Raw genomic sequence first — 115,343 nt, 5'->3', positions numbered from 1 at the left:
GATCAAGTCTGCCGGTTTCGAACCTGTCGACTCAGGGGCACTCTCCAACAGCCGCTACCTTGAGCCCATTGGTGAGATGAACATCCACTTTGGCTTCTTCCTGGGCAAGGGCCCGGTGGTCGCGCCAGCCTGGGTGCAAGTCTAGGCACCACCTGCAGCGTCGCGCTTCTGGCCGGCCTGGTAGGCGGTCAACACCTGCGTGGCGACCATGTCCAGCGCGGGGCGCGTGTTGCCCTGCTTGTCGGTCCACACCTTGGGCGTCAGCGCGCCTGCCAATGCCACTGCGTCCCCATCGTCCAGCGCCATTAAGGTGGCGCTGGCCTCGGCCGCAAACGCAATCACATTGACGATCAGGCTTTCACCATCACCCGTGGTGGCCTTCACCTTGGCCAGCGCAAAGCTGCTGCCGTTCTTGCCCTGCCGGGTTTCGGCCAGGCCCACCAGGGTGCCCGCAATCAATCCTTCCACCATCGTGTTTCCTCTCGCCCCAGGGGGCAACCACTACAATCGCGCACCCTTTTCAAGTGCGCTTTCCATGACCGACACTAACGCTACCTGGCGAAACCGCAGCCTGCAGGCCGTCTGGCATCCGTGCACCCAAATGAAGCTGCACGGCACCGCCGACAGCCCCCGACAGCCGCTGGTCCCGATTGTGCGTGCAGACGGCGTGTGGCTGGAAGATGCAGAGGGCCAGCGCTACCTGGACGGCATCAGCTCCTGGTGGGTCAATCTGTTTGGCCACAACCACCCCGCCATCCGCGCTGCACTGGTGGACCAGTTGGAACGCCTGGACCATGTGATGCTGGCGGGCTTCACGCACCCGCCCGTGGTGGAACTGTCCGAGCGGCTGGCACAGCTCACCGGCCTGGGCCATGCGTTCTACGGCAGCGACGGTGCCTCTGCCACCGAGATTGCGCTCAAGATGAGCGCGCACTACTGGCGCAATGCGGGCCGGGCCGAGAAATGCCAATTTGTGGCACTGGAAGGCGGCTACCACGGTGAGACTGTGGGCGCACTGGGTGTGACCGACATCCCGTTGTTCCGCACCGCCTATGCGCCGCTGCTGCGCCTGGCCGCCACCGTGCCCAGCCCGGATGCACGCCGCGCCACGGGCGGGCAAACGCCGGAACAGGTGGCTGACGCTGCCGCCGACCAACTGGAAGCTTGGCTCAAAGAACACCACCAGACCACGGCCGCCCTGATTCTGGAACCCATGATCCAGTGCGCCGCCGGCATGGCCATGCACCACCCGCGCTACCTGCAGCGTGTGCGTGCGCTGTGTGACCAGTACGAGGTGCATCTGGTGGCCGATGAAATTGCCGTGGGTTTTGGCCGCACCGGCACGATGTTTGCGCACCAGCAGGCTGGCATTCGGCCAGACTTCATTTGCCTGTCCAAAGGCCTGACGGGCGGCACCCTGCCCTTGTCAGCCGTGCTGACCACCGACACGGTGTACCAGGCGTTTTACGACGAGGACGTGGCGCGCGGCTTTCTGCATTCGCACAGCTACACCGGCAACCCGCTGGCCTGCCGCGCCGCGCTGGCCACGCTGGACCTGTTTGAACAGACTGGCATTCTGGAAAAGAACGTGCAGACCTCCGAACGGCTCTGGGACCAGTTCGCCCCGCTGACAGATCACCCGCGCGTGCACCACGCGCGCCGCCTGGGCATGGTGTTCGCCTGGGATGTGCCCAACCGCGTGCCCGACTTTGCCAAGCGCTTTGCGGCCCATGCACTGGCGCGCGGCGCCGTGCTGCGCCCCATCGGCCACACGGTCTACGCCATGCCGCCCTATGTGATCAGCGAGGCAGAAGGTGCGCTGCTGGCCCAAGCGGCCTATGGCGCGCTGGAGGCCACGCTGGCCGAGGAAGCGTCGGGGGCCACCACCTCCACCCACGGAGTCGTCGATGGCGTCTAGCCCTGTCTGCGTCTTCGTCACCGGCACCGACACCGGTGTTGGCAAAACCCTGGTCAGTGCGGCCTTGTTGCACACCTACCGCCGCCGCTACGCGCGCGTGGTGGGTATGAAGCCCGTGGCCGCCGGGCTGGAGCTGCGCGATGGCCAATGGGTCAGCGACGACGTACAGGCCCTGGCCGCAGCATCCAGCATTGCCGCACCCGTGCGGCTGGCCAACCCGGTGGCCTTGCGCCATGCCATGTCCCCGCATCTGGCGGCTCGGCTGGAAGACCGCCAGGTCACGGTAGCCGAACTGCTGAGCGCCCAACGCGAACTGGCCCCGCTGTGCGATGCCATGGTGGTGGAAGGCTCCGGCGGCTGGCGCGTGCCCGTCAACGACACCGAAACATTGGCCGACTTCGCCATCGCACTGCAAGCGCCGGTGGTGCTGGTGGTGGGCATGCGCCTGGGCTGCCTGAACCATGCGCTGCTCACAGCCGAAGCCATACGCCGCGATGGCCTGACACTGGCCGGCTGGGCGGCCAACACGCTGACACCCGACATGCCCGCGTTGGCCGACAACATAGACACCCTGCGCCAGACGCTGGGCGCGCCGCTGCTGGGCGTAGTGCCCTGGTCGGCAGCGCCTGACGCACGCCACATCACCCTGGAGCTGCCTGCCCTATGACCGCTAGTTGGTTGGACGAATTTGCGCCACGCATTGCCGCGCTGGAAGCCCAAACTCTGCTACGCCGCCGCCGCGTGGTCACCCCGCTGGACGGGGCCCGCCTGATGGTGGATGGCGAAGCCCTGCTGTCGTTTTGCAGCAATGACTACCTGGGCCTGGCCCAGGACCCTCTGCTGCGCACCGCGGTGCATGGGGCCGTAGACGCGTATGGCGTGGGCGCGGGTGCATCCCCCATGGTGAGCGGCTACAGCGCGGCCAACGCAGCGCTAGAAGACGAACTGGCCCAGGCCGTGGGCCTGCCGCGTGCGCTGTATTTTTATGCGGGCTACTCCACCAACGCCAGCGTGCTGCCGGCCCTGGTGGGGCCGGGGGACGCACTGTTCTCCGACCGCCTGAACCATGCCTGCCTGATTGACGGTGCGCGCCTGTCCAAGGCCAAGATTCACCGTTATGCGCATGCCGATCTGGCCACCCTGGGGTGCCTGCTGGCGGAATCAACCGCGCGCAAGAAGCTGGTGGTCAGCGATGCGGTGTTCAGCATGGACGGCGATGTGGCCGACATCCCTGCCCTGCTGGCGCTGTGCGAGCAACACGACGCGCTGCTGATGCTGGACGACGCCCATGGCCTGGGTGTGTTGGGCCCACAAGGCCGGGGCGCACTGGCCGCCGCAGGGCTGACCGGGGCGCAGGCCTCGCGCCGCGTGCTCTACATGGCCACACTTGGCAAGGCCCTGGGCGTGGCAGGTGCCTTTGTGGCGGGAGATGCCACGCTGATCGAATGGCTGCTGCAAACCACGCGCAGCTACACCTACGCCACGGCCGCACCGGCGTTGTTGGCCGAGGCCGTGCGCGCAGGCCTGCGCTGCGTGCTGGGTGAAGACGGTGACCACCGCCGCGCGCATTTACGGGGGCTGATTGCCCAGCTGCGTGCGGGCCTGGCACCGGGTGCCCATCCCGCGATCGATGCGCGCGACTGGACGCTGATGCCCTCCAGCACGCCCATCCAGCCGCTCGTCATTGGCAGCAATGCCGATGCCATGGCATTGACCCAGCAACTGCGGGCACAGGGGTTTTGGGTGCCGGCGATTCGCCCACCCACCGTACCCGTGGGCACCGCACGGTTGCGCATTGCGCTGTCAGCCGCACACACGCAGGACGATGTGCGGCAGCTGCTCAGCGCGCTGTACGCGCTGGCGCAGGCCCCGGTTTCTGCAACCGTCTAGGCCGCTGTTTAGGCCGCAGGAATTGTGGAGCGGGTCTTCAGGCCCAGCTTGCCCAACAAGGTCACGTCGGCGCCCACATCGGGGTTGCCGGTGACCAGCAGCTTGTCGCCATAGAAGATGGAGTTGGCGCCGGCCATGAAGCACAGGGCCTGCACCGCGTCACCCAGTTGCTGGCGCCCAGCGGACAGCCGCACGCGCGCAGTGGGCATGAGGATGCGGGCCACCGCAATCACACGCACAAAGTCGAATGGATCGATCGGGTCGCTATCAGCCAGTGGGGTGCCGGGCACACGCACCAGGCTGTTGATGGGCACCGACTCGGGGTATGGCGACAAATTGGCCAGTTGGGCCAGCAAGCCCGCACGGTGCACCGGCGCTTCGCCCATGCCCACAATGCCGCCGCAGCAGACGCTGATGCCGGCTGCACGCACATGGCCCAGCGTGTTCAGCCGGTCCTGGTAGCTGCGGGTGTCCACCACATCGGTGTAGTACTCGGGCGCAGTGTCCAGGTTGTGGTTGTAGTAGTCCAGGCCGGCCTCGCGCAGCTGGGTGGCGTGGTGGGATTCCAGCATGCCCAGCGTGGCGCAGGTCTGCATGCCCAGGCCCTTCACGGCACTGACCAGTTCGGCAACCTTCTCCACATCGCGGTCTTTGGGGGCGCGCCAGGCGGCGCCCATACAGAAGCGTGTGGCACCAGCGTCCTTGGCGGCTTGCGCAGCGCGTACCACTTCGTCCACTTCCATGAGCTTTTGTGCCTTCACGCCCGTATCGAACTCCGCCGATTGGGGGCAGTAGCCGCAGTTCTCGGGGCAGCCGCCGGTTTTGACGGACAGCAGCGTGGCCAGCTCAATGTCACCTTCGGGCCAGTGCTGGCGGTGCACGGTTTGCGCCTGGTGCACCAGGTCTAGCAGCGGCGTGTCCAGCAGGGCTTGCACGGCATCTACGCTCCAGGTGGTGGATGCACTGTGCCCGCTGTCTGTGCGCTTGGGCTGAAAGTGCAGGGTTTGGGCGGCGGGGGAATGTTCTAGTGTTGTTGTCATATGTCTCTCTCAAAAAAGCCAAGCCGCTTATTGTTCTACAAAGGCGCGCTCTACGACATAGTCCCCTGGAGTGGTCGTGTTGCCTTCCTTGAAGCCCTTGGCGTCCAGAATCTCGCGCATGTCCTTGTTCAGGCCGGGGCTGCCGCAAATCATGATGCGGTCGGTGGCCGGATCGAGCGGGGGTAGGCCCAAGTCTGCGGGCAGCTTATCGGTTTCGATCAGCGTGGTGATGCGGCCCTGGTGCTCAAACGCCTCGCGGGTGACCGTGGGGTAATAGAGCATCTGGTTGGTGACCATTTCACCCAGGAACTCGTGCTTGGGCAGCTCGTTCTTAAAGTAGTCGTAGTAGGCCAGTTCTTTGACTTCGCGCACGCCGTGCACCACGATGACTTTTTCAAACTTCTCGTAGGTCTCGGGGTCGCGTGCCACGCTCAGGAATGGCGCCAAGCCTGTGCCGCTACCCAGCAGGTACAGGTTCTTGCCGGGCAAGAGGTAGTCGATCAGCAGCGTGCCGGTGGGCTTGCGGCCCACCACAATCTTGTCGCCCACCTTGATGTGCTGCAGTTTGGAGGTGAGCGGACCGTCCTGCACCTTGATGCTCAAAAACTCCAGGTGCTCTTCGTAGTTGGCACTGACGATGGAATAGGCGCGCAGCAGCGGCTTGCCATTCTCCTGGCGCAGGCCAATCATGGTGAAGTGACCGTTGGAAAAACGCAGGGCCGGGTCCCGAGTGGTGGTGAAACTGAACAAACGGTCTGTCCAGTGGTGTACGCTTAAAACTGTTTCTTCCAGAAATGCACTCATGGGGGCCTTGGGTGAGGGTCAGTCAGAGGGGAATGCCCGCGGTCACTTCCGGCTAGGGCGAAACCCTATATTGTAAAACTCCATACCCCCAAGACTTGTTATATCGATATTGATTTGAGTCATTAGCGCAACCCCATGCCGAACACCGCCAACCCGCCCCAAACCGCTCCCGCGACCTTGCTGGTGGCCTGCCTGTGTGCCCAGTGGTGCGGCACCTGCAAAGACTACCAGCCGCTGTTTGCACAACTGCAAACCGACTTTCCAGGGGCTAAGTTCGTGTGGGTGGATATTGAGGACGAAGCCGATCTAGTGGACCCGATCGAGGTGGAAAACTTTCCCACACTGCTGATTGCCACCGGCGAGACGCCCCGCTTCTTTGGCACCGTGATGCCGCATGGGGAAACCCTGCGCCGCCTGGTCCAGTCCACCACCGAGGCTGGCGCCAGCACGTTGGCTGACCCCGAGGTGGAGGCGCTGGTTCAGCGTTTGCGCGCGCGCTGAAGCGCGTACAGCGCAGCCAGCAGCCGCGCGCCCTCGGGCCCCGCCCAGTCCAACGCGCCGCGCACCGTGCTGCGTACCCGGCCCTGGGTGTCGATCAGCACGGTGGACGGATAAATGCGAATGCCCCAGGCCTTAGCCATCTCGCCTTGCGCGTCGCGCACCACGGGTAGCAGCAGCCCGGTGGTCTGCACAAAGCGTTGCACCGCGTCGGGCGATTCCTTGAGGTTGATGGTGATGACTGCCAAGCGCTGCGCTTCGCGTTCTGCCAGCACTTGCAACGAAGGCATTTCGACGCGGCAGGGCTCGCACCAGCTGGCCCAGAAGTTCAGCAGCACCGCACGGCCACGCAGTTCGGCAAGCTGCCAGCGCACACCGGCCTGATCTACCAGCGGTAGTGCGGGCGCGGCCTGACCGGGGCGCCAGGGCTGTACGTCAAACCCCGGGGTAAATTCCGCCGCTTGCGCCCCAAGGCGCATGCCTTCCAACGCCGCCGAAAGCCCGGCAATCAAAGCAGTTCGCCGGGTGATTTTCATGGAGGGTTATGAATAAAACAAGGCTCTAGCCCGCGTAGAATAAGCGCGAGCAGCTCCTTATTTCATAGCATATTGAATACTGATCAGAGCTTGGCAGTCACCCAGGCCTGCACACTGGCCAGCGCGCCAACCAGCTTGGCGGGCTCGGTACCACCGGCCATGGCCATGTCGGCCTTGCCGCCGCCTTTGCCGCCCACTTGCGCGGCGACAAAGTTGGCCAGCTCGCCAGCCTTGACCTTGCCCGTGGTGTCGTTGGTCACACCAGCGGCGATCTGCACCTTGTCGCCATCCACTGCACCCAGCACGATGACGGCCGTCTTGAGCTTGTCCTTGAGCTTGTCCATGGTGTCACGCAGGGTCTTGGCGTCGGCGCCGTCCAGCTTGGCAGCCAGCACCTTCACGCCGTTGACTTCCACCGCGCTACCGACCAGCTCGTCGCCTTGGGCAGACGCCAGCTTGCCCTTCAAGGCGGCCACTTCTTTTTCCAGCGCTTTGACCTGGTCCAGCACCTGGCCCAGGCGGTTGCCCAGCTCGGCCACGGGGGCCTTCAAGGTGGATGCCGCAGCGTTCACCGTGGTTTCCAGGTCTTGCAAGTAAGCCAAAGCGCCCTGCCCGGTCACGCCTTCGATACGGCGCACACCAGCGGCCACGCCGCCTTCTGCCACTACCTTGAACAAGCCGATATCTCCCGTGCGCTGCACGTGGGTGCCGCCGCACAGTTCGGTGGTGCTGCCGATGTCGAGCACGCGCACAACTTCGCCGTACTTTTCGCCAAACAACATCATGGCGCCGGTTTGCTTGGCGGCTTCAATGTCCATCAGACGCGCCTGGGTGGCCGCGTTGCTCAGGATTTCCGCGTTCACAATGGTTTCGATCTGCTGCACCTGCGCGTCGGTAACCGGCGCGTTGTGCGCAAAGTCAAAACGGGTGCGCTCGGCGTTCACCAAGCTGCCCTTTTGCTGCACGTGGTCGCCCAGCACTTCGCGCAAGGCTTTGTGCAGCAAGTGGGTGACTGAGTGGTTGCGTTGGGTAGCGGCGCGCTGTGCGGCGTCCACATGGGCGGTGACCGCGTCGCCCACCTTCAGGCTGCCAGTCTTCAGCGTACCGTGGTGGCCAAACACATCGGCCTTGATCTTTTGGGTGTCGCCCACTTCAAACAGGCCGGTGTCCGAGAACACCGCGCCTTCGTCGCCCACCTGACCACCGCTCTCGGAATAGAAGGGCGTGGTGTCCAGCACCAGCACGCCTTCTTGACCGGCTTTTAGCTCGGTAACCGGCGTTCCGTCTGCGTAGAGCGCTACGATTTTGCTAGCTTGTGTGAGGTGCTCGTAACCTACGAAAGTGTTGCCCGCGCCGGTGTATTCCAGCGCCTTGTCCATCTTGAACTTGCCTGCAGCACGGCCTTTGGCTTTTTGCTGTTCCATGGCGGCCTTGAAGCCCGCTTCGTCCACGTCCACACCGTTTTCACGGCAAACATCGGCCGACAGGTCGAGCGGGAAGCCATAGGTATCGTGCAGCTTGAAGGCCACTTCGCCGGGCAGCACTTTCACGCCGCCGGCCAGGGCTTCGTCCAGGATCTGCATGCCGGTGGCCAAGGTTTCAAAGAAACGCTCTTCTTCCACACGCAGCACTTCGGTGATGCGCGCTTCCTGGCTGGCCAGGTTGGGATACGCCGCACCCATGACATGCACCAGGTCTTTGACCAGCTTGTGGAAGAACGGGGTCTTTTGGCCCAGCTTGTAGCCATGGCGGATGGCACGGCGCACGATGCGGCGCTGCACGTAGCCGCGGCCTTCGTTCGATGGAATCACACCGTCGCTCACCAAAAAGGCGGTGGCGCGGATGTGGTCGGCAATCACGCGCAGAGATTTGTTGTTCAGGTCGGTGCAGCCGGTTTCGCGGGACGCGGCCTTGATCAGCGTGTCGAACAGGTCGATCTCGTAGTTGCTGTGCACGTGCTGCAGGATGGCGGCCAAGCGCTCCAAGCCCATGCCGGTGTCCACGCAGGGCGCGGGCAACGGCGTCACGGCGCCGGTCTCGTCCATGTTGAACTGCATGAACACGTTGTTCCAGATTTCGATGAAACGGTCGCCGTCTTCATCGGGGCTGCCTGGGGGGCCGCCGGGGATGTGGTCACCGTGGTCGTAAAAAATCTCTGAGCAGGGGCCGCAAGGGCCAGTGTCGGCCATCATCCAGAAGTTGTCGCTCTTGTAGCGACCACCCTTGTTGTCGCCAATGCGGATCACGCGCTCGGGTGGCAGGCCAATTTCCTTGGTCCAGATGTCATAGGCCTCGTCGTCCTCTTCGTACACCGTGGCCAGCAGGCGGTCTGCGGGCAGCTTGTAGACGGTGGTCAGCAATTCCCAGGCCCATTTCAGACTCTCACGTTTGAAATAGTCACCAAAGCTCCAGTTGCCCAACATCTCGAAGAAGGTGTGGTGGCGCGCGGTGTAGCCCACGTTTTCCAGATCGTTGTGTTTGCCGCCGGCACGCAGGCAGGCCTGGACGGACGCGGCGCGCACGTAAGAGCGCTTGTCGGTACCCAAAAACACGTCCTTGAACTGCACCATGCCCGAGTTGGTGAACATCAGCGTGGGGTCATTGCCCGGCACCAGCGGGCTGGACGCGACCACGGTGTGGCCCTTGGAGGCAAAGAAATCGAGGAAGGTTTTGCGAATGTCGGAAACACTCATTACAGGCTGGGTCATGTCTGGTTTTCTTCGCGCGTGTGGGGTCTATGGAACCTTCTATTATCGCCGTCCCCGGTGCCGGGCTGGCGTTGCATCCAAAGTCGCGGTGGCAACCATTGAGGGGCGGGTTAATACCGATCACGGAAACGCCGAATGACCACTAACATGTTAGTCATGACGCAGGCCAGTACCACCCCCACCGCTGACGAGGCCACCAGCCAGCGCGCCCGGGCCTACCAGGGCTTCACCCAGCAGATCTTCAACGGTGGCATACGTGCCGGGCAGTTCATCTCGCAACGCGAGCTAATGCTGCTGCTGGACATGCCGCTGGGCGCTGTGCGCGAGATGATTCCACGGCTGGAAGCGGCTGGTTTGGTAAAGACCGTGCCCCAGCGTGGCCTGCAGGTGGCGCATGTGGACCTGAAGCTGATCCGCAATGCCTTTCAGGTGCGCTCCATGCTGGAGCGCGAGGCCGTGCAGCACTTTGTGCGCACCGCCAGCGACGCCGAGCTGACCGCGATTGAGGCCAGCCACCGCCAGATCCTGGACCGCGCCAACGCGCCCGACGCACTGAACGACCGCACCCTACTGGACGACGCGCAGGCGGTGGACTGGGGCCTGCACGACCGGATGGTGGATGCGCTGGGCAACGACATCCTCTCTGACATGTACCGCGTGAACAGCCTGCGCGTGCGCCTGATCAAGCTGGAGCACAGCGTGATCACCCCTGGCCGGTTGGTGCCCGCCATGCAAGAGCACTTGCACTTTATTGATGCGCTGCGCCAACGCGATGCAGCGCTGGCCGTGGAACTGCTGGAGGCCCATATCAGTAGCGCCCGCAACCGCGTAATGCATGCGCCACTGGAGCAAGTGCGCAGCGAATGGAATCTTCCCACCTCAACCGACAGGAGAACTCTTTGAACCCAGCTATCCAAGGCCTGTGGCCTGCCCTGCTGCTGCCCGTCAGCACCACGGGGGTGCTCGACACGCCCCGCACCATTGCCCACGCTCAGCGCTTGCTGGCCGCGGGCTGCGACGGCGTCACCCTATTTGGCACCACGGGCGAGGGCCCCGCCTTCACCATGGCCGAGCGCAAGGGTTTGCTGAAATCCCTGTTGGGCAGCGGTGTCAAGCCGGAGCAGATCGTTGTCACCATCACCGCACTGGCGCTGGGCGACGCGATTGAGCTGGGCCAACACGCGGCCCGCCATGGCGTGCACCGCCAGATGCTGATGCCGCCCTTCTTCTTCAACCAACCCAAGGACGCCGGCATCATCGAAGCCGTGTCCCAGGTGGTGCGCGGCATTGGGGATGACGATCTCAAGCTGCTGCTCTACCACTTCCCCGCCATGAGCACGTTTGGTTTTTCGCACGCCGCCATTGCCGAGCTGGTGCGGCGCCACCCCCAGCAGGTGGTGGGCGTGAAGGACAGCAGCGCCAACCTGGAGCACTCGCTGGCGCTGACCAAGACATTTCCCGAGCTAGCCATCCTGGTGGGTGCAGAGCCCCATGTGGCCCCCGTGATGGCGCAGGGCGGTGCGGGTTCCATCAACGGGCTGGCCAATATTGCGCCCCGGCTGATGCGCCGGGTGATGGGCAAACCCAGTCAGGTGGAACCGGAAGACGCGCAGCTGATTCTGGACATCCTCGCACTGATGTCGGCGCGCCCCGACATGCCATTTGTCGGCGTCTACAAAGGCATGCTGGCCGAGCAAACCCGCGACGACGCCTGGCTGCACATGCGTGCGCCGCTAAGCCCACTGGACCCCACCGAGCTGGCCATTGTGCGCAGCGGTTATCGTGCGCTGGGGGCTAGGCTGGACCGGCTGTAAACACACCCCCCAGGAAATCCATAAAAACCACAGGAGACAAAACCATGAACCAAGCCAACCACCTGAACCGCCGCACCCTGCTGGGTGCCGCTGCCGCTCTGGGCGCGACCGCCCTGCCCGCCCTGGCACAGACCAAGACCGTGCTGCGTATTTCCACCCCCGCGGTGCCCGACGACTGGCACGCCAAGATGTGGACCGTGTTCAAGGAACAGCTTGAAAAAACGGCGCCCGGAGAATTCGATGTGCAGATCAACCTGAACGCCACGCTGTTCAAGCAAGGCACCGAGCCCGCCGCCATGGCGCGTGGCAACCTGGAGCTATCCAGCATCTCGGCGTTTGACATTGCCAAACTGGTGCCCGAGTTCTCCATCTTCACGGCGGGCTATGTGGTGCGTGACCCCGACCAACAGCAAAAGGTTTTCAACGGCCCCATTGGCGCTGAGCTGTTCAAGCTGGTGTCTGAAAAAATGGAGGTCACACCGCTGGCTACCGTGTACCTGGGCACCCGCCAGGTGAACCTGCGCGAGGCCAAACCCGTCAAGACCCCGGCCGACCTCAAGGGCGTGAAGCTGCGCATGCCCGGCTCCAAGGAATGGCTATTCCTGGGCGATGCGCTGGGCGCTACGGCCACGCCGCTGGCCTTTGGCGAGGTCTACATGGGTCTGAAGACCGGCACCATCGACGGCCAAGACAACCCCCTGCCCTCGGTGCGCGCCGCCAAGTTCTATGAAGTGACCAAGCAACTGGTGCTGACCAGCCACCTCGTGGATGGCATCTTCATTGCCATCTCCAACAAAAGCTTCAACGCGCTGACCGCTGCGCAAAAACAGAAGGTGATCGCCGCCGCCCAGGCCGCGGCCGCCTACAACAACGAGAACCGCATCAAGGAAGAAGGCCAGTTGGTGGAGTTCTTCAAGAAGGAAGGCCTGCAGGTCATCACCCCCGATGTGGACGCCTTCCGCAAATCGGTCCAGGCCACTTACCAGGCATCGGACTACGCCAAGGTCTGGCCCAAGGGCCTGCTGGATCGCATTAACGCGACCAAATAATCGGCGCATAGACCATGTTGCGCCGACTGCAACAGGCTGCCAATCTTCTGGGCGGCAGCCTTTTTCTGACCTTGTTTGTCGTGTTCATCATCCAGATCATTGCGCGCTTTTTCTTCAACAAGCCGCTACCATGGACCGATGAGGCTGCCGTCATTCTGTACGTCTGGGTAATTCTGTGGGCCGCCGCCGCCGTGGTGCCCGAGCGTGAACACGTGGTGTTTGACCTGGTGTGGAACAGCGTGAACATGCGCACCCGCCAGGCCATGCGCATCGTCGGCAACCTGCTCGTCGGCGGGCTGGCGCTGGTGGGCATTCCCGCCAGTTGGGACTATGTGCATTTCATGGCCCGCGAAGGTTCGCCGGTTCTGGGCGTGTCCTTCATGTGGATTTTTATGCCCTTTGTGTTGCTGCTGATCGCCCTGGTGATTCGCTGCGCCTGGGCCATCTGGAACGCCGTGCGTGGCATCGGCCTGGAAGCGGAACTGCGACTATGACCTCTGGAATCTGGACCCTTGTTGCCGTGATGGTGGCCGGCTTGCTGCTGCGCATGCCCATCGGTTTTTCCATGCTGGTGTCCGGCATTGCCTACCTGCTGGTCAAAGGCCAGGATGTGGGCCTGGTCGCCGAACAGGTGGGCAATGGCTTGTACAACAGCTATGTACTGCTGGCCGTGCCGCTGTTTGTGTTTGCGGCCAACATCATGAACGCCGGCACCGTCAGCGAGCGCATTTTTGACTTCTGCCGCATCCTCGTGGGTCGCATGCGCGGCGGCTTGGCGCAGGTGGACATTCTGGTCAGTGTGATTTTCTCGGGCATGAGTGGCAGCGCCATTGCCGATGCGGCTGGCCCAGGCTTGGTCACGATTCGGCAGATGCTCAAGAAGCCCGAGTACACACGCGGTTTTGCCGGCGCGGTGGTCGTAGCCAGCGCCACGCTGGGGCCCATCATCCCGCCCAGCATTCCCATGGTGATTTATGCACTGGTGTCCGGTGCCTCGGTGGGGGCGCTGTTCCTGGGCGGTGTGGTGCCGGGCTTTTTGATGGCTGGGCTGATGATGGGCGTGGTGCACATCATTGCCGTCAAACGCAATATGCCGCGCGACGAGCCCGTGCCGCGCTCCGAATGGGCGGGGTTGATCTTCCGCGGTGCCCTGCCGTTGTCCATGCCCATCGTGCTGCTGGGGGGCATTTACTCTGGCGCCTTCACACCTACCGAGGCCGCGGCTGTGGCGGCGCTGCATGCGTTGATTCTGGCGGCCGTGGTGTTTCGGGCGCTCACCTGGCGCAGCTTCTGGGGCGTGGTGATGGAATCCACGCGTGGCAGCGCGGTGATCACGCTGATTTTGGCCGGTTCCTTCATGCTGAACTACGCCTTTACCGCTGAAGGCGTGCCCCAGAGCATGGCGATGTGGGTGGACAGCATGCACCTGTCCAAGATCCAGTTCCTGCTGCTGGTGAACGTGATGTTCCTGGTGCTGGGCTGCTTTCTCGATGTGTCCGTGCTGCTGCTGGTCTTTGTGCCCATGCTCTTGCCGGCGGCCAAGCTGCTGGGCGTAGACCTGGTTCACTTTGGCGTGCTGGTGGTGCTCAACATGATGATCGGCCTGATTCACCCGCCCTTTGGCATGCTGCTGTTTGTGACCAAGGCACTCACCGGCATCCCCATTGGCGAGATGATGAAGGAGGGCTGGCCCTTTCTGGTCATGCTGTTGTGCCTGCTACTGGCCATGACCGTGTTCCCGCAAATCGTGCTCTGGTTGCCGCAAACCATGGGCTACATCACCCACTAGCCTTCCAGACCCACCATGCAACTCACCCTCGACAACACCCTGCCTGCAGACGGCACCACGGGCGCACTGGCTGCGCGCATCTGGCGCGACGACCAGCAAGGCCCCAGCGTGGTGGCCCTGCGCGACGGCCAGGTCGTCGACATCACGCGCAGCTACCCCACCATGCGCGACCTGTGCGAGACGCCAGACCCTGCCACCGCCCTGCGCCAGGCCACTGGCAATGTGCTGTGCACAGTGGCGGAGCTGCTGGGCAACACCGTCGCCCACAACCCAACACTGCCCTGGCTGCTGGCACCATGCGACCTGCAAGCCATCAAGGCGGCGGGCGTGACCTTTGCCACCTCCATGCTGGAGCGCGTGATTGAAGAAAAGGCACGTGGCAACCCGGCCGCAGCCGCCACCATCCGCACCGAAATTCAGGCCCTGATTGGTGATGATCTTTCGCGCCTGAAACCCGGATCAGATGCCGCCATGGCGCTGAAACAGGTACTGATCGCCCAGGGAGCCTGGAGTCAATATCTGGAGGTGGGTATCGGGCCGGACGCGGAGATCTTCACCAAAGCACCGGCCATGGCAGCCGTAGGCACGGGGGCCGACGCCGGCCTGCACCCCGCCTCCACCTGGAACAACCCGGAGCCCGAGGTGGTGCTGGCCGTCAACTCGCGCGGCACCATCGTGGGCGCGTCTCTGGGCAACGATGTCAATCTACGCGATGTGGAGGGGCGCTCTGCCCTGCTGCTGGGCAAAGCCAAGGACAACAACGCCTCGGCGGCCATTGGCCCGTTCATCCGCTTCTTTGACGCCAGCTTCACGCTGGACGATATACGCCAGGCCACACTGACCCTGCGCGTGGAAGGTACCGATGGCTTTGTGATGGATGGTTTCTCCAGCATGGCCCGCATCAGCCGCGACCCGACCGATCTGGCAGCGCAAATGATGGGCCCGCACCACCAATATCCGGACGGTGCCATGCTGTTCCTGGGCACGTTGTTTGCCCCCGTGCAGGACCGAGACACACCCGGCGGAGGTTTCACCCACAAGCTCGGTGACATAGTCACCATCACCACCCCCAAGCTGGGCACCCTGACCAACCGCATGCAGCGCACAGACCATTGCCCGCCGTGGACCTTTGGCGTCTCGCACCTGATGCGCAACCTGGCGCAGCGCGGCTTGTTGTAAATTTTATCCATCCACCCTTAGGGCTTACAACATGGCTGTCACCCGCTTCCCCACCCAACTCCTGATCAATGGCCAAAGCGTCACCGGTGAGGGGCGCGCTGAATCCATCCTGAACCCGTCCAGCGGGGAACAGCTCTGCGAAGTGCGCGAGGCCAGTGCCGAACAACTGCGCCTGGCCGTGGACGCGGCCCATGCCGCATTTCCAGCCTGGGCCGCCCTCACCCCGAAGGACCGCGGCGCCTATTTGTTCAAAATTGCGGATGCCATTGAAGCGAACGGCGACGAGTTCGCCATGCTGGAATCACTGAACTGCGGCAAACCGCTGGCCGCGGCGCGCAATGACGAGATTCCCGCGATCGCCGATGTGTATCGCTTCTTTGCCGGTGCCATCCGCAATATGTCGGGCGCCCTGGCGGGTGAATACCTGCCCGGCCACACCAGCATGATCCGCCGCGATCCGCTGGGCGTAGTGGCCTCTATCGCCCCGTGGAACTACCCGCTCATGATGGCCGCCTGGAAGCTGGGGCCCGCCATTGCCATGGGCAACACCGTGGTGCTCAAACCGTCGGAAATGACGCCGCTGACCACGCTGCGTATGGGCGAGCTGCTGGTCAACATTCTGCCTCCCGGGGTGGTCAACATCGTCTGCGGGCGGGGCGACACGGTAGGTGCACCGCTGATCCGCGATCCGCGCATCCGCATGGCATCGCTCACGGGTGATGTCTCCACCGGCAGCAAGATCATGGAGTCCGCCGCACGCGGCATCAAGCGCACCCACCTGGAGCTGGGCGGCAAGGCACCGGTGATCGTGCTGGACGACGCGGACCTGGACAGCATGGTGGACGGCCTTCGCACCTTTGGTTACTACAACGCTGGCCAGGACTGCACTGCTGCCTGCCGCGTCTATGCCACTGAAGGTATTTACGAGAAGCTGGTAGCAGACCTGAGCAGCGCGGTGTCCAGCATCAAGACCGGCACCCAACAGGAACCCGGTGTGGAAATGGGTCCACTGATTTCGGCCCGGCAGCGCGACCGCGTGGCCAGCTTTGTGGACCGCGCCCGCCAGCTGCCGCATGTGGAAATCACCGCCGGTGGCAACACCCAGGGCACCCAAGGTTTCTTCTACAAACCCACCGTGGTGGCCGGTGCGTTGCAGGACGACGAAATTGTGCGCAGCGAAGTGTTTGGCCCGGTGGTGTCCATCACGCGTGTGAAAGATGCCGAACAGGCCGTGGCCTGGGCCAATGACTCGGACTACGGACTCTCCAGCTCGGTATGGACCCGCGATGTAGGGCAGGCCATGAGCATAGCGTCGCGGCTGCAATATGGCTGCACCTGGGTCAACACCCACTTCATGCTGGTGTCAGAAATGCCCCACGGCGGCATGAAGCATTCGGGCTATGGCAAGGACATGTCGGTTTACGCGCTGGAAGACTACAGCTGCGCCCGCCATATCATGGTCAAGCATAACGCCTAAATGCAAAGCAACGCGCGCAAGTACAGGGTCGGCAAGCCCAATTCGAAGGGCTACTGCCCTTGTTCAAGGCTTTGCCCCATTTGGATACGTTGCTCCAGAAAACGCCAGAGGCGTTCGTCCTGGCTGAAAGCTACGTTAAAACGCAGCCAACCGGTAGGCCGCGGTTCTACCAAAAACAACTGTCCCGGCCCAAGCATGATGCCTTCACCGGTGCCTGCCTGAGACAACTCCGCGCTGTCTGGCAAGTCAGGGTGGCGAGCCCACAGGTACATACCAGCCTCGGGCTCGCGAAAGAGTTCAAAGCCCAAGCTGTCCAAACGGCGGCCCACTTGGCGTTGCGCTTCGCCCAGCCGGTCCCGCAATGATTTGAGGTGCTTGCGCCAGCGCCCATCGGTGACGACACCAAAAGTCACGCGCTCCGCAATGTCTGACGACGTCAGACCCGCAATCATCTTGAGTTGCACAAACTCGGCCAGCAGGTCAGGACGCGCCAGCAAGTAGCCCACCCGAAGATTGGGTGAAATGGTCTTGGAATAACTGCCCACGTACACCACGCGCCGCAGTTGGTCCAGGCTGGACAAGGTGGAACGGGAAGACACGTCCATGTCGGCGTAAATGTCGTTCTCCACCAGCACAAAATCATGCTGCTCCGCCAACTGCAACAGCCGATGCAAGTGCGCAACGGAAGCCACTGAGCACGTGGGGCTTTGCAGGCGCGGCTGGGTGAAGAAAGCCTTGGGCTTGTGCTCTGTCACCAACGCTTCCAGAGCAACCAGATCGTAGCCAGAGGGGGTGCGCGGCACACCAATGGGTCTTGCACCCAAAAACCGCAACATGAACATCAGATTCGGGTAGCCGGGATCATCTACCAGCACTACGTCGTCCGGTTTCAAGAGACAGCGAGCAACCAAGTCCAACGCCTGGCTGGAGCCATGGGTCAACAGCACCTGCCCCGCTTCCACCGAAATTTGGTGCTCGGCCATTGCCTCGGCAATGATCATGCACAGCGCCATGTGCCCATAGGGCAATCCGTAGCCGTCCAGCTCAGGACCGTCGTTGGACAACTGGCGCATGCTGCGGCGCACTGCATCGCCAAACAACCAGTCGTGTGGCAACCAGCCGCAACCGGGCTTCAAAGGCAGGTTGCGGTTTTCAAAAATCTGTTTGAGGTACCAGCGTGCATCAAAACGGGGCGCTTCTGGGGCCAATCTGGCGGCGCCAGCTCCCGAAGTGCCTGCGTCATCACGACGTTTCACAAAAAAACCGGCATGCGCGCGCGACACCAGCCAACCTTGTGCCACCAACCGGTCATACGCCTCCACCACGGTAAAGACACTGACGTTGTGCGAGACAGCAAACGCCCGGATGGAGGGCAGCTTCGTCCCGGGCTTGAGCACTTGCCCGGCAATGAGCCCGCGTAACCCGTCCACGATCTGGCTAACCAATGGCGTTGAAATGTCCGGACTGAGTGTGAGCATTGAAAGAGAAAAAAGGGTGGATTTTGCGGTGGCACCGTGCGCACCAAATCAGGGAAACCCCGTACAGGACCCTGGACCTGCACAGTGTGCAGAAATTCGTGTCGTTGTGTACATGGACGGTCTTGGATGCGTTTCTTATAGTACCTCCACTTCATTCACAACCCCGCGAAACCATGCCACAAGACCACCCCGCCACCAATGCTGCCCTTTTTGCCCGCCGCCAAGCTGCCGTGGCTCGCGGTGTGGGCCAAGCCCACGAAATTTTCGTCAAAAATGCCCTGAATGCCGAGTTCTGGGACGTTGAGGGCCGTCGCTTCATTGACTTTGCCGGTGGCATTGCCGTGCTCAACACGGGCCACCTGCACCCGCAGGTGATCGAGGCCGTGAAAGCCCAGCTTGACCTCTACACCCACACCTGCTTCCAAGTCGTGGCCTATGAACCCTATGTTGAAGTGTGCGAACGCCTCAACGCGATGGCCCCCGGCGACTTTGCCAAGAAGAGCCTACTGCTGACCACCGGTGCCGAAGCGGTGGAAAACGCCATCAAGATCGCCCGCGCCTACACCAAGCGTCCCGGCGTCATCGCCTTCACCGGCGGCTACCACGGCCGTACCAACCTGACGCTGGGACTCACAGGCAAGGTCGTTCCGTACAAAGTGGGATTTGGCCCCTTCCCCGGCGAAGTGTTCCACGCCCTGTTCCCCAACCCCCTGCACGGTGTGAGCGTGACTGACGCCCTCAACTCTGTGGAGCTAATCTTCAAGAACGATGTAGAGCCCGAACGCGTGGCCGCCTTCATTGTGGAGCCGGTACAGGGCGAGGGCGGCTTCTACGTGGCACCGCCAGAGTTCATCAGCGGTCTCAAAACACTGGCAAACCGCTACGGCATTCTGTTGATCGCCGACGAAGTCCAGACCGGCGCAGGCCGCACGGGCACCTGGTTTGCCAGCGAGCAATGGCCTGTGGCCCCAGACCTGATCGCCACGGCCAAGTCATTGGCGGGTGGTTTTCCCCTGTCGGGTGTGGTGGGTCGGGCCGATGTGATTGATGCACCTGCCGCAGGTGGCTTGGGCGGCACCTACGCCGGTAGCCCCGTGGCCTGTGCTGCTGCGCTGGCAGTCATCCAGGCCTTTGAGGACGAAAAACTGCTGACCCGCAGTCAGGACATGGGTGCCTTGCTGGTGCGTGCGCTCAAAGACATGGCTGCCAAGGTACCCGCCATTGGCGACGTGCGCGGTCTGGGTGCCATGGTGGCGATTGAGCTCTTTGAAAACGGAGATGTGCACCGCCCCGACGCAGCCCTGACAAGAAAGGTGGTTGCAGAGGCAGCACGCCGAGGCCTGGTACTGCTGTCCTGCGGCACCTACGGCAACGTGATCCGCATTCTCGTTCCACTTACGGCTTCCGACGCCCTGCTGGAAGAGGGCTTGGCCATTCTGGTCGACAGCTTTGCCGCCATGGCCTGATTGCCCCCGAGACAAGCCCGCACACCATGCAAAACATCTCCCCCACAGAACCCCTGGTGCGCTTCACTGGCGTACAAAAAACGTACGACGGCCAGCAGCTGGTGGTGCGTGACCTGAACCTTGACATCCAGCGAGGCGAATTCCTGAGCCTGCTGGGCCCTTCAGGTTCAGGCAAAACAACGACGCTCATGATGCTGGCGGGGTTTGAGTCGCCCACGGCTGGCGACATCTTTCTTGATGGCCGAGAGATCACCCGTACGCCACCGCACAAGCGCAACTTCGGCATGGTGTTTCAAAACTACGCGCTGTTTCCGCACATGACGGTAGCCCAAAACGTGGCCTACCCGCTGACGGTGCGCAAGGTGCTGGCTGCAGACCGGGATACCAAGGTCAAGCGCGCCCTTGAAATGGTGCAGATGGGTGGCATGGGCAACCGCTACCCTGCCCAGATGTCGGGTGGCCAGCAGCAGCGGGTGGCCCTGGCCCGGGCACTGGTATTTGACCCCCAGCTGGTTCTGATGGACGAGCCCCTGGGTGCGCTGGATAAACAGCTGCGCGAACACATGCAGATCGAATTGAAAGAGCTGCACCGCCAGCTGGGCCTGACCTTTGTGTATGTGACCCACGACCAGTCCGAAGCACTCACCATGTCGGATCGCGTGGCCGTGTTCAACGATGGCGCCATTCAGCAAATTGATGTAGTCACCGAGCTGTACGAAACGCCTGCCAACCGATTTGTGGCCAATTTCGTGGGGGACAACACGATCTTCAACGGCGCAGTGACCACCACCAACGAACACAAGTGCGAGGTACGCCTGCCCTGCGGGACATTGCTCTACGGACTCAACGTCAATGGCGTACACACCGGCACACCGGTACAGGCCTGCGTGCGCCCCGAGCGCATTGTGGTCCACACCGTGGATGCAAAACCCTGTGACAACAGCATTCGCGCCGTTCTGAACGACGTCATTTATTTTGGGGACCATCTGCGCTTGCGCTGCACTCTGCAAGAGCAGGCACAAGCCACGGTGAAGATTCCCCTGTCCAGCATTGCAGTGCCGCAACCGGGCCAAGCCCTGTGGCTGCACTTGCCTCCCGAGCATCTGCGCGTCTATCGCTGACACGCATGCATTTGTCAACCTCCGTCCACTTATTTTGGAGACTCCCCATGAAACTCAAACCCATCGTCGTCGCGGCCACGCTTCTGGCATCCCTTGCCGCCCATGCGCAAAACCAGATCACCGTGGTCAACTTTGGCGGCGCCAATGGCAATGCACAGAAGAAGGCCTATGTTGAGCCCTTTGAGAAGGCCACGGGCAACAAGATCGTCAGCGTGGAATACAACGGCGAGCAAGCCAAGATCAAGGCCATGGTCGAAGCCAAGAACGTGACCTGGGACGTGGTGGAAGTGGAAAGCCCGGACGTGACCCGCGGTTGCGACGAAGGTCTGTTTGAGAAGCTTGATTACAGCAAGATCGGCAACAAGGCCGACTTCTCGCCCGCTGCGGTGCACGAATGCGGTATCGGCGTGTTCATCTGGTCCACCGTGATGGCTTACAACGCCGACAAGATCAAGACTCCCCCTGTGACCTGGGCCGATTTCTGGGACACCAAGAAGATCCCCGGCAAGCGCGGCATGCGCAAGGGCGCCCGCTACAACCTGGAATTCGCGCTGATGGCTGACGGCGTGGCCGTGCAGGACGTGTACAAAGTACTGGCCACCAAGGACGGTGCGGAGCGTGCGTTCAAAAAGATGACGGAACTCAAGCCCAACATCCAGTGGTGGGAAGCCGGCGCGCAGCCGCCCCAGTTCCTGGTAGCGGGTGATGTGGCTCTGACCACCGTCTACAACGGCCGCATCGACGCCGCCCAACGCGAGGGCAAAAACCTCGGCATTACCTGGACCGGCGGCATCTATGACCTGGACTACTGGGTGATGCCCAAGGGCGGCAAGAACCGCGACGTGGCTTTGAAATACATCGCCATGGCCAGCGGTGCCAGCGAGCAGGCGGAGTACGCCAAGCTGATCTCCTACGGTCCCACCAACACCAAGGCTCTGGCCAAACTGGACGCCAAGACGCTTGCCCTGTTGCCCACATCGCCAGCCAACTCCAAGACTGCCTTGCAGTTCAACGTGAGCTTCTGGGCCGACCAGGGCGAAGCCCTGGAAAAGCGCTTTGCGGCATGGGCTGCCCAGTAATTTGAGCTGAACACGAGATCGCGATGAACCTGTCCACGACCGCCCCGCCCGCCTCTACCCTATTGCCTGCCGATCTGGCGGGACAGTTGAAACGGGCAGAGCGCCGTAAACGGCTCTTCTCGATCTCGCTCACCATGCCCTTGCTGGTGTTTCTGGTGGTCATCTTCCTGGTTCCCATCGCCGCGCTGCTCATGCGGGCGGTGGAGAACCCGGAAGTGGCCAACACCCTGGGCCGCACCGGTGCGGCACTGGCTCAATGGGATCGCAAGTCCCCTCCCCCGGACGCGGCCTATGCCGCCGTGGCCCAGGATCTGGCCACCATCCAGGAACAATCCGATGCGGGCGCGCTGGCGCGTCGGCTCAATAGCGAAGTCAGCGGTGCCCGCTCTCTGGTGATGAACACCTACCGTGCGCTGCCCTTTGAACAAGGGCTCACCACCTCTCAGGTCCGCGCGCACATGCTGTCCATCGATCCGCGTTGGGATGAAATCAGCTACTGGCAGGCCATTGCCAAGAACAGCGAACGCTGGACACCGGACTATCTGCTCACCGCCATCGACCTGCAGCGCAACGCGCAAGGTGAGATCACCCGGGTGCCCGACGATGCCGCCGCCTTTGGCCGCATTTTGTTGCGCACCTTTCAAATTAGCGCGGTAGTCACGCTCTTCGCACTGCTGCTGGGCTATCCCTTGGCGTATTGGCTCTCCACGTTAACGGCGCGCCAGGCCAATATGTGCATGATTCTGGTTCTGGTGCCGTTCTGGACCTCGATTCTGGTACGTGTGGCAGCCTGGATCGTGCTGCTGCAATCCAACGGTTTGGTGAACCGCGCACTGATGGGCATTGGATTGATCGACTCGCCGCTGGCCCTGCTGTTCAACCGCCTGGGCGTGGTCATTGCCATGGTGCACATCCTGCTGCCTTTCATGATTTTGCCGCTGTACAGCGTGATGAAATCCGTACCACCCACCTACCTGCGCGCCGCCGTGTCGCTGGGCAGTTCTCCGCTGGCCGCCTTTTTCAAGGTCTATGTGCCACAGACCTACCCCGGCATCGGCGCAGGCGGCCTGCTGGTCTTCATCCTGAGCATCGGCTATTACGTCACACCGGCCCTGCTGGGCGGTGCGGATGACCAGATGCTGAGCTACTACATCGCCCAGTACACCAACGTCAACGTCAACTGGGGCATGGCCTGCGCTCTGGGCGCCGTGCTGCTGTTCACCACGCTGGCGCTGTACGCCGTGTACCGACGCGTCGTCAAGTCTGAATTGAGCCTGGGATAAGAGCCTGCTATGTCCAAACCCATTTTTCCTGTGTTCCCTGCCTACGCCACCTTTGTCGACAAAGCGGGTTGGTATGCCTTTCGCCTCTTGTGTGTCGGCGTATTGGCATTCCTGCTGCTGCCAATTCTGGTCATCATTCCGCTGTCGTTCAGCAACAGCTCCTTCTTGTCCTATCCGATTCCAGGCTGGTCATTGCAGTGGTACGACAACCTGTTTTCGTCGGACGACTGGGGCCGCGCCACACGCAACAGCTTTATCGTCGCCCCGCTGGCCACACTCTTGGCCACTGTGCTGGGCACCATGGCCGCGGTTGGTCTGGCGCGTGTCGATTTTTTCGGTAAAAGCACGCTGATGAGCCTGCTGATCTCGCCCATGGTGGTCCCTATCGTGGTGGTGGGCGTGAGCACCTATTTGTTCTTCGCCAAGATTGGCCTGGCCGACACCTACACCGGCCTCGTGCTGGTGCATGCCGCGCTGGGAGCGCCCTTTGTGCTGACCACGGTGCTGGCCACGCTACAGGGATTCAACCAGAATCTTGTGCGCGCTAGCCTGAGCCTGGGCGCGGGGCCACTACAAACATTCTTCCGTGTAACGCTGCCCATCATCGCGCCCGGAGTGATTTCGGGTGGCCTGTTCGCCTTTGCCACCTCATTTGATGAAGTGGTTGTGACCCTGTTCATTGCAGGCCCCACGCAGGTCACCTTGCCACGCCAGATGTTTACTGGCATTCGCGAGAATATTTCTCCCACCATTGCAGCGGTGGCAACACTGCTGATCCTGTTCACAACCGCACTCATGCTGGGGCTGGAGTGGCTGCGGGGCCGTCGGCGTTAATCCCCATGCAGCGCGTGAACAGGTTGAAAAACATGAAATTGGGTACACGCCTCGCCCTGGCATTCGGCCTGTTGCTGGTGCTGCTGATGGTCATGGCTGCCATGGCTGCCCAGCAACTCGCCGTGATCCACAACGCGCTTGATTACTACACCGCCACGACCACGCCTTCCCTCGAAGCAGTGAAATCGTGGCAGGAAAAAGTTGCCGCCATCCGCATGTTGCAGGCCCAGCACCTGATGACGGTGTCGGCTGACGAAATGGGAACACTCGAAGGCAGTATCGATCAAGCCTATACGCAACTTAACCAAGCGCTGGCCGACCACGAAAAGTTGTTGGTCAATGACGAAGACCGTGAACTGTGGAAGGCCGTGACCGAGAGCACCGTGCTGGCCATGGCCAACTGGGACAAGCTCAAAGCCATCGCGCGCCAATCCCTCACGGAGCCGGACAAGGTCGAGGAAGCGCGGCGACTGTTCACCGGCAAAACCGAGCGCCTGTTCAAGGCCACCATGGGCGCCATCGACAAGGAGTGGGGATTCAAATCCGGTGTCGCGGCCCAACTCACCGCCCAAGGCAATGCCACCTACAGACTGTCGTTGTCCTTGTTGGCCGCAGCCTGCGCCGTGGCGCTGGCTGTCGGCATAGTCGCTGCGGTGGTCGTGATGCGCTCCATTGCCCGCCAAATGGGGGGAGAGCCTGCTGACGTGGCACGCATCGCGCTGTCGATTGCCCAAGGAGATTTGACCCTGCAAGTGCAGACCCGTGCCGGCGACGACAGCAGCGTCATGGCGGCCATGGCCACCATGCGGGAGCGGCTGGCCGCGTTGGTCGGGGAAGTACGCCAGAGTAGTGACAGTATTGCCACCGGCTCCGCAGAAATCGCCACCGGCAATTCAGACCTGAGCCACCGTACCGAAGAACAGGCCAGTGACCTGCAGCAGACAGTCACGGCCATGGAACAGCTCACCCACACCGTCAAACACAACGCAGACACGGCTGAACAGGCCAACCGCCTTGCGACCAATGCGTCTACGTCCGCCGTGGCCGGCGGACAGGCCGTAGCACAGGTGGTGGCAACCATGCAGGGCATCGCGGCATCCTCCAAAACCATCAGCGACATCACCGGCGTGATTGACGGAATTGCCTTCCAGACCAATATCCTGGCGCTCAACGCTGCCGTGGAAGCGGCCCGTGCGGGCGAACAAGGGCGGGGCTTTGCGGTCGTCGCCAGCGAGGTGCGCTCCCTGGCGCACCGCTCCGCAGAGGCCGCCAAGGAAATCAAGAAACTGATCGGTGACAACGTGGGCAAAGTAGAAGCCGGGACTCGCCAGGTCGATGAAGCCGGCCGTTCGATTCAGGCCATCGTCACTGAGGTGCAGCATGTGGGTGAGCTGATCCACGACATCCACAACGCTACGGCGCAGCAGTACCAGGGCATAAGCCAAGTCAGCGATGCGGTCGGCCGCATCGACCAGGTCACCCTGCAAAACGCCGCCTTAGTCGAACAAAGCAGTGCCGCAGCGGAGAGCTTGCGCGTGCAGGCCGCCCGACTGGCCGAAATAGTGGGACTGTTTCGTCTGGACCGTGGCGGAGCCCTCTTATCCACACCCCCCAGCCCCACATTATTGAGCGCCTGATGCCAGCCAAACTCCTAGCCCTCACGGTCCTACTATGCAGCCCTGCCTGGGGACAGGGACTGACCGTCGCCAACTTTGGTGGCGCCAATGGCAAAGCGCAGAGCGCAGCGTTCCTCAAACCCTTCGCACGAGAGCAAAAAACGGAAGTCACCGGCGTGGAGTACACCGGCGGTCTCGATGCCATCCGCAGCATGGTTCAGGACAAGAAGGTCACCTGGGACGTGGTGGAAGTGGAATCCACCGATCTCAAAACCGGTTGTGAATCTGGCCTTTTTGAACGTTTTGACCGCAGCACCCTACCGCACGCAAGCCTGTTGCTGCCGGGCGCAGTGCAAGATTGCGGGGTCGGCGCATTTGTCTGGTCAACCATCATGGCTTTTGATGGCAGTCGTTTTAAAGAATCACCCCGCAAATGGGCCGACTTTTGGGATGTGCAGCGCTTCCCGGGGAAACGCGGCCTGCGCAAGGGCGCGCGTTACAACCTTGAAATTGCACTGATGGCCGACGGCGTGAGCCGGCGTGACGTGTATTCCATGCTGGCGACGGACCAGGGCGTGACCCGGGCCCTGAACAAACTGGAACAGCTGAGCCCACACATCGTTTGGTGGGAGTCCGGTGCACAACCACCACAGCGGCTCGCCAGCGGCGAAGTCAGTATGAGCACAGCTTTCAATGGCCGCATTGCGGCGGCGGTCAAAGACGGCGCTACTCAGTTGGGCATCGTCTGGGCAGACGCCATTTATGAGCTGGACTACTGGGCCATTGTCAAAGGAACGCCCAAGCTCAAATTGGCGCAGACCTTTGTCAGTTACGCTACTTCAGAAGAGCCCCAGTTGGCTTTTTCCCGCGAGATCCCATACGGCCCAACGCACATGGGCGCCATCATGCGCGACGACAGCAGCCGCAGCAGGAATGCGACCGCGATTCCATACGCAGTCGATCTTTCAATGGCGGGCAGCGACATCCCGTCTGCACCCAGCAATTTGCGCCGCTCACTGCCTTTTGATGCGAACTTCTGGATTCAGAACGGCAATGCCATTGAGAAACGGTTTTCCCAGCGCATGAAATGACCCAGAAAAACCAACCCCTCTCCGGCAACGCCATGCCACGCTTCGGCGGCATCGCCAGCATGATGCGCTTGCCGGTGACGACGTCAGCCCATGGGCTAAATGCGGCTTTCATTGGTGTGCCTCTGGACATCGGCACTTCCCACCGACCAGGCGCACGCTTTGGCCCGCGCGAGATCCGGGCAGAGTCCTGCCTGCTGCGCCCTTACAACATGGCCACCGGTGCTGCCCCTTTCGACACCCTGCAAGTGGCGGACCTTGGCGATGTGCCCATCAACACCTATTCATTGGCCAAGTCGCTACCCATCATTACGGCCTTCTATGAAGAGGTCTTGGCCAACGGCTGCATCCCCTTGACCCTGGGCGGCGACCACACCATCGCACTGCCCATCCTGCGCGCCATGGCAGCCAAGCACGGCCCGGTGGCCCTGGTCCATGTGGACGCCCATGCGGACGTCAATGACGACATGTTTGGCGAGCCCATTGCACACGGCACTCCGTTTCGCCGGGCGGTGGAGGAAAACCTGCTGACCTGCGACAAGGTCTACCAGATTGGTCTGCGCGGTACCGGTTACGCGTCCGACGACTTTGACTGGCCACGCCAACAGGGCTTCACTGTCGTTCCGGCCCACGAAGTCTGGTACCAGTCGCTCGCACCCTTGATGGCCCAGGTACGTACACGCATCGGCAACACCCCCTGCTACCTCAGCTTTGACATTGACGGTATCGACCCCGCATACGCCGGCGGTACCGGCACGCCGGAGATTGGTGGTCTGAGCGTACCGCAGGCACTGGAAATCATCCGCGGTTGTCGGGGACTTAACATCGTGGGTGCGGACTTGGTAGAGGTCTCCCCGCCCTATGACACCTCCGGCAACACCGCACTGCTGGGGGCCAACCTGCTGTTTGAAATGCTGTGCGTGTTGCCCGGCGTTCACTACCGCTAACACTTGTCTATTCAAGGCATTACCTTATGACGCATCTCCCTCGCCCCTACGCTGTTCCCACTGTGCAAATATCCAACGATCGCGTCATCGTGACCGAATGGAGATTTGCGCCAGGTGCCGAAACAGGCTGGCATGTACACGAACACGACTACGTGGTGGTACCGCAAACCTACGGTGTATTGCAACTGGAAACATTGGAAGGAACAAAGACGGTTCCGCTTGTCGCGGGCCAATCCTATGCCCGTAGCGTCGGCGTGCAACATAACGTAATCAACCCTACAGACCACGAGGTGGTCTTCATTGAAATAGAAGTGCGCTAATTCACCAACTCCCTTCAGTCAACACAAACGTCTTATGCAAAACTTGACCCCTCCCCTATCCCTGCTCAAAGACCCCAGCCTGCTCAAAACCGATGCGCTTATCAATGGCCAATGGGTCGCTGGTGTATCCCGGTTTGCCGTGACTGACCCGTCCAACGGCCAGCATCTGGCCGATGTAGCCAACCTGGGTGCCAAAGACGCAGAAGCCGCCATTGCCGCCGCCAACGCAGCCCTGCCCGCCTGGAAGGGCAAGACCGCCAAAGAGCGCAGCATCATCCTGCGCAAGTGGTTCGATTTGTTGATGGCCAACCAAGACGACCTGGCCCGCATCATGACGGCCGAGCAGGGCAAGCCCTTTGCCGAGGCCAAGGGCGAGATTGCCTATGGCGCCAGCTTTGTGGAGTGGTTTGCCGAAGAGGCCAAACGTGTCAACGGCGAAACCCTGCCCCAGTTCGACAACAACCGCCGCCTGATGGTGATCAAGCAGCCCATTGGCGTATGCGCCGCCATCACGCCCTGGAACTTCCCGCTGGCCATGATCACGCGCAAGGTGGCGCCCGCGTTGGCGGCTGGCTGCACGGTGCTCATCAAACCCGCAGAACTCACGCCCTTGACCGCGCTAGCTGCCGCAGAGCTGGCGATTCGCGCCGGCATTCCGGCCGGTGTACTCAACATGGTGACCGCCGACAGCGAGCAATCGATTGCCGTGGGCAAGGTCATTTGCGCCAGCGACGTGGTGCGCCACCTGAGTTTTACCGGCTCCACCGAAGTGGGCCGCATTCTCATGGCGCAAAGTGCGCCCACGGTTAAAAAGCTGTCGCTGGAACTGGGCGGCAATGCGCCCTTCATCGTGTTCGACGACGCCGATGTGGACTCGGCCGTGGAAGGCGCCCTGGCCAGCAAGTACCGCAATGCGGGCCAGACCTGCGTCTGTGCCAACCGTTTCTATGTGCAGGCCGGTGTGTACGAGCAGTTTGTCGCCAAGTTCAGCACCAAGGTCAAGGCCATGAAGGTGGGCAACGGCTTTGAGGATGGCGTGCTGCAAGGCCCGCTGATTGAAGACGCAGCCGTGGAAAAGGTGAAGCGCCACGTGGCCGACGCCGTGGCCAAGGGCGGCAAGGTGGAAACCGGTGGCCACGCGCTGCAAGGCCAGTTTTTCGAACCCACCGTGGTGTCTGGTGCCACTGCCGACATGCTCTGCGCCCGCGAAGAGACCTTTGGCCCCTTCGCCCCGGTGTTCAAGTTCACCACCGAGCAGGAAGCCATTGACGCGGCCAACGCCACCGAGTTCGGCCTGGCCAGCTACTTCTACAGCCGCGACATCGGCCGCATCTACCGCGTGGGCGAGGCGCTGGAGTACGGCATGGTGGGCGTGAATGTGGGCATTCTGGCCACCGAGCACGTGCCGTTTGGCGGCGTCAAGCAATCCGGCCTGGGCCGTGAGGGCTCGCATTTTGGCATGGATGACTATGTGGAAGTGAAGTACCTCTGCCTGGGCGATATTTTGAAATAAGCAGCGTACGCGCGAAAAAAAAGCACCGGCGTTGCCGGTGCTTTTTTTGGAGCTATGGCGGTCTATTTGAGTTCTACCTCAACGAAGCGAAACTCGTGAATGCACGTGGTGCCCGGTTTCAACACCTGGGGAAAAACGCCACTCCGTGACGACCACACCGTCGTTTTCGACGTGAAGAATGGAGGTCGCTTTCATTGGGCACCCGCACTTTCGAGATGGAACGTCTTCGAGGTGATGCGCCAGGCTCCGTCGATGAGCAGCCAGCAAAGGTGATCGACGAACACGCGGTCATGAATGCGGACCCGTACCTTGACCATGGCCTGGTGATCAGAGACCAGGTCGAGCAGCAAGATCTCATCGTCACGGGGTGCATTGACCGTGCTCGGCGCCGTGCGTGACAACAAAATCTCTTTGTAGATAGGTGCCGACCACGCAGTCAGCGCACCATCCAGGATGCCGTGCAGATGTGCGGTGGGATGAAACACCTTGTCAAAGCGGCTGACATCACAGGTGTACATGAGGTCAAAATATCACTTTACGGCTGATAGCACACCGGCAATCATGGTGCTGACCTCTTCACTGGTATTGGCATTGTCAACTTGAGTTCTCATGGCTTGCGACTCCAAATCGGGGTGAAATGATGAATGCGTACGCCCACAATGTGCGCCTGTGTCACGACAACCGCCATATACAGATAGGCTTCATCGGAAGGAACACAGTGCAGTGGATCGGACCGGTACACATGGCGCCTGATGGCTTCAGACTTGTGGCCATAGGCAGGCCACCAAATGTCAAAAACTAATCAAGGCTTTTGCCACATGTCCGGCAATTCGAGGGTTCTCCTTCATCCGCCGAGTGCTATAGCCGTACCAATCCTTTCCGTAGGGCACATAAATGCGCACTTTGAAGCCCATTTCCAACAGCCTGTCACGCAAGGATTCGCAGACACCTAGCAGCATCTGAAACTCGAATTGCTTTGGGTCAATGCGGCTACTGCGTGCCAGTGCGATTACCTCCTCAACAAATGCGGCATCGTGCGTAGCTACACCCACGAACGTTCCCGTGTCAAAGCAACGCGTGATGTGAGCCAAGAAATGCGGATTGATGGCGCCTCTGTCGCGCCAGGCCTCGTCCACAAGGTGTGATCGGTCCTCTAGATAAATGCCTTTGCATAGGCGCAGGCTGTTTCCGTGGCACAGCAGTGGCCCGATGTCTTGGTAGGTGCGCCGCAAGTAGGCTTGCAGAGCCAAACTGACATTGCTGTAACGCGCTTTGATCTGCGAGAACAGGTCGATTTCCATCTGGGTGCAACGGATATCTTCCATGTCGATACAAACGGCAGTTTTATGCTGCGCAGCAGATTCCACGATGTGCGCCAGCCTCTGTCCACATTCCTGCCGGTCCAGCAGCAAACCCAGGGCGGTTGGCTTCACAGAGATGGTGGCGTCCAACCCATGATCGTGAATTGCTTCTAACACCTGCTTGTATTCGTGGACGGTGTTTTCGGCTTGCTGCGTGGTGGTGGCAGTCTCGCCAAGCACATCGACGGTGACGCTAAAGCCTTGTGCATTGAGCTGACGGATGCGCATCACCGCCTGGGCAAGATCGTCACCGGCGATGTAGCGCCGTGAGATTTGTTGGACGAGCGAGTGCGGGATCCAGGGAATTGCGTGCGCCACCAGGGTATTTAATAACTGCATGTTGGTATCCAAGACAAATAACGGGATGCCTCGACCCACCCGATCGATGGATCGGAGGAATGTGAAAGAGGCAAAGGTGCCTGCGGGAGCGCAGTCCAGCAGGCGTAAGGCAGCACGCTGGGGCCACGCGCACTTCAGCGAAATGCGGTAACGACAGCCATGTGCGTTCAGCTATTTGTCAATGGAGGCCAGGCGGCGCGATGCATTCTTTTTTCTCCGGCTGCTGATCTTATGAGCTTGCTCGGCCATGGCGAGACTCTCATTGCATCAGTGTAAAGACAACACTCAATGTATCTCAACTCGTGAGTCAGACGGAGCATCGGACGCTCCAAACCGCCTTAATCCAAATTGGATTTCATACTTTAAATCGGAATGGCTGGCTCTTTTTGGCTCGGATTCAGTGGCGTTTTAGGCCGGAATGCGTAGCAATTGCTCCCTTTTTTTGCCCATTCCATTGCCCGATCAAAAACAGCCTTGACAATTATTGCCTAAGCAATTAATATTCAGGCCATGCAAGACTCCGACACCACTCCCAGCTTCTACTGCGCCGCGGGCTACAAACCTGAGGGCAGCGTGGGCTATCTGATGCGGCTCATCATCGCCCACGTCGGGCAAGAGGTGGAACGCCAGCTGGCGCACACCGATCTGACCAATGCACAGTGGATTCCCCTCTACAAGCTATACACCAAGCGCGCCTCCACCGTGGCCGAACTGGCGCGCGAATGCCAGCTGGATGCCGGTGCCACGACCCGTATGCTGGACCGGCTGGAAGCCAAAGGCCTTTGCCAGCGCAAGCGGTCTGAAGAAGATCGGCGCGTGGTGCACATCGAACTGACCGAAGCCGGCAACAGCGCCGCGGCTGAAATTCCGCGGGTGTTGAGTGGGGTTCAAAACGCCCACCTGGCCGGTTTTTCCGCAGAAGAATTTGAACTCCTCAAGAGCCTGTTGCAGCGCATCTTGAACAACTCCAAAACCATCGCAGCCACCGCGATGGTTTCCAACACAAACACCACAGGAGGCCCCGATGCGGCTTGATTCCCCTACTTCCATCCGCTGGGCCCGCCACACACTGACCGTGGTGGCCCTGGCATCGCTCACTGCTTGCGCCAACTTCTCCGGCATTTTTTCGCAAGCCAAACCCATCGCGCCCCAGGCTGTGGGCCTCTCGCAAGAGGCAATTCCCGCTGCCAGCCCCGCGCTGGACGCCCAATGGTGGAAAACCTTTGGCGATAGCCAGCTCAACACCTTGGTCGACCAAGCCCTGGCCAACAGCCCCTCGCTGCGCGTGGCGCAAGCCCGGTTGCAACGGGTGCAGGCCGTCATTGAGAGCGCCGATTCGGCCACCCTGCCGCAGGTCAACGCCAGCCTGGACGCCACCCAGCAGAAGTACACCAAGAACGGCATGATCCCCGCGCCCCTGGCCGGCTCCATCCGTGACAGTGGCACGCTGCAGGCCAGCGCCTCGTGGGAGTTGGACCTGTTTGGCAAAAACCGCGCGGCGCTGGACGCCGCGATTGGCCAAAGCCGTGCCGCCCAGGCCGATGCCCAAGCCGCCCGCATGGTGTTGGCCAGCAATGTGGCGCGCAACTATTTCCAGTGGGTGCGCATTCAGGGCCAATTGGACGTAGCCCAGCGCACCCTGGCCCAGCGCCAACAAGCCCAACAGCTGGTGCAAGACCGTGTGAAAGCCGGACTTGACACCGCGCTGGAGCAGCAACAAAGCGACAGTGCCCTGCCCGACGCGCGCTACCAGATCGAAGCGCTCAAGGAACAGGAAGCCCTGCTGGTGAACGCCCTCACCGCCCTGACTTCACAGCCAAATGGTGCTCTAGCCCTTGTAAAACCTGCGCCAGCAGCTATCAATACGGTAGCAAATTCCCAGGTGGAAGTGACGTCCATTCCCCTGGACCTGCTAGGTCGACGCGCCGATGTGTCTGCCGCACGCTGGCGTGTGGAGGCAGCCACGCAAGACGTGAGCAATGCCAAGGCCCAGTTCTACCCCAACATCAACCTGACCGCGTTTGCCGGCTTCTCCAGCATCGGTCTGGACCGGCTGCTGGACACCGGCAGTGACCAATGGGGTGTGGGCCCGGCCATCCGACTGCCCATCTTTGAAGGCGGCCGCCTGCGCGCCAACCTCAAGGGCAAGACGGCCGACCTGGACGCCGCCATCGAGACCTACAACGGCCTGGTGATCGACGCCGTGCGTGACGTGGCCGACCAACTGGCCAGCACCCAGGCCCTGCGCCGCCAGCAAACCGAGCAGCGCGCCGCGCAAAGCTCGGCCGAATCGGCCTATGCCATTGCCGTGCAGCGCTACGAAGCCGGCCTGGGCAACTACCTCAACGTGCTCAACGCCGAAACCGCGGTACTTACCCAGCGCAAGCTGGGTGTAGACCTGGCCGCCCGCGCACTGGACACCCAAGTGCAGCTGATCCGCGCACTGGGCGGTGGTTACACCGAACCCGACACCTCGGCCGCCGCCAAGTAATTGAACCGAACCCCATTCCCTCACCAGGCAGACCCATCATGAACGCACCTACCACCGCCGCATCCAACGCCATCGCCGCTGACGCACCCAACACCAAGCGCAAGAAAGCCCTCACCGTCGTATCCATCGTGGTCCTGCTGGGCCTGGCCTATGGCGGCTTTGAGTACTACGGCTCGCGCCACTCCGAGGAAACCGACAACGCCTATGTGCAAGGCAATGTGGTGCAGATCACGCCGCAAATTGGCGGCACGGTCACCGCCATCCTGGCCGATGACACCGACTACGTGAAAGCTGGCCAACCCCTGGTGCAGCTGGACCCCGCCGACGCCAAAGTGGCGCTGGACCAAGCTGAGGCCAATCTGGCCCAGGCTGTGCGCCAGGTGCGTACGCTGTACGCCAACAATGGCAGCCTGTCCGCCCAAGTGACCCTGCGTGAATCGGACATTGCCAAGGCACAAACCGAAATCGCCCGCGCTACCGACGACCTGAACCGCCGCCAAGCCTTGTCGGGCAACGGCGCCGTGTCCAAGGAAGAACTGAACCACGCCAAGTCACAGCTCGCCGCCGCACAAAACACGATGGCGGCAGCCCAGGCCGGTGTGGCCGCCGCCCGCGAACAACTCAGCAGCAACCAGACCCTGACCGAAGGCACCAATGTGGAAAGCCACCCCAGCGTGATGGCCGCCGCCGCCAAAGTGCGCGAGGCCTACCTAGCCCTGCACCGCGCCGCCCTGCCCGCCCCCGTGGATGGCTACGTGGCCAAGCGCACCGTGCAACTGGGCCAGCGCGTGGCTGCCGGTGCACCGCTGATGTCCATCATCCCGCTGAACCAGCTGTGGGTAGATGCCAACTTCAAGGAAGTGCAACTGCGCAACATCCGCATCGGCCAACCGGTCAAGCTCACGGCCGACCTCTACGGCAAGAAGATGGAATACAAGGGCACCGTGGCTGGCCTGGGTGCGGGCACGGGCGCGGCCTTCTCGCTACTGCCCGCGCAAAACGCCACGGGTAACTGGATCAAGGTGGTGCAGCGTGTGCCTGTGCGCGTGGCACTGGACGCAGAACAACTTGCCCAGAACCCCCTGCGTGTGGGCCTGTCCATGGAAGCCACTGTGGATGTGACTGACCAGAGCGGCAAGTCCTTGGCCGATGCGCCCCGCACTGCCAGCAGTGTGCAGACCGAGGTGTACTCCGCCCTGGACGGCCAGGCCGGCAACGAGGTCAAGCGCGTGATTGCGGCCAACCTGGGCCATAGCGCCCCGCGTGCGGCCAGCCATGCCATAGCCCACGCCGCTGCACCCGCCACCCTCGTTCAGGCCAACTAAGCAGGGGCTTGCATGAGCTCCCCCGCTGCTTACACCCCGCCGGCGCCGCTGCAAGGCTCCGCCCGGCTGTGGGGCACCATTGCCCTGTCCGCTGCCACGTTCATGAACGTGTTGGATTCCTCCATTGCCAACGTCTCGCTGCCCGCCATCGCGGGTGACCTGGGCGTCAGCCCTAACCAGGGCACCTGGGTCATCACCAGCTTTGGCGTGGCCAACGCCATTGCGCTGCCACTCACCGGCTGGCTATCGCAGCGTTTTGGTCAGGTGCGCCTGTTCACCATGAGCGTGCTGCTGTTTGTGCTGACCTCCTGGCTGTGCGGCCTGGCGCCCAATATGGAAAGTCTGATTGCCATGCGCGCTGCGCAGGGCTTTGTGGCCGGGCCCATGATGCCGCTGGCCCAGTCCCTCCTGTTGTCCAGTTATCCGACGGCCTTGGCAGGCATGGCGATGGCGCTCTGGGCCATGACCACGCTGGTTGCACCCGTGATGGGGCCGCTGCTGGGTGGGTGGATCACCGACAACGCGCACTGGGGGTGGATCTTCTTCATCAACATCCCCGTGGGCCTGTTGGCGGCGTTCATCACCTGGAGCATCTTCCGCAAACGCGAAACACCCACCCGCAAACTGCCGATCGACACGGTGGGCCTGGCGCTGCTGGTCGTGGCCGTCACGGCCATTCAGATGATGCTGGACCGCGGCAAAGAACTGGACTGGTTCCACTCCACCGAAATCGTCACGCTGACGGTGGTGTCGGTGATTGCCTTTGCCTACTTCATCGTCTGGGAGCTCACCGATGACCACCCCGTAGTGGATCTGAAGCTCTTCAAGGTTCGCAACTTCTGGACCGGCACGGTGTCCATGTCCGTGGCCTACAGCCTGTTCATGGGCAACCTGGTCTTGCTGCCCCTGTGGCTGCAGCAGTTCATGGGTTATACCTCCACCCAGGCCGGCATGCTGATGGCGCCGGTGGGCCTGTTCGCCATCATCCTGTCGCCACTGGTCGGGAAAAACATCGCCAAGTTCGATCCCCGCAAGCTCACCACGTTTGCCTTTGTCGTGTTTGCCCTGGTGCTTTTCATGCGGTCGCATTTCAATACCTCCGCAGACTTTGGCACGCTGATGATTCCAACGGTGATCCAGGGCGTGGCGCTGGCGTTTTTCTTCATCCCGCTGACCACCATCACGCTGGGGGGGGTGCCGGGTGACAAGATCGCCTCCGCCTCCGGCTTGTCCAGCTTTGCGCGGGTCTTGGGTGGGTCGTTCGGCACGTCCATTGCCGTCACCATCTGGCAAAACCGCACCACTATGCACCATGCCCAGCTGACGGAAATGATCAACCGCGGCAGCAGCGCCTCGACCAGTGCCTTGGCGGGACTGAATGCCTCAGGCATGAGCACCGACCAGGCGCTGAGCCAGATCAACCGCATGATTGACCAGCAAGCCGCCACACTGGCGGCCAACGATGTGTTCTACGCCTCGGCTGTGATCTTCATGGTGCTGATTCCACTGGTGTGGCTGGCACGTCCCAAGCGCATGGGTGCTGCGGCCGCCAAAGAGGCGGCAGCCGGAGCCCACTGACTGGGCAGCCACATTGCAGGCATAAAAAACGGGGCTTCAAGCCCCGTTTTTTTGTTAGTGCGTTGCGTTTAGCGACCCAGCTCGGGGCCCTGCGGCGCGGCGGTGGCACGGCTGTTGCGCGCACCGTTGTTCACCGACCAGGGAATCACGGGCGACTGCTCCAGCGGCTTGGCCTTGGTGAACAAGGCCTGCCAGAAGAAACCGCCCTGGAAGGCAATGACCTCAAAGAGGATGTAACTCTGCGAGCTGCTGGACAACCACAGGTTGTACGTGGGGTAGAACACGATGGGCGACACCAACAGTGGCAGAACAATGCGCCCCACCTGCACCGACTCCAGGCCCTTGCCCATGTTGAACAGGTCCCAGTAGTAGTTGGAAAACATGCCCATCACCATCCAGCAGGCCAGGTGCCACACAAACACGATGCCATGGTTGCGCACCAGCAGGGTGATCCAGGGCTGCGAGCCCTCATCGGCATTCACGATCAGGATCATGAAGGCCCCCGTGGTGAGAAACACCACGGCGTAAATGAACATCAGAAATTTAAGCGCTCTGGACATGTTTTCCCCGGGTTTGAATTGGCGATCGCATCTTACCCGGTGTCAGCACCCTCTCAGAGCAGGGGAACCCCAGTTTTCGCTTGTAGTTCCTCGCGGCTCACGCCCGGGGCCAGCTCCACCACCTTCAGGCCCTCGGGGGTCACGTCCATCACCGCCAGGTCGGTGATGATGCGGTCCACTACGCCCACACCAGTCAGCGGCAGCGTGCACTGGGGCAGGATTTTCAGGTCTTCGGTCCCGTCTTTCTTCTTGGCCACGTGCTCCATGAGCACGATCACGCGCTTCACACCGGCCACCAGGTCCATGGCACCGCCCATGCCCTTGACCATCTTGCCGGGGATCATCCAGTTGGCCAGGTCGCCCTTGGCACTGACCTGCATGGCCCCCAGAATGCTCAGGTTGATCTTGCCGCCGCGGATCATGGCAAAGCTCTCGTGGCTGCCAAAAATGCTGCTGCCCTTGATGGTGGTCACCGTCTGCTTGCCCGCGTTGATCAGGTCGGCGTCAACTTCGTCTTCTGTGGGGAACGGGCCGATGCCCAGCATGCCGTTCTCGCTTTGCAGCCAGACTTCCTTGTCCGCGGGCACATGGTTGGCCACCAGCGTGGGAATGCCTATCCCTAGGTTCACATAAAAGCCGTCTTCCAGCTCGTGGGCCGCGCGGGCCGCCATTTGGTCTTGGTTCCAGGCCATGGTCAGACTCCTTCTTTCGGGGTGATGGTGCGCTTCTCGATGCGCTTTTCGGGGGATGCGTTGAGCACGATGCGGTGCACATAAATGCCGGGCAGGTGCACCTGGTCAGGTGCAATGGCGCCGGTTTCCACAATCTCCTCCACCTCCACCACCGTGATCTTGCCGGCCATGGCGGCTGCGGGGTTGAAGTTGCGTGCCGTAAAGCGGAACTGCAGGTTGCCGGACTTGTCGGCCCGGTGCGCCTTCACCAGCGCCACATCGGGCACCAGGGCGCGCTCCATGACATAAGTTTCGCCGTCAAACTCGCGCAGCTCTTTGCCCTCGGCCACGATGGTGCCCACACCGGTCTTGGTGAAGAAGGCCGGAATGCCCGCACCTCCGGCACGCAGCTTCTCGGCCAGCGTGCCCTGCGGAGTGAACTCCAGTTGCAGCTCGCCCGCCAGGTACTGGCGCTCGAATTCCTTGTTCTCGCCAACGTAGCTGGAAATCATCTTCTTGATCTGTCGCGTCTCCAGCAACTTGCCCAGACCAAAGCCGTCCACACCGGCGTTGTTGGAAATGGCAGTGAGGTTTTGCACGCCGCTGTCCTTGAGCGCGTCAATCAGCGCCTCGGGAATACCGCACAGGCCGAAGCCGCCTACGGCCAGCAACTGGCCGTCCTTGACGATGCCTTCAAGTGCCTTGGCGGCACTGGGATAGATTTTGTTCACTGCGCGTATCTCCTAAGTGGATGAAAACAACATGGCCGCTACGATACTACTTATGCCACTACGTAGTTCTTCGTAAAGCCCAACCCTATGGACATCGACTACCGCCTCGCCTTCGATAGGGCCCCCGTGGGCCTGGCGCTCTCGCGCAACCGCACTATGGTGGACTGCAACCAGCGCCTGTGTGACATGTTTGGCGCCAGCCGCACCCAGATGGTGGGCCAGTCCTTCCAGGTGCTCTACCCCAGCGCCGATGAGTACGAACGCGCCGGTGCCCGCATCAGCCCCATCCTCAACCGCAGCGGCAGCTACGCCGACGACCGCATCATGAGGCGATTGGATGGCCGTTTCAAGGGTGAGACGTTCTGGTGCCACGTGACCGGAAGTGCGTTGAACCGCGAAGCCCCGCACGAAGCCGGTATCTGGAGCTTCGAAGATTTGAGCGCACGGCGCCCCGTGAAGGCCGAGCTGACCCCTCGCGAGCGAGAGGTAGCGGCCCACCTGATGCAGGGGCTGACCTCCAAACACATTGGCAAGACGCTGGCCATCAGCCACCGCACGGTGGAGATATACCGCGCCCGGCTCATGCGCAAATACAAGGCGTCCACCACGGCGGACCTGGTACACAAGCTCATGGCTGGCTAAGACGGTCCCTCAACCCTGCTCAAACCCTTCCAGCACATTCACGGCATTGCTGCCCAGCGCCGCTGCGGCATAGCCACCTTCGAGCACGAACACGCTGGGAATCTTCAGCCTTGCCAAGCGTTGGCCCAGGCGCAGGAAGTCTTCAGGCTGTAGCGCAAAGGTCGAAATGGGGTCGTCGGCATAGGTATCCAGCCCGAGGGAGACGACCAGCGCCTGCGCCCCGAAGCGGGTGATGCGCTCACAGGCCAGGTCCAGTGCGTCAAACCAGGCCGCCGCCGGGGTGCCGGCCGGTAGGGGCAGGTTCAGGTTGAAACCCTCCCCCGGCCCCTCACCGGTTTCATCTGCATGGCCCAGGTAGAAGGGGTATTCCGTCTGCGGGTCGCCATGGAGGCTGACCACCAGCACATCGCTGCGGCGGTAAAAAATGCTTTGCGTGCCATTGCCATGGTGGTAGTCCACATCCAGTACCGCCACACGCTCACAGCCCTGTTGGCGAAAGGCCTGTGCCGCCACCGCCGCGTTGTTCAGGAAACAGTAGCCGCCCATAAAGTCCGGCCCCGCGTGGTGGCCCGGCGGGCGGGTGGCACAGAACGCGCTGCGCACCTGCCCCTGGGCCAGCAAGTCCACCGCGCTGGCGGCTGCATCGGCTCCCTCTTTGGCCGCCGCCCAAGTACCGGCGTCCAGAGGCGTGCCGTTGTCCATGGAGTACAGGCCCAGCTTGGCCGTGAAATTGGCGGGCTCCACATCGCTGCGCAGACTGCGCACCGGCCACACCGAAGGAAAAGGCTGCACAGTGGCCTGGCCGCCCGAGAGCGCCTCCCACTCAGCCCAGGCCGCTGCCAGAAAGGCCAGATAGCGCGGGGCATGCACCTGCGCCAGCAGCGGTGTGCTGTCCACCTCCGGCGTACGGATGGCATGGCCGCGTGCCAGCAATTCCGCGTGAACAAACTGCGCTCGGGCTGGTGATTCGAAACAGGGCACACGCTGGCCCCGGTAGAACTCCCAGACGGGGGCGTGCAACGCGTGCTGGGTGGAAAAAAAGGTAATCACGTGCGCACTGCGTCTCAGGCCACGCGGCGCATGGCGGTACGTGCGGCTCCAGGGCGTGTATGGCGGAACAGGTCCTTGGGGTCATCTGACTCCGGTACCAGTTCGACATCGCAGCCTATGTCCCACTGCAACGCCAGTTGGTGCACCAGGCGCAGAGTCGAGTAGTCCTCCAGCGCAAAGCCCACCGAGTCGAAGATGGTGATCTGCGCCGCGTCCTGCCGGCCCACTGCGGTCCCCGCCAGCACGCGCCAGAGGTCCACCACCGGAAAATCGGCAGGCAACTGCTGGATATCACCTTCGACACGCGTCTGCGGTTCGTACTCCACAAACACCCTCCCGGCGCGCAACACATCGGCATGCAGCTCAGTTTTTCCGGGGCAATCACCTCCAACACCGTTGATGTGCATGCCCGGCTCCAGCATCTCGGGCGTGATGATGGTCGCATAGGCCTTGTCAGCGGTCACGGTGGTCACGATGTCGGCCCCAGCCACGGCCTGTGCCGTAGAAGTGCAAGGAATGATTTTCAGACCGGTGTGCTCCGCCAGATTGCGCTGCAGCTTGGCCGATGCACGCGGGTCCAGGTCGTAGATGGCGATCTCCCGAATGCCCAGCCCGTAGTGAAAGGCCAGCGCCTGAAACTCACTCTGCGCGCCGTTGCCGATGAGTGCCATGCGCCGGGCGTCAGGCCGAGCCAGCGCGCGTGCCGCCATCAGCGAGGTGGCACAAGTGCGCAGCGCAGTCGCCAGCGTGAGTTCGGACAGCAGCACCGGGTAACCCGTCTCCACCTCGGCCAGGACGCCGAATGCCATCACGGTATAGAGGCCCCGCGCGGTATTGCCGGGATGGCCGTTGACATACTTGAAAGCATAGCGCTCGGCATCCGACACCGGCATGAGCTCAATCACACCGATCTCCGAATGGCTGGCGATGCGGGCAGACTTTTCAAACTCGGGCCAGCGCACAAAGTCGGCCTGGATGCTGGCCGCGAGCTGGACGATGAAGTTCTGCAACCCCAAGGTCTGGATCAGCTTGGACATAGCGGGAACATCGATGAAACGGGTCATTGGAATCCTTTTTGGTTCTGCCTACACAAGGCGGTGCAGGCGACTGAAAAGGATTGTGTAGACGGACCGCGCCAAACAAAATACCGCATATTGGCAATAAATGCTCTGCCTCAAACCATAATGCAACACCATTATTGGCAATATGGAAGACCACCCCATGGACGACACTGACCGCGAACTGATTGGCCTGCTGCGGGACAACGCCCGCATGTCGGTGGTGGCGCTGGCGGCCAAATTGCGCATTGCGCGTGCCACGGTGCAGAACCGACTGGCCAAGCTGGAGAAAGACGGCATCATCCTGGGCTACACCCTGCGCCTCAAGCCAACAGCGCAAGCCCCACGCATCCGTGCCTTGATGAGTATCGCGGTCGAGGGTAACCAGGGGCCGGACGTGCTGGGCCGCCTGCGCGGCCACCCCAATGTCTACTCTCTGCACAGCACCAACGGGCGCTGGGACATCGTTGCCGAACTTCATACCGACACCTTGGAGGCCTTCGACACGGTACTGCGTAACATCCGGCTGGTCAGCGGCATCTCTGCCACGGAAACCAGCATCCTGCTGTCAACCTACAAGGCCTGAGTACCGGGGCACTGTCGCGCGGGTTACGCAGACCTGCAATGGTCACGGGCGGCGGTGGCGCCATCGTCAACACCGCCTCGGTGGAGGGCCTGATCGGCGCCCCCAAGATGTCCGCTTACAGCGCCAGCAAGCACGCGGTTATCGGCCTCACCAAATCAGCTGCGGTGGAATATGGCCGCAAGGGCATCCGCGTGAATGCCGTATGTCCCGGTGTCATCCGTACCGTGATGTTTGAGCCTGCGATGCAGGCCGATCCCAAGCAAGCAGGAACCGTAGCTGGCGCCCATCCCATTGGCCGTATCGGCGAAGCGGATGAGGTCGCCACAGCAGTGCTCTGGCTCAGCTCGGATGCAGCCAGCTTTGTGACCGGCCACGCACACACGGTGGACGGTGGCCTGACGGCGGTGTAAAACAACGGGGTCTCCTTTTCCCACTCCATGCCACGTCTTACCCAAGCCTCGAATCTGCAGATCGCCACGCTATGGGCCGATGCCCTGCAGGCGGAACAGGAAGCAAGAGCTCGCGAGCTGCTGCACCACCTGCAACATGTCCCACAGCACCGATGGATGTGCCAATGCGGCGAACTGGTGGAAGGTGGGTTTGAGCAGTGCTGGAGCTGTACCGCTTGGATGCCGCGCTAACGCTCTACAACGCGCCCGGCTGCACCCCGCCATAACCCTCGCCCCCTGGCCACCGCTTGGCTGTTGGCTTTAAATACAAGCTATGTGGGGAAGCGCACATACCTACGGATACAAAAACCCCATCATTGTTACGCGGAATATCAAGGAGCACAGAACTTCAAGAACGTTGCCAGGGCGCCGCTAACCGCTTGGTAAAACGTCACTAGAAAAGTAGATATCACCATGCTCAGCCCTACCGAAATTCTCGATGCCAGGATCTTGATCATTGATCATCAATTGGCCAACGTTCAATTGCTTGAACTCCTGTTATCTGACGCGGGCTACACCCAAGTCACATCTGCGGTCAACTCTGAAGAGGCCCACGCGCTGCGCCGAAAAACGGATTACGACCTGATCCTGGCAGACCAGCAAATGCCCAACCTGAGCGGCTTGGCGGCAACCGCCCACATGCCGGTGATTGTGCTCACTGCCCTGCCCGGCCACCGATTTCGGGCGTTGCAAGCGGGGACCCGCGACATTGTCAACATGCCGTTCGACTTGGTGGAGATCAAACGGCGTGTCCATACCATGCTGGAAATCCATCTGCTGCACAAGAAGCTCGACGCATTTGACCAGTTGCTGGAAGCCGCCGTGGTGCAGCGCACTGCCGCATTGCGCGAAAGCGAGGCCCACTACAAAGCACTGGCCGAACTGGCGACCGACTGGTTCTGGGAGCAGGATGAGCACGGCAGCTTGACCAAGGTATCAGGGCCCGTAGACGACATTCTGGGCACGCCGACAACTGACGGAGCAGACGTAGAGCGCCGCATACTGCACGCCAAAATCGCCGCGCGCGAACCATTCCTGAACTACCCCTACAGCTGCCTGGCTCCAGACGGCAAGCGCAAGCAGTACTTGGTAAGTGGCGAACCCATCTTCGGCCAGTACTGCCGCTTTGTAGGTTACCGCGGAGTCGGGCAAGAAACCGCGCTGCACGCCTGAGGCGCTTTCGCTCAAATCAGATTGCGCATGGCCCGTGCGGTTTCCTGCAACACCGGCAGCACGCGCGCACCGGCGTCTTCGGTGGACTCATTCCCCATGGGCATGGTCACATTGAGGGCCCCCACCAGCACACTGTGCCGATCTATCAGGGGGACGGCTACGCCGCGGTGGTTCAGTTCTAACTGCTGCTCCGAGATGGCCCAGCCCTGCAAGCGAATGCGTGCCAATTCCACCCGCAGCCGGTCCTTACTGGCAATGGTGTGTGAGGTGTAGGCCGTAAGGGAATGGGTGGTCAGCCAGCGCTCCAGCCACTCGGGCTCGCGCATGGACAGCATCAGCATGCCCGCCGCAGTCACCTGCGCGGGCACGCGCGAACCCAGTACATAGCCCGTGTTCATGGTGCGGTTGGTGCCGTTGCGCGCGATGTAAACAATGTCGTCCCCGTCCATCACGCTTACATAGGCAATTTCCTGCGTGCCCGCCGTCACGCGCTGCAAAAACGGCTGCACGATGCGCGGCAACCGCGCCGACTCCAGGTACGACTGCCCCAGCCGCAGCACGCGCGGTGTCAACCAGAACAGCTTGCCGTCGGTAGCCACATAGCCCAGGTGCTGCAGCGTCAACAGGTAGCGGCGGGCGGCGGTGCGTGTCATGCCACAGCGCTCGCCAGCCTGGCTGGCGGTCATGCGCGGGTGGGCGTCGTCAAAGGCTTCAATGATGGACAGGCCCTTTTCCAGCCCTGCGATCCAGTCTTTCTTGTCCAAGCCGGGCGCTTGGGGTTCGCTCAGAGCGGGGGGCGTGGCGTCATCAATCTGCATGGGGGGATTTTTGGGTACCGGAAGGTGGTTCAGCACTAGGTAAAACCCGAATTTCGATCGATCATCGATCATAAATGATCGATTAACGAACATTTAGCAAAAATATCCCTTCTTTATTTAGTCATGGATAGATAAAGTCCGCTCCGAATTCGACAAATTGATCGACAAGCGAACATTTCATGCATTCTGCCCTCGCCCACCCATCCATCTCCGGGACCACCGACGTCTACCTGATCGTCGGTGACCCGGTGGTGCAGGTGCAGGCGCCCGCGTTGTTCAACGCCGTGTTCGCGCGCACCGGGATCAACGCCGTGTTGGTACCCGCCCATGTGGCGCCCCAGCACCTCGCCGCGTTGGTCAAAGGCGCCCTTGGCGCTGCCAACATCAAGGGCCTGTGGGCGGCTATTCCGCACAAGACTGCGTTGGTGCATCTGCTGGACGCGTGCAGCCCCATGGGCCGTGCTGCCGGTGCCGTGAACGCCGTGCGCCGAAACAGCGATGGCCGCCTGGAAGGTGCCTTGTTTGATGGCGAAGGCCTGGTGGGCGCCCTGAACCACTTTGGCATGGCATACCAGCAGCAGCGGGTGCTGATTCTGGGCGCGGGAGGTGGCGCTTCAGCCATCGCCGCCTCGCTGGCATGCGCCACACCGGGCGCTGCGGCCCATGTGGCTCTGTACGACCCGCTGCCGGGCAAGGCCGACGCCGTGGCCCGCCATATTGGCCGCCACAGCCAGGCCGAGGTAGTGGCAGCCCCCACCAACGACCCTGTCGGCTACGACCTGGTGATCAACGCCAGCCCGCTGGGACTTCAGGCGGACGACGCACAACCCTGCGATGTACAGCGCCTGGAACCCCATGCCTCGGTGATGGACATCGTGATGAAGAACCAGCCCACGCCCTGGGTACGCGCTGCGCGCGGCCGGGGCCTGAACGCCCAGCCCGGCTTTGAGATGCTGGTACAGCAGGCGCCGCTGTATCTGGATTTTTTTGGCTACACCGAAGCCGCAGACCTGGTGCGCCGGGACACCCAGTTTTTACGCGCGCAAATTGACCCCACCCTTTTTTAACCGAGGAGACCACGACATGCAAAAACGAAACACTCTCAAATTGATAGCTGCCTGCGCAATGCTGATGGGGGCTAGCGCCTCTTTTAGCCAAGAAGTCATCAAGATCGCCAACATTGTGGAGCTGTCCGGCGGTGGTGCCACTGCGGGCACCAACTTCAAGAATGGCGTGGAGCTGGCGGTGAAGGAAATCAACGCTGCCGGCGGCATTCTGGGCAAGAAGATCCAGACCACGACCTCCGACACCCAGTCCAACCCCGGTGTGGCCAAAGGCCTGACGCAAAAGGCTGTGGACGATGACGTGTTCGCCATCTTCGGCCCCGTGTTCTCGGGCTCCATCATGGTGTCCATGGCCGAGAGCCGCAAGGCCGAAATCCCCAATTTCACAGGTGGCGAGGCAGCCAGCATCACCATGCAGGGCAACCCGTACGTCTTCCGTACCAGCTTCACCCAGGCCACCGCCATGCCCAAGGTGGCGCGCTACATCAGCGACCAGGCCAAGCTCAAGACCCTGGCCATCGTGTTCGTGAACAACGACTTCGGCAAGGGTGGCCTGGACATGATCAAAAAGGCCTTGGACAAGTCCACCACCAAGGTGGTGGCTGAGATCTCCACCGACTCTGGCCAGGTAGACTTTTCCGCTGCGGTGCTTAAAGCCAAACAAAGCGGTGCCGATGGCGTGTTTGTCTACTCCAATGAAGAAGAGTCGGCCCGCCTGCTGCGCGAGCTGCGCAAGCAAGGATGGAACAAACCCATCATTGGTGAAACCACCCTGACCGGCCAAAAAGTCATTGACTTGGCCGGTGAGGCGGCCAACGGTGCCGTGGCCCACGTGGGTCTGACCGTGGATGCGCCACTGCCCGCCATTCGCGCGTTCCGCGCCAAGTTCGAGCGCGACTACAAATACGTCTCGGACCACAACGGCATGAAGGGCTACTCCGGCATCTATGCCCTCAAGGCTGCCATCGAAAAAGTAGGCAAGCTCGACCGCAAGGCCGTGGCCAATGCCCTGCACAGCCTGGTGGTCACCACGGACAAAGAGCCCGGCATCCTGATGAACGTGGCCTTTGACCAGAACGGCGACCTGGACCGCGAAAGTTTCCTGGTGGAAGTGAAGGACGGCCAGCAAGTGGTGGTAGCTACCCTGCCCCCGCTGAACCCCTTAGTGACTGCCAACAAGCCCATTGCCACGGGCAAGTCCGCACCGGCCAAGAAGTAAGGCCGCCGCACGTTACACCACGGGAACACCCATGACCGACTTTCTCCAACTGCTCTTCAGTGGCATGGCCACAGGAGCCATTTATGCCCTGGCCGCACTGGGCTTTACCCTGCTGTGGCAGGCCAGCGGCACCATCAACTTCGCCCAGGGCGAGTTTGTGATGCTGCCGGCCTTCATGATGTTGGGCTTTTTGAGCATGGGTGCGCCCCTGGCGGTGAGCTTTGTGCTGACCGTGGTGCTGGCAATGTTTCTGCTGGGCTGGGTGTTCAAGCGCGGTCTGGTGGACCCGCTGTTCAAGTACGGCATGATGCCCATCGTCGTGGCCACCATCGGCCTGTCGATTGCCATGCGCAACGGCCTGCGCGCCGGCTACAGCGCCGAGGCCCACCCCTTCCCCAGCCTGTTTGCCGACAAACTGTTCAACATCGCTGGCGTGACCATCACGTTGGCCGATGTGGGCACCTTCGCACTGGCGCTGGTGCTGGTATTTGCCACCCAGGCCTTCATGACCAAAACCGTGACCGGCCGCGCCATGCAGGCCGTCGCGCAAAACACCGAGAGCGCCAGCGTGCTGGGCATCAACGTGCCGCGCATGATCTTCTATGCCTTTGCCATCAACGCTGTGCTGGCGGTAGCCGCCGCCCTACTGGTCACACCCACTTACTTGGCCAAGTTCGACATGGGCGAGAGCCTGGGCAACAAGGCCTTCTTCGCAGCCATCATCGGCGGCTTCAACAACTCGCGCGGTGCACTGCTGGGCGGGCTGATTGTTGGCGTGGCCGAGAACCTTGCCGCCGCCTACATCTCTCCGGCCTACAAGGACGCGGTGGCGCTGGTGATTTTCATGGTCGTGATTCTGTTCAAGCCGCAAGGGTTGCTGGGCAAAAAAGAAGAACGCAAGGTCTGACATGAAAAAATTTACTCTCTTTTTGATAGCTGCCTGCGCAGTGCTGCTGCTGGTCGCCCCCCCTTTTCTTAAAAACTACGGCCTCTACCTGCTGTCCTACTGGTTGGTCTTCGTGATTGCCACCATGGGCCTGAACCTCACCGTGGGCTATGCCGGGCAAAAGTCTCTGGGCCACGCCGCCTTCTTTGGCATTGGGGCCTACACCGTGGCCATCATGATGAAAGTCGGCATCAGCTTCTGGGTAGGCCTGCCCACCGCCGCGCTGATCTGCTTCTTTGTGGGGATTGCCTTGGGCTTTCCGGCGCTGCGCGTACAGACCATCTACCTGGCCTTTGCCACCCTGGGCTTCAATACTGCGGTGTGGCTGGTCATGCGCAACGAAGAGTGGTTGACCGGTGGCACCTTCGGCATCAACAACATTGCCCGCCCCAGCCTGGCTGGCTTCTCACTCGAAGGCAACCTGGCGTACTACTACTTTGTGCTGGCCACTGCCGTGCTGCTGGGCGCCCTGCAATGGGGCCTGCTGCGCAGTCCCTGGGGCAAGGCATTTACCGCACTGCGCGACAACCCCATCCGCGCAGAAAGCCTGGGCATCAACACGCGCTCTTACACGCTGCTGAGCTTCGCCATTGGCGCCGCCTATGCAGGTGTCGCAGGGGCCTTGTTCGCCTCGCTGGTGCAGTTCATCGAGCCGGCACCCTTTGCCGTGGGCTCCTCCATCATGATGTACCTGATGGTCGTCGTCGGTGGCCCCGGCTACTTCCTGGGCCCGCTGCTGGGCTCGGCCGTGGGTGTGATCCTGCCCGAGTGGCTGCGCTTTGCGCAGGCCTGGTACCTGTTTGTCTTCGGCGCCGCTGTGGTGGTGCTGATGATTTGGCTGCCCGATGGCCTGCTGAGCATTCCCGACCGCATCAAGGCCAAGCGCCAAGCCCGCGAAGCCAGCGCTGCGCGTGCTGCGGCGGCCAACACCCTGGGAGCCAAGTAAATGAGCCACCCTGTTCTCAAAGTCAGCAACATCAAAAAGGCTTACGGTGCCATCCAGGCCGTGGGCGGCGTGTCCTTCGAAGTCATGCCCGGAGAAATCTTTGGTGTGATCGGCCCCAACGGATCGGGCAAGACCACGCTGTTCAACAGCATGCTGGGCCAGATCACGCCGGACGAAGGCCAGATCGAACTCAATGGCAAAGACGTGACGCAAGCCGGCCCACTGGAGCTCAACCGCCTGGGCGTAGGCCGCACGTTCCAGACCCTGCAGGTGTTTGGCAAGATGACCGTGCGCGACAACCTCATCGTGGCTGCGCAGGAGCACCAAGGCTCCATGCTGAGCCGCATGTTCGCCCCCTCCGATTCCGGCCTGGGCGCCAAGGCCGATGCACTGATCGACCAGTTCCGCATCCGCCATGTGGCTGACAAAAAAGCTGGCGAGTTGTCCTACGGGCAGCAAAAGCTGGTGGACATTGCCATGGCCTTCATGAGCGAACCCGACTTGGTGCTGCTGGACGAGCCCTGCGCTGGCGTGAACCCGAGCCTGGTGGGGGGTATCAGCACCCTGCTGAAGGAACTCAATCGCAACCCCAAGTTCGGCAAGCAAAGCTCCTTTGTCGTCATTGAGCACAACATGGACTTTGTGATGGACCTGTGCCACCGCATCATGGTGATGGTCGAAGGCCAGGTGCTGGCCATTGGCACGCCAGACGAAATCCGCAGCAACAAACAGGTGCTGGACGCCTACCTGGGGAACTGAAGCATGACTACAGACACCTGTATCGAATTCAAGGACGTGGTGGCGGGTTACAAGGATTTCATGATCCTGAACAACCTGTCGTTCAAGGCCAAGCGCGGCACCATCACCCTGCTGCTGGGCCCCAACGGCGCGGGCAAATCCACCGTGCTGAAAGCGCTCTTCGGCCTGCTCAAACCACGCCAGGGCGACATCCTCCTGGACGGCGTGAGTGTGGCTGGCGCCACGCAAAAGCAGCTACTTGCACAAGGCATTGCCTTTGTGCCGCAGGGGCGCAACCTGTTTGGCCAGCTCAGCGTGTTCGAGAACCTGGAGCTGGGCGGCATCACACTGGGCATGAAAACCACACACGAGCGCATTCCCGAAGTACTGGAGTTTTTCCCGCGCGTCAAAGAGCGCATGCACTCGGCGGCGTCGGCTTTGTCTGGGGGCGAGCAAAAACAGCTCGAAATCGGCCGCGCCCTGCTGCTGCGCCCCAAGGTCATCCTCATCGACGAGCCTTCCATCGGCCTCTCGCCCATGGTGGTAGCCGACGTGTTCAAGCTCTTGCGCCGACTGGCCGACCAGGGAACTACGGTGCTCATGGTGGAACAAAACGTGAAGAGCGCGCTGAAGATTTCTGACGAAGCCATTGCGCTGGAGTCAGGTCGGCTGGTACTGCAAAAACCGGCGTCGGAGTTGCTTGCAGACCCGAACATCGAGCGCCTGTTTTTGGGTGGCGCCCACCAGTCCAACGCGCAAGCCAGCACCGTGTGACAGCAAACCCAACAACCCAATAGCCTTGAGGGGATAAGCGATGCGTTTGAACACCATTCATAGCCGCCTGACACTCGCGTTCACTGCGGTTCTCGCATTGTTAATTCTGGTCTTGTGCCTGGGTCTGTTGGGGCAACATCGCATGGGGACGATGGTGGACCACCTCAGCAATGTGTTGGCAAAAACGGAACGTGATGCCTTGCGGTGGAAGGAAATCCTGAGCAACCAGGGCATCAACACCAGTTTGCTCATTGCTACCGGAGACCCCGAAAAACAAAAGCCTCTGCGCGCCCAAATCAGTGCGCAGCTGCAAACCATCGATGGCTTGGTCCAAACCTATGCAACCAGCACCACGGGCAGTGATGCGGATGCGGCGTTGCTAAAGCAGGTGAGCGCAGCCTACACCGGTTACAAAGCGGCGGTTGGCGATGTACTGAGTGCGGTGGACAGCGGGTCCAGCGACTTTTCGCGCTCCGAGTTCAATGACAAATACGTGCCGCAGTTGCTGGGCTACCAAAAGGCCTTGAGCGCGTGGGCGGAACACCAGCAGGCGTCTATGGACGCGGGAGTGCAGACCGTCAAAACCGAACAGGCGCAGGCGCGGGTGTTGATGGTCAGCGTCGGCATCCTGGCTTGCACGGTAGGTGCCCTGCTGTCATGGGCCATCTCGCGCAGCATCAGCGGCGCTGCCACAGAGGCCGTGCGGCTGGCCCACGCCATTGCCCAAGGTCAACTAGACGTACAAAGCCGCGACGTGACAAGCTTTGGAGAAATGCAGCAGTTGCTGGACGCTCTGAAGGATATGCAGGACAACCTGGTTCGCGTGGTGTCAACGGTGCGGTCGGGGTCGGAAGGCGTCGCCACTGCCAGTGAAGAAATTGCAAAAGGAAACAGCGACCTCTCTGTTCGCACCGAACAACAAGCCACCTCCCTGCAACAAACCACTGCGGCCATGGATGATCTCAGCAGCAGTGTGCGTGACAACGCAGGCCATGCCCTGCGGGCCAATGAACTGGCCGCCAATGCCTCTGGCACGGCCAAGCAAAGCGGTCAGGTCGTCACCCATCTGGTGCAAACCATGCAGCAGATTGACCAGGCCTCCAAGAAGATTGCGGACATCATCCAGGTTATCGACGGCATCGCCTTCCAAACCAATATTCTTGCGTTAAATGCAGCGGTAGAAGCTGCCCGCGCGGGAGAACAGGGGCGCGGCTTTGCCGTGGTGGCTGCCGAGGTGCGATCGCTGGCGGGCCACAGCGCGCAAGCCGCCAAACAAATCAAGGAATTGATCGACACCAGTGTGCAGCGCGTGAACCAGGGAAACCAGCTGGTCGAACAGGTGCAGCACTCCATGACGGGTGTCGTCCAATCCATTGAACGCGTGACCGAGGTCATGGCCTTGATCAGCCAGGCCGGCCAGGAGCAATCCCATGGTGTGTCCCAGCTGGGGCAGGCTGTTGCCACCATAGACCAGGCCACTCAGCAAAATGCTGCACTGGTTGAAGAAATGGCCGCCGCCGCCGCGGGCCTCAACAACATGGCGGCGCAACAGGTGGAAGCGGTCGCTGTGTTCGATTTGGGCACGCGCACCACCGCGCGGCATCTGGCCCTCGCGTGAATTCCAAACGCCATCTTTTCATACCGCCTTCTGGAGTTTTCAAAATGTCCGACTACCGCACAAACACCTCCCGCCCCAGCGGTGCCGACCGCGAACACATTGACGAGGGCCCCAACCCCCTGGGCCTGGAAGGCATTGAGTTCATTGAGTACGCTACCTCCAAGCCGCAGGCACTGGGCCAGGTGCTCGAAGCCATGGGCTTCAAGCCGATTGCACGCCACCGCTCGCGCGAGGTGCTGCTGTACCGCCAGGGCGACATCAATGTCATCGTCAACGCCCACGGCCGCGGCGCCGCGTTGACCGAAAAACCGGTGATTGCCGCCATTGCCCTGCGCGTGCACGACGCCTCGGCCGCCTACCAGCGTGCGCTGGAGCGCGGTGCCTGGGCCGTGCCCGTGCAGGTAGAAGTGATGGAGCTGCACATTCCCGCCATCCACGGCGTGGGCAACAGCCGCATCTACTTTGTGGACCGGCACCGCGAGTTCTCCATTTACGACGTGGACTTCACCCCCGTACCCGCGGTGGACAAGAACCCGCCTGCCATTGCGGGCCTGCATTTCTTTGGCGTGGTGCAGTACATCGGCAACGACCGCAGCGATGACTGGACCGAGTTTTACAGCGCGCTGTTTGGCTTCACCGCGCTGCCACCGGACACCCGCTTTGGCATCTTGCCCAAGGGCCTGATTTTGCAAAGCCCGTGCAACACCTTTTACCTGCAGCTCATCGAGCCCGAGCCCGGCGTGCTGGACGTGGAAGACGACGAATGCTTCCAGCGTATTGGCCTGGGCACCCCCGATGTGCCCGCCACCGTGGCGGCGCTGCGCGCGCGCGGCGTGGAGTTTGTGCCCAGCAAAGACCCCGCGCAGGACAGCAAGGGCGCGCTGACCCGCCCCACCATGGGCAATGCCATGTTCGAGCTGGTCCACCACACGCGAGGCTGATTACCATGAGCCAATTCGAAGGCAAATTTGACGACTTCGGGATGGACACCATCTCGCTGGCCGGACCGCTGAAGGCCAAGCTGGACGCCATGCGCACTGCCGGCTTCGGCCAGGTCATGCTGGCCGCCCGCGATCTGGTAGGCCACCCCCAAGGCTGGGAGGCCGCGGTGCAAGAGGTGAAGGACAGCGGCCTGCGTGTGACCGGCTTTCAGGTGCTGCGCGACTTCGAAGGCCTGTCGGGCCACCTGCATGCCTACAAAGTGGACATTGCCAAGAGCATGATGGAGATGTGCCAGGCGCTGGGTTGTCGCGTGATGCTGGCCTGCTCCAGCACCTCCACCCACGCCACCGGCGACACCGATGCGCTGGTGCGCGACCTGCGCAAGCTGGCCATGTTGGCCATCCCGATGAACATCAAGGTGGCGTTTGAAGCCCTGTCCTGGGGCCGCACCATCAACGAATTCCCACAGGCCTGGGACGTGATCACCCAGGCCGACATGCCCAACCTGGGCCTGGGGTTTGATTCCTTCCACATGTTTGCCACCAAGACCCCGCTGGACGAGCTGGAGATGCTGGACCCCAACAAGATCTTCCTGGTGCAGCTGGCCGATTTCATGTGGAACGAAATCAAAACCGTCGAAGAACGCATTAGCACGGCGCGCACCTTCCGCGTGTTTCCCGGTGAAGGCGTGCACAGCGAGGCCCTGGCCGAACTGGTGCTCAAGCTGCACCAGCTGGGCTACCGTGGCGACTACAGTTTTGAAGTGTTCAACGACGACTACCAGCAGATGCCCCTGCCCACCGTGGCTGCACGCGCACGCCGTGCCGCGCTGTGGCTGGGCGAAGACGTGCTGCGCCGCTCCGTACCGCTGCCCAACCAACTGCGTCTGAAACAGGCCACGCGCTGAATGCCATGGGCAGTGTGTTTGAAGAATTCCTGCAAGCGCCCGAACTGCTGGACGCCTTTGGTGCCCAGCGCTTTGTGGCCGCCATGCTGCAGTTTGAATCTGCGCTGGCCCGCGCGCAGGCCGACTGTGGCCTCATTCCGGCGGCAGCGGCGCAGTCCATCATCGGCACCTGCAAAGTAGAACTGTTTGATGCCCCCAAAATCGTGCGCGACAGCGTGCGCGCGGGTAGCCTGGCCATTCCGTTGGTCAAGAGCCTGAAGGAAACTGTAGGCCTGTTCAATCCCGGCGCGGTGGACTGCGTGCACCTGGGCTGCACCAAGCAGGACCTGGTGGACACCGCCACGGTGCTGATCACCCGTGACGTGCTGGAGCGTATACGCAGTGACGTGCAGCTGTGCGTGCATACCCTGGGCACCGCCGATGCGACCGCGCCCCTACTGCGCGCGTTGCAGCGCCTACAACGCAGCGCCGCCGAGGCCTTGGCCGTGCAACTGGGCGGCACCCTGGCGCAAATGCGAGCTCAGGGGCAAGACCAGGGCCCCACCGTAGAACAGCAAATGGCGCAGCACCTGCGTCTGGGCGTGCCGCAAGCCCCCTGGCACACCCAGCGCGATGCTTGGGTGGCGCTGGGCTGCGACCTCGGCCTGTTGGTGGGTAGCCTGGGCACCCTGGCCAAGGAAATGACGCACCGCGCGGCCTCCGACCAATTGCCGACCGGTTGCCTGACGGCGTTGGCAGCGGCGCGGCGCGCGCCCCAGCGCGTGGCCAGCCTACTGGCTTCCATGCCCGAAGCCCATGAACGCACCCTGGGTGTGTGGCAGGCCGAGCAGGCCGAATGGGCGCAACTGCTGATGTCGGCGCACGCCAGTGTCCACGGCATGGCCCAAGCCCTGCAACAAATCTCCAACACCGCACCATGACAGCAGACACATCCAACCGACCGGTGGCACTTGTAACCGGTGCCCAGCGCGGCATAGGCCGTGCCATTGCACTGCAAATGGCCCAAGCTGGTTTTGACGTGGCGCTGTGCGATCGCACACTCAGTGACGAACTACACGCCACCACTGCCGAAGTGGCGGCGCTGGGCGTCCGCAGTGCCGCAGTATGTTTTGACCTGGCCGACACCAGCACCCACGCGGCCATGCTGGACGCCGCCGAGGCGATGCTGGGCCCCGTGACTTGTCTGGTGAACAACGCCGGGGTGTCCGTACTGTCGCGGGGCGACCTGCTGGACGTGACGCCCCAAGCCTACGACCACTGCCAGGACATCAATACGCGCGGTACTTTTTTTCTCATGCAGGCCTTTGCCAGACGCTTGCTGGTGCGCCCGCAGCATCCCCACCACCGCAGCATGGTGACCATCACCTCGTCCAATGCGAAGGCAGTTTCCATCCAGCGCGGGGAATACTGCGTGTCCAAGGCGGCGCTGTCCATGGTGTCCTCGCTGTTTGCCGTGCGGCTGGGTGGTGAGGGCATCGGGGTGTACGAAGTCATCCCCGGCCTGATAGAGACCGAGATGAGCCTGGCCTCCAAAGCGCGCTACGACGCCGACATTGAGCGCGGCTGGCTGGTGGTGCCCCGTTGGGGCCAAGCGCATGAGGTGGGCAAGGTGGTGGGCACGCTGGCCCTAGGCCTGCTGCCCTACACCGTGGGCCAGGCCATCCGGGTGGATGGCGGCATGTTGATCAACAAGTACTAGACGTAGAGCCCTACTCTTACCCGTAAGGGAAAGCCCTAGCCGATATTGAAGGAACGGTATACGCCGCTGAAGGCAGGGTATTGGCGCAAGCCCGTACAGGGACGTAACCTGAGATGCAGATTCTCACTGCATCGTATTGGTTATGAAAACACAAAATCGTTGGATCTGGGCCTTGCTTGCCGCCACGGGCGTGCTTGCTGGAAACCATGCGTGGGCCACCACGGACATCACCGTGGCCACGGTGAACAACCGCCAGATGATCGAAATGCAAAAGCTCAGCGTGCATTTCGAGAAGGCCAACCCGGACATCCGCGTCAAGTGGACCACCATGGAAGAGGCCGACTTGCGCCAGCGCGTGAGTGCCGACGTGACCAACAAAGGTGGCCAGTTTGATGTGGTCACCATCGGCATGTACGAGACGCCCATCTGGGCCGCCAAAGGCTGGCTGCGCGAGATCACCCCCACCGACGCCTACAACGTGAAGGACCTGATTCCCACGGTGCGCGATGGCCTCTCGTACAACAAGCGCCTGTACGCCGCGCCCTTTTACGGCGAAGGCTCCATGACCATGTACCGCACCGACCTGTTCGACAAGGCGGGACTCTCCATCAACAACCGCCCCACCTGGGAGCAGATCGCTGCGGCCGCGGCCAAGATCCACAACCCCGCGGCCGGGCTGTACGGCATTTGCCTGCGCGGGCGTGCGGGCTGGGGCGACAACATGGCCCTGCTCAGCACCATGGTCAACACCTTTGGCGGCCAGTGGTTTGACATGGCTTGGCACCCGCAGATTACCTCCAAGCCCTGGAAGGACGCAGTGTCGTTCTACGTGAAGCTGCTCAACCAATATGGTCCACCCAACGCCGTGAACAACAGCTTCAACGAAAATCTGGAGCTGTTTGCCCAAGGCAAGTGCGGTATCTGGGTGGATGCGACCAGTGCCGGCGGCGCGCTGATTGACCCCAAGTTCAGCAAGGTGGCCAGCGTCACCGGTTTCTCGCTGGCGCCCACCGCGGTCACCGACAAGGGCGCGGGCTGGCTCTGGGCCTGGGCCTTGGCCATACCAGCCAGCAGCAAAAATGCAGATGCAGCCCAGCGCTTTGTGCAGTGGGCCACGTCCGAACCCTACCTGCGCCTGGTGGCCGACACCAAGGGCTGGGCCGCCATGCCGTCGGGCACCCGCCTCTCCACCTACCAGCGCCCCGAGTTCACCAAGGCCGCGCGCTTTGCCATGACCGAGGCCATTGCGATGGTCACCGCCAACCCGCGGGATGCCACCGATGGCAAGGCACCCTATGTAGGTGTGCAGTTTGTTGCCATCCCCGAGTTTCAGGACATTGGTGAAATCACCGGCGCCGAGATTCGCGACGCGCTGGCTGGCAAGCAGACCGTGGACCAAGCCCTGCAAAAAGCCCAGGCCAAAACCGACCTGCTGATGCGCGGGGCCGGCTACTACAAATGACAAGGAGCACTGCCATGCCCAAACCCTCTTTCTGGACCGTAGGCCGCCAACTGGGCGCGGCCTTTGCCGCCATGGTGGCGCTGGGCCTCATGCTCGCGCTGACTGGCTGGAGCCGCATTGCCGCCATCAACCAGGACCTGCAATCGCTGGTGGACCAAACCCTGCCCACCCTCACCGCGCTGAGCGAAGTGAACGACCGGCTGCAGGTGGTACGCACGGCCGAACTGAGCCACCTGGCCGCGCTGACCATGCCTGCGAAAGACCGCGAAGAGACGGCCGTCAAAACCGCCGTGAAGGCGCTCGACACCGCGGTGCAGCGCTACACCGCCACCGGCGGCGCGCAAGACCAAGGCGCTGAAGTCAAGACCTTGACCGACTCGCTGGCCAAATTCAACGCATCGCGATCCACCTTCTTGCAAATGTCCAACTCGGCCGCCGGGGCCGAGTCCGAGCGCGCGGTCGAGGCCAGCGACTATTTCAGCGGCCCCAGCCAGCAGGCCTACCAGGGCGCCTACGACGCGGTGCAAAAACTCTGGGCCGCCCACGTGGCGCAGGCCGAAACCGCCAAGGACATGGGCCGTGCCTCGGTGATGCGCGCCAACCTGATGCTGCTTAGCGTCTCGGGCATTGCGGTGCTGGCGTCTATCGTGCTGGGGGTGTTCATCACGCGCCGCCTGCTGGGTGAGCTGGGCGGCCAGCCGGCCTATGTGGCGCAGCTGGCGCGCGCCATTGCCGATGCCAACCTGGCTACCCCGATTGCCGTGCGCAACGGCGACACCACCAGCGTGGTGGCCGCCATGGCGCGCATGCAGGCGTCGCTCACACGCATCGTGCACGCGGTGCGCCACGGGGCGGACGGCGTGGCCAATGCCAGTTCCGAAATCGCCCAGGGCAACCACGACCTCAGCAGCCGCACCGAACACCAGGCCAGTGCCCTGGAAGAGACCGCCTCCAGCATGGAAGACCTGAACGCCAAGGTGCGACAAAACGCGCTCAGCGCGGGCCATGCCAACCAGCTGGCGCTGGACGCCTCGGCCGTGGCCGTGCAAGGCGGCGATGTGGTGGGCCAGGTGGTGCAAACCATGAAGGGCATCAACGAAGCCAGCCGCAAGATTGCCGACATCATTTCCGTCATCGATGGCATTGCGTTCCAAACCAACATCCTGGCACTGAACGCCGCGGTGGAAGCCGCTCGTGCGGGCGAACAGGGCCGGGGCTTTGCCGTGGTGGCCTCCGAGGTGCGTAGCCTGGCGGGCCGCAGCGCGGAGGCCGCCAAAGAAATCAAACAGCTCATCAGCACCAGCGTGCAACGCGTGGAACAAGGCACGGCGCTGGTGGACCGTGCGGGTAGCACCATGGCCGAGGTGGTGGGCGCCATCCGCAAGGTGACCGACATCGTGGGCGAGATCAGCGCGGCCAGCTCGGACCAGAGCGCGGGGGTCTCGCAGATTGGCGAGGCCGTGAACGAGATGGACCAGGTAACCCAGCAAAACGCTGCCTTGGTGGAGCAGATGGCGGCCGCGGCCAGCGGCCTCAAATCGCAGGCCAGCGAGCTGGTGCGCGTGGTGGCGGTCTTCCAGACCGACGACAGCGCGCTACCAAATCAGGAGCTACTCGCGCTTAGTTAACGGGGGCTAGCGGCCTGTTTGGCTTAAATTTTCGGCGCCGGGCAGTGCCACACAGGCTTGGGCTACAAACTCGCGCAGCAAGCGCAACGCCGGGGTGAGCTGGCGCCGGTCCGGCAGCACCATGTACAGCGGCACGTGCTCCGTGTCCCAGTCGGGGCACAGCGCCACCAGCCGGCCCGCGGCCAGGTCGTGGGCCACGTCGATCCAGGCCTTGTAGGCCACACCACGCCCGGCCAAGGCCCAGCGCCGCACCACATCGCCGTCGTTGGTCACATGGCCGCCCTGCACCCGCACCGTCAGCGACTGACCCTCGCGCGCAAAGGTCCAGCGGTCGTTCACCTCGCCCCCCAGCATGAAGCACAGGCAGTCGTGCTCGGTCAGCGCCTGGGGCGTGACCGGGGTGCCATGCACACGCAAGTAGTCGGGTGAGGCCACCAGCACACGCCGGTTGTCCGGCGCCACGGGCAGCGCCACCAGGCTGGAGTCGCGCGGCTTGCCGTGACGAAAGGCCGCGTCCACTGGCTCGCTGTACATATTGGCCATGCGGTCAGAGAGCGTGAGGCGGCAACGCACCTGCGGGTGCTGGTCTTGAAAATCCTCCAACCAGGGCAACAGCACATTGCGCCCCATGTCCGACGACGCGGCCAGCCGCAGCACGCCCTGCACCTGATGGCGGCCCGTACTCAGTGCCAGCTGGCCCTCGCCCAAGGTGGTGAGCGCCAGCCGGGCGTGCTCCAGAAACACGGCGCCCTCGGGCGTCAGACGCAGGCTGCGGGTGGAGCGCACCAGCAGGCTGGTGTTCAGTTCGGCCTCCAGCCGCTTGAGTGCAGCACTGGCCGCAGCGGGTGTGATGTCCAACGCCCGCGCCGTGGCCGAGAGGCTGCCGGTGTCCACGGTGCGCACAAAGATATCCAGGTCTTGCAGGGCTTTCATTTTCAAATTTTATTTGAAAGCTGGTTCAATCCATCCCCTATTTTTCTTTTCAAACAGAAGACAGAAGATTCACCCCTCTGTTCAATTTGCAAGGAAAACCACCATGAAAGCCATCGGCTACCAACACCCCCAGGCCATCAGCGCCGCCACCTCGCTGCAAGACATCACCCTGCCCACGCCCGTGGCCCAGGGGCACGACCTCCTGGTGGAGGTGCGCGCCATCTCGGTCAACCCCGTGGACACCAAGGTGCGCGCCAGTGCAGCGCCGGCTGCGGGGCAGGACTACAAAGTGCTGGGCTATGACGCCAGCGGCATCGTGCGCGCCGTGGGGCCAGATGTAACGTTGTTCAAGGAGGGCGACCGCGTGTACTACGCCGGCGCCATCCAGCGCCCCGGCACCAACAGCGAACTGCATCTGGTGGACGAGCGCATCGTGGGCCACATGCCCGCCAGCCTGGACTTTGCCCAGGCTGCCGCCCTGCCCCTGACCAGCATCACGGCCTGGGAACTGCTGTTTGACCGCCTGGGCGTACAACCCGGCAAAAAGCCCAACCCCAAGAGCCTGCTGGTCATCGGCGCGGCCGGTGGCGTGGGCTCAATCCTCATTCAGTTGGCGCGCCGCCTCACGGCGCTCACCATCATCGGCACCGCCTCGCGCCCCGAAACGCAGGCCTGGGTCAAAGAGCTGGGCGCCCACCATGTGATTGACCACGGCCAGCCGCTGACCGAACAGCTTGCGCGCATCGGCATTGCACAAGTAGACATCGTCATCAGCTTGAGCCACACCGGCCAGCACCTGCCGCAGATTCTGGAAGTACTGGCGCCACAGGGCCAGTTCGGCCTGATTGATGACCTGCCCACGCTGGACGTGATGCCGTTCAAGCGCAAAGCTGCGTCTGTGCACTGGGAAATGATGTTTGCCCGCCCCATGTTCAACACGCCGGACCTGATCGCCCAACACCACCTGCTCAATGAAGTGGCCCAACTGGTGGACGCGGGCCTGGTGCGCACCACGCTGGCCGAAAACTTTGGCCGCATCAACACCGACAACCTCAAACGCGCCCATGCATTCGTGGAATCAGGCACCGCGCGCGGCAAGGTGGTGCTGGAAGGCTGGAACTAGAGCACTAGACCTTCCCACCCACCACTTCGTTGGCGGAGCGAAAGGCCTCTACGGCCGCGGGCACGCCGCAGTACACCGTGGCGTGCAGCAGCACTTCCTGAATCTCGGCCGCAGTGGCACCGTTATTTAACGCACCACGCACGTGCCCTTTGAGTTCGTTTTGTTTGCCCAAGGCCGTGAGCATGGCCACGGTTATCAGGCTGCGGGTTTTCAAATCCAGCCCCGGGCGCTGCCACACATCGCCCCAGGCGGCGCGGGTGATGTGCTCCTGAATCGGTGCAGTGAATGGCGTGGCGTTGGCAAACGCAGCGGCGACAAACTCCTCGCCCATGACCTGCGTGCGTGTGGCCAGGCCCCGTTCGTAGGCAGAGGGGGTGGTCGGGGATTGGGATGGGTCAGATGGCATAGGGGCTCCAATGAATACCCCATATTAGCGACGCCACCCGCGTTGATGCACGCAGTGTCTGTGCGATGGAACACGCAGGTTCGTGCGCCCAACAGGTACGCTGCCAACCAGACACACCACCCAGAAAGCCCCCCATGAACATCGCACGACTCGCCGCCATCCTGCTGATTGCCGCAGGAGCCCTAGGACTGGCATATGGCGGCTTCAGCTACACCAAGCAAACCAGCGCCGTCAAAATCGGCAGCTTGGAGCTGTCGGTCCAGGAGAAAGAGACTGTCAACGTCCCCGTATGGGCCGGCATCGCGGCGATCGTCGCCGGTGGCCTGCTACTGGCCTTTGGCAGCAAGGGCAGGTAGGCCCCTGCTGCCCCCTAGCGCCTGGGTCATGCTAGGTCGAAGCGATCCAGGTTCATCACTTTGACCCAAGCCGCCACAAAGTCGGCGACGAACTTCTGCTGGCCGTCTGCGCTGGCGTAGACCTCGGCATAGGCGCGCAGCACCGAGTTGGAGCCGAAGACCAGATCGGCGCGCGTACCGGTGTACTTCACCGCGCCGGTCTTGCGGTCACGGCCTTCGAACACTTCGCCCGTGCCATCAACGGCCTTCCACACCGTGCCCATGTCGAGCAGATGGACGAAGAACACATTGCTCAACACGCCAACCTTATCGGTGAACACGCCGTGCTTGCCGCCATCGGCATTGGCTCCCAACACGCGCAAGCCGCCGACCAGTGCGGTCAGTTCAGGCGCTGTCAGCGTCAGCAACTGGGCGCGATCCAGCAGCAGCGCTTCAGTCGATGCGCCGATCGGATCCCTCTTGTAGTTGCGGAAACCATCGGCCACCGGTTCCAGCGCGGCAAAGGATTCGACGTCGGTCTGCGCTTGCGTCGCGTCCACGCGGCCCACTGCAAAAGGCACGGCGACGCTCACGCCCGCAGCTTTGGCGGCCTGCTCCACGCCCACGCTACCGGCCAGCACGACCACGTCGGCCAGCGATGCCTTGCCGGATGCTTTCTGAATCTCTTGCAGCTTGGCTAATGCCTTGACCGCGATCTTGTTGACGTCCCAATCCTTTTGCGGCGCCAGCGCAAGACGCGCGCCGTTGGCGCCGCCGCGCTTGTCGCCACCACGGAAGGTGGAGGCCGAGGCCCAGGCCACGGACACCAACTCGGACACAGACAAACCCGATGCCGCGATCTTGGCTTTGAGGTCTGCAATGTCTGCCGCACTCGGATTGAGCGTCGCTGCGGGCAGCGGGTCTTGCCAGATCAAGTCTTCCTTCGGCACTTCGGGGCCAAGGTAGCGGGCCTTGGGGCCCATGTCGCGGTGGGTCAGCTTGAACCAGGCGCGGGCAAAGGCTTCGGCGAAGGATTGCGGGTCGTCGTGGAACTTCTTGGAGATCTTGCCGAACTCGGGGTCGAAGCGCAGCGTCAAGTCCGTGGTCAGCATGGTCGGCTTGTTGAATTTTCCGGGCACATGCGCGTCGGGGATGATGTCTGGCCCGTTCTTGGCCACCCATTGCTTGGCGCCAGCGGGCGAATGGGTCAATTCCCACTCGAACTTGAACAGGTTCTCAAAGAAGTTGTTGCTCCACTGCGCAGGGGTGGTGGTCCAGGTGACTTCCAGGCCGCTGGAGACGGTGTCTTTGCCGTGACCGCTTCCGAAGTTGCTGTTCCAGCCCAGGCCTTGCGCTTCAATGCCTGCGCCTTCGGGTTCCGCGCCTTTGTGTGACTCGGGTGCGGCACCGTGGGCCTTGCCGAAGGTATGGCCACCGGCGATCAGCGCGACGATTTCTTCGTCGTCCATCGCCATGCGGTAGAAGGTGGTGCGGATGTCTTTGGCCGCGGCCATGTAGTCGCCGCTGGCGTTAGGGCCTTCGGGGTTGACGTAGATCAGACCCATATGGGTGGCCCCCAGGTTCTTGTCCAGCTCACCCTCGCCTTTGTTGCGATCACCGCCACCGCTAAAGCGCTTGTCGGCAGCCAGCCATTTCGTTTCCGTACCCCAGCTCACGTCCATGTCGGGTTCCCACACGTCTTCGCGGCCACCGGCAAATCCGAAAGTGCGAAAGCCCATGGACTCCAGCGCCACATTGCCGGCCAGGATGAACAAGTCGGCCCAGGAAATCTTCTGGCCGTATTTCTGTTTGATCGGCCACAACAGGCGGCGCGATTTGTCGATGTTGACGTTGTCGGGCCAGGAGTTCAGCGGCGCAAAACGCTGTTGCCCACGGCCACCGCCGCCACGGCCGTCGAGCGTGCGGTAGGTGCCGGCGCTGTGCCAGGCCATGCGGATCATTTGCGGGCCGTAGTGGCCAAAGTCTGCGGGCCACCAGTCTTGTGAGTCGGTCATCAGCTTGACCAGGTCGGCCTTCAGCGCCTTGTAGTCGAGCTTCTTGAATTCTTCGGCGTAGTTGAAGGTTTCACCCAGCGGGTTGGATTTGTTGCCGTGCTGGTTCAGCAGGTCCACGCGCAACTGGTTGGGCCACCAGTCTTTGTTCGTGGTGCCGCCACCGGCTGCATGGTGGAACGGGCATTTGGCTTCGCTTGACATGGGTCTCTCCTTGGGTTGTTGGTACTTGGACTGACCGAGTCAGTGTAGATTTTCAACCGCTATCGATCAAGATAGTTTTATTAATGAAATCTATAGCCAAAGCCAATACCCAAGACAAAAGCTAACCCGGCCTTACGATGTGACCAGGAGACATGCCCATGACCAGCCCCACAGCACGCTACCCCCTACCCGACCTGAATACCTTGCCCGAAGACATTCGCAGCAAGATTCTGGAGGTGCAGGAAAAATCCGGCTTTGTGCCCAATGTGTTCCTGGCCTTTGCGCGCCGCCCGGCCGAGTGGCGCGCGTTCTTCGCGTACCACGATGCGCTGATGCTGCGCGCCGAGAGCAGCCTGACCAAGGGCGAGCGCGAGATGATCATCACGACCACCAGCGCGGCGAATAGCTGCCTGTATTGCGTGGTCGCGCACGGCGCGATCTTGCGCATCTACGAAAAGAAGCCGCTGATTGCCGATCAGGTGGCCGTGAACTACCGCAAGGCCGACATCACGCCGCGCCAGCGCGCCATGCTGGACTTTGCGATGAAGGTCTGCCTTGAGAGCCACACGGTGGAAGACGCCGACTTTGACGCGCTGCACGCCCATGGCTTTGACGACGAAGACATCTGGGATATTGCCGGCATCACGGCCTTCTTTGGCCTCAGTAACCGCATGGCGAATGTGACCAGCATGATGCCCAACCCCGAGTTCTACTTGCTGGGTCGGGTGCCAAAAACCAAATGAATGCTATCGTTTAGATAGCTGCTAGCGCATATTCCACGGGGGCTATATGCTTATTTTCCTGTAAGTCCGGCCGTCGTCTTTCTGGCGCGGCCCACGGCCCACCGCAAGTATTGGTAACGTTTGTTTACGCGCGCCATGGCCAATCCCAAGTAAGGTGGGGCCATGCACCACCACCCACTTCACCACCTGGGCGCTGCCTTGCTGTTGGCAGCCTTGGCCACCTTCACTGGCTGTGCCAGCACCCCCAGCGACTTTCACTACGCCGTGCCTGCGCAGCCCGAAGGCGCCACCGGCAGCGTAGCCAAGCCCGGCTGGGCCACCCGCACCTACGCGGTGGCCGCCGCCAACCCGTTGGCCACCGATGCGGGCCAGCAGATCCTGCGCGCAGGTGGCAGCGCGGTGGACGCCGCCATTGCCGTGCAAATGGTGCTGGCACTGGTGGAGCCGCAGAGCAGCGGCCTGGGTGGTGGGGCCTTTTTGCTGCACTTTGATGGCAAGACAACCCAGGCCTTTGACGGCCGCGAGACGGCACCTGCCGGTGCCACGCCGCGTCTGTTTCTGGACACGCAGGGCCAGCCCATGCCGTTCATCGACGCGGTGGTGGGTGGCCGTTCGGTGGGGGTGCCGGGTGCCGTGGCCATGCTGGCGCTGGCGCACCAGCAGCATGGTCGGCTGCCGTGGGCGCAGCTGTTTGCACCCGCCATCACGCTGGCCACCCAGGGTTTTGCGATCAGCCCGCGCATGGCCACGCTGCTGGCCAGCGAAAAGCAGCTCAAGAAAGACCCGGTGGCCGCGGCCTATTTGTATGACGCCGCCGGTGCGCCCTGGCCCGCCGGCCACCTGCTGCGCAACCCCGAATTGGCCGCCGTGCTGCAAGCCATTGCACAGCAAGGGCCGGCAGCCCTGCTGCAGGGTGATGTAGCGCGCGCCATGGTGGCCAAAGTGCAGGGCCACCCCAGCAACCCCGGCACGTTGAGCACGGCCGATCTGGCCGCCTACCGACCACTGGTGCGCGAGCCTCTGTGCTTTGACTACCGTGTGAAGGCCACCGCCAAGGACTACCGCATCTGCGGCATGCCACCGCCCAGTTCGGGCGCCATTGCCATCGGGCAGATCCTGGGCTTGCTGCAAAACACGCCAGCCGACACGCTGCCCTTGGCCCAGGGCCTGCCCACGGCGGACTGGTTGCACCTCTACACCGAAGCATCACGCCTGGCCTTTGCCGACCGCGGCCAGTACGTCGCCGACCCGGCCTTTGTACCGGCGCCGGCCGACACCTGGCACAGCCTGCTGGCGCCGGGCTACCTAGCCGAGCGTGCCCGCGCCATCGCCACCGGCCCCGCGGGCCAAAGCATGCAAGTGGCGCCACCCGGCAACCCCGCCGGCACGATGCTGGCCTACGCCCCCATGCCGGACCAGACCGAACACGGCACCTCACACATCTCAGTGGTGGACGCGTATGGCAACGCGCTGGCCATGACCACCACCATCGAAGACGCCTGGGGTTCGCGCCAAATGGTGAACCGCGGCGTGGGCCTCTCCGGCGGTTTTCTGTTGAACAACGAACTGACCGACTTCAGCTTTGCGCCAGCGGACGCGAGCGGCAAACCCATTGCCAACCGCGTGGAGCCCGGCAAGCGCCCGCGCTCCAGCATGTCGCCCACGCTGGTGTTCGACAAGGCGACCGGCCAGCTGGTGCTGAGCGGCGGCAGCCCGGGCGGTGCGCTCATCATCCATTTCACGGCCAAAACGCTGTACGGCGTGCTGCACTGGGGGCTGAACACCCAGCAGGCCATCGACCTGCCGAACTTTGCCTCCCTGAACGGCCCCACGCTGCTGGAAGAAACGCGTTTTGACGCCGCCACGATCAGTGCCTTGAAAGCGCGCGGACATGCAGTGACCGAAGTGGCCATGCCCAGCGGCCTGCAAGCCATCCAGCGCACGCCAGACGGCTGGTTTGGTGGCGCCGACCCGCGGCGTGAGGGCATTGTGCTGGGCGATTGAACCCCGCGTTGACCTGCCAAATTGGCATCCAGCCCCCATGGAATATGCGCGGGCAGCTATATAAACCATAGCTTCCTACAATCCTTCCATGGCCATCCCGCAAACCTTCATCCAGGAGCTGATCGCACGCACGGACGTGGTGGAGATCGTGGGTCGCTATGTGCAGCTCAAGAAGGGTGGCGCCAATTTCATGGGCCTGTGCCCTTTCCATGGCGAAAAGTCGCCCTCCTTCTCGGTCAGCCCCACCAAACAGTTCTACCACTGCTTTGGCTGCGGCAAGAACGGCAACGCCATCAGCTTTTTGATGGACCACGCGGGCATGACTTTCATTGAGGCGGTGAAAGACCTGGCCGGCCAATATGGCATGGTGATCCCCGAGGAAGAAGGCAGCCCGCAGGACCGTGCCCGCGCCCAGGAGCAGCGTCAGAAGCAGAACACCCTGACCAGCGTGCTGGAAAAAGCCGGGGATGCCTACAAGCGCGGCTTGAAAGAGTCGCCGCGCGCTATTGATTACCTGAAAGGCCGCGGCCTGTCCGGTGAAATTGCCAAGCAGTTTGGCCTGGGCTACGCCCCCGAGGGCTGGCGCAGCCTGGCCAGCATCTTCCCGCAGTACGACGACCCGCTCTTGATTGAAAGTGGCTTGGTCATCCTGCACGAAGCCGAAAACGGCGGCGAGGAAAAGCGCTACGACCGCTTCCGCGACCGTGTGATGTTCCCCATCCGCAATATCAAGGGCGAGTGCATAGGCTTTGGCGGGCGCGTGCTGGGCGACGAAAAGCCCAAATACCTCAACTCCCCAGAAACGCCGGTGTTCAGCAAGGGACGCGAGCTGTACGGCCTGTTTGAAGCCCGCAGCTCGTTGCGCGAGTTCGGCTATGTGCTGGTGACCGAAGGCTATATGGATGTGGTGGCGCTGGCGCAGCTGGGCTTTCCCAATGCGGTGGCCACGCTGGGCACGGCCTGCACCAACGAACATGTGCAAAAGCTGTTCCGCTTCACGGACTCGGTGGTCTTCAGCTTTGACGGCGATGCCGCAGGCCGGCGCGCCGCGCGCAAGGCGCTGGACGGCGCCCTACCCTTTGCCACCGATGTGCGCAGCATCAAGTTCCTGTTCCTGCCCGCCGAGCACGACCCCGACAGCTTTATCCGCGCGCACGGCAAAGAGGCCTTTGCCGACTATGTGTCCAAGGCTACGCCGCTCAGCCGGTTTTTGGTCGAAGCGGCCCAGGAAGGCTGCGACCTGAGCACCGCCGAGGGCCGTGCCCATATGTCGAGCAACGCCAAGCCGCTGTGGACGCAGTTGCCCGACGGCGCGCTCAAGCTACAGCTGCTGGCAGAAATCGCCAACCTGGTGCAACTCAATAGCACCGAGCTGGGCGCGCTGTGGGCCAGTTCTGGCGGCAAACCGCCCGCCGAAACGCAGCGCCGCAAAACCGCATCGGCCCCGCCGCCCTCCTACGACGGCGCACCCGACGACGGCCACTTTGCCTACGAGGAACCCGCTGAGCCCTGGATTCCCCAGGAAGAGTGGAAGAAGAAAACCGAATGGAAAAAAGAAGGCTGGACCCCGCGCAGCGGAAAATGGGAGGGGAAGTGGGAAGGCAAAGGCGGCAGCCGCTTCCCGCCGCGGGAACCCCGCCCTAGCGGCCCGCGCGCCAAGATTGACAGCCGCGCCGACCACGCTGCACGCATTTTGCTGAGCCACAGCGAACTGTGGGAAGTGCTGTCCAGCGAAGACCATGGCCTGCTGTGCGAGCTGCCCTCGCCCCATGGCGACCTATTCATCTGGCTGGAAAGCCAGCTGCACGAGCACGGCCCGGTGTCGCGCGGCACGCTGCGCGAGACAATCGTGGGCCACGCAGCCGAAGACCTGGCCCTGCGCCTGCTGGCCGGCCCCAGCGTGGCCACTGAGCCACTGGCCGAGTCCGGCCCCGAACTGCGCGATCTGGTCAACCGCATGCTGATTGACCGCATCAAGGAACAGGAAACCGAGGCCATCGCGGCCTCCGCCCATGACGCTGGCGCCCTGCAGCGCTACCGCCAGCTCCAGCTGCGCCGCAAGCAGCTGGAGCTGGCGGTGCAGCCCAACGCCGCCATTTAACACAAAAATTGAATAAATCCGAATCCCGCCTATAATGCTGGATTGTTTCGGCAAGAGCGACAGCAGCACCTCCGGGCCAGGCCAACCGTTGACACTAGTTCACGACCGGCCACCTTACCGCAAGGACTGCATTCCAAATGATCGCCCTCCCTTCTTGCCATTGGGGAATGACCTTCCCTGTCTTGCCACCTACTTCGCCTGTCGCGTGACGTAGCTGGTTCCTGTTCTGTTTGCCAGTTTTTTTGTTGTTCTGAGGTTTTTGCATGCCCGCTTCAAAATCCGCCAAGCCCGTCCAGTCCGCCAGCAAGTCCGCGTCGAAGACCGAAAAGAAAGCCTCCTCCGTGCCCGCATCCAAATCCAAAGCCGACCTCCTTGCCGCTGCTGACGAGTTACTGAAGAAAAAGAAACCCGGACGCCCTGCCAAGGCAGCCGCTGCCGAGTCCGACGCACCTGCCAAGGCCACCACGGGCGCCAAGCGCGGCCGCAAGCCCAAGGCCGCGGCCGAGTCGTCCGGTGGTGGTGACGACATGGACATGTCGGACATCGAGGCCGACTTGGCCGGAGAGCCGGTCGTTACCCCTGGCGAGAAGGTCAAGCCTCTGCGCATGAAGATCAGCAAGGCGAAAGAACGCGCCTTGATGAAGGAATTTGGCCTGGACGAAACCGTCCTGTCTGAAGAAGACATGGCCAAGCGCCGTGCGCGCCTCAAGTCCCTGATCACGCTGGGCAAGACCCGCGGCTACCTGACCCACGGCGAAATCTCCGATCACTTGCCCGACAAGCTGGTCGATGCTGAAACGCTGGAAGTCGTGATCTCCATGTTGAACGACATGGGTGTGGCCGTTTACGAACAGACCCCAGACGCAGAAACCCTGCTGCTGAACAACAACGTATCGACGTCCGCCACGGTGGAAGAAGCCGAAGAAGAAGCTGAAGCGGCTTTGTCTACGGTGGACAGCGAGTTTGGCCGCACCACTGACCCCGTGCGCATGTACATGCGCGAAATGGGCACCGTCGAGCTGCTGACCCGCGAAGGCGAAATTGAAATCGCCAAGCGCATCGAAGGCGGCCTGATGGCGATGATGGAAGCGATCTCCGCTTCCCCCGCCACGATTGCCGAAATCTTGCGCCTGGGTGAAGACATCCGCGAAGGCAAGGTCGTTATCACCACCATCGTGGACGGTTTCTCCAACCCCAATGAGGCCGACGACTATGTGGCCGAAGAAGACTTTGATGAGTTCGACGAAGCCGACGATGACGACGGCAAGGGCGGCTCCAAGGCGCTGACCAAGAAGCTCGAAGAGCTGAAAAAGCAGGCGCTGGAACGCTTCGACAAGATGCGCGAGCTGTTCGAGAAAGTCCACAAAGTCTATGACAAAGAAGGCTATGGCACACCTGCCTATGTGAAGGCCCAAAGAGCTCTGAGCGACGAGCTCATGACCATCCGCTTCACCGCCAAGGCGATTGAAAAGCTGTGCGACATGGTGCGCGGCCAGGTGGACGATGTGCGCAAGAAAGAGCGCGAACTGCGCCGCATCATTGTGGACAAATGCGGCTACCCGCAAGAGCACTTCATTGCCGACTTCAGTGGTCGTGACAAGAACGGCAACAAGATTGCCTCCAACCTGCTGAACCTCAAGTGGATTGAAAAGCAAGCCGCCTCCGGTAAGCCCTGGGCCGCCGTCATGGGCCGCAACATTCCGCCCGTGCAAGACCTGCAGCAAAAGCTGATGGACCTGCAAGCCCAGGTGGTGGTGCCTTTGGACCAGCTCAAGGACATCAACAAGCGCATGAACGAGGGCGAGTACTCGTCCCGCGCGGCCAAGAAGGAAATGATCGAGGCCAACTTGCGCCTGGTGATTTCTATCGCCAAGAAGTACACCAACCGTGGCCTGCAGTTCCTGGATCTGATCCAGGAAGGCAACATCGGTTTGATGAAGGCCGTGGACAAGTTCGAATACCGCCGCGGCTACAAGTTCTCGACCTACGCCACCTGGTGGATTCGCCAGGCCATCACGCGCTCTATCGCAGACCAGGCACGCACCATCCGTATCCCGGTGCACATGATCGAAACCATCAACAAGATGAACCGTATCAGCCGCCAGCACCTGCAGGAGTTCGGCTTTGAGCCCGATGCGTCTGTGTTGGCCGCCAAGATGGAGATCCCGGAAGACAAGATCCGCAAGATCATGAAGATCGCCAAAGAGCCGATCTCCATGGAAACGCCGATCGGAGACGATGACGACAGCCACCTGGGCGACTTCATCGAAGACAGCGCCAACACTGCGCCCATGGAAGCCGCTATGCAGGCCGGCCTGCGCGATGTGGTCAAGGACATCTTGGACAGCCTCACGCCACGCGAAGCCAAGGTGCTGCGCATGCGTTTCGGTATCGAGATGACCAGCGACCACACCTTGGAAGAAGTGGGCAAGCAGTTCGACGTGACCCGCGAACGCATCCGCCAGATCGAAGCCAAGGCGCTGCGCAAGCTCAAGCACCCCAGCCGTTCGGACAAGCTGCGCAGCTTCACCGATACGCTGTAAAGCCCCCCCGGCTTTCACAAGCCATTTAGCGCCCCAGCCCACATGGAATGTGCGCGGGGCGCTATTTTTTTGATAGTACTTTTTGTATTGCTACCCAATGGCCAACGATCAACCGTACCAACTTGCCGGCGTCATGGGCTGGCCCGTCGCCCACTCGCGCTCGCCGGTCATTCACACACACTGGATTGAAGAGCACCGCTTGCGCGGAGCCTACGTACTGCTGCCGGTGCAGCCGGAAAAAATTGAACAAGCACTGCGGGCCCTGCCCACGCTGGGCTTTGCCGGTTGCAACCTGACCATCCCGCACAAGGTGGCGGCCATGGGCATCGTGGACCACCTGGAGCCGCTGGCCCAGCGCATTGGCGCAGCCAACACCATCGTGGTGGGGGCGGATGGGTCGCTCACTGGCCGCAATACTGACGCCTTCGGTTTCATTCAGAGCCTGCGCGACGCAGCCCCTGCCTGGCGCGCGGATACCGGTCCGGCCTGCGTGATGGGTGCGGGCGGCGCGGCCCGCGCCGTGATTGCAGGCTTGCTGGACGAGGGCGCCACCGAAATCCGCCTGAGCAACCGCAGTGACGCCAAGGCAGTGGACATGGCACAGGAGTTTGGTCCACAGGTACACGCCGTACCCTGGGCCCAACGCCACGGGGCACTGGAAGGCGTGGCCCTGCTGGTCAACACCACTAACCAAGGCATGCACGGCCAACCCGCACTGGATCTGGACTTGCACGCACTGCCTGCCACCGCACTGGTGTCGGACATCGTCTACGTGCCGCTGGAAACGCCGCTGCTCACCGCCGCCAAGGCCCGTGGCAACACCACGGTCAACGGTCTGGGCATGTTGCTGAACCAGGCACGCCCGGCGTTTGAAGCCTGGTTTGGGGTATCCCCCTCGATTTCGCCCGGCCTGCTGACCAAGGTGATGGCGACTTTCTGACGCAAGCTTTCAGAGGTTGGCTTTGGCCGAGCGCTCACGCACAAAGCCAAAGGCAAACTGCAGCACTTCCTCCAGCGACAGCTCGATCGCGTGGCGTTCCTGCTCGGTCAGGTAGAACATCATGTCCACATCGTGGCGCACGTAGCGCGCCGGCAGGCGGTTCAACGCCACACAGGCCACATCGGCCAGCATGTCGTTGGTGAAATCCTCAAACATGGGCGCACGGCGCACCACTTCTTCAAAGACCAGGCGCTCGTAATAGTTGTGAACCTGTTCAAAGTTGAAATTCATTCCAGTCTCCAGATAGGGCGTGCCTGTGGGCCTCGACAGGCTGAACTTAGCATCTCCCCGGAGGGCTGGCAAGAGCGTCCGCACGGGTCTAAAAATGGTGTTTTTGGGGTTTAGCCCCCGAAAAGTGAGCGCCACCAGCTATGAAACTTGTAGCAGCCAGAAATCTGCGATATAGTTTCCCCTCATTTCAGCGGTTCGTGCCATTGCGCACAACCAGTCATGGTCTAGACAAAGGGTAAGGTAATGAGTGCAAAAGAAACGGTCGCTGTGGGTCAATTGCTGGGATTGCTGGAATCCCGCTACGCGATTCGTGTTTTGTGGGCCTTGCGAGATGGCCACGCACAAACCTTTCGTCTCCTGCAAGACAGTGTAGGTGGCATCACTCCCAACACCCTGAACACCCGCATCAAGGAACTGCGCGAAGCCGGCCTGCTGACCCATGGCAGCGACGGCTACATCGTGACCCCCTCAGGCGCAGACCTACTCAAGCGCCTGGGCGACTTGCAAGCGTTTGCCGTCAAGTGGTCCACCAGCCTGGCCAAGAAGGCCAAGTAAACCGGACCCCGGGCCCCTGGCGGGCCCCACTCCCCCACAGACAGGTTTGACCTGTCTTTTTTTCGTCTGCGGCATAATTTAGGGTTTTCTGGCCCGTGGGCGCCTGTGCGCCGTGCGCTGTCAGCTACTGTTTTTATAGCAAAAAGGAACTTTTTCATGCAAACCACCGCCACCGGCCTGCAATTTGAAGACACCATCGAAGGCACCGGCCCCGTGGCCGCCAAGGGCCAAAGCGTGAAGGTGCACTACACCGGCTGGCTCTACAACGACGGCACCCAGGGCGCCAAGTTCGATTCCAGCAAAGACCGCAACGACCCCTTCGTGTTCCATCTGGGCGCTGGCATGGTCATTCGCGGCTGGGACGAAGGCGTGGCCGGCATGAAGGTAGGCGGTGCGCGTACCTTGATCATCCCCGCAGCCTTAGGCTATGGCGCCCGCGGCGCTGGCGGCGTAATTCCTCCCAACGCCACCCTGAAATTCGACGTGGAACTGTTAGGCCTGTCGGGCTAAAGCACCCTGTGGCACGCCAAAGCGTGCCCAGCACCTCTTGAAATGCCCCTTCGGGGCTCCAACTGAGGCGCAGTCAAGACCAACTTCGATCCAAACGCATGTCAGACACCACTTCCACCACCCCAAATCCCAACCCCGCTGCGGCCAACTACCAAAGCACAGAAGACCTGGCGGCCGCCCAAGCCCCGCAGGAAGGTGATGCGTTGGCCCAAGCCCAGGCTGAGCTGGCCACCTTGCAAGCCAAGAGCAGCGAGCTGGCCGACCAGTTTCTGCGCGCCAAGGCCGAGGCCGAAAACGCCCGCCGCCGCGCCGAGGATGAAATCTCCAAGGCCCGCAAGTTCGCGGTGGAGTCATTTGCCGAAAGCCTGCTACCCGTGGCCGACAGTCTGGAAGCCGGCCTGGTGATCAAGGACGCCACTCCCGAGCAAATCCGCGAAGGCGCCCAAGCAACCTTGCGCCAGCTGGTTGCAGCGCTGGAACGCAACAAGGTGATCGCCATCGCCCCCGCTGCGGGTACCAAGTTTGACCCGCACCAGCACCAAGCCATCAGCGTGGTGCCTGCCGAGCAGGAGCCCAACACCGTGGTGAACGTACTGCAAAAGGGCTATTCCATAGCGGATCGCGTGCTGCGCCCAGCCTTGGTGACTGTGACGGCTGCGAAATAAAGCAAGCGCCTTAAAAAATAACACTTTGAGCGCTGTGGGCTCTTGAAAAGAAAAAAGTAACCCACACGTTATCCACATCTGAATTTTCAAATTAGCAGGAGTAAATCATGGGAAGAATCATCGGCATTGACTTGGGTACCACCAACAGCTGCGTTGCCATCATGGAAGGCAACACCGCCAAAGTGATCGAAAACGCGGAAGGTGCACGCACCACGCCCTCCATCATTGCGTACCAGGAAGACGGCGAAGTGCTCGTTGGCGCGTCCGCCAAGCGCCAGTCGGTGACCAACCCCAAGAACACGCTGTATGCGGTCAAACGCCTGATCGGCCGCAAGTTCTCTGAAAAAGAAGTGCAAAAGGACATCGACCTGATGCCCTACACCATCGCTGCGGCCGACAACGGCGACGCCTGGGTGGAAGTGCGCGGCAACCGCATGGCCCCCCAACAGGTCAGCGCCGACATTCTTCGCAAGATGAAGAAGACGGCCGAAGACTACTTGGGCGAGGAAGTGACCGACGCGGTGATTACCGTGCCCGCCTACTTCAACGACGCACAACGCCAGGCCACCAAAGACGCTGGCCGTATTGCCGGTCTGGACGTGAAGCGCATCATCAACGAACCCACCGCTGCTGCGCTGGCGTTTGGCCTGGACAAGAACGAAAAGGGCGACCGCAAGATCGCCGTGTACGACTTGGGCGGCGGCACGTTTGACGTGTCCATCATTGAAATCGCTGACGTTGACGGTGAAAAGCAATTTGAAGTGCTGTCCACCAACGGTGACACCTTCCTGGGCGGCGAAGACTTCGACCAGCGCGTGATCGACTTCATCATCACCGAGTTCAAGAAGGAACAAGGCGTCGACCTATCCAAGGACGTGCTGGCCCTGCAGCGCCTGAAAGAAGCCGCTGAAAAGGCCAAGATCGAGCTCTCCAGCAGCTCGCAAACCGACATCAACCTGCCCTATGTGACGGCCGATGCCTCTGGCCCCAAGCACCTGAACATCAAGCTGACCCGCGCCAAGCTGGAAGCCCTGGTAGAAGAGCTGATCGAACGCACCATTGCACCTTGCCGCACAGCCTTGAAGGACGCCGGTGTTTCCGCATCGGACATCCATGACGTGATCTTGGTCGGCGGCATGACCCGCATGCCCAAGGTGCAAGAGAAGGTCAAGGAACTGTTTGGCAAGGAACCCCGCAAGGACGTGAACCCTGACGAAGCCGTGGCCGTGGGCGCTGCGATCCAGGGCCAGGTGCTGTCGGGCGACCGCAAGGACGTGCTGCTGTTGGACGTGACGCCTCTGTCTCTGGGTATTGAAACCCTGGGCGGCGTGATGACCAAGATGATCACCAAGAACACGACCATCCCCACCAAGTTTGCACAAACCTTCTCTACTGCCGAAGACAACCAACCGGCCGTGACGATCAAGGTGTTCCAGGGTGAGCGCGAAATCGCCGCCGTGAACAAGATGCTGGGTGAATTCAACCTCGAAGGCATTCCACCCTCGGCCCGCGGTACTCCGCAAATCGAAGTGTCGTTTGACATCGACGCCAACGGCATCTTGCACGTGGGCGCCAAGGACAAGGGCACCGGCAAGGAAAACAAGATCACCATCAAGGCCAACTCCGGTCTGTCCGAAGCCGAGATCCAGCAGATGGTCAAGGACGCTGAATTGAATGCGGCCGATGACAAGAAGAAGCTGGAACTGGTGCAAGCCAAGAACGAAGCCGATGCCAATGTGCACAGCGTCAAGAAGAGCCTGGCCGAATACGGCGACAAGCTCGAAGCTGGCGAGAAGGAAAAAATCGAAGCCGCCATCAAGGACCTGGAAGACACGCTGAAACAGGATGACAAGGACGCAATCAAGGCCAAGAGCGAAGCGCTGATGGCGGCCAGCCAGAAGCTGGGCGAAAAGATGTACGCCGACATGCAAGCCAAGCAAGCTGCTGAAGGTGGCACAGAAGCTGCTCCCGAACAAGGCGCACAGGCATCCTCCAAGCCCGCGGACGACGACAACGTGGTGGACGCGGAAGTCAAGGAAGTCAAAAAAGGCTGATTGCGCTGACAAGCGCAGCTGAAAGATGCCGCGTTGAACGCCAGCTGGGGTTCAACGCGGCTTTTCTGTTGTAAACGGGCACAGAGATACACATGGCCAAACGAGACTATTACGAAATCCTGGGTGTTGCCAAAAACGCGTCCGAGGATGAGATCAAAAAGGCCTATCGCAAGCTGGCGATGAAGCACCACCCTGACCGCAACCAGGGAGATAGCGCCAAGGTCGCAGAAGAGAAGTTCAAGGAAGGCAAAGAGGCCTACGAGATGCTGTCGGACGCGCAAAAGCGCGCCGCCTACGACCAGTACGGCCACGCCGGTGTGGACCCCAACCGCGGTGGTGGCGGGGGTGGAGAAGGCTACGGCGGTTTTGCCGAAGCCTTTGGCGACATCTTTGGCGACATGTTTGGCCAGCAGCGTGGCCGTGCCGGCGGCGGCGGGCGCCAGGTCTACCGTGGCAGCGATTTGAGCTACGCCATGGAAGTGACGCTGGAAGAAGCGGCCCGTGGCAAAGACGCGCAGATCCGCATCCCCAGCTGGGACGCTTGCGACACCTGCAAAGGCAGCGGCGCCAAGCCGGGCACCCAGGTCAAGACTTGCGGCACCTGCAATGGCGCGGGCTCAGTGCAGATGCGCCAGGGCTTCTTCAGCGTGCAGCAAACCTGCCCTACCTGCCGCGGCAATGGCAAGGTGATTCCCGAGCCCTGCATTGCCTGCAGCGGCCAAGGCAAGATCAAGCGCCAGAAGACGCTGGAAGTCAAAATCCCTTCCGGTATCGACGGTGGTATGCGCATCCGCAGTGCGGGCAATGGAGAACCGGGTACCAACGGTGGCCCGCCCGGTGACCTGTACATCGAGATCCGCCTGAAGAAGCACGACATCTTTGAGCGCGACGGCGACGACCTGCATTGCTCGGTGCCCATCAGCATCGTGACGGCATCGTTGGGTGGTGAGATTGATGTGCCCACGTTGGCCGGCAAAGCTGCCATCGACATTCCCGAAGGTACGCAAACCGGCAAGCAGTTCCGCCTGCGCGGCAAGGGCATCAAGGGCGTGCGCTCCAGCTACCCCGGCGATTTGTATTGCCACATTGCGGTGGAAACGCCGGTCAAGCTCAGCGAACACCAGCGCAAGCTGCTCAAGGAGCTGGACGAGTCCTTCAAAAAAGGCGGTAGCAAGCATTCCCCCTCGGGTGACAGCTGGACCGACCGTTTGAAGAGCTTCTTTAGCTGATCCAGGTCAAGAAAAGCGGGGCTTCCCCGCGCTCCTTGCAAGCCGCCCGGTCTATAAACGACCCGACGGCTTTTTTCTTGGAGGACTCCATGGGCGTTTCCATCACTTTTCTCGGCGCTGCGGGCACGGTCACGGGCTCCAAGTACCTGGTACGGCATGGTGACCAAGCCTTGCTGGTGGACTGCGGCCTATTCCAGGGCTACAAGCCCCTGCGACTGCGCAACTGGACCCCCTTGCCCATAGTGCCCGACCAGGTAGATGCAGTGTTACTGACCCATGCGCACCTGGACCACAGCGGCTACCTACCTTTGCTGGTGAAGGAAGGCTATCGGGGCCCCATCTATGCTTCATCGGGGACGCGCGACCTGTGCCGCATCTTGCTGCCCGACAGCGGGCACATCCAGGAGGAAGATGCGGCGTTTGCCAACCGGCACGGTTTTTCGAAACATAGCCCGGCCTTACCTCTCTATACCCGGCAGGATGCTCTTGACTGCCTGCCGCTGATCAAAACTGTGCACCATCGCAGCACCTTCCAACCCTTGCCCGGCTGGCGTGCCACCTTTCAACCCGCAGGCCATATCCTGGGGGCGTCCAGCATCCTGCTCGAGGTCGCCGGGCGCAAAATTCTGTTCTCAGGCGACCTGGGGCGCCCCGATGACTCCCTGATGAACCCACCGGATGCCGCTCCGGCGGCCGACACCGTGCTGATCGAATCCACCTACGGTGACCGCACCCATCCGCAGGACAACTTGCTGGCCGAATTGGGGCCCGCCCTGCAACGTCTGGCGGCCCGAGGCGGGGTTGCTGTGGTACCTGTATTTGCGGTGGGGCGTGCCCAGGCCTTGTTGCATGCCATTGCCCAACTCAAGGCAATGGGTACGCTGCCCCACGGTTTGCCGATTTTTCTGGACAGTCCGATGGCTGTTCACACCACCCACTTGTTTGCGCAGCATCCGGGAGAGCACCGGCTCAGCCGCGACGAAGTGCATGCGATGACCCATGCTGCGACCATGATCCAAAGCACCGACGAGTCCAAAGCACTCGCGTCACGCCATGGCCCCATGGTGATTCTCTCGGCCAGCGGCATGGCCACTGGTGGCCGGGTACTACACCACCTGGCGCACCACGCGGGCAACCATCGCAACATGGTCATCCTCACTGGCTACCAATCCCCGGGCACGCGCGGCGCCACATTGGCCAGCGGCGCACGCAGTGTGCGCATTCATGGACACGACGTGGAAGTCCAGGCCGAAATCGTACAACTGGAGTCGGCCTCGGCCCACGCAGATGCGGCCCAGCTACTGGAATGGCTGCGCAGCAGCTCCTCCACACCAAGCCAGGTCTATGTGGTGCACGGCGAACTGTCGGCCGCCGACACGCTGCGTGGTCGCATTGAACACGAACTGCATTGGCGTGCCATGGTGCCCGAACACGGATCCACCTGGCCCTGCTAACCCCCCAGAACCTTCCTGCACCAAGGCACAATTGCACGATGTCTTCTCCCCGCTACCTGACTGCCGCGTTCTACAAGTTTGTCGACCTGCCCGACTACGCCGAGCGCAAGCCGGCACTGCTGGCCTTCTGTGAAGCGCGCAACGTCAAAGGACTGATCCTGCTAGCGCGCGAGGGGATCAACAGCACGATTGCCGGTGCGCCCGACGATGTGCTTGCGGTGCTAGCCCACCTGCGTGCCGACCCGCTGCTGGCCGACCTGCAGCACAAGGAATCCTTTGCAGACAAGGCGCCCTTCTACCGCATGAAGGTGCGCCTGAAAAAGGAAATCGTCACCATGCAGGTGGACGGCATCAGCCCCACGCACATGGCCGGCACCTACGTCAAACCCGAAGACTGGAACGCGCTGATCTCCGATCCTCAGGTGGTGGTGGTTGACACGCGCAATGACTACGAAGTGGAGATTGGCACCTTTGCGGGCGCCATCAACCCGCACATCAAAACCTTTGCAGAGCTGCCCCAGTGGGTACAGCAATCGGAACAGTTGACTGCTACTGGTGGCAAGAAACCCAAGGTCGCCATGTTTTGCACGGGTGGCATCCGCTGCGAAAAATCCACTGCCTATATGCGGGCACAGGGCTATGACGAGGTCTACCACCTGGAAGGCGGCATTCTTAAATACCTGGAGACCGTCGCGCCCGAGAACAGCCTGTGGGAGGGCGAGTGCTTTGTGTTCGACGAACGCGTCTCGGTAGGCCACGGCCTGGTACCTGGCCACCACGGCCTGTGCCGTGCCTGCCGCCAACCACTTGAGGATGGCGCCACGGCGTCCCCGCTGTACGAAGCGGGTGTAAGTTGCCCGCGCTGCCACGCCCACACCAGTGACACCCAGAAAAACAGCGCCCGCGAACGCCAGCGCCAGTGGGAACTGGCCAAGGCGCGCCAGCAGGTGCACATCGGTGCCGTCTTGCCCAAGCCCGTTGCTGGCTGAAGTTGGCATGTCGCTGCCGGTGCTGTATTCGTTCCGGCGCTGCCCCTATGCCATGCGTGCCCGCATGGCAGTCGCGGTGAGCCGGCAGACATGCGAATTGCGTGAGGTGGTGCTGGCCCACAAACCCACAGAACTATTGCTTGCCTCACCCAAAGGCACGGTTCCGGTGCTGGTGCTCGTCGATGGCGCCGTCATCGATCAAAGCCTCGACATCATGCTCTGGGCCTTGCAGCGGCATGACCCCGAACACTGGTTGCCCACCACAGAGGCAGCGTGGGAACGCACGCGCAGCTGGATTGCCGAGAACGATGGGCCGTTTAAGCAGGCGCTGGACCGTTACAAATACCCACACCGCTATGCCCTGCCCGATGGCCTGGCCCACCGGGCTGCGGGTGCCGTGTTTTTGCAGGCGCTGGACGCAGTGTTGTGCACCCAGGCCTATCTGGCTGGCCCGCAATTCGGGCTGGCCGATGCAGCGCTGGCCCCTTTTGTGCGCCAGTTCGCCCACACCGACGCTCTGTGGTTTTCGCAGCAGCCCTGGCTTGGGCTGCAGAAATGGCTGGCGCAGTTCGAGCAATCGCCCACCTACCTGCGCGTCATGGACAAGCTGCTTGCCTGGAAACCCGGGCAAGCCGCTGTGACTTTTCCATCCATTTGACGAAAATTTACAAATCGTTACTAGAAACTGTGTATCAGGTGGGTAAATCTGGGTGCCCGGTCATGCCAGGGACTAGGGATGGCCCATGGTCCATGCGATCATTCCACATCAAAATTCAGTCGATGGACGAGCGGTTCGCAGGCCCCCAAGGTGCCGCGTTACCTTTCAGTAGCACATGAGCGCATTTCAGTCCTTTTCAGCCAGCAACAGCACCCCCGAGTCGCGCGCACAAGCGTTGCGGTTGGTGCGCGCGATGATGGGCAAAACGCTGGGCTATTTTGAAGACCGCGAAGAAGCCCAGCTCAAACAGTTCCGCGTCCATCTGCTGGATCTGGCAGACAGCAAGCTGCCCTTGCTGCATTCCCAAAACCTGCGCACGGCAGCCATGCTGCTGGATCGCCAGGCTACAGCCTTCAACCGCCTGTACCGCGATGCCCTGCAGCAAACCTTGAATGAAGAAGTGCGTGCTGTCTGGCCCGAGATGGAGAAGCTGGGCGCCAAGCCCACACCCCTGACAGACCACGCGCTGGACGGCATGACGTTGAGCCTCATCGACTTGGACGAGGTGCACCGCATTCTGCTGCTGGACCGCGTGGCCCAGCAGTTCAACAACCACTACGACGCCACCCTCGCTCCGCTGACGCAAAAGCTGGGGGCCTTGTTTGGCATTGAATCCCCTTCGGTGTCGACCAACCCCTTCCGCCCCGAGATCCTGCTGCGTGCCTTCATGGTGGCGTGGGAAAAAGGCGAGTTCGATCCGCAGGTGACCGAACACCTGGTGCAGGCACTGGACGTTGCCCACACCATCAACCTGGCGCCGCTGTACACCGACTTGGGCGCCACGCTGGCGCAAGCCGGCGTCCAGGCGCAGACGGTGCACCGCATCCGCAAATCGGTATCGTCAAACTACGCGCCGCTGACCGGTTCCGCACCGCTCAGCGAATCGGGCGCCCAAAGCAGCCAGGCTCCTTTGCAATCGGCCCCCGCGCCCTTGAGCGGTGGTAACGGCGCTGCCGGATCGTTGGGCGCAGCCTTCGCCCCGGAACCCGCCCGTAGCGCATGGAGTGCGCTGGCTCCCGCGGGCCAGCACATTGCCACCCAAGTCAAAGCCTTTTTGCAACGCCTAGGCGTAGGGTCAGCAGCTGCCGGCCCCCGAGGCCCAGGTGCTGTCGCAGGCCCCGCCGGACGAGGCCCAGTCGCCTATGGCGGCGGTGGCGGTATGGGTGGTGGAGGTATGCAAGGTGGTGCGCCCGAAGACTTTGATGGCAGCACCCAGGGCCAGCAATACGACTATGTCCCCGGCCAGTACAGTGGTGGTGCGCCAGCCGACCCGGCGCTGCTGAATTACCTGGGCCAGATGCAAGCTGGCGCAGGGTTGGGCCAGCCGTCTTCGCGCTTCCAGTTCTTGCAGCCACAAGAAGACGGCCCCGGCCACCACAATGTGCTGCGCCAGATCCGCGAGCAAGAAGAAATTCGCCTGGCGCCCGAGCTGGACCGCGGCACCGTGGACGCGTTGGCCGAGGTATTCGACTACGTGTTTGCCGACCAGGCTATCCCCTCGCAAATGAAAGTGGTGATTGGCCGGCTGCAAATTCCGGTGCTGCGTGCGGCGATGATGGACCGCGACTTTTTCCTCAGCAGCGAACATCCGGCGCGCAAACTGGTGGACACGCTGGCCTCCTCCTCGGTGACCTGGACCCCTGAAAAGGGCGAGGAAGACCCGCTCTACGTGCGCATCGAGCACACGGTGCAGCGCGTACTCAGCGAGTTCGATGATGACCTCACGCTGTTCAGTCTGCTGCTGGCCGAATTCACCGAGTTTTTGTTCGAGAGCGAACAACAGGCGCAGCAACAGATTGAGCCCGTCGCCGACGTGCAGCGTGACGAGGAAGCACTGAATGCCGCGCTGGCCCACGCCGACGAGATCATCCATGCCCGCATCAGCGCCCTGCCCGACAACCTGCCGCTGGTACCTTTCCTCAAGCCTTTCCTGACCACCGAGTGGCGCCAGGTCATTGCCGCAGCCTGGATGCTGGAAGACACCGAGCCCGGCCGCTGGAATGCCGCATTGCAAACCATGGACCAGTTGATCTGGAGCACCCAGCCCAAGACCACGCCGGAAGAACGCAAGGCGCTGGTTGCCGTGCTGCCCGAGTTGGTACGGGTTTTGAATGTGGAGCTGGACGCCATTCACTGGTACGGCGACCCACGTGCTACCTTCACGCGCAGGCTGATCGGCACCCACATGCTGGCGATCCGCATGAAAGCGCCGCCCCCCATCGACACGCAGAGCGCTGCACTTGAAGAAAGCGCGGGCCAAGCCGCCATGGAAGCGCTGGACCAACGGCGTGCCACACAACTCACGGTGCAGGATCCTTCAGCGATGGACGATTTTGACGCCAGCGCACAGCTGCTGACGCGTGGCGTGTGGTTTGACGTAGCCGAGCCCGACGCCACGCCGCACCGCTGCCGCCTGAGTTGGGTCAGCCCCATGCGCACACGATTTTTGTTCACCAACCGCGAAGGCTTTGACGCCTTTGTCCGGTCTGAGCGCGAAGTAGCCGACATGCTGCGCCTGGGTCACCTGCAGCTGCTGGACCAAGCACCGATTGTGGAGCGTGCCCTGAACCAGCTGATGGCTGGCAACGAAGAAGAATTACGGTTGCAGGCCTGAGTCTTTCAGGCTGCTCTCAAAAGAATAGCGCCCCGCGCATATAGCACGGGGGCTAGAAGCCTAAATTCCTTAAATTTATGCGTAGTTGCGGGCCAGCAGCTCGGCCTTGGCGGCGGCGTATTCACGCTTGAGCTGGGCCACGTACTCACCCGCGGGCTGCACCTTTGTCACGGCGCCAATGCCCTGGCCACAGCCCCAGATATCCTTCCAGGCCTTCGCAGAGGCCCCACCAAAGTTCATCTTGCTGGGGTCGCTCTCGGGCAGGTTGGCCGGGTCCAGGCCGGCAGCGCGGATGCTGGGTGCCAGGTAGTTGCCGTGCACGCCGGTGAACAGGTTGCTGTAAACAATCTCGTCGGAGTCGTGGGCCACGATGGCGTCTTTGTACTCCTGCGCGGCGCGTGCTTCCTCGGTGGCGATGAAGGCCGAGCCGATGTAGGCGAAGTCCGCCCCCATGGCCTGCGCAGACAGCACGGCAGCACCGGTGGAGATGGCGCCGCTCAGCGCGATGGGGCCATCAAACCACTGGCGAATTTCCTGGATCAGCGCAAACGGGCTCTTCACGCCCGCGTGGCCACCCGCCCCCGCAGCCACGGCGATCAGGCCGTCAGCGCCCTTCTCGATCGCCTTGTGCGCGTGCTTGTTGTTGATGATGTCGTGCAGCACCACACCACCGTAGCTGTGGGCTGCGGCGTTGATTTCCTCTCGCGCGCCCAGGCTGGTGATGATGATGGGCACCTTGTACTTCACGCACAACGCCATGTCGTGCTCCAGCCGGTCATTGCTCTTGTGCACGATCTGGTTGATGGCAAAGGGCGCAGCGGGCTTGTCGGGATGGGCCTCGTTGTAGGCGGCCAGCGTCTCGGTGATTTCTTTCAACCACTCTTCCAGCAGCTCGGCAGGGCGTGCGTTGAGCGCGGGCATGGAGCCCACGACACCGGCAATGCACTGGGCAATCACCAACTTGGGGTTGCTGATGATAAACAGCGGCGAGCCGACGACCGGGAAAGGCAGGGCGTTCAGGGGCGCGGGCAGTTTGGACATGCTCAGAAAGCCTCCAGTGCCAATGCGGTCACGCTGTCGGCGCCTTCCACAATGCTGTCGCGCAAACCGCCGGCCTTGGCCAAGTGGTGGTCCGCATAGAAACGCGCGGTGGTGATCTTGGCTTGCATGAAGGGCACATCGTTGCCCGCAGCAATTTGCTTCTCGGCCACCAGCAGCGCGCGCGCCAGCTGCCAGCCCGCCATCAGGTTGCCGGCCAGCATCAGGTAGGGCACGCTGCCCGCAAACACGGCATTGGGGCTGGCCTTGGTGTTGCCGGCCACGAAGTCCACCACGTCAATGAACGCCAGGCGAGCGGCCTTCAGGCGCTTGGCCACAGCCAGCGCATGGGCGGAGCCGCTGGCAGCCAGTTCAGCTTCGGTCTTCTCAATCTGCGCCGCAATACCCTTGGCCACCTGACCGCCATCGCGCGAGGTCTTACGGCCCACCAGGTCATTGGCCTGGATGGCGGTGGTGCCTTCGTAGATCGTCAGGATCTTGGCGTCGCGGTAGTACTGGGCCGCACCGGTTTCTTCGATGAAGCCCATGCCGCCATGCACCTGCACGCCCAGGCTGGTGACTTCCAAACTCATCTCGGTGCTGTAGCCCTTGATCAGCGGCACCATGTATTCGTAGAAGGCTTGGTTCTGCTTGCGCGTATCGGCATCGGGGTGGTGGTGGGCCGCGTCGTAAGCGCTGGCGCCCACGCTGGCCAAGGCGCGGCAGCCCTCGGTGTAGGCGCGCATGGTCATCAGCATGCGTCTCACATCGGGGTGGTGGATGATGGGTGCGCTGGCGGCAATGGAGCCATCCACGGGGCGGCTTTGCACGCGGTCCTTGGAGAACTGCACGGCCTTCTGGTAGGCACGCTCGGCAATCGCAATGCCCTGCACGCCCACACCGTAGCGCGCAGCGTTCATCATGATGAACATGTATTCCAGGCCACGGTTTTCCTGGCCCACGAGGTAGCCGATGGCGCCGCCGTGGTCGCCGTACTGCAGCACCGCGGTCGGGCTGGCCTTGATGCCCATCTTGTGTTCGATGGAAACACAATGCACATCGTTGCGCGCGCCCAAGGAACCGTCTTTGTTCACCATGAACTTCGGGCAAACAAACAGGCTGATGCCCTTCACGCCTTCAGGCGCACCGGTCACGCGGGCCAGCACCAGATGGACGATGTTCTCGGCCATGTCGTGCTCACCCCAGGTGATGAAAATCTTGGTGCCAAACACCTTGTAGCTGCCGTCGGCCTGCGGCTCGGCGCGGCTGCGCACCATGGCCAGGTCGGAGCCCGCTTGCGGCTCGGTCAGGTTCATGGTGCCCGTCCATTTGCCGCTCACCAGATTTTCCAGATACGTGGCCTTCAGCTCGTCGGAACCTGCCGTCAGCAGCGCTTCAATCGCGCCATCGCTCAGCAGCGGGCACAGTGCAAAGCTCATGTTGGCGCTGTTCACCATCTCGCCGCAGGCGGCGCCAATGGTCTTGGGCAGGCCCTGGCCGCCGAAGTCGGTGGGGTGCTGCAGGCCTTGCCAGCCGCCGTCGGTGAATTGTTTGAAAGCTTCCTTGAAACCCGGCGTGGCCGTGACCACGCCGTCTTTCCAGCTCGACGGGTTTTTGTCGCCTTCCCAGTTCAACGGAGCCAACACACCTTCGGTGAACTTGGCGGACTCTTCCAACACTGCTTGAGCGGTATCCAGACCCGCGTCTTCAAAGCCAGGGAGTTGCGCGATCTGTTCGATGTTGGCCAGGTGCTCGATGTTGAACAGCATGTCCTTGACGGGGGCGACGTAGCTCATGGGAGTCTCCAAAAAATTCTTGTTACAGGCGGGTTACGGAGTCATTCGGGCCCAAAAAAAAGGGCACCGCAAGCGATGCCCTTTTTCACGCAGGCATTAGAGCGCCGCAATCAGTTCGGGCACAGCCACAAACAAGTCGGCTTCCAGCCCAAAGTCGGCCACACTGAAGATCGGTGCTTCAGGGTCTTTGTTGATCGCCACGATGACCTTGCTGTCCTTCATGCCGGCCAAGTGCTGGATGGCACCGCTGATACCGCAGGCCACATACAGCTGGGGCGCCACAATCTTGCCGGTCTGGCCCACTTGCCAGTCGTTGGGCGCGTAGCCCGCGTCCACCGCGGCGCGCGAGGCACCCAGGGCGGCACCCAGCTTGTCGGCCAGGGGCGTCATCACTTCCATGAATTTCTCGCTGGAGCCCAGGGCGCGTCCACCGGAGACGATGATCTTGGCGGCGGTCAGTTCAGGACGGTCGTTTTTGGCAATCTCGGACCCCACAAAGCTCACGTTGGCGTTGGTCGCGGCGGCGGCAACAGTCTCCACAGCAGCAGAGCCACCCGTGGCAGCAGCAGGGTCAAAACCAGTCGTACGCACGGTCAACACCTTCACGGCGTCGGTCGCTTGCACGGTAGCGATGGCGTTGCCAGCGTAGATGGGGCGCTCAAACGTATCCGCGCTTACCACCTTGGTGATGTCGGAGACCTGGCCTACGTCCAGCTTGGCGGCCACGCGGGGGGCGATGTTCTTGCCCGACGCGGTGGCTGGGAACACGATGTGGCTGTAGGCAGAAGCGATGGCCAGTACCTGGGCGGCCACGTTTTCGGCCAAGCCGTGTTCAAAGGATGCGCTGTCCGCATGGATGACCTTGGATACACCGGCAATTTGCGCGGCAGCGGCAGCGGCGGCAGCGGCATTGTGGCCAGCCACCAGCACGTGCACATCACCACCGGCTTGTGCCGCGGCAGTGACGGTGTTCAGGGTGGCACCCTTGATGGAGGCGTTGTCGTGTTCGGCGATAACAAGTGCGGTCATGGTCAGATTACCTTTGCAACGTTCTTCAGTTTGTCCACCAGCGTGGCGACATCGGGCACCTTGATACCGGCGCTGCGCTTGGCCGGCTCGGCCACCGACAGGGTCTTGATACGCGGGCTCACGTCCACGCCCAGGTCTTCGGGCTTGAAGACGTCGAGCTGCTTCTTCTTGGCCTTCATGATGTTGGGCAAGGTCACGTAGCGGGGCTCGTTCAGGCGCAGGTCGGTGGTGATGATGGCGGGCAGGGTCACGGCCAGGGTTTCCAGGCCGCCGTCCACTTCACGCGTCACGTTGGCCTTGCCGTCGGCCACTTCCACCTTGGAGGCGAAGGTGGCTTGGGGCAAATCAGCCAAGGCGGCCAGCATCTGGCCGGTCTGGTTGCAATCGTCGTCAATGGCTTGCTTGCCCAGAATCACCAGGCCGGGTTGCTCTTTGTCGATCAGAGCCTTGAGTAGCTTGGCCACGGCCAAGGGCTGCAGCTCTTCCGTGGTTTCCACCAGAATGCCGCGGTCAGCGCCGATGGCCATGGCGGTGCGCAGGGTTTCCTGGCACTGGGTCACGCCGCAAGAGACGGCGATCACCTCGGTGACTACGCCCTTTTCCTTCAAACGAACGGCTTCTTCCACCGCGATCTCGTCAAAGGGGTTCATGCTCATCTTGACGTTGGCGATGTCTACTCCCGTGCCGTCCGACTTCACTCGAACTTTCACGTTGTAGTCAACCACGCGTTTGACGGGTACCAGGACTTTCATTGCTGCCACTCCAGAGGTTAAAAATGGTTCTGTTTAGTTGACGTATACGTCAATCAGTCGATTCTATGCGGGACAGCCTTGCGGCCCTGACTATCGTCTGCGCCCCGCCATCATAAACACAAAATAGAACGATCGTGCTTTTTTATGATTATAGCGGTGCCCGTCGCGCCTGCTGGCGCTTTGGCGACTTAACTTAGAGGCAGCTCATCAAAACTCACGACACCGTGCGCGTATGCACCACGCGCTGCGGGTAAGGAATGTCGATGCCATGCATGCGCAGGGCGCGCAGGATGGTCAGGTTGATTTCGGAACGCAGATTGCCCTGGCCGTTTTCCAGATCATTGATCCAATAGCCCACGGTGAACTCCAACCCGTCCGCCCCAAAATTGGCCAGGCTGATGGATGGTGCAGGCTCCCGCAGCACGCGGGGCTGGCTCAGCGCAGCCTCCAGCAGCAGGGCCATGACCTGCTCCACGTCGCTCTCGTAGCCGACGGCCACATTGATGACCTGGTGCACACGGCTATCAGCCAGCGACATGTTTTCTACCCGCTGGGTGATCAGCATCTCGTTGGGCACGATGGACTCGCGCCCGGTTTGCGAGCGGATCACGGTGTAGCGTGCGTTGATCTCGGTGATGGTGCCCTCGAAGTTGTCCACGCGCACCACATCGCCAATGCGCATGCTGCGCTCAGCCAGGATCACAAAACCACTCACGTAGTTGGCCGCCAGCTTCTGCAGGCCAAAACCGATACCCACACCCACCGCACCGCCCAAAACAGACAGCGCCGTCAGGTCAATGCCCACGGCCGACAAGGCCAGCATCAGACCGACAAACATCAACAGCGCACGCGCGGCATTGCTCACCGCCTTGCGCAGTGACAACTCCCCGCCCGTGGCCGAGCGCAGCAGGCGCGACTCAATCCCGGCCGAAATCCACAGCGTGATGATGAGCACCGCACCCGCGGTGATCAGACCTTCAATGATGTTGCGCACCGACAGTGTGGTGCCGCCCACCTTCCAGGTGATCTGGTCCAGCTCATTGAGGATGACCGGGAGCAACCCACTGACCCACAGCACCATGGCCAGCCAGGCGACCCAGGAAATGGTTTGCTCCAGCGGCTTGACCCAACGGGATTCAGTAAAGCTGGCCTGCAGCACTTTCACGCCCACGCGAATCACCACCAGCGACATCAGCACCGGAATGGCAATGCGGAACACCGCCACCGGCACAAAATTACTCAACAGCTCCAGCGACATATAGCCCAGGCACAGCAGCACCAGCGGGAACAGCACGCCGTCGATCACCCGCTTGCCAAACCAGACAGAACGCTCCTCTTGCTGCCCCAGCGTGCGACGCAGGCCCGCGACCAAGGCCCAGGCCAGCCCCACACTCAGCGCCAGCACCAGCAATTCCACCAGCACCGTGGGCTGGGTGAAGGCGGTCAGCCAGCCCTCAAAGTCATCAATGGGCCGGGGGGTGGGAAGGTGTTTCAATAAAGTCATTACAAATCCGCCAGCACGCGCACATGGGCTTCCACACTGCGGGCCAGTGCGTCCAGGTTGTAGCCACCCTCCAGGCAGGAGACGATGCGTCCCTGCGCATGGCGCTCGGCCACGGCCTTGAGCTGTTGGGTGATCCATGTGTAGTCTTTTTCGACCAGGCCCATTTGGCCCAGGTCGTCGTCACGGTGCGCGTCAAAGCCCGCGCTGATAAAGATCATCTCGGGCTGGTAGGCCTCCAGCCGTGGCAGCCAGTGTTGCTCAATCAGCGCGCGCACCTGCTCGCCCTTGGTATAGGCCGGCACCGGCACATTCACCAGGTTGCTGGCCTGGGAACGTGAGCCACCTTCGGGGTAAAACGGGTGCTGAAAAAAGCTCACCATCAAAATGCGCTGGTCTCCGGCCACGATGTTCTCGGTGCCATTGCCATGGTGCACATCAAAGTCGACGATGGCCACGCGCTTGAGGCCATGGCGCTCCAGCGCATAGCGCGCCGCCACCGCCACGTTGTTGAAAAAGCAAAAGCCCATGGCCTTGTCTTTGCAGGCATGGTGGCCTGGTGGGCGGATGGCGCAAAACGCGTTGGCCATCTCGCCAGCCATTACTGCGTCGGTCGCGGCCAAGGCCGCCCCCGCAGCACGCAGCGCTGCGTCCCAGGTGTGGACGTTGATGCAGGTGTCGGGGTCGATTTGTGCGTGGCTGGGGCCGCCAGCGTTGATGTCCTCGCGCAACCCATCCGTCAGGCCACGCAGTGAGGCAACGTACATACGGCCATGGGCCAATTCGAGATCGGTGATGGGGGCCTGTGGCGCCTCGCGCCGGTCCAGCGCATCGGCCACGCCGGTGATCAGCAAACGGTCTTCAATCGCGTCCAGGCGCTCTGGGCATTCCGGGTGCCCGTGGCCCATGTCGTGCTTGCGGCAATCGCGGTGCGAAAAGTATCCGGTCTTGTTCACCAATGCGCTCGGTATTCAGGAATTTCGGGTAACGTCGTGCCATGGATGCACAACACAAGCTTAAATCATTGCTGGCTCAGCTTAACACGGTGATTGTGGGCAAACCCGCCCAGTTGCAGGACTGCGTGGCCTGCCTTTTGGCCGGAGGCCACCTGCTGATAGACGATGTGCCGGGCGTGGGCAAAACCACGCTGGCGCACGCACTGGCACGCAGCTTTGGCCTGCAGTTTTCACGCGTGCAGTTCACCTCCGATCTGATGCCCAGCGACCTGTCGGGTGTGTCGATTTATGAGCGCGGCAAAGAGGCCTTTGTGTTCCACCCCGGCCCCATCTTTGCGCAGGTGCTGCTGGCTGACGAAATCAACCGTGCCAGCCCCAAGACCCAGAGCGCGCTGCTGGAAGCCATGGAAGAAAAACAGGTCACCGTGGAAGGCGAAACCCGGCCCCTGCCCCACCCGTTTTTTGTGATCGCCACGCAGAACCCGCTGGACCAGTTGGGCACCTACGCCCTGCCCGAGTCTCAGCTGGACCGCTTCCTCATGCGCATCTCGCTGGGCTACCCGGACCGCGCGTCCGAGCGCGCGCTGCTGGCGGGCGAAGACCGCCGCGCCATGCTGGACGCCCTGCCCAGCCTGCTGGGCGAAGGCGAGCTGCTGCAACTGCAGGCCGCCGTGCTGGCCGTGCATGCGGCCGGGCCGCTGCTGGACTATGTGCAGGACCTGATCGCCGCGACACGCTCGGGCCAGTGGTTTTTGCAGGGCCTGTCTCCACGCGCCGGCATTGCCGTGGTGCGTGCGGCCAAGGCGCAGGCGCTACTCAGTGGGCGTGATTACGTGGCGCCCGACGACGTGCAGGCCGTGCTGCCGCAAACCATTGCCCACCGCCTCATCCCCGTGGGGGACGCAGGGCGCGGCGCCGTAGAACAGGTACGCGCCATGCTGCAGGCGGTGCCATTGCCGTGACCGTGCTGGCGCAGCTCAACCCGCTGGCCGCGGTGCGCCGCCGTTTCCAGGCGTGGTGGCAATCGCGCCTGCCGCTCAAGGACAGCACCACGCTGACCCAGCGCAATGTCTACATCCTGCCCACGCGCCCTGGCCTGATGCTGGGGCTGACGCTGCTGGTGCTCTTGGTTGCCAGCATCAACTACCAGCTCAACCTGGGTTATGTACTGACCTTTTTGCTGACCGGTGCGGCGGTCATCGGCATGCACGTGTGCCATGGCACGCTGCGTGGCATCACTATGCATTTGGTAGCACCCGGCGCACAGTTTGCGGGGGCTAGCGTGCATATTCCCATCCATATCCAAAGTGAACGCAAGGGCGTGCGCTACGGCATTGGCCTGGCGGTGCTGGGTTCTGACCACTGGAGCTGGACCGATGTGCCCTCGCAGGGCAGTGCCAAGGTGCAAGTGGCCTTCCAGCCCGAACGACGGGGCTTGCACCGCGTGCCCGCACTGACGGCAGAGACCCGTTTTCCTCTGGGCACCTTCCGCGTGTGGACTGTGTGGCGGCCCGCCGCCCAGGTGCTGGTCTACCCCACGCCCGAAGCGCATCCACCACCATTGCCACCCGGCGAACCGCGCGCTGGCGGCGCGGCCACCGTGCGCCCCCAAGCCACGGGCGAGTTTGATGGCGTGCGGGCCTACCGCCGCGGTGACCCGCTCAAGCTTGTCGTCTGGAAAAAAGCCGCCAAGGCCGACGAGCTGGTGAGCCGCGATGCCCAGCAGTCCCAGCGTTTTGAGCTCTGGCTGGACCTGGCCCATGCCGCCCTGGGCCTCGGCAATTCACGTGAGCACGCCCTCTCGCGCCTATGTGCCTGGGTGCTGCTGGCCGAAAAGCAGGGCTTGCGCTACGGCCTGCGCCTGCCCGGCACCGAGCTGCTGCCCGACAGCGGCCCCGCGCACCAGAAGAACTGCCTGCAAGCGCTGGCGCTGGCCTGAAGTCAACCATGTTCAAACGCCTGCACCACCTGCCCCGCGAAGCGCGTGACACGCTGTTCCTACTGCTCGTCATCGCCTGGACCATTGCGCCGCAAACCACAGAGTTGCCTCTGTGGTGCAGCGGCATGGCGGCGGCCGTGCTGCTGTGGCGCGGCTGGCTGGCCGTGCAAGGCCAGCCACTGCCCTCCCGCTGGTGGCTCATGGGCCTGCTGGTGTTGGCCACCGCAGGAACGGCCTTCACCTACAAGACCATTCTGGGCCGCGATGCAGGGGTGACCTTCATCGTGGTGCTGCTGGCGCTCAAGACGCTGGAGATGCGCGCCCGGCGCGATGCGTTTGTGATCTTCTTCCTGGGCTTCTTCACCCTGCTCTCCAATTTTTTCTTCTCGCAAAGCCTGCTCACCGCCGCCTCCATGCTGGTCGCTTTGCTGGGCCTGCTCACCGCACTGGTCAATGCGCACATGCCCGTGGGCCGCCCGCCGCTGCTGCAGGCCGCTAAAACGGCGGGCTGGATGGCGCTTTTGGGTGCGCCCATCATGGCCGTGCTGTTCATGCTCTTTCCGCGCATTGCGCCGTTGTGGGGCTTGCCCGGCGACGCCATGAGTGGGCGCAGCGGCCTCTCCGCCAGCATGCAGGTGGGCACCATTGCCAGCCTGGCGCTGGACGACAGCATTGCCATGCGCATCCGCTTTGACGGGCCGCCGCCCGCGCAGCCCGACCTGTATTTCCGCGGGCCCGTGCTCTCCAGCTTCGACGGGCGCGAGTGGCGCCCGCTGCGCTCCAACTTCCCGCCGCGCTACCAGCTGCAGCCCGAGTTGCAGGTCCAGGGCGAGCCCATCAAATACCAAGTCACCCTTGCCGCCAACAACCGCCCCTGGTTGCTGGTGCTGGATGCCACACCGACCAAGCCCGAGATCGTGGGCTACACGCCCAGCATGTCGCCCGATCTGCAATGGCTGTCCGACCAGCCGATTGCCGACCTGGTGCGCTACCGCGCCACCAGCTACCCCCAATTCCGCCACGGCCCCAACCGGCTCTCGGTGGGGCTGCAAGACTATGTGGACCTGCCCCCGGGGTTCAACCCGCGCACACTGCAACTGGCCGCCGAGATGCGACGCAGCTCCGAACTGGCGCGGGCCGACACACCTGCCCTGGTGAATGCTGTGATGGAGCGCCTGCGCACCGGTGGCTACGTCTACACGCTGGAGCCCGGCGTGTTTGGCACCCACACGGCGGACGAATTCTGGTTTGACCGCAAGGCCGGGTTTTGCGAACACATTGCCTCCAGCTTTGTGCTGCTGATGCGTGCCCTGGACGTGCCCGCGCGCGTGGTCACCGGCTACCAGGGCGGTCAGGTGAACAGCGTGGACGGCCTGTGGACCGTGCGCCAGAGCGATGCCCACGCTTGGGCCGAGGTCTGGGTCGCAGGCCAGGGCTGGGTGCGCGTGGACCCCACCTCGGCCGTGGCCCCCGGGCGCACTGGTGCGTTCCAGCGGCTGCAGGCACCGCAAAGCGTGTTTGCCCAGGCACTCAACACCATGAGCCCGGGTTTTGCCATCAACCTGCGCGCCATGTGGGAGGCGGCCAACAACCGCTGGAACCAGTGGGTGCTGAACTACAGCCAGGCCAAGCAGCTGGACCTGCTGCGCAACCTGGGCTTCGAGACACCGAGTTGGGAAGACCTGAGCTATGTGCTGATCGCTCTGATCGTGCTGGCCAGCCTGGTGGGCGCGGCTTGGACGCTGTGGGAGCGCTACCACCAGGACCCCTGGCTGCGCCTGCTGCATGGTGCGCAGCAGCGCCTGCAGCGCGCGGGCCTGGCCAGCTCGGCCCAGACACCGCCCCGCCAACTGGCCACACTGCTGCAACAGCAGTGGCCAGGCGATCCCGCCCAGGCCCGACAACTCAGCGACTGGCTGCTGCGCCTGGAAGCCTGGCGCTATGCGCCCAACCCAACGGCAGCCACGCTGGGTACACTGCGGCGAGAATTCCGGCAACTGCCCTGGCCTGCGCGCCAGCCCTGACCATTGGACCCTGTGATCTTTTCCCTCCGCCTCATTGCTACGTTTTTAATAGCTGCTTGCGCAGTGTCTGCGGGGGCTAGCACCCCAAAACACCACAAACCCACCGCCAAACACGCCCACCGGGCCAAGGTGGCTCCACCGCTACCTGCTGCCGCCAATGCGGGTCCGCTGTACGCCACACGGCCCGAGGTCATGCTGATCGCCGACGATATTGCGCAGCGCCGCAACCTGGACCGCGACTGGGTGCGCAATACCGTGGGCCAGTCGCGCATGGTGGCGTCCATCGTGCGCGCCATCACACCGCCGGCCGTGGGCACCCCCAAGAACTGGGCGCTGTACCGCAGCCGCTTTGTCGAGCCCATCCGCATCAAGGCCGGCGTGAAGTTCTGGCAAGACAACCGCGAAACGCTGGAGCGCGCAGAGCGCGAGACCGGGGTGCCCGCCAGCATCATCGTGGGCATCATTGGGGTGGAGACCATCTACGGCCAGCAGACCGGCACCTACCGCGTGATGGACGCGCTGACCACGCTGGCGTTTGACTTCCCCAGCGCGCACCCGCGCAAGGCCGAGCGCGCCGCCTTCTTCCTGTCGGAGCTGGAAGCCTTTTTGAGCCTGACCGCGCGCACCCAGACAGACCCGTTGGCCCTGCGCGGTAGCTACGCCGGCGCCATGGGCCTGCCGCAGTTCATGCCGTCCAGCTGGGCCAAGTACGCCATCGACTTTGACGGCGACAGCCGCGTGGACCTGTTCCACAGCGCAGCCGACGTGATTGGCTCCGTGGCCAATTACTTCGTTGCTTTCAAATGGCAGCGCGACCTGCCCACCCACTACCCCGTGCAACTGGACCCTGCCCGCCTGGACCGTGCCACGCTGCTGGCGCCTGACATCGTGCCCAGCTTCACGCCGCAGACCATGGCCGACAAGGGCGTGCTGCTGGACGCGGCCGCCCTGGCCCACCCCGGCAAGCTGGCGCTGGTAGAACTGCAGAACGGGGCCGATGCGCCGCTATACATTGCAGGCACTGACAACTTCTACGCTATCACGCGCTACAACTGGAGCAGCTACTACGCGCTGGCCGTGATTGAGCTGGGCGACGCCGTAGCGGCCGCAGTGGCCAGTGCCCCGGCCGTGCCAAAATAAACCATGGCCACCGCCCCCACCACTGCCCTGGACAACACGGACGAACACTCCACTACCGCGCTCTACCGCGCGGCCATTGGGGACGTCAACAGCGCCTACTACCTGCCCCTGTTCACGCGCTTTGAAGCGGCCGACCGTGCGGGCCTGAGCTGGAACTGGTCGGCCGCGCTGTACACGCTGAACTGGCTGGCCTTCCGCCAGCTCTGGCATGCGGCACTGCTGTACTCGGGCTGCGTCGTTGCGTTGGCACTGTCGGTGTTTGGCATTGGTCGCCTGGTATTCCAGTTTTCAGAAGGCATGCAGTGGGGTCTGCTGGCCACGTTGCTTGTCATCGCGGTGGCCGTGCCCGGTCTGGGCGGCAATGCCCTGCTGCACAGCGCCACGCGCAAACGCATGCAGGCCGCCCTGGCCGCCAGCGCCACCGTGCCCGAGGCCTGCACCCTGCTGGCGCGTCAGGCCAGCACACGTCGGCGCCTGATCGTGCTGGCCGCTCTCAATCTGCTTATCGCTGCGGCAGCCGTCTATTCGTGGACCCACTTCAGCGGCTTTGAGCCCCTGCCCGGCTACGCCGACAAGGCCACGGACAAACTGGCCGACCCCCGCAACCTCGCCGTGGGCCGCGCGACCGATGCTACGGCACCGGCCGCTTCAGCACCGGCATCCTCGGTAGCCCCACCGGCCGCACTGCCAGCATCGGCCCCTGCTTCTGCCGCAGTGGCAGCGCCTGCAATCGCTGCTTCCGCGCCCAAGCCGGTGGCTTCCGCCCCGGCTACCACGCCGACTCCAACCCCAACACCTGCACCCGCCAAAGCTGTCGCAGCCAAACCCGCGGAAGTGAAACCTGCAGAGGTGAAGCCCGCCGCAGCGCCTAAACCCGCAGCGTCACGCCCCATACGCACCAAGGCCAAGCCCGCCGCCCCCACACCTACGGCCACCGAGGCGCCGGCACCCAGCCCCCGCGCCGCGCCCACCGGCCGCTTTATCGTCAACGTGGGCATCTTTGCCGACGAGAACAATGCGCGCAATGCGTTCACGCGCCTCATGGATGCCGACCTGCCCGCCAACTCCAAGGCGTTCCGGGCACTGCGCGGGCCGCGCACCCGCGTGTGGGTAGGCCCGTTTGAAACCCAAACAGAAGCCGACACCGCGGCCGAGAAGATCCGCACATTTGGTCTGGACGCGCTGGTCGCGCCCGAGTAAATCGGGACCGCGTACCGGGGCAGGCTAGAAGCCAGCAGGCCCTTCAAACTGGGGCTGCAGCGCATCCTGCCACTGCTCCATCTCCGCTTCGCTCACACGCAGGTGGGCCAGGCATGCAGCACCATGCTGCTCCCACTCCTTGTGCGCCTGCACCCCCTCGTGCAACACCACCAGCCGCTCGGCCAACAGCGACATGGCCACCAGCGCGCGCACTTCGTCCGGAAAACGCGCATCGTCCAGCACACTGAAGTCGTGGTGCAGCCGCACCGCAATCGCCACAATGGGAGGCAACCGCCAGGTCTTGGCCACGATGGCGCCGACCACCGCATGGTCCGTGCGGTGGGCCGCGTTCTCCACGTCGGTGAAGGTGTGCTCCATGTGGTCGGTGGCCTCGGCCAGTGTGGCGTCGTACCCAGGCAGGCTCTGCAGCAATATGGGCAGGCCGACGTGGCAAAACAGGCCGCAGGTGTGGGCCACATCGGCGTTCATGCCGTACATTTGGCCGGCGATATAGCCCATGGCATAGGCGCGGCGTGTGGAGTTTTCCCAGAAGTGCTCCAGCTGCGGCGATGACACACGAATGGCGTCACGCAACAAAAACCCGGTGAGGATGGACACGGTGTGCGCAATGCCCAACAGGGCCACCGCATCGGCCACCGTGGTGGCCGTGCGAGAACGCGCATAGACCGCGCTGTTGGCCACCTTGATAAGCGCAGCGGCCATGGCCACATCGCGCGAGGCGATGGCCACGATGGTGGCAGGCTCCGGGTCGGGCCGGCTGAACTCTGCGCGCAGGTCGATCAGCAGCGCCGGGCAGGGCTGGATGACGATGTCGCGCAGCGGACCGTCGACTTTGGCGGCGTCAATCTCCCGGTCCACATCGGCAACTCGCATGCGTGCTCCTTGTTGCACGCATTATGCGGAGAAGATCAGGTCACGGGAACCAAAAATTCGCGGCTGATGTGGGCACCCAGGTCGTTGACGCGGTCCAAAAACTGGGTCAGGTAGGCGTGCAGACCGGTGGCCAGGATTTCGTCGATGCGGCCAAACTGCAACTCCGCACGCAGCTTGCCGGCACGGCGCAGGGTTTCGCTATTGGGGTCGCTAGCTACCAGGCTCAGGTTGTTCACCACCTCGTTCAGGCAGGCGTGCAGCGAGCGCGGCATGTCGGGCTTGAGGATCAGCAGCTCGGCCACACGCTCGGGCTTGATGACGTCGCGGTAGACCTTGCGGTACACCTCGAAACCCGAAACGCTGCGCAAAATCGCGCTCCAGTGGTAGAAGTCGTACTCTTGGTCCTTCTCGCTGGCGGCACCGAAAAAGTCGCTCTGCACGGCGTGAAATTTCACATCCACCAGACGCGCCGTGTTGTCGGCCCGCTCCAGAAACGTACCCATGCGCATAAAGAACAGGGCCTCGTCCATCAGCATGGTGCCGACGGTCACACCGCGCGACAGGTGCGAGCGGAACTTTACCCATTCAAAAAACTGGGCTGGGTCTTTTTCGAACTCACCGGTCTTGATCATGCGCTTGACTTCGAGCCAGGTGGTGTTCTGCGTTTCCCACACCTCGGTGGTCAGCGTGCCACGCACGGCGCGGGCGTTTTCACGCGCCGCGCTCAGGCAGGACATGATGGAAGACGGGTTGTCCTCGTCCTTGACCATGAAGTCCATGACCTCACGCGCCTGGATCTCGCCATGGCGTTCTTGGTAGCTGTAGAGCAGTTCGCTGATGGACAGCAGGCCCTGCCAGCCCAGCTGCGCCACGGCCTGTGATTGGGGCAGCAGCGATGTTTGGTAGTTCACGTCCAGCATGCGCGCCGTGTTTTCGGCCCGCTCGGTGTAGCGGGACATCCAGAACAGGTGATCAGCGGTTCTTGACAACATAGGGTGGTTCCTCCGCAATTCGCTTATTGTTTTTGGGTTTGTGCAGCGGTGGCCACAGCAGGCGGCGCATCGTCTTCCAGAATCCAGGTGTCCTTGGTGCCCCCGCCTTGCGAGGAATTGACCACCAGCGAACCATCTTTCAACGCAACACGTGTCAGACCGCCTGGCACCATCTGCACCGTCTTGCCGCTCAGCACATAGGGCCGCAGGTCGATGTGGCGCGGCGCAATGCCGCTTTCCACAAATGTGGGGCAACTGGACAAACTGAGCGTGGGCTGGGCGATGTAGCCACTGGGGTTGGCCAACAAGGCCTTGCGGAAGTCTTCGATCTCGGCTTTCGTGGCCGCGGGCCCCACCAGCATGCCGTAGCCACCCGCGCCGTGCACCTCTTTCACCACCAGGTCTTTCAGATTCGCCAGCGTGTAGGCCAGATCGTCCTTGTTGCGGCACATGAAGGTGGGCACGTTGTTCAGGATGGGCTTCTCGCCCAGGTAGAACTCGATCATCTTCGGCACATAGGGGTAGATGGACTTGTCGTCTGCAATGCCGGTGCCCACGGCGTTGCAAATGGTGACGTTGCCGGCCTTATAGGCATTGAGCAAACCGGCACAACCTAGCGTGGACGTGGGGCGGAACACCGTGGGGTCCAAAAAGTCATCGTCCACCCGGCGGTAGATCACGTCGACCCGGCGTGGGCCGCGCGTGGTGCGCATGTAGACGAAGTTGTCCTTGACGAACAAGTCTTGTCCTTCGACCAGCTCCACACCCATCTGCTGGGCCAGGAAGGCGTGCTCGAAGTAGGCGCTGTTGTACATGCCGGGCGTGAGCACCACCACCGTGGGCTCGGCCGTGGTGGCCGGGCTGCTGGCGCGCAGGGTTTCCAGCAACAGGTCGGGGTAATGGGCAATGGGCGCCACACGGTGCGCGCTGAACAGGTCGGGGAACAGCCGCATCATCATCTTGCGGTCTTCCAGCATGTAGCTCACACCGCTGGGCACGCGCAGATTGTCTTCCAACACGTAGTACTCGCCCTTGCCATTGGTGTCGGGCGCCCGCACGATGTCGATGCCACTGATTTGCGAGTAGATGCCGTTGGGCACGTCCACACCCACCATCTCGGGGCGGTACTGGGCGTTGCCCTCGATCTGCTCGCGCGGCACGATGCCGGCCTTCAGAATGTCCTGGTCGTGGTAGATGTCGTGGATGAAGCGGTTGAGTGCGGTGACGCGCTGCGTCAGGCCCTTCTCCATGCTGGACCACTCGTGCGCCGGGATGATGCGGGGAATCAGGTCAAAGGGAATGAGCCGTTCGGTGCCGGAGCCATCCTCGTCCTTCTCGCCGTAGACGGCAAAGGTGATGCCCACACGGCGGAAAATCATCTCCGCTTCTTCACGGCGTTTGGCCATCATGTCGCCGGGTTGGCGGGCCAGCCATTCGTCGTAAATTTTGTAGTGGTCTCGTATCTGCTTGCCATGAGTAAAAAACTCGTAGGGAAGCTGGGTGTACATCTCGTCGAATTTCCGCATAAAAGACCTCTCTGAACACGCAGTATGCAAGCTTTGGGCCACGCCCCCCATGCACCACTATGGCACATGATGATGCCAGTAACGGCGATCTTCTTCCCGAGAGCACGCCACATTTTGGGGCTGCTCCGAGCGCCAGACCATTGCACCACAGCGGGGCGATGACACCAAATTGATGCGCGCCTGCGCGTAGCGCTCCACCACCGGCGCCGCCGGGTGACCAAAGCGGTTGCGATACCCGGCCTGCACCAGCGCCCATTGCGGCGCTACGGCCTGCAGAAATTCGGGCGTGCTCGACGTTTTGCTGCCGTGGTGCGGCACCAGCAGCACGTCGGCATGCAAATGGCCGGTGCCCTGCAAGGCCTGCACCAAACGCGCCTCCTGCGCAGCCTCTATGTCGCCCACCAGCAGCGCGGTGCGCTGGCCCGCGCTGATGCGCAGCACGCAGGACAGCGCATTGGGTTTGGGCGGTGGGCTGGCCAGGTAATCGGCAGGCTGCGGGTGCAGCACTTCAAACTGCACACCATCCCACTCCCACTGCTGGCCAGCCTCGCAGCGCTGGGCCGTGCGCAACTGCTGCAGTGGGTGTTGCGGCTCAATCGAACTCAGCAACGCGGCTTGCGGCTGCATGGCCAGCACGGCCGCTGCGCCGCCTACGTGGTCGATGTCGCGGTGGCTCAGCACCACGGTATCCAGCGTTACATCCAGCGCCTTGAGTAGCGGCACCAGCACGCGGTGGCCCGCGTCGCTCTCCAGGCTGTAGCGCGGCCCGGCATCAAACAGCAGCGCGTGGTGGGCGGTGCGCACCAGCACCGCATTGCCCTGGCCAATGTCCGCCGCCAGCAGCTCAAACTGCCCTGCCGCTGGCAAGGCCGGGCTCCACAGCAGTGTGAGCAAGACCAACGGCACGCCCAGCGCCCGCATATGCCAGGGCGCAGGCAGCACCAGCAGCAAGCCACCCGCCACTGCTCCCAGCCCCAAGCCCAGCGGGGGCAAGGGCAACACCACGGCCGCACCCGGCAACACCGCCAACCAAGCCAGCCACTGCCACAGCAGCGCGACGGCCCACGAGGCCACATCCCACACGCCGGGCAGCAGCGCCCCCAGCAACGCCAGCGGCGTGACCACCAACGTGACCCAGGGAATCGCCAGCAAATTGGCCACCAGCCCCACGACGGAGAGCTGACCAAACAACAAAAGCGTCAACGGCGCGAGCGCCAGGGTAATGACCCACTGCTCTCGCAACATGGCCCACACCTTGGAGCCAAATCGACCGCTAGCCCCCGTATCTTCTGCGCGAGCAGCTCCTGAATCTGTAGCAAACAGCACACCCACCGCGACAAAGCTGAGCCAGAACCCAGGCTGCAACAGCGCCCACGGGTCCAGCGCCACCACGGCGGCACAGGCCAGCAGCCACACCAGCGGCCAGGGCCAACGCGCACCCGAGAGGCGCAGCAGCGCCACAGTGGCCAGCATCAGGCAGGTGCGCTGCGCGGGCACGCCCCAGCCGGCAAACACCGCATAGGCACAGGCCAGCAGCACACCACCCAGCAACGCGGCCGACGGAGCAGGTACCGCCAGACACAGGCGCCGTGAGCGCCGCCACAGCCAACCGGTGAGCCAGGCTGCACCCCAGGCGAACATCGTGATGTGGAGCCCGGAGATTGAGACCAGGTGACTGACGCCGGTGGCGCGGAACACATCCCAGTCGCTGCGGTCTACCGCCGCCTGGTCGCCCACCACCAGCGCGGCCATCAGTCCGGCGGAACGCTTGTCGGGCACAGTGGCCAAAATGCGGTCGCGCAGCGCCTGCCGCGCCAAGGCGACGGGGGCGCGCCAGGTTTGGCCCAGGCGTTGGGGCGGCACATCCTTGTCGCCAGCCCGCACATAGGCGGTGGCCTGCACGCCCTGCTCCCACAGCCAGAGCTCAAAGTCAAACCCATGGGGGTTGAGGCCACCGTGCGGCGCCTTGGGGCGCAGTGTCAGCTGCCAGCGCTCACCCGCCTGCACCTCGGCGGGCACGCGCTGCAGCCCGGCCTGTTCGCCCACCAGCGCATAGCCACCGGCGTACCAGCCCACGTCCATGCGCGCGGGCACCGCCACCGTCTGGCCATCCAGTTGCGCCTCTTCCACCGCCAGACGAAAGCGCAAACCCGCTTCCGAACGTTGCGGCATATCGGTCACCATGCCGGTGACGCGCAAATCACGCCCCTCCAGGTCGGGTGCCAGCGTGTGGCTGGCAAACGCCACGGCGCGCAGGCCGGTGGTGCCAAAGCCCAGTGCCATGCCGGTCAGTAACACCACGGCCGTGGCGAACACCAATGCTATTCTTTTAGGAGCTACCAGCGCATACGCAACGGGGGCTAGAAGCCCCAAAGCCACATAAACCCAGGCGGACCAGAGTTCGGACTGTTGCAACTGCCATGCAGTACCCAACACCGCACCCAATAGCGCCGCAAACACCGTGCGAGGCCAGGCGCTGGTAAGGGTGGCGGCAGAGAACATGGCCCCATGCTAACCCGGCCCTTCCCCGGTTTTAAGGCCTGCCCCAAGGCCTCCGAAGGCATGGCGCAGGACTTGCTTTGGAGAGCCTGTCAACATCGATTGTTAGTATGGTGTCGGTGCAGCCCTCGCTGCACAGGCTTCCCAGTGAGATTACCGAGAGACCGGCCCATGTCCATTCACGCAGCGCTGAACCACGTCACCCACTACACCTACGACCGTCTGGTCAATCTCGGTCCCCAGGTCATCCGCCTGCGCCCTGCCCCCCACTGCCGCAGCAAGGTGGTGTCGTATTCCCTCAAAGTCGAACCCGCCACCCACTTCATCAACTGGCAGCAAGACCCGTTTGCCAACTACCAAGGCCGCCTGGTGTTCCCCGAGAAGACCAAAGAGTTCAAGGTCACCGTGGACCTGGTGGTCGAGATGGCGGTCTACAACCCGTTTGACTTCTTCCTGGAACCCGAAGCGGAAGAATTTCCGTTCAAGTACACCCCCGAGCTCAAGCAAGAGCTGCTGCCCTACCTAGCCGCGGACCCGGTCACGCCCCTGGTGCAGGCCTACTTGGACAAGATTGACCGCACCAAGCGTCGCAGCGTCATCTTTCTGGTCGACCTCAACACCATGGTGCACAAGTCGGTGGACTACACCATCCGCATGGAACCCGGCGTGCAAACGCCGGAAGAAACGCTGGAGCTTGGCTCCGGCTCCTGCCGCGACTCGGCCTGGCTGCTGGTGCAGCTGCTGCGCAACTGCGGGCTGGCTGCGCGCTTTGTGTCGGGCTACCTGATCCAGCTCGCGCCCGATGTGAAATCGCTGGACGGCCCCAGCGGTACCGAGGTCGATTTCACCGACCTGCACGCCTGGTGCGAGGTGTATTTGCCCGGTGCCGGCTGGATTGGGCTGGACGCCACCAGCGGCCTGCTGGCCGGTGAAGGCCACATCCCCCTGGCCTGCACACCGCAGCCCAGCGGCGCGGCCCCCATCGAAGGCGGCGTAGATGAGAGCGAGGTGGAATTCAGCCACCACATGCAGGTCACCCGCATTTACGAATCCCCCCGCGTCACCAAGCCCTACACGCCCGAACAATGGGCCAGCGTGATGGCCTTGGGCGACAAGGTGGACGCCGAACTGGTGGCCGGCGACGTGCGCCTGACCATGGGCGGCGAACCTACCTTTGTGGCGGTAAACGACCGCGACGCCGCTGAGTGGAACACCGACGCCCTAGGCCCCACCAAGCGCGGCTTTGCCACCGAGCTGGTGCACAAGCTGCGCGACGAATACGGCCAGGGCGGCTTTCTGCACTTTGGCCAGGGCAAGTGGTACCCCGGCGAGCAGTTGCCCCGCTGGGCGCTGAACATCTACTGGCGCGCCGACAAACAGCGCGTGTGGAACAACCCCGCGCTGTTCACCGACGAGCGCAAGCCCACCCACTACACCGCTGAAGACGCGGGCTACTTCATCCGCACGCTGGCCGGCAAGCTGGGCCTGACCGACAAGTACGTGCAGGCCGGCTACGAGGACACCTGGTACTACCTGTGGCGCGAACGCCGCCTGCCAGTCAATGTGGACCCCTTCAACGCCAAGCTGGACGACGAGATGGAACGCGCCCGTCTGCGCCGCGTGTTCGAGCAAAAACTCGACTCCGCCGTGGGCTACGTGCTGCCGCTGAAGGTGGCGGACTCTGCGGGCCTGAACCCCTCGCTGGCCGGCCCCATGTGGACCACGGGCCCCTGGTTCTTCCGCGACGAACGCATGTACCTCATGCCCGGCGACTCGCCCATGGGCCTGCGCCTGCCGCTGGACTCGCTGCCCTGGGTCAGCGAGGGCGACTACCCCTACATGGTGGAGCGCGACCCTACGGTAGAGCGCGGTGCGCTGCCACAGCACTCGGCGTTTGCCGCGCGCTATGCACCCGCCGTCAAGGTGTCAGTCCCCGCCAACGGCGCGGGCAGCGTATCGCCCACCGGCCTGCCTTACCTGGCCGGCAACTTGGCCACGCCAGAGGCCAGCCGCAAGCTGCAAACCCCGGCCGGCGCAAGCCGCACCGGCGACAGCAGCGTTGCCACTAATGCCCAAACCGCCCTGCAGCCCGAACCCGCCCGCTACGCCCAGGTACCCAGCCGCTTTGAGTCGGCCCACTGGATCACGCGCACCGCGCTGTGCGTGGAAGTGCGCGACCCGCGCCGCGCCAGCGGCCCCAAGGCCGAGGCCGTGGGCGAAAAATCCGGCGTGCTGTACATCTTCATGCCGCCGCTGGAACGTCTGGAGGACTACCTGGACCTGCTGGCCGCTATCGAAGCCACGGCCACCGAACTGAAAATGCAGATCGTGCTGGAGGGCTACCCGCCCCCGCGCGACCCGCGCCTCAAACTGCTGCAGGTCACCCCCGACCCCGGTGTCATCGAGGTCAACGTCCACCCGGTCACCAACTGGAAGGAGCTGGTCTACAACACCGAGTTTTTGTACAACGCGGCGTTCGAGTCGCGCCTGTCGGCCGAGAAGTTTATGACCGATGGCCGCCACACCGGCACGGGCGGCGGCAACCACTTCGTGATGGGTGGCGCCACGCCGGCGGACAGCCCGTTCTTGCGCAAGCCCGAACTGCTGGCCAGCCTGCTGCTGTACTGGCACAACCACCCGTCGCTCAGCTATTTGTTCAGCGGCATGTTTGTCGGCCCCACCAGCCAGGCCCCACGCGTGGATGAGGCGCGCAACGACCAGCTCTACGAGCTGGAAATTGCCATCGAGCAGATCTACAAAAACCGCGAGCTGTATGGCCAGACCATGCCGCCCTGGCTGGTGGACCGCACCTTGCGCAACATCCTCATCGATGTGACCGGCAACACCCACCGCAGCGAGTTCTCCATCGACAAGATGTACTCGCCCGACTCGGCCACGGGTCGCCTGGGTCTGCTGGAGCTGCGCGCGTTCGAGATGCCACCGCACCCGCACATGAGCAGCGTGCAACAGCTCTTGCTGCGTGCGCTGGTAGCCCGCTTCTGGAAGACGCCGTACAAGGCCCCGGTGACCCGTTGGGGCACCGAGCTGCACGACCGCTTCATGCTGCCCACCTTCATCAAAATGGACTTTGACGACGTGATGGCCGACATGAACATGGCGGGCTACGCGTTCGATTCCAGCTGGTTTGCGCCGCACTACGAGTTCCGCTTCCCCCTCATTGGCGCGGTCAAGTCGGCCGGCGTGGAACTCACGCTGCGCAACGCGCTGGAACCCTGGCATGTGATGGGCGAAGAAAGCTCGGCCGGTGGCACCGCACGCTATGTGGATTCGAGCCTGGAGCGCATCGAGGTGAGCGTGACCGGCCTGAACGAAAGCCGCTACGTGGTCACCTGCAACGGCCAAGCCCTGCCCATGCAGAGTACCGGCACGGTGGGCGAGTTTGTCGCCGCGGTGCGCTACAAGGCCTGGAACCCGCCCAGCAGCCTGCACCCCACCATTGGCATGCACGCCCCGCTGACGTTTGACATTGTGGACACCTGGATGAAGCGCTCGCTGGGCGGCTGCCAGTACTTTGTCACCCACCCCGGCGGGCTCAACTACGAGACCTTCCCGGTCAACGGCTACGAAGCCGAAAGCCGCCGCCTCTCCCGCTTCGCCGCCATGGGCCACACCCCCGGCAAGCTGGTGGTGCCACCGGCCACCATCAATGTGGCGGGCAGCAAGGAGTTTCCGTTCACGCGGGATTTGCGTCGGGGTTGAGCATTTTTAAGAAAAAATGAGCTCCAGCCCATGCGGAATGTGCGCTGGAAGCTATTGAATTGATAGCAATATTGCAGCGGCGTTGAATTCCACTGGCTCCGCAGTCACGACAGTAAGAGCGATGTCTTGGGAGGCTTTGACGTCGGGCCAGTTCCTGTGCTGCCGTACTTGGTGCACACCATACCGGCCAGTCGTTGCGCAGCGTCACCCATGCTGTGATTCGATCGATGTACAAGCCCGATATCGCGGTAAAACGTGCGCTCTCCGAGATCGATCGCACGCACAGTGGCAGGCCATCGCTTGAAGCTTTCGGTTTGAGGCAATAGCGCAACGCCAACCCCTTTAGCCACCAGTTGGACGATGGCCTCCAACTCATCGAGTTCGCAGACCTCACGCACCTGCAGGTGCGAAGCGCGCAGGAACCGGTCCACCTGACGGCCGCCGAACGACTCTCGGTCGTACCGAACGAAAGGCTGACTCGTCAGCAACTCGGACCAATCGCTTCCACTCACATTCCGCGGCACAAGTAGTCGGTACGGTTCGCGTACCAATGTTGTCCAGTGCAAGTCGCTTTGCAACGAGAACGGGGGCCGAATCACCACGCCCAAGTCGATTTTCCCGGCGTCAACCATGTTCAGCAAGTGCATCGACAGCCCGGGAACGATGCGAACACGGCAGTCCTTGACTTGCTTGTAGAAGCCCGCCAAAACGTCTGGCAGCCATGAGCGCTGCACCGACGCGATCGCCCCCACATTGACGAAGGACGACGCGGGCGACCCCAACGTGCGTGAGCCAAGATGGTTGTATTGCAGGATCAGCTCCTGCGCTTGTTCGACGACCTGGTGGCCGCGCGGGTTCAGCCGGGCAGCGCGGGCGCTGCGGTCGAAAACGGCAAAGCCGAGTTCGGCTTCCAGGCGCTGCATCTGGGCGCTGACGGCAGCCTGGGTCAGGCCGATCTTGTCGCCTGCTGCGGCAAAGGTGCCTTCACGTGCCACTGCAATGAGGGTTTTGAGTTCGCGAATCATAAAAACAATATTGATGCTCAGCATCAATATACATTGATTTTCATTTTGAATGAGGGCACCTAGGATTGCCGCATCCCTTCACCATCTATCCATTCCTTATGCAAGCTCCAGCAACAAACCCCGCTCCGATGTCCCCTTTCCACTTGGCCTTCCCCGTTCACGATCTAGCGCTGGCACGCCAGTTCTACGGGCAGACGCTCGGCTGCCCTGAGGGTCGCAGCTCGGAAGAATGGATCGACTTCAACTTCTACGGTCACCAGATCGTTGCGCACTTGGCACCCAGCGAAACCGGCCTGGCTCAACGCAACGCGGTGGATGGCCATGGCGTGCCCTGCCGCCACTTCGGCATCGTGCTGCCTATGCAGGATTGGGAAGCGATGGCCGAGCGGCTGAAGGCTGATGGCATCGAATTCATCATCGAACCCTACGTCCGATTCAAAGGTGAGCCAGGTGAGCAGGCCACCATGTTCTTCCTGGACCCCTCTGGCAACGCAGTTGAGATCAAGGCGTTTGGCGACATCACCAAGCTCTTCGCCAAATGATCAGGACCACTCAGATGCTTGCCAAAATCACACTCGCATTGGTGGCCGCTGGCTGCGCTCTCACCGTCCACGCCGATACGCTCCAGCAAATCAAGTCGAACGGGGCTGTCACCATGGGTGTGCGTGAAGCATCCGGGGCGCTCTCCTATTCGTTGGGCGACAAGTACGTGGGCTTCCATGTTGAGCTGTGCCAGCACGCCCTGGCAGACATCCAGAAGCAGCTCGGTCTTCCTAAGCTTGAGATTAAGTACCAAACGGTCACCTCCAGCAACAGGATTCCGCTGCTGCAGAACGGCACCATTGATATGGAATGCGGTTCAACCACCAACAACGCCGCACGCCAACAGCAAGTTGCGTTTGCGGTCACAACCTATGTTGAAGAAATCCGGATCGCGGTCAAAGCCAATTCCGGCATCCAATCCATTGCGCAGCTGAACGGCCACAAAGTAGCGACCACTTCGGGCACCACGAGCGTGCAAATGCTGCGAAAGCATGAGCGGGCGAACGGTGTTGACTTCCAGGAAATCTTTGGCAAGGACCACACCGATAGCATGTTGATCCTGTCTTCGGGTCGTGCTGATGCGTTCGTGATGGATGCGCAAGTCCTCGCGGGCAATATCGCCCAGAGTCGCAGTCCCACCGACTACCGAATCGTCGGCGAGGTACTTGGCGTCGAACCCATCGCCATCATGCTGCGCAAGGACGATGCGGCTTTCAAAAAGAGTGTCGATGACACCTTACGCACCATGATGAAGAGTGGCGAAATGGCCCAGCTTTATGACAAATGGTTCACCAAGCCCATTCCACCGACTGGGACAAGCCTCAGCCTGCCCGCTTCAAAGGCCACATTGGCGGCCTGGGCCAACCCCAACGATCGCCCGGCCGAAGAGTACGGCGCACGTTAGTCCAAGCGCAGAAATTTAGAAGACACCCGAAACATGAACAAGTTGTTTGAACCTTTGGCGTTGCGTGGAGTGACGTTGCGCAACCGTCTGGCACTGAGCCCCATGTGTCAATACACAGCCAGCAATGGCTTCGTGAACGAGTACCACATCGTTCACTACGGGCGCTTTGCGTTGGGCGGCTTCGGCCTGGTAATGGTCGAGGCCACCGGCGTGTCGCCCGAGGCGCGGATCACCCATGGCGATGTGGGCATCTGGGATGACGCCCATGTCGAGGGCCTGGCTCGCATTGCGGCCTTCGCCAAGGAATACGGTGCGGTCCCCGGCATTCAGATCGGCCATGCCGGCCCCAAAGCCAGCATTCAGCGCGCTTTCCAGGGCAATGGTCCGTTAAACGAGAGTGACGCAGTCCGTGGTGAACATCCATGGAAGGTGGTGTCGCCAACTGCACGACCCGTGGCCGAGGGCTGGCTGGTACCAACCGCGCTCGATGCCCAAGGTATAGCCAAGGTCCGAGCCGACTTTGCCGCCGCTGCGCGCCGTGCGCTGCGTGCTGGCTTCGAGGTGTTGGAACTGCACTGCGCACACGGCTTCTTGCTGAATGCATTCATGTCACCCCTGACCAACGACCGCACCGACGCGTATGGCGGCGGCTTCGAGAACCGCATCCGTCTGCCGCTGGAAATCGTCCGCGAGCTGCGCGAGATCTGGCCGCAGGACAAGCCGCTGTTCGTACGCATCTCGGCGGTGGATGGCAGCCGTGACGGCTGGACCATCGAAGACAGCGTGGCTTTCGCCAAGGAACTCGACAAGATCGGCGTCGATGTCGTCGACTGCTCGTCTGGCGGCTTCGGTGTCTTCGACTATCCGAGCGGCTATGGCTTCCAAGTACCGTTCGCCGCCCAGATCCGTCGTGAGACAGGCATCCGCACCATGGCCGTGGGCCTGATCGTCGATCCGCACCAGGCGGAGACGGTCGTGGCGTCCGGTCAGGCGGACATCGTTGCTCTCGGGCACAGCGCGCTGCGCGATCCGCACTTTCCACTGCATGCGCAGCGGATGCTGGGTGCGGCCGATCCGCAGCGCCCCTACACCGACTGGAATATCCAGGCCGGCTGGTGGCTCAATGACCGCGAAAACAGACTTCGACGGCTGGGGCCTCTGGCTTCTGCCCAAGAACGCACTCCAGAAATGAGCGGCGCTTGACCTGAGTTCCGATGCTGAATCTGGAACCCACTACAAAGCCATCGTGACGGTGCCCACCCAGTATCCGATTTGGAATCGGCGAGTCATTGCGACTCTTATCAGTAGTAAACGAGTGAAAACGACCTTTATCAAGACTTTGATTTTCGCGGCGATCGCTGTCGGCATGGGCACAACGGCCCAAGCCGCAGACGCGCCAACCCACCCACAAGCCAACCAAGGAAAAACCATGAGCAAACCAACGTACGTGCAGGATTACCAAGCCATCTCCGAAGTGCTGAACAAGTACATCGAAGGCTGCAAGCAGGCCAAGAGCAGCATCATGAAGTCCGCTTTCAGCCCACAGGCGACGATGTACAGCGTCGGCCCCGATGGCAAGCTGACGGGTGGCGCGATTCCGATTCTGTTCGAGGGTGTCGATAAGGATTTCCGTCCGTCTCCTGACGCGACGGCCGCGATCACCCGCATCGAGATCGTCGGTACGGCGGCCAGCGCCCGCATCGACGCAAACGATATGTCGGGCATCTCGTTCACCGACTTCTTCCATCTGTTGAAGGTTGGTGGCCAGTGGACGGTGGTCAGCAAGATTTTCCAAACCCACGTGGCGCCTTAACCAGCTATCTGCACAGCGAATCCAAGACCCACAACTGATTTGGCCGCTCGGCATAGAACTGCCGGCTGACCCGGTCTGGTGGGCATGGCGCCCCTGGTGTCGCCGATCGTAGTTCGCACCACCTTGCCGAGTTCAGCATTGGCGCCGACAGCAAGCTTTAGGCGAAGCCATTCACAACCTGTTCGACGGTATAGACACGGATTTTTCGTCCGTCGCCTGAAGCTCAAAGTGCCATTGTCCGCATCGACACCAACAAAGTCTCCGGCTTTGCTTCACACACTCACTAAAAAAACTTCATGAATACCCTCACCTCCGCTCTCGCCCTTTCCGCCTTGACCCTGTCGATTGGTAATGCTTCTGCAGCTACCCTGCCCGGTGTCGAACACAACGTAGCAAAATTCTTGCAATCCCTTGAAGGCGGCAAGACGCTCGATACCATGACGCCGGCCGAGGCCCGCGCCGCGCTGGTGGGCGCGCAGGCTGGTCCTAAGGTGGCATTGCCGGCGGCTGACGTCAGCGAGAAGACGATCCACGTCAATGGCGGCGACCTGAAGCTGACCATCGTGCGCCCGGTAGGCAGCCAGCAGAAGACCCTGCCCGCGTTCATGTACTTCCACGGCGGCGGCTGGGTGCTGGGCGACTTCCCGACCCATGAGCGGCTGGTGCGTGACCTGGTGGCAGGCTCGGGCGCTGCAGCGGTCTTCGTCAACTACACCCTGTCGCCTGAGGCGCAATACGGCGTCGCCATCGAGCAAGCCTATGCCGCAACAAAATGGGTGGCCGAGCATGGCAAGGAGATCAAGGTCGACGGCAAGCGCCTCGCGGTAGCTGGCAACAGCGCGGGCGGCAATATAGCCGCCGTGGTTGCCTTAATGGCGAACGAGAAGGGCACACCTGCACTGCGTTCGCAAGTATTGCTGTGTCCGGTGACGGATGCCAACTTCGACACCCCGTCGTACAAGCAGTTTGCCAACGGCTACTTCCTGACGAAGGACTTGATGGCGTGGTTCTGGGACAACTACACGACCGACGCCGAGGCACGCAAGCAGATCTACGCCTCTCCACTGCAAGCGACGACCGAGCAGCTCAAGGGCTTGCCGCCGACGCTGATCCAGACCGCCGAATTCGATGTCCTGCGCGATGAAGCCGAAGCTTACGGCCGCAAGCTCGACGCTGCGGGCGTGCATGTGAAATCGGTGCGCTACAACGGCATGATTCACGATTTTGGGCTGTCGAACGGGTTCAGCCATCTGCCGGCGCCCCGCAGCGCGATAGCGCAGGCGTCGCAAGAGCTCAAGGCCAACCTGGGCAAGTAAGACAGCGGCTTTCGCACGTCATTGACCTCATCCGCTTCAACGAACAAGGGCAGATTGTGGAGTTGGAAGTGATGATTCACCCGATGAGCAGCCAGCAGGCCTTTATGGCGGAGATGGGCAAGCGGGTGGGCGACAAGCTGCCCACCTTCAAGGTCAAGGCTTGAGGTCAAGGCTGCACAAAATGGAAATAGACAAGACATGACAGCCTCGCTTCAGCACCTCTGGGAAGAGTCCTTTTCATCGAGCTTGTGTAGCTACACAGATGGATCTTTCGTCCTTGCCCGCCAACGCCGCCGTGCTCGCTTCCAACCAATACCCAAACAAAACTTCTTTCGGAGCACCATGAACACCAAAATCACCCTCGTAGTGCGCCAGGACCAACTGGGCACCACTCGCATTGCGATCACGAACGACGTTCCCCTGGCTGACGGACAGATCCGCACGCGCATCGACGCGTTCGCGCTGACCTCCAACAACATGAGCTACGCAACCTTCGGCGACTTGATGAACTACTGGCGAGCCTACCCCTCTGGTGAGGCGGGCTGGGGTATCGTGCCGGCCTGGGGCTTTGCGACGGTCGTGCAATCGCGGCATTCTGGCGTGGCGGTCGGTGAACGGTTGTATGGATACTGGCCGATGAGCAATCATGCGGTGCTTAGTCCCGGCGACCTGTCGCCCGCAGGATTCCGCGATGTGACGCAGCATCGTGCCGAGTTGCATCTGTTCTATAACCAATACCTGCGATGTGATGCTGACCCGTTCTACTCCGCTGGCTCGGAAGATGCGTTGGCCCTGCTGCGAACGCTCTTCGTCTCCTCTTGGCTTATTGACGACTTCATGGCTGAGAACGACTTTTTCGGCGCTACAACCCTACTGCTTTCTAGCGCCTCCAGCAAAACGGCGTACGGCACCGCCTTTCAACTGAGCCAGCGGCCGGGCGTCGAGGTGATCGGCCTCACGTCGCCCGGCAATCGCGCATTCTGCGAAAGCTTGGGCTGCTACAGCCGTGTCCTCACGTATGACGAACTCGAACAGGTGCCGGCCGACACTCGCTGCGTCTATGTCGACTTCGCGAGCAACGCGGACTTGCGTCGACACATTCACACCCGCTTCGGCGATCTCAAGTACAGCTGCCCTATAGGTGGCACGCACGTGAGGCAGCTGGGCAAGGCCCAAGACCTGCCCGGCCCACGCCCCGTCCAGTTCTTTGCGCCGGCGCAACTGAAGAAGCGGCAGGACGACTGGGGCCCAGCGGAGTTGGACAAGAAATTGGTCCAGGCTTGGCGTGACTTCAGCGCACGTGCCTGCGACGCTCAGCGTCCATGGCTCAGCGTCGAGCACCACAACGGTCCGCAGGAGGTGCAGCATGCGTATGCGCAGGTGCATGCCGGACGAAGCGATCCACGCCTGGGTTACATCCTCTCGCTGGTCTGACGCCCGTCCTTGATCTGAATCAAACGGCTCCAACCCCTGCAGGCAATTTACCCGTACCCAAAAAAGGGCGGACACAGACTTGGAGGAAGTTCATGTACTAGTACAAAAAAACGCATTCGAGCAGTCAAGCTAACGATCACACACGCGTCCGACGTTGCTTGTGCATTCACTTGCAACTTCGGCGCACACATCATGCGCTGTGTTGGATTTCTGATCCTCCGGGTTTCCATCAATCATGCACAACGACATATATAACAACTACGCTGGAGACAAAAACTATGAAAGTTCGTTTTTCACAACGATTCGCCACTGCATTTCTGAATACACCACCGCCTGACCACCGGATGCCAATAGCTTCCCATTCATTGCGGCGTGTAGCCCAACTGTTGATCCTTACCGTGGCTGGTATGGCGGCATCAATCGCATCGGCCGCAGTCACGACCAACCAGATCAAGGTTCCCCCACCCCCCATAGGTTGGGCCTCTTGGAATGCATTTGCCAGCAGCATCAATTTCGATACTGTTAAAAAGCAGGTGGACGCTTATGTGGCGCCCGGAGGCCTCAAAGACGCTGGCTACGTGTACTTCAATCTCGATGATGGCTGGTGGCAGGGGCTGCGTGACGCCTCGGGCAATATTGTGGTCAACACCACCGAATGGCCGGGCGGTATGAAAGCCGTGGCCGACTACATCCACAGCAAGGGGGTGAAAGCCGGCATTTACACCGACGCAGGAGTCAGTGGTTGTGGCTACTTCAATACCACACGGCCATCATCGGCCGGCTTTACCGCGGGCATACGTGGCCATGAGCTGCAAGATGCCAAACAATTCCAGGTGTGGGGTTTTGACTTCGTCAAGGTTGATTGGTGCGGAGGCAGTGGCATTGGCTATCAAAACACCGTGCTTGATCCAGTGGAGGCCTATGGGACGATTAGCAAAGCCATTGCAGACGCCACCGCCATTACTGGCCATCCCATGACGCTGTCGATTTGTGAATGGGGCCGCCAGGAACCATGGAACTGGGCTCCCGGAATGGCACCCATGTGGCGCTCCAGCGACGACGTTGTTCTCTGGCAAAAACCAGGGGGCACAGTTACGTTGGACCAGATGACCCTCAAACCCAGCTTGGCGAAAGCACTTGTCAACTTTGACAAAGGTCTGCATCCTTCTGCCCACCATACCGGTTTTTATAACGACCTGGACATGCTAATGGTCGGCAATGGCGTGGCACGTGGTGCGGGCAGTGTGGATTTGACTGATGCGGAAAGCCGGACCCACATAAACCTTTGGTTGATCGGAGGTTCCCCGTTCATGGCTGGCAATGACCTGACCAAGATGAATGCGGCCACCAAAGCCATACTGACCAACTCTGAAGTCATCGCCATCAACCAAGATGCGCGTGGCCTGCAAGGCGTGAAAGTTTCTGAGGACATTATGGGCCTGCAGGTCTACAGTCGCGTTCTCAGCGGCAACGGGCGGCGCGCAGTGGTGCTATTGAACCGCACAGGGGTCAGCGCAACCATGACGGTTCGCTGGACTGATATCGGGCTTACCGCTGATCCGGCTAGCGTGCGTGATATCTGGGCCAACGTCAATGGCGGCAGTTTTTCCACCTCGTATGCGGCCACGGTGCCTGCCAACGGTTCTGTTCTGTTGAGCGTAGTCGGTACAGAGAGCGCCACAGCGACCTACGAGGCGGAGTCCAGCAACAATGTATTGACCGGCATCGCAGCCCGCGCGCCTTGCACAGGTTGCTCGGGAGCCCAACGGGTGGGAGATTTGGACAAAGACGCGACATTGGCGTATAAAAAAGTGAACGCCAACGACCCAGGCGTCAAGCTTGTCAATATTGCCTATGTGAATGGCGACAATGCGGCCCGTCGCGCCACCCTGCAAGTCAATGGCCAGCAATCCACCGTGGTGTCTTTTCCATCCACCGGGTCATGGACCACGCCTGGCACCGTTTCGTTGATGTTGTCACTCGCAAAAGGCGCCAATACATTGACCTTCGGTACCACCAGCGGCTGGGCGCCCGACATGGATGCGATCACTGTGCAAAACATTAGTGGCACTAACGGCGGCAACCTGTTCAATACGCTGTCAGGGCGCTGTCTGGACATCCCCAACAACCGCACCGACGAAGGTGTGCAGGCGCAACTGTCGGACTGCAATGGTGGCCAAAACCAGACAATGGTTCGTACCGTTCGCAGCGAGTTGCAAATGAACGGCAATCGCTGTCTGGAAGTGCACGGCGGCACAGCCAACAACGGCGCGAAAGTTGGTTTGTGGAGCTGCAACGGGGGGACGAATCAACAATGGGCCTTCAACGCCAACGGAACCATCACTAGTCAAGGCTTCTGCCTGGATGTCACGACGCTGGGCACTGTCAACGGTACTCCTTTGCAGGTGTGGACCTGCAATGCAGGCAGTGCCACTCAACAGTGGATTTTCAACAAGTAGATGCGACTTTGTGGATCCACTTATTACGACATACAAAACTAAGTGGATACAGTAGTGTCCCAACGTTTGCACATCAGGACGTCGTAAGTTAATGATTTGCTTGAAGAATTTGGTGATTGAATCTGGTCTCGATTTAAACGTCGAACGCCAGACTGGCGGTTTTTTGCGGCTTTGCGCCCAAGACCACCATGCACCAAG

102 protein-coding genes (1 of these 102 running past the window's edge) are annotated in these 115,343 nt (G+C 62.1%); 73 read left to right on the top strand and 29 right to left on the bottom strand.

Features of this window, described 5'->3' with window-relative positions; translation table 11 throughout:
• Positions 1–145 carry the end of an NADPH-dependent F420 reductase gene (locus tag AC1DZ5_RS06415; RefSeq protein WP_477887245.1) on the top strand. It extends 482 nt beyond the left edge of the window, so the window shows 145 of its 627 coding nt (coding positions 483–627); its start codon lies beyond the left edge, outside the window; it ends in the stop codon at positions 143–145.
• On the opposite strand, the gene AC1DZ5_RS06410 is transcribed toward AC1DZ5_RS06415, so the two are convergent.
• Positions 142–471: a single-stranded DNA-binding protein gene (locus AC1DZ5_RS06410; protein ID WP_477887243.1), complete on the bottom strand. Its 330-nt coding sequence runs from the start codon at positions 469–471 to the stop codon at positions 142–144. The two genes, AC1DZ5_RS06415 and AC1DZ5_RS06410, sit on opposite strands and share 4 nt — an antisense overlap.
• 64 nt (positions 472–535) lie before the next feature.
• Between AC1DZ5_RS06410 and bioA the strand changes: the two genes are divergently transcribed.
• Genes bioA through AC1DZ5_RS06395 form a run of 3 tightly spaced genes read left to right on the top strand, consistent with a single transcriptional unit; the run spans position 536 to position 3,808 of the window.
• Positions 536–1,918, top strand: coding sequence for an adenosylmethionine--8-amino-7-oxononanoate transaminase (gene bioA, locus AC1DZ5_RS06405; RefSeq protein ID WP_477887241.1), 1,383 nt, complete (start codon positions 536–538; stop codon positions 1,916–1,918).
• Positions 1,908–2,585 (top strand): dethiobiotin synthase, encoded by a 678-nt coding sequence (gene bioD / locus AC1DZ5_RS06400; protein ID WP_477887239.1) that lies wholly within the window; start codon positions 1,908–1,910, stop codon positions 2,583–2,585. Before bioA ends, bioD begins: the two co-directional genes overlap by 11 nt.
• Entirely contained in the window at positions 2,582–3,808 is a 1,227-nt protein-coding gene (locus AC1DZ5_RS06395) for an aminotransferase class I/II-fold pyridoxal phosphate-dependent enzyme (protein ID WP_477887237.1), read from the top strand. The genes bioD and AC1DZ5_RS06395 overlap by 4 nt, the downstream gene beginning before the upstream one ends.
• A gap of 8 nt (positions 3,809–3,816) precedes the next feature.
• On the opposite strand, the gene bioB is transcribed toward AC1DZ5_RS06395, so the two are convergent.
• Both bioB and AC1DZ5_RS06385 read right to left on the bottom strand, forming a co-directional pair.
• Positions 3,817–4,848: a biotin synthase BioB gene (gene bioB, locus AC1DZ5_RS06390; protein ID WP_477887235.1), complete on the bottom strand. Its 1,032-nt coding sequence runs from the start codon at positions 4,846–4,848 to the stop codon at positions 3,817–3,819.
• A 27-nt stretch (positions 4,849–4,875) separates the two neighbouring features.
• Positions 4,876–5,652: a ferredoxin--NADP reductase gene (locus tag AC1DZ5_RS06385; RefSeq protein ID WP_477887233.1), complete on the bottom strand. Its 777-nt coding sequence runs from the start codon at positions 5,650–5,652 to the stop codon at positions 4,876–4,878.
• Positions 5,653–5,787: 135 nt separating this feature from the next.
• On the opposite strand from AC1DZ5_RS06385, the gene AC1DZ5_RS06380 reads away from it, so the two are divergent.
• Positions 5,788–6,153, top strand: coding sequence for a thioredoxin family protein (locus tag AC1DZ5_RS06380; protein WP_477887231.1), 366 nt, complete (start codon positions 5,788–5,790; stop codon positions 6,151–6,153).
• Here the strand turns inward: AC1DZ5_RS06380 and AC1DZ5_RS06375 are convergent.
• Complete coding sequence (locus AC1DZ5_RS06375) at positions 6,132–6,686, bottom strand: TlpA family protein disulfide reductase (RefSeq protein WP_477887229.1); 555 nt, start codon at positions 6,684–6,686, stop codon at positions 6,132–6,134. The two genes, AC1DZ5_RS06380 and AC1DZ5_RS06375, sit on opposite strands and share 22 nt — an antisense overlap.
• Before the next feature lie 83 nt (positions 6,687–6,769).
• A complete protein-coding gene (alaS, locus tag AC1DZ5_RS06370) occupies positions 6,770–9,394 on the bottom strand; it encodes an alanine--tRNA ligase (protein WP_477887227.1) in 2,625 nt (874 codons plus the stop codon).
• A 135-nt stretch (positions 9,395–9,529) separates the two neighbouring features.
• On the opposite strand from alaS, the gene AC1DZ5_RS06365 reads away from it, so the two are divergent.
• Genes AC1DZ5_RS06365 through AC1DZ5_RS06335 form a run of 7 tightly spaced genes read left to right on the top strand, consistent with a single transcriptional unit; the run spans position 9,530 to position 16,702 of the window.
• Positions 9,530–10,297 (top strand): GntR family transcriptional regulator, encoded by a 768-nt coding sequence (locus AC1DZ5_RS06365; RefSeq protein WP_477887225.1) that lies wholly within the window; start codon positions 9,530–9,532, stop codon positions 10,295–10,297.
• Positions 10,294–11,208, top strand: coding sequence for a dihydrodipicolinate synthase family protein (locus tag AC1DZ5_RS06360; RefSeq protein WP_477887223.1), 915 nt, complete (start codon positions 10,294–10,296; stop codon positions 11,206–11,208). Before AC1DZ5_RS06365 ends, AC1DZ5_RS06360 begins: the two co-directional genes overlap by 4 nt.
• Before the next feature lie 44 nt (positions 11,209–11,252).
• The gene (locus AC1DZ5_RS06355; protein WP_477887221.1) at positions 11,253–12,257 is read left to right on the top strand and encodes a sialic acid TRAP transporter substrate-binding protein SiaP; all 1,005 of its coding nucleotides are present in this window, start codon (positions 11,253–11,255) and stop codon (positions 12,255–12,257) included.
• 14 nt (positions 12,258–12,271) lie between these two features.
• Positions 12,272–12,751, top strand: coding sequence for a TRAP transporter small permease (locus AC1DZ5_RS06350; protein WP_477887219.1), 480 nt, complete (start codon positions 12,272–12,274; stop codon positions 12,749–12,751).
• Positions 12,748–14,046, top strand: coding sequence for a TRAP transporter large permease (locus AC1DZ5_RS06345; RefSeq protein WP_477887217.1), 1,299 nt, complete (start codon positions 12,748–12,750; stop codon positions 14,044–14,046). The genes AC1DZ5_RS06350 and AC1DZ5_RS06345 overlap by 4 nt, the downstream gene beginning before the upstream one ends.
• Positions 14,047–14,061: 15 nt before the next feature.
• On the top strand, positions 14,062–15,225 hold the full coding sequence (locus AC1DZ5_RS06340; protein WP_477887215.1) for a fumarylacetoacetate hydrolase family protein: 1,164 nt from the start codon (positions 14,062–14,064) through the stop codon (positions 15,223–15,225).
• A gap of 31 nt (positions 15,226–15,256) precedes the next feature.
• Positions 15,257–16,702, top strand: a complete 1,446-nt coding sequence (locus tag AC1DZ5_RS06335) for a gamma-aminobutyraldehyde dehydrogenase (RefSeq protein WP_477887213.1) — start codon at positions 15,257–15,259, stop codon at positions 16,700–16,702.
• A 50-nt stretch (positions 16,703–16,752) separates the two neighbouring features.
• Here AC1DZ5_RS06335 and AC1DZ5_RS06330 read toward each other — a convergent pair whose 3' ends face one another.
• Positions 16,753–18,180, bottom strand: a complete 1,428-nt coding sequence (locus AC1DZ5_RS06330) for an aminotransferase-like domain-containing protein (protein ID WP_477887211.1) — start codon at positions 18,178–18,180, stop codon at positions 16,753–16,755.
• Between the two features lie 173 nt (positions 18,181–18,353).
• Here AC1DZ5_RS06330 and gabT point away from each other — a divergent pair, with 173 nt between their 5' ends.
• The 10 genes from gabT to AC1DZ5_RS06280 are packed head-to-tail and all read left to right on the top strand — an operon-like array spanning position 18,354 to position 29,447.
• Entirely contained in the window at positions 18,354–19,646 is a 1,293-nt protein-coding gene (gabT, locus tag AC1DZ5_RS06325) for a 4-aminobutyrate--2-oxoglutarate transaminase (protein ID WP_477887209.1), read from the top strand.
• A 26-nt stretch (positions 19,647–19,672) separates the two neighbouring features.
• Positions 19,673–20,767 carry an ABC transporter ATP-binding protein gene (locus AC1DZ5_RS06320; RefSeq protein WP_477887206.1) on the top strand — a complete coding sequence of 365 codons (1,095 nt, stop codon included), beginning with the start codon at positions 19,673–19,675 and terminating at the stop codon, positions 20,765–20,767.
• 47 nt (positions 20,768–20,814) lie between these two features.
• Positions 20,815–21,846 carry an ABC transporter substrate-binding protein gene (locus AC1DZ5_RS06315; protein ID WP_477887204.1) on the top strand — a complete coding sequence of 344 codons (1,032 nt, stop codon included), beginning with the start codon at positions 20,815–20,817 and terminating at the stop codon, positions 21,844–21,846.
• A 23-nt stretch (positions 21,847–21,869) separates the two neighbouring features.
• On the top strand, positions 21,870–23,129 hold the full coding sequence (locus AC1DZ5_RS06310) for an ABC transporter permease (RefSeq protein WP_477887202.1): 1,260 nt from the start codon (positions 21,870–21,872) through the stop codon (positions 23,127–23,129).
• Between the two features lie 9 nt (positions 23,130–23,138).
• Positions 23,139–23,963, top strand: a complete 825-nt coding sequence (locus tag AC1DZ5_RS06305; protein WP_477887200.1) for an ABC transporter permease — start codon at positions 23,139–23,141, stop codon at positions 23,961–23,963.
• Positions 23,964–23,995: 32 nt separating this feature from the next.
• The gene (locus tag AC1DZ5_RS06300) at positions 23,996–25,600 is read left to right on the top strand and encodes a methyl-accepting chemotaxis protein (protein WP_477887198.1); all 1,605 of its coding nucleotides are present in this window, start codon (positions 23,996–23,998) and stop codon (positions 25,598–25,600) included.
• Positions 25,600–26,670, top strand: coding sequence for an ABC transporter substrate-binding protein (locus AC1DZ5_RS06295; RefSeq protein ID WP_477887196.1), 1,071 nt, complete (start codon positions 25,600–25,602; stop codon positions 26,668–26,670). Before AC1DZ5_RS06300 ends, AC1DZ5_RS06295 begins: the two co-directional genes overlap by 1 nt.
• A complete protein-coding gene (gene speB, locus AC1DZ5_RS06290; protein ID WP_477887194.1) occupies positions 26,667–27,614 on the top strand; it encodes an agmatinase in 948 nt (315 codons plus the stop codon). The genes AC1DZ5_RS06295 and speB overlap by 4 nt, the downstream gene beginning before the upstream one ends.
• A gap of 26 nt (positions 27,615–27,640) precedes the next feature.
• The gene (locus tag AC1DZ5_RS06285) at positions 27,641–27,934 is read left to right on the top strand and encodes a cupin domain-containing protein (protein WP_477887192.1); all 294 of its coding nucleotides are present in this window, start codon (positions 27,641–27,643) and stop codon (positions 27,932–27,934) included.
• Between the two features lie 34 nt (positions 27,935–27,968).
• The gene (locus AC1DZ5_RS06280) at positions 27,969–29,447 is read left to right on the top strand and encodes an NAD-dependent succinate-semialdehyde dehydrogenase (protein WP_477887190.1); all 1,479 of its coding nucleotides are present in this window, start codon (positions 27,969–27,971) and stop codon (positions 29,445–29,447) included.
• Between the two features lie 191 nt (positions 29,448–29,638).
• Here AC1DZ5_RS06280 and AC1DZ5_RS06275 read toward each other — a convergent pair whose 3' ends face one another.
• Both AC1DZ5_RS06275 and AC1DZ5_RS06270 read right to left on the bottom strand, forming a co-directional pair.
• A complete protein-coding gene (locus tag AC1DZ5_RS06275; protein ID WP_477887188.1) occupies positions 29,639–29,965 on the bottom strand; it encodes a nuclear transport factor 2 family protein in 327 nt (108 codons plus the stop codon).
• 273 nt (positions 29,966–30,238) lie between these two features.
• Complete coding sequence (locus tag AC1DZ5_RS06270; protein ID WP_477887186.1) at positions 30,239–31,147, bottom strand: proline dehydrogenase family protein; 909 nt, start codon at positions 31,145–31,147, stop codon at positions 30,239–30,241.
• 510 nt (positions 31,148–31,657) lie between these two features.
• Here AC1DZ5_RS06270 and AC1DZ5_RS06265 point away from each other — a divergent pair.
• The 4 genes from AC1DZ5_RS06265 to AC1DZ5_RS06250 are packed head-to-tail and all read left to right on the top strand — an operon-like array spanning position 31,658 to position 36,541.
• The gene (locus AC1DZ5_RS06265; protein ID WP_477887184.1) at positions 31,658–32,182 is read left to right on the top strand and encodes a MarR family winged helix-turn-helix transcriptional regulator; all 525 of its coding nucleotides are present in this window, start codon (positions 31,658–31,660) and stop codon (positions 32,180–32,182) included.
• Positions 32,172–33,638, top strand: a complete 1,467-nt coding sequence (locus AC1DZ5_RS06260; RefSeq protein ID WP_477887182.1) for an efflux transporter outer membrane subunit — start codon at positions 32,172–32,174, stop codon at positions 33,636–33,638. Before AC1DZ5_RS06265 ends, AC1DZ5_RS06260 begins: the two co-directional genes overlap by 11 nt.
• 38 nt (positions 33,639–33,676) lie before the next feature.
• Positions 33,677–34,963, top strand: coding sequence for an EmrA/EmrK family multidrug efflux transporter periplasmic adaptor subunit (locus AC1DZ5_RS06255; RefSeq protein ID WP_477887180.1), 1,287 nt, complete (start codon positions 33,677–33,679; stop codon positions 34,961–34,963).
• Between the two features lie 12 nt (positions 34,964–34,975).
• Entirely contained in the window at positions 34,976–36,541 is a 1,566-nt protein-coding gene (locus AC1DZ5_RS06250) for a DHA2 family efflux MFS transporter permease subunit (protein ID WP_477887178.1), read from the top strand.
• A gap of 68 nt (positions 36,542–36,609) precedes the next feature.
• On the opposite strand, the gene AC1DZ5_RS06245 is transcribed toward AC1DZ5_RS06250, so the two are convergent.
• From AC1DZ5_RS06245 to AC1DZ5_RS06235, 3 genes are read right to left on the bottom strand one after another with little or no spacing between them, the layout of a single operon-like run.
• The gene (locus AC1DZ5_RS06245; RefSeq protein WP_477887176.1) at positions 36,610–37,101 is read right to left on the bottom strand and encodes a hypothetical protein; all 492 of its coding nucleotides are present in this window, start codon (positions 37,099–37,101) and stop codon (positions 36,610–36,612) included.
• Positions 37,102–37,154: 53 nt separating this feature from the next.
• On the bottom strand, positions 37,155–37,793 hold the full coding sequence (locus tag AC1DZ5_RS06240; protein ID WP_310338355.1) for a CoA transferase subunit B: 639 nt from the start codon (positions 37,791–37,793) through the stop codon (positions 37,155–37,157).
• Positions 37,794–37,795: 2 nt separating this feature from the next.
• Positions 37,796–38,503 carry a CoA transferase subunit A gene (locus tag AC1DZ5_RS06235; protein ID WP_477887174.1) on the bottom strand — a complete coding sequence of 236 codons (708 nt, stop codon included), beginning with the start codon at positions 38,501–38,503 and terminating at the stop codon, positions 37,796–37,798.
• Positions 38,504–38,590: 87 nt separating this feature from the next.
• On the opposite strand from AC1DZ5_RS06235, the gene AC1DZ5_RS06230 reads away from it, so the two are divergent.
• Complete coding sequence (locus tag AC1DZ5_RS06230) at positions 38,591–39,145, top strand: helix-turn-helix transcriptional regulator (RefSeq protein WP_477887172.1); 555 nt, start codon at positions 38,591–38,593, stop codon at positions 39,143–39,145.
• Between the two features lie 9 nt (positions 39,146–39,154).
• On the opposite strand, the gene AC1DZ5_RS06225 is transcribed toward AC1DZ5_RS06230, so the two are convergent.
• Both AC1DZ5_RS06225 and AC1DZ5_RS06220 read right to left on the bottom strand, forming a co-directional pair.
• Positions 39,155–40,195 (bottom strand): histone deacetylase family protein, encoded by a 1,041-nt coding sequence (locus AC1DZ5_RS06225; protein ID WP_477887170.1) that lies wholly within the window; start codon positions 40,193–40,195, stop codon positions 39,155–39,157.
• Positions 40,196–40,209: 14 nt separating this feature from the next.
• Positions 40,210–41,259 (bottom strand): ornithine cyclodeaminase, encoded by a 1,050-nt coding sequence (locus AC1DZ5_RS06220; RefSeq protein WP_477887168.1) that lies wholly within the window; start codon positions 41,257–41,259, stop codon positions 40,210–40,212.
• A gap of 157 nt (positions 41,260–41,416) precedes the next feature.
• On the opposite strand from AC1DZ5_RS06220, the gene AC1DZ5_RS06215 reads away from it, so the two are divergent.
• The 4 genes from AC1DZ5_RS06215 to AC1DZ5_RS06200 all read left to right on the top strand — a co-directional run bounded on the left by AC1DZ5_RS06215 (position 41,417) and on the right by AC1DZ5_RS06200 (position 43,461).
• The gene (locus AC1DZ5_RS06215) at positions 41,417–41,839 is read left to right on the top strand and encodes an Lrp/AsnC family transcriptional regulator (RefSeq protein WP_310338344.1); all 423 of its coding nucleotides are present in this window, start codon (positions 41,417–41,419) and stop codon (positions 41,837–41,839) included.
• Positions 41,836–42,249, top strand: coding sequence for an SDR family oxidoreductase (locus tag AC1DZ5_RS06210; RefSeq protein WP_477887729.1), 414 nt, complete (start codon positions 41,836–41,838; stop codon positions 42,247–42,249). Before AC1DZ5_RS06215 ends, AC1DZ5_RS06210 begins: the two co-directional genes overlap by 4 nt.
• Positions 42,250–42,276: 27 nt before the next feature.
• Positions 42,277–42,480 (top strand): hypothetical protein, encoded by a 204-nt coding sequence (locus tag AC1DZ5_RS06205; protein WP_477887165.1) that lies wholly within the window; start codon positions 42,277–42,279, stop codon positions 42,478–42,480.
• A gap of 222 nt (positions 42,481–42,702) precedes the next feature.
• Positions 42,703–43,461 (top strand): response regulator, encoded by a 759-nt coding sequence (locus AC1DZ5_RS06200; RefSeq protein ID WP_477887163.1) that lies wholly within the window; start codon positions 42,703–42,705, stop codon positions 43,459–43,461.
• 11 nt (positions 43,462–43,472) lie between these two features.
• On the opposite strand, the gene AC1DZ5_RS06195 is transcribed toward AC1DZ5_RS06200, so the two are convergent.
• Entirely contained in the window at positions 43,473–44,279 is an 807-nt protein-coding gene (locus AC1DZ5_RS06195) for an IclR family transcriptional regulator domain-containing protein (protein WP_477887161.1), read from the bottom strand.
• Between the two features lie 179 nt (positions 44,280–44,458).
• Here AC1DZ5_RS06195 and AC1DZ5_RS06190 point away from each other — a divergent pair, with 179 nt between their 5' ends.
• The 13 genes from AC1DZ5_RS06190 to AC1DZ5_RS06130 all read left to right on the top strand — a co-directional run bounded on the left by AC1DZ5_RS06190 (position 44,459) and on the right by AC1DZ5_RS06130 (position 58,222).
• Entirely contained in the window at positions 44,459–45,346 is an 888-nt protein-coding gene (locus tag AC1DZ5_RS06190) for a shikimate dehydrogenase family protein (RefSeq protein ID WP_477887159.1), read from the top strand.
• Between the two features lie 16 nt (positions 45,347–45,362).
• Complete coding sequence (locus AC1DZ5_RS06185) at positions 45,363–46,562, top strand: ABC transporter substrate-binding protein (RefSeq protein WP_477887157.1); 1,200 nt, start codon at positions 45,363–45,365, stop codon at positions 46,560–46,562.
• Between the two features lie 31 nt (positions 46,563–46,593).
• Complete coding sequence (locus tag AC1DZ5_RS06180; RefSeq protein WP_477887155.1) at positions 46,594–47,469, top strand: branched-chain amino acid ABC transporter permease; 876 nt, start codon at positions 46,594–46,596, stop codon at positions 47,467–47,469.
• A 1-nt stretch (position 47,470) separates the two neighbouring features.
• Positions 47,471–48,454 (top strand): branched-chain amino acid ABC transporter permease, encoded by a 984-nt coding sequence (locus AC1DZ5_RS06175; protein WP_477887153.1) that lies wholly within the window; start codon positions 47,471–47,473, stop codon positions 48,452–48,454.
• A complete protein-coding gene (locus AC1DZ5_RS06170; RefSeq protein WP_477887151.1) occupies positions 48,455–49,213 on the top strand; it encodes an ABC transporter ATP-binding protein in 759 nt (252 codons plus the stop codon).
• Positions 49,214–49,216: 3 nt separating this feature from the next.
• Positions 49,217–49,966 carry an ABC transporter ATP-binding protein gene (locus tag AC1DZ5_RS06165; RefSeq protein WP_477887149.1) on the top strand — a complete coding sequence of 250 codons (750 nt, stop codon included), beginning with the start codon at positions 49,217–49,219 and terminating at the stop codon, positions 49,964–49,966.
• A gap of 46 nt (positions 49,967–50,012) precedes the next feature.
• Complete coding sequence (locus AC1DZ5_RS06160) at positions 50,013–51,584, top strand: methyl-accepting chemotaxis protein (protein WP_477887147.1); 1,572 nt, start codon at positions 50,013–50,015, stop codon at positions 51,582–51,584.
• 44 nt (positions 51,585–51,628) lie between these two features.
• On the top strand, positions 51,629–52,525 hold the full coding sequence (locus AC1DZ5_RS06155; protein WP_477887145.1) for a 4-hydroxyphenylpyruvate dioxygenase: 897 nt from the start codon (positions 51,629–51,631) through the stop codon (positions 52,523–52,525).
• Between the two features lie 5 nt (positions 52,526–52,530).
• A complete protein-coding gene (locus AC1DZ5_RS06150) occupies positions 52,531–53,433 on the top strand; it encodes a sugar phosphate isomerase/epimerase family protein (RefSeq protein WP_477887143.1) in 903 nt (300 codons plus the stop codon).
• Positions 53,434–53,438: 5 nt separating this feature from the next.
• Positions 53,439–54,353: a 3-carboxy-cis,cis-muconate cycloisomerase gene (locus AC1DZ5_RS06145; protein WP_477887141.1), complete on the top strand. Its 915-nt coding sequence runs from the start codon at positions 53,439–53,441 to the stop codon at positions 54,351–54,353.
• Positions 54,350–55,132: a 3-ketoacyl-ACP reductase gene (locus tag AC1DZ5_RS06140; RefSeq protein WP_477887139.1), complete on the top strand. Its 783-nt coding sequence runs from the start codon at positions 54,350–54,352 to the stop codon at positions 55,130–55,132. The genes AC1DZ5_RS06145 and AC1DZ5_RS06140 overlap by 4 nt, the downstream gene beginning before the upstream one ends.
• 142 nt (positions 55,133–55,274) lie before the next feature.
• Positions 55,275–56,594, top strand: a complete 1,320-nt coding sequence (locus tag AC1DZ5_RS06135; RefSeq protein WP_477887137.1) for an ABC transporter substrate-binding protein — start codon at positions 55,275–55,277, stop codon at positions 56,592–56,594.
• A gap of 14 nt (positions 56,595–56,608) precedes the next feature.
• Positions 56,609–58,222, top strand: a complete 1,614-nt coding sequence (locus tag AC1DZ5_RS06130; protein ID WP_477887135.1) for a methyl-accepting chemotaxis protein — start codon at positions 56,609–56,611, stop codon at positions 58,220–58,222.
• Between the two features lie 6 nt (positions 58,223–58,228).
• On the opposite strand, the gene AC1DZ5_RS06125 is transcribed toward AC1DZ5_RS06130, so the two are convergent.
• The gene (locus AC1DZ5_RS06125) at positions 58,229–59,155 is read right to left on the bottom strand and encodes a LysR family transcriptional regulator (RefSeq protein ID WP_477887133.1); all 927 of its coding nucleotides are present in this window, start codon (positions 59,153–59,155) and stop codon (positions 58,229–58,231) included.
• Between the two features lie 103 nt (positions 59,156–59,258).
• Here AC1DZ5_RS06125 and AC1DZ5_RS06120 point away from each other — a divergent pair, with 103 nt between their 5' ends.
• Positions 59,259–60,278 carry a zinc-binding alcohol dehydrogenase family protein gene (locus AC1DZ5_RS06120; protein ID WP_477887131.1) on the top strand — a complete coding sequence of 340 codons (1,020 nt, stop codon included), beginning with the start codon at positions 59,259–59,261 and terminating at the stop codon, positions 60,276–60,278.
• A gap of 4 nt (positions 60,279–60,282) precedes the next feature.
• On the opposite strand, the gene AC1DZ5_RS06115 is transcribed toward AC1DZ5_RS06120, so the two are convergent.
• Complete coding sequence (locus AC1DZ5_RS06115) at positions 60,283–60,684, bottom strand: carboxymuconolactone decarboxylase family protein (RefSeq protein WP_477887129.1); 402 nt, start codon at positions 60,682–60,684, stop codon at positions 60,283–60,285.
• Between the two features lie 134 nt (positions 60,685–60,818).
• Here AC1DZ5_RS06115 and AC1DZ5_RS06110 point away from each other — a divergent pair, with 134 nt between their 5' ends.
• Complete coding sequence (locus AC1DZ5_RS06110) at positions 60,819–61,040, top strand: hypothetical protein (RefSeq protein ID WP_477887127.1); 222 nt, start codon at positions 60,819–60,821, stop codon at positions 61,038–61,040.
• Positions 61,041–61,066: 26 nt separating this feature from the next.
• Here AC1DZ5_RS06110 and katG read toward each other — a convergent pair whose 3' ends face one another.
• Complete coding sequence (gene katG, locus AC1DZ5_RS06105; RefSeq protein ID WP_477887125.1) at positions 61,067–63,235, bottom strand: catalase/peroxidase HPI; 2,169 nt, start codon at positions 63,233–63,235, stop codon at positions 61,067–61,069.
• A 158-nt stretch (positions 63,236–63,393) separates the two neighbouring features.
• Between katG and AC1DZ5_RS06100 the strand changes: the two genes are divergently transcribed.
• The 5 genes from AC1DZ5_RS06100 (at position 63,394) to AC1DZ5_RS06080 (ending at position 71,566) form a co-directional block, all read left to right on the top strand.
• Positions 63,394–63,978 carry a peroxidase-related enzyme gene (locus AC1DZ5_RS06100; RefSeq protein WP_477887123.1) on the top strand — a complete coding sequence of 195 codons (585 nt, stop codon included), beginning with the start codon at positions 63,394–63,396 and terminating at the stop codon, positions 63,976–63,978.
• Between the two features lie 162 nt (positions 63,979–64,140).
• A complete protein-coding gene (ggt, locus tag AC1DZ5_RS06095; protein ID WP_477887121.1) occupies positions 64,141–65,982 on the top strand; it encodes a gamma-glutamyltransferase in 1,842 nt (613 codons plus the stop codon).
• Between the two features lie 88 nt (positions 65,983–66,070).
• Positions 66,071–68,083 carry a DNA primase gene (dnaG, locus tag AC1DZ5_RS06090; protein ID WP_477887119.1) on the top strand — a complete coding sequence of 671 codons (2,013 nt, stop codon included), beginning with the start codon at positions 66,071–66,073 and terminating at the stop codon, positions 68,081–68,083.
• 263 nt (positions 68,084–68,346) lie between these two features.
• Positions 68,347–70,626, top strand: a complete 2,280-nt coding sequence (gene rpoD / locus AC1DZ5_RS06085) for an RNA polymerase sigma factor RpoD (protein WP_477887117.1) — start codon at positions 68,347–68,349, stop codon at positions 70,624–70,626.
• Positions 70,627–70,723: 97 nt separating this feature from the next.
• Positions 70,724–71,566, top strand: a complete 843-nt coding sequence (locus tag AC1DZ5_RS06080; protein WP_477887115.1) for a shikimate dehydrogenase — start codon at positions 70,724–70,726, stop codon at positions 71,564–71,566.
• A 9-nt stretch (positions 71,567–71,575) separates the two neighbouring features.
• On the opposite strand, the gene AC1DZ5_RS06075 is transcribed toward AC1DZ5_RS06080, so the two are convergent.
• Positions 71,576–71,857: a late competence development ComFB family protein gene (locus AC1DZ5_RS06075; protein WP_477887113.1), complete on the bottom strand. Its 282-nt coding sequence runs from the start codon at positions 71,855–71,857 to the stop codon at positions 71,576–71,578.
• 243 nt (positions 71,858–72,100) lie between these two features.
• Here AC1DZ5_RS06075 and AC1DZ5_RS06070 point away from each other — a divergent pair, with 243 nt between their 5' ends.
• From AC1DZ5_RS06070 to AC1DZ5_RS06030, 9 genes are all read left to right on the top strand, one after another.
• Positions 72,101–72,412 carry a winged helix-turn-helix transcriptional regulator gene (locus AC1DZ5_RS06070; RefSeq protein ID WP_477887111.1) on the top strand — a complete coding sequence of 104 codons (312 nt, stop codon included), beginning with the start codon at positions 72,101–72,103 and terminating at the stop codon, positions 72,410–72,412.
• Positions 72,413–72,568: 156 nt separating this feature from the next.
• Positions 72,569–72,922 (top strand): FKBP-type peptidyl-prolyl cis-trans isomerase, encoded by a 354-nt coding sequence (locus AC1DZ5_RS06065; RefSeq protein WP_310338283.1) that lies wholly within the window; start codon positions 72,569–72,571, stop codon positions 72,920–72,922.
• A gap of 98 nt (positions 72,923–73,020) precedes the next feature.
• Positions 73,021–73,587, top strand: coding sequence for a nucleotide exchange factor GrpE (gene grpE, locus AC1DZ5_RS06060; RefSeq protein ID WP_477887109.1), 567 nt, complete (start codon positions 73,021–73,023; stop codon positions 73,585–73,587).
• A 107-nt stretch (positions 73,588–73,694) separates the two neighbouring features.
• Positions 73,695–75,641: a molecular chaperone DnaK gene (gene dnaK, locus AC1DZ5_RS06055; RefSeq protein WP_477887107.1), complete on the top strand. Its 1,947-nt coding sequence runs from the start codon at positions 73,695–73,697 to the stop codon at positions 75,639–75,641.
• Positions 75,642–75,733: 92 nt separating this feature from the next.
• Positions 75,734–76,870, top strand: a complete 1,137-nt coding sequence (gene dnaJ, locus AC1DZ5_RS06050) for a molecular chaperone DnaJ (protein WP_477887105.1) — start codon at positions 75,734–75,736, stop codon at positions 76,868–76,870.
• An 89-nt stretch (positions 76,871–76,959) separates the two neighbouring features.
• Complete coding sequence (locus AC1DZ5_RS06045; protein ID WP_477887103.1) at positions 76,960–78,324, top strand: MBL fold metallo-hydrolase RNA specificity domain-containing protein; 1,365 nt, start codon at positions 76,960–76,962, stop codon at positions 78,322–78,324.
• A gap of 38 nt (positions 78,325–78,362) precedes the next feature.
• Positions 78,363–79,313, top strand: a complete 951-nt coding sequence (gene trhO, locus AC1DZ5_RS06040) for an oxygen-dependent tRNA uridine(34) hydroxylase TrhO (protein WP_477887101.1) — start codon at positions 78,363–78,365, stop codon at positions 79,311–79,313.
• Between the two features lie 7 nt (positions 79,314–79,320).
• The gene (locus AC1DZ5_RS06035) at positions 79,321–79,971 is read left to right on the top strand and encodes a glutathione S-transferase (RefSeq protein ID WP_477887099.1); all 651 of its coding nucleotides are present in this window, start codon (positions 79,321–79,323) and stop codon (positions 79,969–79,971) included.
• 175 nt (positions 79,972–80,146) lie between these two features.
• Positions 80,147–82,645: a DUF1631 family protein gene (locus AC1DZ5_RS06030; RefSeq protein WP_477887097.1), complete on the top strand. Its 2,499-nt coding sequence runs from the start codon at positions 80,147–80,149 to the stop codon at positions 82,643–82,645.
• Positions 82,646–82,720: 75 nt separating this feature from the next.
• Here AC1DZ5_RS06030 and AC1DZ5_RS06025 read toward each other — a convergent pair whose 3' ends face one another.
• The 6 genes from AC1DZ5_RS06025 to AC1DZ5_RS06000 form a co-directional block, all read right to left on the bottom strand.
• Positions 82,721–83,686, bottom strand: a complete 966-nt coding sequence (locus tag AC1DZ5_RS06025; RefSeq protein WP_477887095.1) for an NAD(P)H-dependent flavin oxidoreductase — start codon at positions 83,684–83,686, stop codon at positions 82,721–82,723.
• 2 nt (positions 83,687–83,688) lie between these two features.
• Entirely contained in the window at positions 83,689–85,479 is a 1,791-nt protein-coding gene (locus tag AC1DZ5_RS06020; protein ID WP_477887093.1) for an acyl-CoA dehydrogenase, read from the bottom strand.
• Positions 85,480–85,575: 96 nt separating this feature from the next.
• Positions 85,576–86,508, bottom strand: coding sequence for an electron transfer flavoprotein subunit alpha/FixB family protein (locus tag AC1DZ5_RS06015; RefSeq protein ID WP_477887091.1), 933 nt, complete (start codon positions 86,506–86,508; stop codon positions 85,576–85,578).
• 2 nt (positions 86,509–86,510) lie between these two features.
• Entirely contained in the window at positions 86,511–87,260 is a 750-nt protein-coding gene (locus AC1DZ5_RS06010; protein WP_477887089.1) for an electron transfer flavoprotein subunit beta/FixA family protein, read from the bottom strand.
• Positions 87,261–87,474: 214 nt separating this feature from the next.
• The gene (locus AC1DZ5_RS06005) at positions 87,475–88,764 is read right to left on the bottom strand and encodes a mechanosensitive ion channel family protein (protein ID WP_477887087.1); all 1,290 of its coding nucleotides are present in this window, start codon (positions 88,762–88,764) and stop codon (positions 87,475–87,477) included.
• The gene (locus tag AC1DZ5_RS06000; protein ID WP_477887085.1) at positions 88,764–89,717 is read right to left on the bottom strand and encodes a histone deacetylase family protein; all 954 of its coding nucleotides are present in this window, start codon (positions 89,715–89,717) and stop codon (positions 88,764–88,766) included. Before AC1DZ5_RS06000 ends, AC1DZ5_RS06005 begins: the two co-directional genes overlap by 1 nt.
• A 41-nt stretch (positions 89,718–89,758) precedes the next feature.
• Between AC1DZ5_RS06000 and AC1DZ5_RS05995 the strand changes: the two genes are divergently transcribed.
• Genes AC1DZ5_RS05995 through AC1DZ5_RS05975 form a run of 5 tightly spaced genes read left to right on the top strand, consistent with a single transcriptional unit; the run spans position 89,759 to position 96,020 of the window.
• Entirely contained in the window at positions 89,759–90,679 is a 921-nt protein-coding gene (locus AC1DZ5_RS05995; RefSeq protein ID WP_477887083.1) for an AAA family ATPase, read from the top strand.
• The gene (locus AC1DZ5_RS05990) at positions 90,670–91,656 is read left to right on the top strand and encodes a DUF58 domain-containing protein (RefSeq protein ID WP_477887727.1); all 987 of its coding nucleotides are present in this window, start codon (positions 90,670–90,672) and stop codon (positions 91,654–91,656) included. The genes AC1DZ5_RS05995 and AC1DZ5_RS05990 overlap by 10 nt, the downstream gene beginning before the upstream one ends.
• An 8-nt stretch (positions 91,657–91,664) precedes the next feature.
• On the top strand, positions 91,665–93,680 hold the full coding sequence (locus tag AC1DZ5_RS05985; protein WP_477887081.1) for a transglutaminase TgpA family protein: 2,016 nt from the start codon (positions 91,665–91,667) through the stop codon (positions 93,678–93,680).
• A 15-nt stretch (positions 93,681–93,695) separates the two neighbouring features.
• Positions 93,696–94,820: a lytic murein transglycosylase B gene (gene mltB, locus AC1DZ5_RS05980; protein ID WP_477887725.1), complete on the top strand. Its 1,125-nt coding sequence runs from the start codon at positions 93,696–93,698 to the stop codon at positions 94,818–94,820.
• Between the two features lie 3 nt (positions 94,821–94,823).
• Positions 94,824–96,020 carry an SPOR domain-containing protein gene (locus tag AC1DZ5_RS05975; protein WP_477887079.1) on the top strand — a complete coding sequence of 399 codons (1,197 nt, stop codon included), beginning with the start codon at positions 94,824–94,826 and terminating at the stop codon, positions 96,018–96,020.
• Between the two features lie 24 nt (positions 96,021–96,044).
• On the opposite strand, the gene AC1DZ5_RS05970 is transcribed toward AC1DZ5_RS05975, so the two are convergent.
• From AC1DZ5_RS05970 to AC1DZ5_RS05955, 4 genes are read right to left on the bottom strand one after another with little or no spacing between them, the layout of a single operon-like run.
• Positions 96,045–96,914 carry an HDOD domain-containing protein gene (locus AC1DZ5_RS05970; RefSeq protein WP_477887077.1) on the bottom strand — a complete coding sequence of 290 codons (870 nt, stop codon included), beginning with the start codon at positions 96,912–96,914 and terminating at the stop codon, positions 96,045–96,047.
• 35 nt (positions 96,915–96,949) lie between these two features.
• Positions 96,950–97,906, bottom strand: coding sequence for an alpha-E domain-containing protein (locus AC1DZ5_RS05965; RefSeq protein ID WP_310338237.1), 957 nt, complete (start codon positions 97,904–97,906; stop codon positions 96,950–96,952).
• A 23-nt stretch (positions 97,907–97,929) separates the two neighbouring features.
• Complete coding sequence (locus tag AC1DZ5_RS05960) at positions 97,930–99,432, bottom strand: circularly permuted type 2 ATP-grasp protein (RefSeq protein ID WP_477887074.1); 1,503 nt, start codon at positions 99,430–99,432, stop codon at positions 97,930–97,932.
• Positions 99,433–99,489: 57 nt separating this feature from the next.
• Complete coding sequence (locus AC1DZ5_RS05955; protein ID WP_477887072.1) at positions 99,490–101,934, bottom strand: ComEC/Rec2 family competence protein; 2,445 nt, start codon at positions 101,932–101,934, stop codon at positions 99,490–99,492.
• A gap of 168 nt (positions 101,935–102,102) precedes the next feature.
• Between AC1DZ5_RS05955 and AC1DZ5_RS05950 the strand changes: the two genes are divergently transcribed.
• Positions 102,103–105,651, top strand: coding sequence for a transglutaminase family protein (locus tag AC1DZ5_RS05950; RefSeq protein ID WP_477887070.1), 3,549 nt, complete (start codon positions 102,103–102,105; stop codon positions 105,649–105,651).
• Positions 105,652–105,755: 104 nt separating this feature from the next.
• Here the strand turns inward: AC1DZ5_RS05950 and AC1DZ5_RS05945 are convergent, their stop codons facing one another.
• A complete protein-coding gene (locus AC1DZ5_RS05945; protein WP_477887723.1) occupies positions 105,756–106,676 on the bottom strand; it encodes a LysR family transcriptional regulator in 921 nt (306 codons plus the stop codon).
• A gap of 128 nt (positions 106,677–106,804) precedes the next feature.
• Here AC1DZ5_RS05945 and AC1DZ5_RS05940 point away from each other — a divergent pair, with 128 nt between their 5' ends.
• The 7 genes from AC1DZ5_RS05940 to AC1DZ5_RS05910 all read left to right on the top strand — a co-directional run bounded on the left by AC1DZ5_RS05940 (position 106,805) and on the right by AC1DZ5_RS05910 (position 115,145).
• Positions 106,805–107,218: a VOC family protein gene (locus AC1DZ5_RS05940; protein WP_477887068.1), complete on the top strand. Its 414-nt coding sequence runs from the start codon at positions 106,805–106,807 to the stop codon at positions 107,216–107,218.
• Positions 107,219–107,232: 14 nt separating this feature from the next.
• Positions 107,233–108,123, top strand: coding sequence for an amino acid ABC transporter substrate-binding protein (locus tag AC1DZ5_RS05935; RefSeq protein ID WP_477887066.1), 891 nt, complete (start codon positions 107,233–107,235; stop codon positions 108,121–108,123).
• A gap of 33 nt (positions 108,124–108,156) precedes the next feature.
• Positions 108,157–109,326 (top strand): NADH:flavin oxidoreductase/NADH oxidase, encoded by a 1,170-nt coding sequence (locus tag AC1DZ5_RS05930; protein ID WP_477887064.1) that lies wholly within the window; start codon positions 108,157–108,159, stop codon positions 109,324–109,326.
• Between the two features lie 43 nt (positions 109,327–109,369).
• Positions 109,370–109,936 carry a nuclear transport factor 2 family protein gene (locus AC1DZ5_RS05925; protein WP_477887062.1) on the top strand — a complete coding sequence of 189 codons (567 nt, stop codon included), beginning with the start codon at positions 109,370–109,372 and terminating at the stop codon, positions 109,934–109,936.
• 296 nt (positions 109,937–110,232) lie between these two features.
• Positions 110,233–111,252: an alpha/beta hydrolase gene (locus tag AC1DZ5_RS05920; protein ID WP_477887060.1), complete on the top strand. Its 1,020-nt coding sequence runs from the start codon at positions 110,233–110,235 to the stop codon at positions 111,250–111,252.
• 342 nt (positions 111,253–111,594) lie between these two features.
• Positions 111,595–112,686: a DUF2855 family protein gene (locus AC1DZ5_RS05915; RefSeq protein ID WP_477887058.1), complete on the top strand. Its 1,092-nt coding sequence runs from the start codon at positions 111,595–111,597 to the stop codon at positions 112,684–112,686.
• A 278-nt stretch (positions 112,687–112,964) separates the two neighbouring features.
• Positions 112,965–115,145 (top strand): ricin-type beta-trefoil lectin domain protein, encoded by a 2,181-nt coding sequence (locus AC1DZ5_RS05910; RefSeq protein WP_477887056.1) that lies wholly within the window; start codon positions 112,965–112,967, stop codon positions 115,143–115,145.
• Positions 115,146–115,343: the final 198 nt, after the last annotated feature.

This window comes from Rhodoferax sp. P1_F3 (assembly GCF_056405715.1).
The sequence above is the reverse complement of the archived record's forward strand: the minus strand, read 5'-3'. Positions and strand labels throughout refer to the sequence as shown.

Coding starts and splice junctions, on each gene's coding strand:
- AC1DZ5_RS06110 (WP_477887127.1), top strand. CDS start 60,819: ATGAACATCGCACGACTCGCCGCCATCCTGCTGATTGCCGCAGGAGCC.
- AC1DZ5_RS06305 (WP_477887200.1), top strand. CDS start 23,139: ATGTCCAAACCCATTTTTCCTGTGTTCCCTGCCTACGCCACCTTTGTC.
- AC1DZ5_RS05940 (WP_477887068.1), top strand. CDS start 106,805: ATGTCCCCTTTCCACTTGGCCTTCCCCGTTCACGATCTAGCGCTGGCA.
- AC1DZ5_RS06080 (WP_477887115.1), top strand. CDS start 70,724: ATGGCCAACGATCAACCGTACCAACTTGCCGGCGTCATGGGCTGGCCC.
- AC1DZ5_RS06260 (WP_477887182.1), top strand. CDS start 32,172: ATGCGGCTTGATTCCCCTACTTCCATCCGCTGGGCCCGCCACACACTG.
- AC1DZ5_RS06205 (WP_477887165.1), top strand. CDS start 42,277: ATGCCACGTCTTACCCAAGCCTCGAATCTGCAGATCGCCACGCTATGG.
- AC1DZ5_RS06285 (WP_477887192.1), top strand. CDS start 27,641: ATGACGCATCTCCCTCGCCCCTACGCTGTTCCCACTGTGCAAATATCC.
- AC1DZ5_RS06120 (WP_477887131.1), top strand. CDS start 59,259: ATGAAAGCCATCGGCTACCAACACCCCCAGGCCATCAGCGCCGCCACC.
- AC1DZ5_RS06395 (WP_477887237.1), top strand. CDS start 2,582: ATGACCGCTAGTTGGTTGGACGAATTTGCGCCACGCATTGCCGCGCTG.
- AC1DZ5_RS06330 (WP_477887211.1), bottom strand. CDS start 18,180: ATGCTCACACTCAGTCCGGACATTTCAACGCCATTGGTTAGCCAGATC.
- AC1DZ5_RS06165 (WP_477887149.1), top strand. CDS start 49,217: ATGACTACAGACACCTGTATCGAATTCAAGGACGTGGTGGCGGGTTAC.
- AC1DZ5_RS06125 (WP_477887133.1), bottom strand. CDS start 59,155: ATGAAAGCCCTGCAAGACCTGGATATCTTTGTGCGCACCGTGGACACC.
- AC1DZ5_RS06155 (WP_477887145.1), top strand. CDS start 51,629: ATGTCCGACTACCGCACAAACACCTCCCGCCCCAGCGGTGCCGACCGC.
- AC1DZ5_RS06100 (WP_477887123.1), top strand. CDS start 63,394: ATGACCAGCCCCACAGCACGCTACCCCCTACCCGACCTGAATACCTTG.
- AC1DZ5_RS06180 (WP_477887155.1), top strand. CDS start 46,594: ATGACCGACTTTCTCCAACTGCTCTTCAGTGGCATGGCCACAGGAGCC.
- AC1DZ5_RS06280 (WP_477887190.1), top strand. CDS start 27,969: ATGCAAAACTTGACCCCTCCCCTATCCCTGCTCAAAGACCCCAGCCTG.
- AC1DZ5_RS06015 (WP_477887091.1), bottom strand. CDS start 86,508: ATGACCGCACTTGTTATCGCCGAACACGACAACGCCTCCATCAAGGGT.
- bioB (WP_477887235.1), bottom strand. CDS start 4,848: ATGACAACAACACTAGAACATTCCCCCGCCGCCCAAACCCTGCACTTT.
- AC1DZ5_RS06175 (WP_477887153.1), top strand. CDS start 47,471: ATGAAAAAATTTACTCTCTTTTTGATAGCTGCCTGCGCAGTGCTGCTG.
- AC1DZ5_RS06195 (WP_477887161.1), bottom strand. CDS start 44,279: ATGCAGATTGATGACGCCACGCCCCCCGCTCTGAGCGAACCCCAAGCG.
- AC1DZ5_RS05960 (WP_477887074.1), bottom strand. CDS start 99,432: ATGCGGAAATTCGACGAGATGTACACCCAGCTTCCCTACGAGTTTTTT.
- AC1DZ5_RS06365 (WP_477887225.1), top strand. CDS start 9,530: ATGACCACTAACATGTTAGTCATGACGCAGGCCAGTACCACCCCCACC.
- bioA (WP_477887241.1), top strand. CDS start 536: ATGACCGACACTAACGCTACCTGGCGAAACCGCAGCCTGCAGGCCGTC.
- bioD (WP_477887239.1), top strand. CDS start 1,908: ATGGCGTCTAGCCCTGTCTGCGTCTTCGTCACCGGCACCGACACCGGT.
- AC1DZ5_RS05930 (WP_477887064.1), top strand. CDS start 108,157: ATGAACAAGTTGTTTGAACCTTTGGCGTTGCGTGGAGTGACGTTGCGC.
- AC1DZ5_RS06250 (WP_477887178.1), top strand. CDS start 34,976: ATGAGCTCCCCCGCTGCTTACACCCCGCCGGCGCCGCTGCAAGGCTCC.
- AC1DZ5_RS06375 (WP_477887229.1), bottom strand. CDS start 6,686: ATGAAAATCACCCGGCGAACTGCTTTGATTGCCGGGCTTTCGGCGGCG.
- AC1DZ5_RS06350 (WP_477887219.1), top strand. CDS start 12,272: ATGTTGCGCCGACTGCAACAGGCTGCCAATCTTCTGGGCGGCAGCCTT.
- AC1DZ5_RS05935 (WP_477887066.1), top strand. CDS start 107,233: ATGCTTGCCAAAATCACACTCGCATTGGTGGCCGCTGGCTGCGCTCTC.
- AC1DZ5_RS05985 (WP_477887081.1), top strand. CDS start 91,665: ATGTTCAAACGCCTGCACCACCTGCCCCGCGAAGCGCGTGACACGCTG.
- katG (WP_477887125.1), bottom strand. CDS start 63,235: ATGTCAAGCGAAGCCAAATGCCCGTTCCACCATGCAGCCGGTGGCGGC.
- ggt (WP_477887121.1), top strand. CDS start 64,141: ATGCACCACCACCCACTTCACCACCTGGGCGCTGCCTTGCTGTTGGCA.
- AC1DZ5_RS06020 (WP_477887093.1), bottom strand. CDS start 85,479: ATGAGCTACGTCGCCCCCGTCAAGGACATGCTGTTCAACATCGAGCAC.
- AC1DZ5_RS06010 (WP_477887089.1), bottom strand. CDS start 87,260: ATGAAAGTCCTGGTACCCGTCAAACGCGTGGTTGACTACAACGTGAAA.
- AC1DZ5_RS05995 (WP_477887083.1), top strand. CDS start 89,759: ATGGATGCACAACACAAGCTTAAATCATTGCTGGCTCAGCTTAACACG.
- AC1DZ5_RS06315 (WP_477887204.1), top strand. CDS start 20,815: ATGAAACTCAAACCCATCGTCGTCGCGGCCACGCTTCTGGCATCCCTT.
- AC1DZ5_RS05955 (WP_477887072.1), bottom strand. CDS start 101,934: ATGTTCTCTGCCGCCACCCTTACCAGCGCCTGGCCTCGCACGGTGTTT.
- AC1DZ5_RS06310 (WP_477887202.1), top strand. CDS start 21,870: ATGAACCTGTCCACGACCGCCCCGCCCGCCTCTACCCTATTGCCTGCC.
- grpE (WP_477887109.1), top strand. CDS start 73,021: ATGTCAGACACCACTTCCACCACCCCAAATCCCAACCCCGCTGCGGCC.
- AC1DZ5_RS06340 (WP_477887215.1), top strand. CDS start 14,062: ATGCAACTCACCCTCGACAACACCCTGCCTGCAGACGGCACCACGGGC.
- AC1DZ5_RS06220 (WP_477887168.1), bottom strand. CDS start 41,259: ATGACCCGTTTCATCGATGTTCCCGCTATGTCCAAGCTGATCCAGACC.
- dnaK (WP_477887107.1), top strand. CDS start 73,695: ATGGGAAGAATCATCGGCATTGACTTGGGTACCACCAACAGCTGCGTT.
- AC1DZ5_RS06200 (WP_477887163.1), top strand. CDS start 42,703: ATGCTCAGCCCTACCGAAATTCTCGATGCCAGGATCTTGATCATTGAT.
- AC1DZ5_RS06410 (WP_477887243.1), bottom strand. CDS start 471: ATGGTGGAAGGATTGATTGCGGGCACCCTGGTGGGCCTGGCCGAAACC.
- AC1DZ5_RS06150 (WP_477887143.1), top strand. CDS start 52,531: ATGAGCCAATTCGAAGGCAAATTTGACGACTTCGGGATGGACACCATC.
- AC1DZ5_RS06300 (WP_477887198.1), top strand. CDS start 23,996: ATGAAATTGGGTACACGCCTCGCCCTGGCATTCGGCCTGTTGCTGGTG.
- AC1DZ5_RS06135 (WP_477887137.1), top strand. CDS start 55,275: ATGAAAACACAAAATCGTTGGATCTGGGCCTTGCTTGCCGCCACGGGC.
- AC1DZ5_RS05915 (WP_477887058.1), top strand. CDS start 111,595: ATGAACACCAAAATCACCCTCGTAGTGCGCCAGGACCAACTGGGCACC.
- AC1DZ5_RS06030 (WP_477887097.1), top strand. CDS start 80,147: ATGAGCGCATTTCAGTCCTTTTCAGCCAGCAACAGCACCCCCGAGTCG.
- AC1DZ5_RS06295 (WP_477887196.1), top strand. CDS start 25,600: ATGCCAGCCAAACTCCTAGCCCTCACGGTCCTACTATGCAGCCCTGCC.
- AC1DZ5_RS06215 (WP_310338344.1), top strand. CDS start 41,417: ATGGACGACACTGACCGCGAACTGATTGGCCTGCTGCGGGACAACGCC.
- AC1DZ5_RS06170 (WP_477887151.1), top strand. CDS start 48,455: ATGAGCCACCCTGTTCTCAAAGTCAGCAACATCAAAAAGGCTTACGGT.
- AC1DZ5_RS06385 (WP_477887233.1), bottom strand. CDS start 5,652: ATGAGTGCATTTCTGGAAGAAACAGTTTTAAGCGTACACCACTGGACA.
- dnaG (WP_477887119.1), top strand. CDS start 66,071: ATGGCCATCCCGCAAACCTTCATCCAGGAGCTGATCGCACGCACGGAC.
- AC1DZ5_RS06265 (WP_477887184.1), top strand. CDS start 31,658: ATGCAAGACTCCGACACCACTCCCAGCTTCTACTGCGCCGCGGGCTAC.
- alaS (WP_477887227.1), bottom strand. CDS start 9,394: ATGACCCAGCCTGTAATGAGTGTTTCCGACATTCGCAAAACCTTCCTC.
- AC1DZ5_RS06240 (WP_310338355.1), bottom strand. CDS start 37,793: ATGGCCTGGAACCAAGACCAAATGGCGGCCCGCGCGGCCCACGAGCTG.
- AC1DZ5_RS06070 (WP_477887111.1), top strand. CDS start 72,101: ATGAGTGCAAAAGAAACGGTCGCTGTGGGTCAATTGCTGGGATTGCTG.
- gabT (WP_477887209.1), top strand. CDS start 18,354: ATGCCACAAGACCACCCCGCCACCAATGCTGCCCTTTTTGCCCGCCGC.
- AC1DZ5_RS06035 (WP_477887099.1), top strand. CDS start 79,321: ATGTCGCTGCCGGTGCTGTATTCGTTCCGGCGCTGCCCCTATGCCATG.
- AC1DZ5_RS06025 (WP_477887095.1), bottom strand. CDS start 83,686: ATGTCCAAACTGCCCGCGCCCCTGAACGCCCTGCCTTTCCCGGTCGTC.
- AC1DZ5_RS06275 (WP_477887188.1), bottom strand. CDS start 29,965: ATGTACACCTGTGATGTCAGCCGCTTTGACAAGGTGTTTCATCCCACC.
- AC1DZ5_RS06145 (WP_477887141.1), top strand. CDS start 53,439: ATGGGCAGTGTGTTTGAAGAATTCCTGCAAGCGCCCGAACTGCTGGAC.
- AC1DZ5_RS06355 (WP_477887221.1), top strand. CDS start 11,253: ATGAACCAAGCCAACCACCTGAACCGCCGCACCCTGCTGGGTGCCGCT.
- AC1DZ5_RS06345 (WP_477887217.1), top strand. CDS start 12,748: ATGACCTCTGGAATCTGGACCCTTGTTGCCGTGATGGTGGCCGGCTTG.
- trhO (WP_477887101.1), top strand. CDS start 78,363: ATGTCTTCTCCCCGCTACCTGACTGCCGCGTTCTACAAGTTTGTCGAC.
- AC1DZ5_RS05975 (WP_477887079.1), top strand. CDS start 94,824: ATGGCCACCGCCCCCACCACTGCCCTGGACAACACGGACGAACACTCC.
- AC1DZ5_RS05920 (WP_477887060.1), top strand. CDS start 110,233: ATGAATACCCTCACCTCCGCTCTCGCCCTTTCCGCCTTGACCCTGTCG.
- AC1DZ5_RS05970 (WP_477887077.1), bottom strand. CDS start 96,914: ATGCGAGTTGCCGATGTGGACCGGGAGATTGACGCCGCCAAAGTCGAC.
- AC1DZ5_RS06380 (WP_477887231.1), top strand. CDS start 5,788: ATGCCGAACACCGCCAACCCGCCCCAAACCGCTCCCGCGACCTTGCTG.
- AC1DZ5_RS06065 (WP_310338283.1), top strand. CDS start 72,569: ATGCAAACCACCGCCACCGGCCTGCAATTTGAAGACACCATCGAAGGC.
- AC1DZ5_RS06190 (WP_477887159.1), top strand. CDS start 44,459: ATGCATTCTGCCCTCGCCCACCCATCCATCTCCGGGACCACCGACGTC.
- AC1DZ5_RS06005 (WP_477887087.1), bottom strand. CDS start 88,764: ATGACTTTATTGAAACACCTTCCCACCCCCCGGCCCATTGATGACTTT.
- AC1DZ5_RS06245 (WP_477887176.1), bottom strand. CDS start 37,101: ATGTCCAGAGCGCTTAAATTTCTGATGTTCATTTACGCCGTGGTGTTT.
- AC1DZ5_RS06045 (WP_477887103.1), top strand. CDS start 76,960: ATGGGCGTTTCCATCACTTTTCTCGGCGCTGCGGGCACGGTCACGGGC.
- AC1DZ5_RS06130 (WP_477887135.1), top strand. CDS start 56,609: ATGCCCAAACCCTCTTTCTGGACCGTAGGCCGCCAACTGGGCGCGGCC.
- AC1DZ5_RS05950 (WP_477887070.1), top strand. CDS start 102,103: ATGTCCATTCACGCAGCGCTGAACCACGTCACCCACTACACCTACGAC.
- AC1DZ5_RS06140 (WP_477887139.1), top strand. CDS start 54,350: ATGACAGCAGACACATCCAACCGACCGGTGGCACTTGTAACCGGTGCC.
- AC1DZ5_RS06320 (WP_477887206.1), top strand. CDS start 19,673: ATGCAAAACATCTCCCCCACAGAACCCCTGGTGCGCTTCACTGGCGTA.
- AC1DZ5_RS06115 (WP_477887129.1), bottom strand. CDS start 60,684: ATGCCATCTGACCCATCCCAATCCCCGACCACCCCCTCTGCCTACGAA.
- AC1DZ5_RS06185 (WP_477887157.1), top strand. CDS start 45,363: ATGCAAAAACGAAACACTCTCAAATTGATAGCTGCCTGCGCAATGCTG.
- dnaJ (WP_477887105.1), top strand. CDS start 75,734: ATGGCCAAACGAGACTATTACGAAATCCTGGGTGTTGCCAAAAACGCG.
- speB (WP_477887194.1), top strand. CDS start 26,667: ATGACCCAGAAAAACCAACCCCTCTCCGGCAACGCCATGCCACGCTTC.
- AC1DZ5_RS05910 (WP_477887056.1), top strand. CDS start 112,965: ATGAAAGTTCGTTTTTCACAACGATTCGCCACTGCATTTCTGAATACA.
- AC1DZ5_RS05965 (WP_310338237.1), bottom strand. CDS start 97,906: ATGTTGTCAAGAACCGCTGATCACCTGTTCTGGATGTCCCGCTACACC.
- AC1DZ5_RS06335 (WP_477887213.1), top strand. CDS start 15,257: ATGGCTGTCACCCGCTTCCCCACCCAACTCCTGATCAATGGCCAAAGC.
- AC1DZ5_RS06230 (WP_477887172.1), top strand. CDS start 38,591: ATGGACATCGACTACCGCCTCGCCTTCGATAGGGCCCCCGTGGGCCTG.
- AC1DZ5_RS06255 (WP_477887180.1), top strand. CDS start 33,677: ATGAACGCACCTACCACCGCCGCATCCAACGCCATCGCCGCTGACGCA.
- rpoD (WP_477887117.1), top strand. CDS start 68,347: ATGCCCGCTTCAAAATCCGCCAAGCCCGTCCAGTCCGCCAGCAAGTCC.
- AC1DZ5_RS05945 (WP_477887723.1), bottom strand. CDS start 106,676: ATGATTCGCGAACTCAAAACCCTCATTGCAGTGGCACGTGAAGGCACC.
- AC1DZ5_RS06270 (WP_477887186.1), bottom strand. CDS start 31,147: ATGCAGTTATTAAATACCCTGGTGGCGCACGCAATTCCCTGGATCCCG.
- AC1DZ5_RS06075 (WP_477887113.1), bottom strand. CDS start 71,857: ATGAATTTCAACTTTGAACAGGTTCACAACTATTACGAGCGCCTGGTC.